Below are 115,343 nucleotides of genomic sequence, written 5' to 3'. Positions count from 1 at the left end.
AATGGATTTCTTGGGACTCAAAACCCTAACCATTATCAAAGATGCTTGTAAAATCATTAAAGCAAAACATGGCGTAGAAATAGAACCGGATGAAATTCCTCTAGATGATCAAAAAACATACGAACTCTTTCAACGTGGTGAAACGATTGGGGTGTTCCAGTATGAGAGTCCTGGCATGCAAAAATACATGAGGGAATTGGTGCCTTCTGAGTTCTCTGATTTAATTGCAATGAACGCTTTGTATCGTCCTGGTCCAATTGCTTATATCCCACTTTTTATTGATAGAAAGCATGGTAGAGAGCCGATTGAATTTGACTTGGAAGATATGCGAGAGTACCTTGATGAAACCTATGGTATTACAGTCTATCAAGAGCAAGTGATGCTTCTTTCCCAAAAGTTGGCTGGTTTCACAAAAGGGGAAGCCGATATGCTACGAAAAGCAATGGGAAAGAAGAAAAAGAAATTGATTGACCAAATGTTTCCTAAGTTCGAAGAAGGTTGTGCTAAGAATGGTCATACAGGAGATGTTGTCAAAAAAATATGGAAAGACTGGGAGGCCTTTGCTTCTTATGCTTTTAATAAATCCCATTCTACTTGTTATGCTTTTGTTGCTTTCCAAACAGCCTACTTAAAAGCACATTACCCTGCTGAATTTATGGCTTCGGTCCTCACGCACAACAAAAGTGATATTAGCAAGGTTAATTTCTTTTTGCAAGAATGTAAAAATCAAAATGTTGAGGTACTGGGTCCAGATATTAACGAGAGTTATATGAACTTCTCGGTTAACCAAGAAGGAAAAATACGCTTTGGCTTGTCAGCATTAAAAGGCGTTGGTGAAGGACCTGTTGAAGAAATTTTAAAAACTAAAAAAGAATCTGGAGAGCCTTACAAAGATATTTTTGATATTGTTCGACGCATCAATCTAAAAGTAGCCAATAAAAAATGCTTTGAAAGTCTAGCTTATGGTGGTGCCTTTGATGCTTTTGGTTTGGATAGAGCAGTTTATTTTACAAAAATAGACGGCAAACATACATTCTTGGAATTGGTATTGCGATATGGAAATGCCTACCAAAAACAAAAATCTGAATTAGCCTTCTCCCTTTTTGGTGCCGATGCTGTCGATCAAACAATGCCCGAGCCGAAACTTCCTGAGACAGTCACAGAGTGGAATTTGATGGAAAAACTAAAAAAGGAAAAAGAGGTAACAGGAATTTACCTCAGTGGGCATCCTTTGGATGATTATCGTCTAGAAATTTCTAAGTTTACTAAAACCATCAATCGTTTAGACGAATTCAAAGACCAAGAAGTAGCTATCGCAGGTATTATCACTTCTGTCAACCATCGTGTTAGTCAAAAAGGAAGCTTATTTGGTTTTGTTGGTATTGAAGATTATGAAGGAAGCGTTTTTGAATTTGGCTTGTTTGGTGATTCTTACCTCAAACACCGTCATTTATTAGAAACAGATACCGTTATCTATATCAAAGGAAAATACCAAAAAAGCTGGCGAGACCCCAATCAATACGAATTACGTATCAACGAAATCCAACTCTTAGATGAGGTAGGAAGTAGTAAAATTAAAGGGATTGCAATCAATTTGCCCATTCAACAACTCACACCTCAATTGATCGATCAATTGGATAGAATTTGTGATAAATACAAGGGAGAGCAACAATTTTCGGTTAATTTGCTTGATGCAGCTAATAAAATTATTTTGCAATTAGATTCTGCCAATCGCCGCATTAACGCTGATAGTTTGTTTACCAACGAATTGGATAGTTTGGGGCTTAAACACAAAACAATTCTTTAGAAAAGAAGATACAAGACACTATGTTTCAATATATCGAAAAGGTTTTAGCCAAAAACACATTTCAGTTTCAAATAACACAAGACGATGTTTTGATGACATTTGAACAAGTGTTAGAATTATGGGAATGTTCTAGAACCTTTCGATTGTTTTATACTCAAATCTTAAGAGAAGTTCCATTTGCTGCTTTCTTTTGGGAGCATAAAGGTATTCATAAAACAAATTTGCAACAAACCTATGAGTTCGTGATTGTTGGAACCAATGCTTTTGATGGCAAGCAAGCAAATTCGACACCTTTTAACACCTACTTTTCTTCTAAAGAAGAATCTGTTGTTTGTTTTTCTAATTTGGGTAATAATGCTCGATTAGTTGTGCCTTGCCCCAATTCTTCTAAAGAAGTATATACCCATTTGGGAACCTTTATTCGAAATGCTCCTTACCAACAAATTGATACTTTTTGGCAGACTGTAAGCAAAGAATTACAACAAAATATTAATCAACAGCCACTTTGGTTAAGCACGTCTGGCTTAGGTGTTTATTGGTTACATGCTCGTTTGGATCAACGCCCCAAATATTACACCCATGCGCCTTATAGAAAAGTATAAGCACTCTATTTGTTAGGAAATGCAACTGAATTGCATTAAATTTGCAGTAAACAGATTAACTTTTAGTGTTTCAAAAGCCTTCAAATTATATGAAATCAACTAGAAATACTGCTGCGAAATCAGCTATTCAATCCTTATTACAACAATCTGATACTGCTTTATCTCATAAGGACATTCAGAATGCAATTGGTAAATTATGCAATCGGGTGACTATTTATAGAATTTTAGATCGTCTTGTAGAAGAAGGAGAAATTCATAAAATCATCAATACTGATGGCGTTATCAAATATGCAGCTTGCCATCAATGCGAATCCCATCACAACCACAACCATGATCATGTTCACTTCAGCTGTACAAAATGTAATTCTGTAACCTGTTTGGAAAATGTACAACCAAGTTATAACCTACCTCCTAATTATACCGTTCAAGAAGTTAATTTCACACTTTCTGGGATTTGCCCCAATTGTATGGATTCAATCGTTCGTTAAGTCAAACACAACAAACCACTGTAAATTGACGCCTTTATTTATTTTTTAGAAGCAGAAGAATGCTTTTTTCCCAAAATTGCCTTTTCTTTCGCTAGCGTATCCATCACAGCTTGATATAGAGAATCTAAGGCTGGAGGGTTGGTAAAATAAGCATGCATACTTTGATTGAATACTGCTGTATCTACCTTATGTATTCTAAATATTTCACCATAATATAATCGAGCTAAACTATCCTTCTCTCGTCTATCCACAATTTCTGTCAACAAAGCTTCTGCTACATGAATATCTTTGAGAATAGGAATAAGTTCGTCATCACTCAATAATGGTTCTACTACGGGAACCTCTCGAAAGCAACCAGAAAAGAGTATGACTACTAGTGTAGCCATACTCCATAACTTTCTGTATGTTGTTCCTCTTAACAAGTTTTATTTTTATCTTAAGAATAATAATTCACGGTATTTAACCAATGGCCAAAGCTCATCGTCTACCAATTGCTCTAAATCGTCTGCTGCATTACGCAACGTTTCCATAATTGGTTTTACCTCATCACAGTAAGCAAAAGCTTTTTCTCTAGAATCCAACAAACTCGCTTTTTCACGTTCGTCCTTCATCTTATACGCACAATCTCTAATTGTGTTCACATAAGTAGCAATGTCTTTCACTAAGCCCAATTGCGCAGCATAACTCTCCTCTCCCAAGCCTAAATCTTTCAACGCACGGATATTTTCCATCAGTATATTTTGATAATGTACTGCTACCGGCAAAATTTGATTCATACACATTTCAGCCATAGTACGCGACTCAATTTGAAGCTTTAATACGTATTCCTCCAAGCGAACTTCATAATGTGCGTGTAATTCTTCTTCTGACAATACCCCTGATTCCACAAATAACGCTTTAGTCGCTTCTGCCGAGTATGTTTCTAATGCTCTAGGTGTATCCCCATGGTTGCCCAACCCTCTACGAGCAGCTTCATCTCTCCATTCGTCGCTGTAACCATCTCCTTCGAATCGAATGCTCTTAGATTCGTGAATGTAGTTCTTTAAAACTAACAAAACAGCTTGATCTTTAGGCGTGTTATTAGCCATCAAGATTTGAACATCTTGATAAAACTCTTTTAACTGTTTACCAACAATCATATTCATAACAGCCATTGGAGCAGCACAGTTGACCGTAGAACCAGCCATACGAATTTCAAATTTATTGCCAGTAAAAGCAAAAGGCGATGTACGGTTTCTATCCGTATTATCTAACTCCAAATTAGGAATTTTGCTCAATAAATTTAGCACTGTTTTTACCCCATCATCTGTTACATCAACTCCTTTTTCAATTTCGTCCAATACTTTTGTTAAAGCATCTCCGATAAATACCGAAATGATAGCAGGCGGTGCCTCATTGGCTCCCAGACGATGGTCATTAGAAGCAGAAGTAACACTTGCACGCAAAATATCTGCATACTTATAAACGGCTTGAATAGTATTGACAAAGAATGTCAAAAACTGTAAATTCTTGCCTGGTTCTTTTCCTGGAGAAAGTAAATTCTTTCCAGTGTTTGTTGCTACCGACCAGTTGTTGTGTTTTCCAGATCCGTTTACCCCAGCATAAGGTTTTTCATGGAACAAGACACGCATTTTGTGACGAATAGCAACACGTTCCATAATGTCCATCAACAACTGATTATGATCTACAGCAATGTTGACATCTTCATAAATTGGTGCAAACTCATACTGGCAAGGAGCTACCTCATTATGACGCGTGCGTAGTGGAATTCCCAACTTGTAACATTCTTGTTCCAAATCTGTCATATAAGCATATACACGCTCTGGAATTGTTCCAAAATAATGATCATCCAACTGTTGCCCTTTAGGAGCCAAACGTCCCAATAATGTCCGTCCTGTCATGACCAAATCTTGGCGCGCATTAAACAATGCTTCATCCAACAAGAAATACTCTTGCTCCCACCCTAGTGTTACCGAAATTTTTGTAATGTTAGCATCAAACAATTGACAAACATCAACCGCAGAACGCTCCAAAAATGCCTGTGATTTTAATAGAGGCAATTTATAATCTAAAGACTGCCCACCATAGGTTACAAAAATAGTTGGAATACAAAGTGTTTTCTGATTGTTAACATCCAAGATAAATGCAGGTGAAGTTGGATCCCAAGCGGTATAACCTCTTGCTTCAAAAGTTGTTCTCAATCCTCCTCCTGGAAAACTAGAACCATCTGGTTCTTGTTGTACCAGTTCATTTCCTGTAAACTCCTCAATTGCTTCCCCGTCTGAGTTTAGCGTAAAAAAAGAATCATGCTTTTCAGCAGTACGCCCTGTCAATGGCTGAAACCAATGCGCATAATGGGTAACGCCTTTACTTAGTGCCCATTTTTTCATGGATTCTGCAACATGGTCTGCCAAATCTCTATCCAAGTTATCGCCTGCATCTATAATTCCTCTAAATTTTTTGTACAGTTTAGGTGCGAGATACTGCTTCATAGTGACATCACTAAAAACATTGCAACCAAACATTTCTGAAACATTGGAAGATAAAGGAGCCGTTGTGAATTTTTTACGGTTGGATAACAGATCTAAAGCTTTAAATCTACTGTTCATGATTTTGATGAATTTTTTTAAAATAGGCCTATAAACCTACTTAGGTGAAAATTACTTAATTTTGGCGCAAATGTAATGAATTTGTTACTTAAAAAGAGGCTTATTGCTAACTAATTAAAAATTATTTTTTAGTCTATTTTCTTATTCCAAGAACACGGCAACAATCTACTTTATCAAATCATAATGAGGGACTTCTTCCAAAAATTCAAATGTTTTTTCTTCTTGGTTTATCAGTGAACAGTAATTAACAGGACCATTAGTTACTAATAAATAAGGCACCTTTAACGTCATATTATACTGTGCAATTTGGTGAAACACCTTATTGTCCACTTTTACTTTAGCAGATTTACATTCTACTAATAACGCAGGCTCTAACGCTTTATTAAAAACCAAAATATCGCAACGCTTGGTCATGGTATTAACTTCTAGTCCCATTTCTGAACGAATTCTATTCTTAGGATAACCTTTTTCCTCTACCAAGTAGTGCAAGATTAGCTGTCGCACGATCTCTTCAGGAGTTAACACTAGGTATTTTTTACGAATCAATCCTAAGATGTATTTCTGGTTATTTGTGTATTTGATTTCTAACCTCGATTGGTATTTTAACAAATCTATTTTTAATAACATTAAATCTATTTTTTAATAGTCTACTACCCCATGAACAGCGCCTATCCAGAACGTTCTAGGTTAAATACAGCGCTAAAGCTGTCATTCGTCGCAAAAAACAATATAAGTTTTTTAATTATAGTATCATTGCCTTATCAAATTTTGGTTGTTGATTCTGTGTGCAATCGCAAATAAAAGACTCCCATCTATTTTATTTGATAGTAATACCTAAGAAATGCTATTTAGCTACTTGATAGGCTTCCTTAGCAACTTTGCACCTATTACTTCTTCTAAAATCACTTAAACTTTATTAACTAATCTCAAAAATATTCTATACCAAGCACGAATCTAATTTAATCCATCAAAAGATGCGCACATTGATTTCAAAAGCTAATTTAATTGTTTTTGAAACATCCTTATTATAAGTATTCATCCTTAATTTTTATTTAATTCATATTAACATTTTAATTAAAAAATGAAAAGTACATTAAAATTCAATTGCAGCAATTATTTATTCATATTCTTTTTTATAATTAGCATTAATAATAATGGTGAGGCGCAATTTGGGCAAAGACCATTTATTAATATAACCAATCCAACTGCCAGTACTGTTTGGGTAAAGGGGCAAACGATAGACATCGAATGGGACGATAATATTTCTTCTGATGTTAGAATTCTCCTCTACCGTGGGACTACACCAATTACTTACATTTCTAACGGCACACCTAGCGATGGATCTTTTAGTTATACTGTTCCCAATAGTTTTGTTGCAGCCAATGATTATAGAATTAGAATCTTTAATATTAGTGGCACTAATGTTTTTGATTATAGCGACTTCTTTACAATTTCTAATCCTCCCAATATTACTGTCACGAATCCGAATACTGGCACTGTTTGGGAAAAAGGGACAACTCAAGCAATACAGTGGGCAGACAATATCCCTTCTAATGTCAAAATACTTTTATTTCGTGGTTCTAATTTAGAAGCAACCTTATTTAATAGCACCCCTAGTGATGGTTCCGCAATTTATTTTGTTCCTTTTAACTTGCCAAGTGCCAACAACTATAGAATTCGAATTGTAGATGTATCTAACTCAAATGTTTTTGGTATCAGTAATTTCTTTACCATCACACTTAGTCCTACAATTACAATAAGTAACCCTACTTCTAATACAGTCTGGACAAAAGGGCAAAATCAGACAATACAATGGACAAGCAATATTGCAGCTAATGCAAATATGAGAATTAATTTATACGAAGGTGGCAACTTAGTTTCTCAAATAGCTAATTTTATACCCAATACAGGATCCTTTGCATATTCGGTACCTAATACCTTAAATAGTTCCTCTGTTTACCGTCTCCAAATTTACGAGATAGGCAACTCTGCGTCCGCCACTTATAGCGATTTTTTCACAATTGACGACAACAATACCAAACGCCTAACAAATCCTAAGCCTTCTCATTTAGAGAACATAAAAAAAACAGACCTAATTCAGTCACTTACACTTAATCCAAACCCTCAACTTTCAGGCGCAACATCTACCATTACAATTGGTGTCAATCAAACAAGTTCGGCTATACTGCTTATTTCTGATCTTTCAGGTAAAATGATTGGCAAACAGGCGCTTCATTTGACCGAAGGAAACAATCAGGTAAACCTTAAGCCAATCCTAGAAAAAGGAGTATACTTTGTTTCTATTCAAACTCCAAGTGCTACTAAAAGTTTGAAATTAGTTATAGAATAACTCTAAGCAAAGGCAAGCACTACTACTTTAAAATTCTAATTTATGGGTTAACTTCAAGAGGCATTGAATTTAATATCAATTGCCTCTTGTTATATTATAGTAGTTCGTAGTACTACTACTCCATAGTGCTTCACAAATAGTTCTCCTACGCTGCTCACACAAGCCTACTCGACAAGCCTTGCTAACAAAAAAACAAAAAAGAACCTCCATACGAACCTGGCAATCAAAAAAAATTAGCACAAAAGGCAACACAACTGCAACTTACTAAATTGCAACAAAGTAAAGTTTTCCAACAAATGATTGATTTAGAGTACTACTTCAAAAATTCACAACAAAGGTTGTATTAATCTTCAAAGAATTTTTATATTTGCGACTATTGCTATTCAAAAGGTAATTTCCCTCCCCTCTAAAAATAGCATATACTACTATAATATTTCAAGTCTAAAAAGGCAAAATATTAACTTTAGAATTAAACAGAATATACTATTCAAACATGAAACTATCGCAGTTTAACTTTAACCTTCCGAGTAAACTTATTGCTGAATATCCTGCTGAGCGTAGAGACGAATCTAGATTAATGGTCGTTAATCGAGCTGAAGGAACAATATCTCATCATATTTTTAGAGACATTCTTGACTTTTTTGATGATGGGGATTGCTTTATTTTAAATAACACCAAAGTGTTCCCTGCTCGTTTGTATGGTCAAAAGGAAAAAACAGGTGCTAGAATTGAGGTTTTCTTGCTTCGTGAATTGAACGAAGAAATGAAGTTGTGGGATGTATTGGTTGATCCTGCTCGTAAAATCCGTGTGGGTAATAAATTGTACTTCAACGATGAAAATGGTGCTGAAATTTTGGTAGCAGAGGTTGTTGACAACACAACATCAAGAGGTAGAACTATTCGTTTCCTTTACGATGGTAGTGACGAAGAATTCAAAGCACATTTGGACAAACTAGGTCATACACCATTGCCAAAATACATCAATAGACCTGCCGAGGACTTGGACAAAGAGCGTTACCAAACTATTTACGCCTCTGAAGTAGGTGCTGTTGCTGCTCCTACAGCTGGTTTGCACATGAGTCCAGAAGTCATGAAACGCTTAGAGATCAAAGGAATCAATTTTGCTACTTTGACGCTTCATGTTGGTTTAGGTACTTTTCGCAGCATTGAAGTAGAAGACTTGTCAAAGCACAAAATGGATGCAGAATACTTCAAAATTGATCAAGCTACTTGTGATTTAGTTAACAATACGATCAAAAATGGTGGTAAGCGTTGCGCTGTAGGAACAACATCTATGCGTTCTATTGAGTCGGCTGTTTCTGCGCACGAAATGCTGAAGCCTGCTGAAGGTTGGACAAATAAATTTATCTTCCCTCCTTACAATTTTAGTATTGCAGATTCTATGATTACTAATTTCCATTTACCAAAGTCTAGCTTGGCTATTATGGTTTGTGCTTTTGGTGGTTATGACTTAATTATGGAAGCTTACGAAGAAGCTATTAAAGAAGAATATCGCTTCTTTAGTTACGGAGATGCTATGTTGATTATCTAATTCGAAAGCTTTTCGGAACTAATAAGAACAATATATTAAAGACTGCTTTAAATAAAGCGGTCTTTTTTTGTTATACCCAAACAACAACGGTATTTTTGCATTAGACACAAATTTAAACCATCAACGACTATAAATTATGATAACACTAAGAAAACATATCTTCTTTTTCTTTCTATGCACGTTGTTACTAAATGCTTGCAACAAAAAAGGAACTGTTGACAAAGCAACTACTTCTTCCTCAAAAACTGAAAAAACCGTTAGCCCAGTTGGTACTTGGACTGTCATTAGTTTTCCAAGTAACACCCAAGAAACTCCAAATCAAAAATCTTATATTGTTCATTTTGACGCTGATAATTCGATGGGGTTGACGTTAGATGTCAATACTTGCGGTACCTCTTACAAAGTCAAAGATGGGATGCTCACCTTTCAAGAAGGCATGACTTGCACAGAAGCTTGTTGCGATAGCAAAGAAGCTAATTTCTTGACCAGCCAATTTAAAGGAAGCCTACACTATTCTATTGAGGGCAGTCTTATGACGATAAAAACAGATAAAGGAGATATCAAATTGATCAACAATAAAGATGGTATCATAGGCACTTCTTGGACTGCTATGAGTTATAAAAATTTTAAGAGTGATAATCTCACAAAATTTGAAAAAACCTATCGTTTGAGTTTTGATAAAAAACGAATGATGCTAAACTTAGATGTCAATACTTGCAACACCAATATCAACTACCTGCCACAGATTTCTACATTTGAACTTCCTGATGGGATGGGATGTACCCGAAAATGTTGTGACAGCAAGGAAGGTATTGCTTTGATGAATGCATTAAAAGGAAGAATTACGTACCAAAAAACCGATAATCAATTAACTTTAAATACAGCAACACAAGAAATTAATTTTGTCCTCTACAAAGAAATTTCTAAAGAAGAATAAGAGAAACTCTGACATGGTTACTTTTGACTTATTTAATGGTTGATTAACCGTTCCACCTTATATTTTAATACTTCGTTGCTTTTTTAGTTTTTCTATGAACCAAAAAACTCTTGGGGTAAAACATAAAAAGCAATGGAGTAATGATATTTGTAATTTATAAATAGTCATCCCTTAACTACTCTTTCTAGGTTGAAGAATTATTACTCCTTAACCAACTCATGTTAAGTGGATACAAATTAGATCAAGAAAAGTTGTTGAGTCAACATATTCAAACTTATGCAAGCACTAACAATCGCAGACAAAACGCTTCAGTCTAGATTATTTACAGGCACTGGCAAGTTTGCCTCTAGCTTAATGATGAGAGATGCTTTATTAGCATCTGAATCTGAATTGGTCACCGTTGCCTTAAAGCGAGTAGACATTAAAAATGAAGAAGATGATATTTTAACTCATCTAAATCATCCTCATATTCATCTGTTGCCGAATACTTCAGGAGCTCGAACCGCCAAAGAAGCTGTTTTTGCTGCTCAATTGGCGCGCGAGGCCTTGGAAACAAACTGGCTAAAGTTAGAAATACACCCAGATCCTAAATACTTAATGCCTGATCCGATTGAGACACTACTTGCAGCAGAAGAATTGGTTAAATTAGGGTTTGTAGTATTGCCTTATGTGCACGCCGACCCTGTTCTTTGCAAACGACTAGAAGAAGTTGGGACACAAGCCGTCATGCCTTTAGGCTCTCCAATTGGTAGCAACAAAGGTTTAAAAACAATTGACTTTTTAGAAATTATCATCGAACAAGCCAATGTCCCTGTTATTGTAGATGCAGGCATTGGAAGCCCCTCAGATGCTGCGAAGGCTATGGAATTGGGTGCAGATGCTGTTTTGGTAAATACGGCTATTGCTGTTTCTGATAATCCAATTGAAATGGCCAAAGCGTTTAAACTAGGCGTTGAAGCTGGTAGAATGGCTTATGAGGCTCGATTGGCAAGCCCGTTCAACCATGCCAATGCAAGCAGTCCTTTGACTTCTTTTCTGGACTAGTTCGTTCAATAACACACTTTTTTGCAAGAAGTAGGTATTCTTAAAAATAGAATATCTACTCTTTAGTAGTTAGCTACGGTGCTACTTCATGGTTTCAACGAACTATTGCTCTTATAAAATCATTCCTTATCATTAAGCATTATCAAATATTAGAAAATGTTTATTAACTAATAAGAACATGCCATCCACTTCTTGTTTTTACTATGTTATTTTGCTTTTTGTTGGCGCTATTTTCAGTGCTTGCCAAGAGTCAAAACCACAAAGCAATCAACCTATTTTCGACATTACCAAACAAGTAATCGAAGATTCTTCAATGGTCGTATCTGCTCATCCCTTGGCGACAGCAGCAGGAATTGAAATACTAAAAAAAGGAGGAAATGCGATTGATGCCATGGTGGCTGTTCACTTTGCTTTGGCCGTAACCTATCCACGTGCAGGTAATATTGGTGGTGGTGGTTTTATGATTTATAGAGATAAGAATGGCAATACAAACACATTAGACTTTAGAGAAAAAGCGCCTAGTTCTGCCCATAGAGATATGTACTTAGATAGTACTGGTCAAATTATTGATTCCTTGAGTTTAACAGGACCTTTAGCATCTGGTGTTCCTGGCTCTGTTGAGGGGATGTACGCTGCTCATCAAAAATATGGCAAATTGCCTTGGAGCACATTGTTACAACCTGCCATTGATTTAGCCGACAATGGCATTCCTGTCAGTCAAAGAGAAGCGGATGCATTCAACGAACATATGGCATTGTTTAAGAAGTTTAATTTGCATCAGAATGCCTTTGTTAAAGATGCCAATTGGAAAAAGGGAGAAACGCTGCTTCAAAAAGACTTAGCCAATGTTCTAAAACGCATCCAAACAAAAGGTCGAGCAGGTTTCTATGAAGGGGAAACAGCTGATTTATTGGTTCAAGAAATGGGCAAAAATAAAGGGATTATTACTCATGAAGATCTAAAAAACTATAATGCAGTATGGAGAACACCCATCCAGTTTGAATACCAAGGATATAATATCATTTCGATGCCTCCTCCTTCTAGTGGTGGTGTCTGCTTGGCAGAATTGTTTAACATGGTAGAACCCTTCCCGATGTCTGAATGGGGATTTCAATCTGCTAAAAGTATTCACTTATTCACAGAAGCCGCTCGTCGAGCTTATGCAGACCGTACCGAACATCTTGGAGACATAGATTTTTATCCTGTTCCTGTGGATGTATTAAGTAGTCAGGCTTATGCCGATAAACGCATGCAAGATTATGTGGATACTATGGCAACTCCTAGCGATAGCATAAGACATGGGAACCCTTACCCCAACGAAAGTGAGCAAACAACGCATTATTGTGTCGTTGATGCCGAAGGCAATGCTATTTCTGTTACCACAACTATTAATTCTAACTTTGGAAGCAAGGTTATTGTAGAAGGAGCAGGCTTTTTTATGAACAATGAGATGGACGACTTTAGTGCCAAGCCAGGTGTACCCAATCAGTTTGGTTTGTTGGGAAATGAAGCGAATGCCATTGCCCCCCACAAACGAATGCTTAGCTCTATGACCCCAACGATTGTAGAAAAAGACGGGCAATTTTTCATGGCTGTTGGCAGTCCTGGGGGATCTAAAATTATTACAACTGTCTTTCAAGTTGTCACAAATGTTATTGATTATCAAATGCCCTTGAAAGACGCTGTCCATCAACCTCGTTTTCATTTCCAGTGGTATCCTGACTTACTTTACCATGAAGAAGGAGCCTTTTCAGAACAATTGTTGGACGAATTAAAAGCGTTGGGGCATACGCCTCAAAGCAGGGCTCCCATCGGACAAGTGGAAGCTATTTTGCGATTGCCCAATGGGCAGCTAGAAGGTGTTGCAGACATTCGTGGGGATGATGATGCTCAAGGCTTTTAGAACATTACCAAGGTATGTAAAGTGTATCTCTATCATATGCCAAGTACGTAAAAATTCCATAGCCATTCTGTATATTAGTAGCAATTTTAGATGGCTCTACAAAAGGATTTAAGTTTGCAGATTGTGCTGCTCTTGTTGTTTCTAAATAATCATAATAAGCTTTAGATATGTGGTATATAGTTCCTATAGCTGTATCTGTTCTATAAAAATCATAATTACTAGCATGACCAATCTCTCCATTAGCAAATAACGCCTGATCATACAAAACTTGATCAAAATAGGGATTGGTTGCAACATGATTAAACAACGCATTGGGATCTTTTTTGGATAAAGAAAACTTGTGTAAAGTCATTCTATAATAATTGAAGGTATTTAAATCGTCCTCACAAGTCAAAAGACAATAAGCAACTGAATCTTTATTGAACTCTGCTTTAAAAGTTTTGATTGGCACAGCAGGTAAGGCTGTTGCAGAGGCTTTAACATACCGATCATTCAAAGTATCCCAAACTTCTAGGACAAACTCTGTATTAGCACTAGAGGGACACCGTGTGTTGGAACCATAGTTAAAAAACCGAGTAGAATCAGTATTCCAATAGGGCATGATACTGCTACATCCACTGCCACTATAAGGTGCCTCTACCAACGTATCTTTAATCCCATTTTGCGTAATAACAACTAGTGCATGTCGTACAAAAGGGCAAATATTGGTAATATCAAAATAGCTTTTTGTCTCTGTTAACATCAGTTGATAAGGTTTTCCAGCTTCTAAATAACATTCCACAACTAGACTGTTATCAGATGTCTCCAACTCTATATCAATGGTATTCTCCAATTTTTGACAAGCGGAGAAAACGATTAACACCCAACAGATATAACTTATTCTTTTCATCTTAAATTACCATTTAAAATTCCAAGTAATGCTTGGAATAATTGGAAATAACGAAACCATTTTAGCTTGAAACTTTTCTGGAATCTGTGTATTGTTTGCCCCTGAACCACCGTCCTCATAAACAGCATCTATATACATAAAAAAAGCATTTCTTCGATCGTATGCATTGTAAATACTCAAAGTCAAATCACTTTGAAAACGCTTTCTTTTTAAGGGAAATAGTTCTAATACCAACCCCAAATCCAAGCGGTGATATGCTGGCATTTGGAACCCACCTCGTTTTTCATAAATCGGTATAAATTGGAATAAATTGGTCGCCGTTATATCCATTTGAATATAACGTTTGGTAGGAAGTGAAACAGGAGTACCTGTACCATAAACCCAAGATGCACTTAATGTTAATGGAAATTTAGGTTTTGTCCATGGAATATCCCAAGTTATTACAGCTGACAAATCGTGTCTCCGATCTTGTTGAGGATGGTAAGGCTGCCCCCCATTAATTTGATCAAACACCCTCCAAGTCCAAGACAATGTATACCCAATCCAACCTCTTAAGTTTCCATTTTTCTTCTCCAAATAAATTTCTCCACCATAGCTATATCCCCTTCCAAATAAAAACTCATTTTCTAAATTATTATTCACAAACAACTTTGCCCCATCTCTAAAATCAATTTGATGATGTAACCACTTGTAATACCCTTCTATGTTAATAAAGAAATCCTTTCCCAATGCGACTGAAACACTAGCTGCTACCAAATCTGAAATCTGTGGTTTCACCTTTGCACTAGAAGGATACCAAGTGCTTGTAGGTAATGTCGCTCCTGAAGTAGATACTAAATGCAAGTACTGGCTCATTCGAGCATACGATGCTTTTAAGGCAACTCGTTGGTGAATTTTATAGTTAATAGCGAGTCGAGGTTCTATGTTTGGGTAGAATGCCTTGTTATTATAAAAACCACTTACACGCAAACCAATTAAGGCACTTATACGATTGTTAATCTTCCAATCATCAGACCCATATACTGCAAATTCCCCTGCATGAAATAGTGCCCCTGCTCTTAAATTTAACCCCGCTTGATTTTTAGCATCAAATTGACCTACTGAAAATCTATGATAAATCGCATTGGCTCCTAATCGAACTTCGTGTTGGTTGCTCGGCAGCCATGTCATATCCGTTTTAAGATTAAAATCTCGAATTCCCGAACCTATTCGTACATTAACCTCTGCCAACCTACTATTTATAGCATAAACATAATCTGAAAAAGTGAAAGAGGTGTTTACAAATAGTTTGGAAGAAACAATTCTATTCCAACGCAGTGTACTAGCAATATTTCCCCATCCTAAGTTAAAATCAATTTGATCTCTTTTGAAAGAAAAAGCGTCTCGCCCCATATAAGCGCTAAAGAAAATGCGATCTTGAGTCGTGATATCATAGTTCCATTTTGCATTGACATCGTAAAAGGAATAATTAGGAATATCAAACCAATCGGGATTTTCTCTATTTGCTTCGTTTAAAGCAGAAGTCAGTAAGCTTACATAAGAACTCCGTCCAGCCACAACAAAAGCCCCCTTATTTTTCTTTAAAGGACCTTCTACTGCCAATCGAGCCGATGTTACACCTAACCCTCCTGAAATTTGCCATTTCTTGCGATTGCCTTCTCTAGTTTTTACATTTATAACTGAGGATAGTTTTCCTCCAAATTGTGCAGGGAATCCTGCTTTGTATAAGGTCAAATTCTTAGTAATGTCAGCATTAAATGTACTAAACAAACCTAGCAAATGGCTTGGGTTATAAATCGAAGCCTCATCTAATAAAAAATGATTTTGATCTGCCCCTCCTCCTCTAACATATATTCCAGCTGCGCCTTCAACTCCTGATTGTACACCAGGTTTTAGTTGCAACAATTTAATAACATCAACTTCTCCAAACAAGGCAGTGATTTTTTTTCCCTCTTTCACATTTATCTCCTCCTTGCCCATTTGCGTAGCATTTAATCGCTCTACATTAGATCCTTCTGCCACTACGACTTCACCTAGAGCGACTGCCTCCGTTAGTTCTATATTTTTTGTAGTATTATCATTCAAAAAGATAGGCTCCTTTATGGTTTGGTAACCAATATAAGAAACGACCAAAAAAAAGGTATCTCGTTGTTTTGGAATGGTCAAAGAATAAAAGCCATACTCATTTGTAATAGTCCCCCAAGTCTTACTAACTACATAAATATTCGCACCAATTAATACTTCACCACTTTCAGAAGAGGTAACCACACCACTAATCGTATAGTTTTTTGCTTGCCCTAATGCTGCATTCGCAATTAATATCAAAAAGAAAGAAAATACTATAGGGATAAATTTCACAATTGCTTAATTGTTTTGGGTTTTAAAGAATAAATTTAATAGACTGTTTAGTCCCTGTTTCTGTGTGCTACTATATGTTTTTAGCGGAGTAATAGCAAAAGAGTATTAATATTAAATCAAAAGCACTAATACCCTCAAACTGATACAAGGCATTAATGCTTTTGAATATATTCCGCTACAATGTGTTAGCGTATATCGTGGTCTTTGATTGATACTTGCCTATCTAGGCCAAGGACCTGTAAATTCTACGAGTACTAATTCTAAACGATCTACAAAGTCATCATAGTAGGTTTCCAAATCTTCTCTTGTTTCGTCTTTGTATTCGATAATAATGTCTGCGTATCCTTGAGGATCTTTAGCATAATCTAAATTCGCAATCTTAGTGCCTTTGTAGAAAACATCTGCATCAAACAAAGCATTGATTTGTGTATTGGTAGGATTAAATAAAGAGCGTGTAGTCTCAAAATCTGCCGTAAAAGGCAATTTAAAGTCACCATAAACAAACTCACCAGAAGCACTTTCACAGTCCTCAATATAGTTTAGGGTTCTATAATCTGCATTTTTAAACACTAAATCGGTTACTAGTGAGAACTTTTCTACGCCATTATTTTTTGCTTTTAAAACAACATTCAATTCAGCAGGTGCTGTTCTTGTTGCACTAATTTCGAAGACATAAGGAGACAATTTAAGCTCCATTTCAAAACTTACAGGAATTTGAAAAGAAGTATTATCATAAGACGCAGAAATCAACTTAGCGGCATAACATTCTTCATTAGCAACAGTTGCAGAGGCAGCAAAAGACGTTGGCAACCAATATTGATAACTATCAAACGTCACCATTTGGTCGTTGTAATAATCGGCTGTAGCAACTACTGTATTATTGGTTGAGTTCATTTGTTCTGGAAACTCTATAACAATCTTATCCGTTGGAGTGGCAGTTCTAGACCACGATTGATTGCCAATATTCCAAGTATGCGTCCCAACATGATTGTTAAAATTAAATCGATCGGTTTGGTAAGCAGTAATATTTAAGTGCGTCTTTAAAGTATTGTACAACAACTCCGCCCAGTTTGAATTCAAGGTGCTTCCTTGGTCTATATTTAAGAAGTTATCAAAAGCTTGAACAGCACAGCCTCCTTTTAAAGCTTGTGCCTCTGAAATCACATCATTAAACAAGTTTTCAATATTTTCTTTGTCTTCTTCTACAGTTGTTTCGACTACCGTGTCATCTGTTTTTTCGGTACAATTACTAAAAATAATCGCGACCAAAAATAGGGTTAAAATTAGATTGAGTTTAAACATCTTGTGTATGAATTTGTTTTGGTTTTTTAAATAAGGTTATTCGATTAGAGTTATTATCAAACAACCTTTTGATAAGCTTTCAAAGATAGGCTCTTTTTTATAAAAAAGAAAGTAATTTGATTTTCATTCATTAAATAATCATTGAAAAACATATACTTAAATCAAGTAACACTTAAAAAGAGGAATACCTTTTTTCCTGATCTTGTTCCGTAAGTTAAACTTCGTCATCCAACAGATTAATTTGTACTGGCTCTAACTTTCTATGGATGTAACGCAAGCTGACTTTAGGTGGTACAGTAATTTCCACCACCGTTTCGTGAAAACTAAAATCGTCTGCTTCTAATTTTCGAGATAAAGAATTAGCTGTATTAAGCATGCTCAAAATCATATTAAACATTTTTTTGTTTTCGTATTCTTTCTTCAAAGCTTCCAACTTCTCTTCTGGAACTTCTGCCATTTTCGAAAAACTCACTTCAATAACGGGAGCTAGAGCAATTCCTATTTTAAACTCATTCGTACGATAACCCGCTTGTTCCAACAAAGGCAGTACCGCAACCACATCATTAACCACATCTACAATTTTTTCCTTAGCCGCAGGACCTACCTGACCAATTTTTTCAACTCCTTCTTTTATTTTTTCAACAACATCTTCTGATGATTTTTTCACAAAATTGGTCGTCTTTGTTAAACCATCTTTTAAATTTTTTCTAAAATCTTTCATAATTCTATTTTTGGTAAGAGGGTAAAAATAGGTTTCTTAGAAGTTGTTTAAAACTACCTTTCCCTCTAATTTATTTAATGATTTTTTTTCATATCAATTGCTAACTGTATTGCTACATCAACTAAGAACAAAAGATAACTCAAACTAATTCAAACTTCCTACTTAATAATTGCTTTTTTATAAAAAAGGCAAAAGTACACACAGCATTTCTCCCAATATTGCCCAAGTATTATCCCAAAAATAGTCTCCATTTTATCTAAAAAATTGTTAAAAGATTGCAATTGTAAAAAAAATAGACTTACTTTGAATTTCAAAGCACTTTTAAAGTCATTAAAACTTGACTCATTAGAGCATTGGTAATCCGTTAAAATTTACATACATAAGATTAGTAGTTCGTTGATTACTTCGTGAGCGCTTTGCTTTTAGTTAGTTCGCTACGCTCATGAGGTCGCAAGCTTAGTTAGCTGCGTTGCTATTGCGTGGTTTCAACGAACTATTGCAAGATATAATCCAACAACCAATCTATCAACCATGGATAACTTTAGCAAAGAAGAACAACTTCAGCAATTATCAGAAATTCGTTCCCTAATGGAACGCTCAAGTCGATTTATTTCACTAAGTGGATTATCAGGAGTTGGAGCTGGTGTAACAGCATTAATTGGGAGTGCCATAGCTTATTGGCGTATTGAAGAACACACCAATTCTCTTATAAACCATGTTCGTTATGATCAATATTCTAATGCATTGCTCTGGGAGCTAATTTTTATTGCTACTGGAATTTTAATAGTTGCTCTTAGCGTTGGTGCTTTTTTCACTTTGAGAAAAGCCAAAGAACAAGGACAAAGTATTTGGGACAAAAGTAGCCAACAGCTCATCATTAACTTGCTAATTCCATTGGTAACTGGAGGTTTGTTTTGTTTATTGTTATTGGAACACGGTATGTTGGGAATGGTTGCCCCGGCAACACTGATTTTTTATGGCTTGGCTTTGGTTAGTGCCAGTAAGTATACATTGAATGATATTCGGCATCTAGGATTTTGCCAAATCATCTTGGGCTTACTAAACGCTAAATTTATGGCTATTGGCAATGGTATTTTATTTTGGACAATTGGCTTTGGTGTACTGCACATTATATATGGAATTTATATGCACTACAAGTATCGATAAAAGATATCACTTGTACTTCCTATTGCTTTAGGACTAAAATTAGCCTTGTCAAAATAGATAGCTTTTCAAAATTTAATAGAACTTTACTACCTTTGAGACTTAAACGTAGATCTATATTTATGTTCTAATAAATATAGATCTACCTTGAACACAAAAAGCATCCAATGATAGAAAATCTAAATAAAGTATTTGAAAGTCGTGTAAGATTAGGCATTATGTCTATTCTAATGGTCAACGAGTGGGTAGAATTCAAAGCTTTGAAGGATTTACTCAAAGTAACGGATGGAAATTTGGCTTCTCACCTCTCTGCATTGGAAAAAAAAGAATTATTAGTAGTGAATAAAGAATTTGTTGGTAAAAAACCACGAACTACTTACAATGCCACCAAAGAAGGTAAAACCCTATTTAACAAACACTTGGCTGCTCTTGAAGTTTTAATCAATAAAGAAAAATAATTTTTTTGCTCAACAACTTTGAAATTCAAAGTACTTTTAAAAACAACAAACCATGAGTATTATCAAATGGCACAACCAGCTTTCAGCTAAAATCAGAGGCGCTCTTTTAATTTTTATTTTGCTAACCATCTTAGACAATTCCACCCTATTTGACATTCCTATCTCCGAAACCTTCACTACGTCAAGCAATCTAAGTACTTGGTTGAGTTCCCTAATCATTGGCATTGGTTTTATTGATAGCTTTGCCTTTCATTTGGTCACATTGCATTTGATGCTTATTGTGCTTTTATTTGGGGTTATCCAAGCCCCATTCAGAAATATATGGGCATTAAAATTCACGCTTGCCAGCTCTTTTTTTGTTATTTTTATTACGAATTATCAACTCATAGAACCTAGCAACTCTAGTGCCGTTTTATTGAATGCCAGCTTTCAGTCCATCAAGTTAATTCCTTTAACATTGGCTTATCAGTGGACAAAACGCTTGGCCATTCCTGCCCTTATATAAACAGTGTTCTAAACAAATTCTAATTACGAAAACGCTTACCATTTTTATTCATCATTTAGCCCTACAACAATGGAAACAACCATCGAATCAACCAAGCATTATTATGAAAAAAGAGATACCCACTTTTTTCTAGGACTAGGCTTAATTGCCTTGTGTCTGAGTAGTTATCTTTTTGTAAGTGCAAGCCCCTATAATACTTATCATGTGAATTTCATCATTATTCTCAATTATAGCTGTGTTCTATTGTACTTCGCCTTCATGACCAGCTCAAACTATGTTCAAAATCGAAAATTCTTCCAACACACCAACCGTTATCAATACATCTGTTTCTTAACGCTAGCGACGATTAGCTGCCTGACTTTAAATTTGGGAATTAATGTTTTTGATAAATTTTCATTTTGGGTCGATCTTTATATGATTGCAATGTATGGCGGACTGCTTGCCTTTTGTTTCAGAGACCAAATGCCCCGCCAAGTACGAACAGTTATCTTTTTCACCTTAGGAATGGGAACGGCTTTAGCTACTTATTTTACATTATACTTGCTTCCTCTAATGCCTTTTGGTATTCTACTTTGTTTTTTCTTTGGAGTAACGCTACACTTAGTCGTTCCTCTATTGGTACTCATCAACAGCATCATATTATTTATAAGAACAGAAAAAAATCAGGCTGACAAAACAGCTTATGCATTGGGCTTAGGTGCGCCAATCTTAATTTCCGTACTTTTCACCATGCAATGGCACCAAACCAATCAGTTGATTGAGACAACTTATACCAAACAAGAACATTCCAACGCCTATGGCTTGCCTGCTTGGGTGACACTCAGCCAAAAGCTATCAGATGGTTTCTTTACACAACGCATTCTTAAAGGAGAAATTCTATATACCACATTATATGGCGACAGTTGGAGTTTCGGGCGAAATACAGGCACTTCGTTTCAAGATCGCAAAGAGCATGATCCTCTAATTGCCATTGCCAGTTATTTTAGTGGTAGAATTAATCTTTCTAGAAACGATCGCATTCAAATTTTAAAATTTTATAGCAAAAACAGACACGATACGCAACGCAAGCTCTGGTCAGGAAAACATCTTTCGACTACTCAAATAAAGAAAAAAATTTCGCTCTATCCAGCCTATCGTTTAGCTTACATAGAGCAAACATTTACCATCAAAAATAATAGTTCCAGTTCTTGGCGTCAAGAAGAAGCCTTGTATACATTTACTTTGCCCGAAGGCTCTGTTGCCTCTTCTCTTTCGTTATGGGTCAATGGCATAGAACAACCCTCTCGGCTAACCACTAGAGGCAAAGCGGATAGTGCTTATGTCAATATTGTTGGTGTTGAAAGAAGAGATCCTGCGCTGTTGCATTGGCAAGAAGGCAACCAGTTGACGGTGACTGTTTTTCCTTGTACCTCCAAAGAAGATCGGATTTTTAAGATTGGTATTACTAGCCCTTTAGTAGTAGACGATTCTGAATTGGTATTGGCTCCCATCACTTTTGAGGGACCTACTGCCGTATTTGCCGAAGAAGAGCAACAAGTGGACTTTCCGATACAAAGAAATAAAACGTACCAAACCCACTTCAATGGTTCTATCACTTGCGATAAAATGCCACTCAGTAAAGAACCTTTTTATTTCAATCACCAAAACTTTAACGTACGGGAATATCAAACCCAACAACGACATTTTGAGCCTCAGCACATCTACTTAGATGTCAACAAAAGTTGGTCGGAATCAGAATTCACACAAGTGTGCAATAGTTTTATCGGCAAGCCTATTTTTATGTTTGATAATGGTGTGTTAATACAAGTTGATGCCTATAGTTTGGATGCTTTTAAAAATGCTCAAAACAACAATTTTAGTTTGTTTCCTATCGAATTGATTGAGCATCCTGAAACAGCGCTATTGGTGAGCAAATCTACTTCAAAGTCGCCCAATTTAAGCGATTTAAAAGAGACCCATTTGGGGCATACAACGATGACTTATTTAGAACAAAAAGAAGCTCCTATTGCCTTTTACAATCTCTCTTCTACCTTATCTCCCTATTTGCAAAGTCTAAAAGAGTTTTATGTATTTGACTATGCGCAAGGTTCGATTCAAGAACTGAGACAATTGGCAAAACGACATCAATTTCCTCTGCAAATTACCAATTCAAATCAAGTTGTTCTACATCAAGCCAATATGCTGATACAACAAAAAAGCACTGACAATCCAACTATTTCTAAAGCACCAGATCATTTAATGCGTTTATTTTCTTACCACCAAATTCTCAAAAAAATTGGCAAAGGTTATTTTTTGAGTGGCTACGAAAACCAAGATTTGGTCAATATTGCTAGTACGGCACATATTGTTTCGCCTATTTCAAGTATGATTGTTTTAGAAACTCAAGAAGACTATGAGCGATTTGATATTGAAGCAAACGAAGAAGGATTGGGCAACGCCTCTAACAAAAATGGGCTTAAAAATGCTTCTAACAACAGTTCTGGTGCGGTTCCTGAACCACATGAATGGTGCTTTATCATCTTGATTACGCTTGGTATTCTATTCGTTCAAGTCAAAAGAATTCGCCCTTAAACCTACTTTTTATATCTTTTGTAATGCTAAACTCTAAAAACAAATTAATTGGAAGTTTCCTAGTACTGACCTTGCTTATTGGTATTCCTGTCTGGCAAGATTACCTGCATGGAAACTTCCTTTTTTATTTTACGCTTTTATTGGGTCCTTATATCCTTTATGTTCAACAAAAAGAAGTGGCTAGTACTCGCTATGCGTGGGCTAGTATTTTGTGTGGAATGGGGCATTTAATTTTAGGAATTAATATTTTATACCTGAGTGCTGCTTTGTTTTTTGTCCTATTTATAATTGAGTGGCAATATGGCAAATTGAATGCCCTATCTATTTATTGGATATTCATTTTATCTCCTTTAACCATTTTTTTGTTTGGTGTTTTTAGTTTTCCTATTCGGTTAGAATTGTCTAGGATAGCGAGTGGGTTACTGCAATTCGTACAACCCAATTTAACTTGTCAAGGCAATATCATTGTTTTAAATGGGGCAGAATTTTCTGTAGACGAAGCCTGTATGGGACTAAAAATGGTCAGTTACAGCTATCTAGTCTTTTTAGTATTCATTGCCCATTTTGAAAAAAAATACCAAGTCATCTTATCCAAACCCTTTGTAATAATGCTCTTGAGTGTAGGAACACTTCTAATTTTGTTTGCTAACCTTATTCGAATTATTACCATTATCCTATTTCAAGCAATGCCTGACACCATCCTACACGAAGGTATTGGTTTGATTAGCTGGCTGGCTTATGTCATCCTTCCTTCTTTTTGGTTGATTCGTTTTAGCATTTGCTATTTTGGAAAAAATTATATCATCCAAAGTCCTAAGCAACTTCCAGTAAAATCAGTCCTCTTGGTATCAACTACTGCTCTTGTTTTATTAACCTTGGGCAGTTATCAAGCACTTACAAAAGATAAAACACCTCCTAAAGCAACAATTCCTATTCAACTCAAAGGCTTTGAAAAACGTATTGCAAAAGATGGTGTGGTACAACTAAGGAACGAAGTAGCACTAATCTATATCAAACCCTCTTGCGCTCCGTATCGTGCCGACCATGCTCCCAATATCTGTTGGAAAGGCAGTGGCTATAGTTTTAGTAAAGAACAACTAAGAACAATAAAAAACAAAACGGTACTAGCCGCCCAATTAAAAAAAGGAGAAGATATACTTTATACCGCTTGGTGGTACGACAACGGTCTGCACCAAACAACTAGCCAAGTTGAATGGCGTTGGAATACACTGCAAGGCAACGGCAACTATCAATTGATGAATGTAACGGTAGAAAGTCCTGAGTTGTTAGATGATTATATCTGCTTATTGATGAAACAATAATCTAAATTTTTATTTGAATTACTTTGTAGGATCTGGCAACATTTTAATATCTATCAAAGCTTTTCCTTCTTCATAACCAATCGTGGTCAACATTGGGCGGTCGATCACCCACCAAGGTTGGGTTGGATTCACTTCTAATTCTGCCTTGCCATTTTTCCAACGAACCGTAACACTTCCTGTAGCATTGTTATTTTGCCCCGCAATATCTAGTACAAAGTTTGAGGTGTAAGCCCCTTCAAAGGGTCTTCTCAGGTCAGGTAATGCAGGCGAAAAAGTAATGGTTGCTCCCGCTTTTTCTTTGTTCCATTGTTGCACATAAGCAGATTTAAGCTCCAATGTTTCTGTGCCCTCAAATTCATAGACCAATGAACGGAATTCATTTTGTTGTTTGACAACTGTTTTATTGGCTGCCTTTTGGATCGACCAATATTGCAAAACAGGTTTGCCCGTAGAAGGGTGCACTGTCGTCAACCTCCCTTCTCCCTCCACTCGCATTTCAAAAGCACCAGAACTCGCCCCTCCTTGTGTTTGTGTCAATGCCATTTGAAAAGGAACCAATCCTAGCAATTTATCCATTTTGTAGGGTTGACCATTGTACGATATCCCCGCTTTTTTGCCAAAATCTCGATATGGCAAATGCAATGCAACCAATAATTGATTTCTAGAATGCCCCATCGTAGAGCCATTTTTCTTTTTCAATTCTGTTTGAGGTCGTTTGCCTTGATACCAAGCTTCTACTTGTTCTCCTTTTATATTTTCATAAGAAAATGATAAATCCAACATCTTATCAGTACTCTTATCGTTCACTTTAACAGGGTAAGACTTACGCACAACAGGAAGTTCTGGCAACCAAGCTTCTATATTCGGCAAATCCGCTACAATATATTGATCTAAAGAACCTTCCTCTGCGTCTTTCATAATCCACAAATCCCCATCAGGGGTCTCTAACTTGGCATATTCATGCATATTCCAATCGGGATGCTTCGAAACTAATATCAAATCCAACTCATATGTTGCTGCCCAAATTTGTATTGGCAGTACAGGAAACCCTACCAAAGGTGCACCTTGATACTTGACCGAATGTGCCTCTTGATTTAAAACTTCTTGGCGTTCTTGTGATGTCAAGGCAGGTCCTTCGGGCAGCATTCTTTTCAAGCTTTTGCAAGCGGTTACAAATTGAAATAACATAAGTAGTAAAAATAGTTTTGATAAAAATTGCATAGTAAATACGAAAAATTCGAGGTATAAAAAACGAAAAAGAGGCTACCTATTTTAGGTGCCTCAACAAGATATTAAAAGATTTTATAAAGTTGTCTACTTTCCTGTTTTCTCAAAATTCAGAGCAGCGGAATTAATACAATAACGCAAACCTGTTGGATCTGGACCATCGTCAAAGACATGCCCTAAATGACCATCACAACGACCACAGGTAACCTCTGTCCGAACCATTCCATAACTATTGTCTCTATATTCTGTTACATTTTCACTAGCGACAGGTTGATAATAGCTAGGCCAGCCTGTTCCTGATTTAAATTTGGTATGCGAATCAAATAAAGGCAAGTTGCAAGCTGCACAGTGGTACATTCCTTTCTCTTTGTGATCCCAATATTTTCCAGAAAAGGCACGTTCTGTCCCTTTTTCTCTTAAAATTCGATATTCTTCTGAAGTTAAGATAGCTTTCCATTCTTCTTCCGTTTTTTCTATTTTTCCAATCCCACTACTATCAGTCAGCATACTTCTTGTCGCATTTTGTTCGACTTTGGTAGGAACAGCTTTGGTTTTAGATTGACAAGATATCAAGGCTATAATAGCGATTAAGATACTTGCACCAAACAATAATCGATTCATTAGCATATATTTAGAATTAATAATTAACTGCATAGTATTTTCAAAAAACACATACCAAATTACTAAATCCGACTCTCAAAGGAACGAACGAACAGCACATTGGGGTATTTATGAAATATTATTTTCACACAAAATAGTGTTAAAGCAGTTTACAAAGTATTCAATATTAATACCTCAAACAATACAAACGCTATATTGTTATTAATAGTCCACTAATTTTTTAGTTTTTTAACTATCTTGTAACAGTATTCACCAAATAATCATCCATCCTTCACCATTTATGATTTACACCAAAGCACAAACAAAAGGTATTCATCAACAAACATTTGCCTATCTCAATGTAATAGAACAAAACCATGTCTTGAATATCACCTTAAATCGTCCCAAACAGAAAAATGCACTTAACGAAGTCCTTACAAGAGAGTTAGCTTATGCTATTTCATACGCACAACATGATAACAATATTTGGGTCGTAACGCTCGGTGCAGAAGGCAATATTTTTTGCGCAGGCGCTGATTTAAAAACTTTTATGGGGCACAAAGATGTTGATTCTGGCTCCACTATCCCTGATACAGGGCAAGAAATTATCTTAGGAGATTTATTTGATAATTTGCACAAACCTTGTATTGCTAAAGTTGGTCATCCTGTCTATGCAGGCGGCTTCTTGTTATTAGCAGGCTGTACGCACGTTGTGGCTACTACCTCTAGCACATTTACTTTATCAGAGGTTAAGCGAGGAATTTGGCCCTTTCAAGTAATGGCAAGTTTATTAAAAATCATGCCCGAGCGAAAGGTTTTGGATTGGTGTATGACAGGAGGCAGCTGGTCTGCACGATATGCTTTTGAAGCGGGATTGGTAACCATGCTAGTTGAAGATGGCGATTTAGAAGAAAGTGTGGATGCTTTAGTGACTCAAATTTGTCAAAACTCACCTTCTGCCATTCGCCTTGGATTAAAAGCCCTTCAAGAATTAAAAGAAGTAGCACCTCAAAAACAGCATCAATTTCTACACCAACGCTTGATGGAAGTGATCCAAACTAAAGATGCTCAAGAAGGTATAAGTGCATTTCGAGAAAAGCGTCTCCCCAACTGGTCTGGTGAATAGGTTAATTGGATAAATTTATTACTTCTGTTCAAAAATTAATATAAAACGGTTAGTAAAGGTAATAGTAGTTCGTTGATTTTTTACTTTTTTAGCTCGCTACGCTCGTGAGATCGCAAGCTTAGTTACCAAAAAGATAAAAAAGCACATTTATATTAGTTTGATAATCAAAACTTTAACATAAAACACAACAAAGACACAACTTACTGATTATCAACTGCGAAGCACTCATGCAATAAACTAATAAAGTTTAGCTTCGCTGCTACTGCGTGGTTTCAACGACCACGTAGTAGCAGCGCAGCTAACTATTGGGTAAATGAATGGAGAATTAATTGAAATCGAGAAAAATACAAATTATGAAATGGTATGACATTTTTTCCAACATATACGACTCGTCATTAGAAAAACTCTACTTTGAAAGTAGAAAGAGGGCTGTTGAGTTGTTAGACTTGAAATCGGGTCAAACCCTTCTTGATGTTGCCTGTGGAACGGGAGCCAACTTCAAACACATTCAAGAGGCCAATAATGAGATAAAAATTTATGGAACCGATTTTTCGAGTGGAATGCTTAGAAAAGGGCAAAGTTTGATTGAAAAAAATAATTGGATGAACATCTCCTTATTTCAAGCAGATGCAAGAGAACTAACCCCCGATTTTATAAAGAAACAGATTAACAGAGAACAATCCTTTGATAGAATCATTTGTGTTTTGGGACTGTCCGTAATTCCTGATTGGGATAATGTTTTAGATAAGTTACTTCTGCTGTTAAAAGAAAATGGAAAAATTGTAATCGTAGATGTTTTTGCAGAAAAAAGAAATTTTAATACATGGCTTGTAGAAAAAATTGCACGAGCAGATTTGAATAGAAAAATATGGCAAACGCTCAAAGAGAAAACGAACAATTTTGAATACGAATATTTACCAGTAAAAGAAAGCAAAGTAGGAGGAAAATTATTTGTTGCCGTTGGAAATAAAAATTAAAAACTACTGCTAGTATTGTGTAAGTAATCAGCAATTTAAGTGATAAAACGAAAGTATAAACATAAAATAAAGATCCGTATAAACCCGAAAAGTTAGTGGATAGAAATTCGCTACTACTCATCCAGAAGAACGTTTGTGTACGGTTATAAAAAATAATACAACATCGAATTACAAGAGAAAATATTACAGCTTTTAAAAAGCTCTGATTCCGCAAATTATCAACTTGGCTTAACTCTATTGTCAGCCAATCCTGCCTATCTCAATCGAGCAATTAAAAAATGGCTTTTGCAAGATACGTTGCTTACAAATGAAGATTTTGATTTGTATTTTTCTAGTTCTAACTACAACGGGGCAAAGTTACTTAAACTTGCTCGGCATAATTTGGCAATTGTCATTAATAAACTAGAGCATATTGATTTGAGTTGCGTTCAAAATTTTGACGGTTTGGAACAATTAACTCAATTAAAAGAAGTGCGTTTTTTTGACAACAAACTACAAGAATTACCTACACAACTTTTTGCCCTAAAAAATTTAGAGAAATTATACATTCGTACCAATCCATTACTAGACTTTGAGCAAGTTTGTTTGCAACTTAAAAGTTTTCCTCGATTGAAAGAGTTGTATTTAGAAAACAATGCGTTGGAGGTTGTCCCTAATAATTTAAAGCATCTGCCATATTTGGAACACTTGCGGTTCAACAATCGACAATTTCGTTTACAAAATGAAATTCGAGAAATTCCCAGTTTTCTACTCACATTTAGACAGTTAAAAGCCTTGCATTTTGAAAAAAATCCCATCCAACAAATACCTTCTAATCTATTTGACTTTGCACAACAACAATTAAAAGAATTCACACTTGGCAACTACGCATTCAATAATGGGCTTGAAGCAAAAGCCTATTTAAACCTATTCAAAGTACATGGTCTAAAAACCTGTCAAGACAATTAATTTTTTTCCAATTCCTTGATTTAATTCTCCTCAACTCTTATAGTTTTTGTATCTTTCTGATATTGGGCAACCAAGCTATTTTTAGATTAAGAAACCAACTATAAATGAGCAATAAAATCGTTCGGATTGCAGGAACACAAGGCTTTTATGGAGATAGTCCAATGGGAGCAATTACAGTGGCTATGCAAGAAGCAGCCGACTATCTGATGCACGATGCATTGGCAGAGCTGACCTTATCCATTTTGCAAAAAGATAAACTCCGAGATCCTAATTTAGGCTATGCTAGAGATGTTGAATTTCATGCTGCTAAATTATACCCCATCACTCTGGCAAAAGGCATAAAAGTAGTTACAGATTCTGGAGGACTAAATCCTCATAGTGCCGCTAAAAAAGTACAAGAAATTTTACATCAACAAGGCATAAAAGACGCTAAAATTGCTGCAATTGATGGCGATGATATGTTGACGAAACTAGAACAACTAAAAGCAGATCAACTTCCTCTCATCAATTTAGACACAGGCACCTCTTACCACGACTCTAGTTTTCCTCCCACCCATGCCAATGTCTATATTGGTGCTCAATGTATAAAAGATGCCCTAACACAAGGTGCTGACATTATTCTAGCTGGACGAGTTGCTGATCCTTGCTTGGCCTTAGGAATTTTAGCATATGAATTTGACTGGGATTTGGAAGGAAAAACACAGAAAACATTGGATCAACTTGCCAATGGAATTATGGTTGGGCATATTTTAGAATGTGGTGGGCAAGCTTCTGGTGGCAATGCCTATTCCGAATGGCTTGGAAGAGATTACCAATTTAGTCATTTGGGCTATCCAATTGCTCATGTTGAAGCCGATGGTAGTGCAACAATTACAAAATTAGAAAACCAAGGCGGCAAAGTAACTCGGAATACCATTCGAGAACAATTGGTCTATGAAATCCACAATCCTCAAGCCTACATTACTCCTGATGTAACGGTTGACTTTAGTCAAATTCAGGTTCAAGAAATTGCGTCCAATCAAGTTCGGGTTAGCAATGCAAAAGGGAAGCCTCGCCCTGAAATGCTAAAACTTTGTATTGGTCAAATGGAGGGTTACGTTACAGAACAGTTGTTTTATTTTTCTTACCCTTATGCTTATGATAAAGCCAAAGCCTTTGTTCAGGCAGTTAAAGAAACTTGGGCAACGCTTCCTTTTCAATATGAGGAATTGCGAGTCAATTATCTCGGTATTAATGGCATTCACGAAGATGCTGCTCCTACACTCCCCAAAGATACGATTGATAACATGAATGAAATTGGAGTGAGAATTGCGTTTCGTCATCAAGATAAGAAAGTTGGCAAACTATTGATTCAATCGATTGTTTGCTTAGGACTAAATGGTCCTCCAGGTTTGGCAGCCAGTATGAATTGGGGTAAAGCTGCGTCCATTCGTCTAGGATTGTTTCCGACCCTCATTCCAAGAAAATATGTTGTTCCTAAAATTACGTTGTATTAACATGAAAAAGATAAAATTAATTGACCTTGCAGCTGCCCGTTCTGGCGATAAAAATGATATTTGTAATATTGGTGTTCTAGCCAATAGTTTGGAACATTATCACTTGCTAAAAGAGCATCTGACTGCTGAAAAAGTTAAAGCACACTTTGGTAACCTTATCAAAGGGAAGGTGGTGCGTTACGAATGGGATGCTTTGGAAGCACTCAACTTTGTTTGCTACGAAGCACTAGATGGTGGCGCTTCTCGCTCCTTGCGAGTCGATACTTTAGGGAAAAATTTCTCTAGCCACTTATTGCGAATGGAATTAGAAATTTAACAGATGACTTCAACAAAAGATATACAAACTAGAGCTGACGTAGAGCACTTGATTAGAACTTTTTATGAAAAAGTATTGGTAGACAAAACCATTGCCTTTATTTTTATAGATGTTGCTCAAATTGACTTAGACAAGCATTTTCCTCACTTATTTGATTTTTGGGAAAATATTTTGTTAACTCCCAATGGATACAAAAGAAATGTGTTGAAAGTACACTTAGATTTAAACCAAAAAGTTCCCCTTCGCCAAGAGCATTTTGAACGTTGGCTAGAACTATTTACCAACACCGTAGATGAGCTTTTTGAAGGAACAGTTGCCAATAATGCCAAAAATAAAGCCTTGTCTATTGCTACGGTGATGCAAACAAAATTGCACCGGTCTAAGGGTTTGTTGTAACGATAGATTTTTTTAAAATAAGAACCGCTTCTTCCAATTCATCCAGCGTCATAGAAGTAAATCCCAATCGAGTTGCTTTTAGGTTCGGTACATTAATAGTATACCCCTCTCCTGAAGAAAAGAAAAGCCCTTGTCGAAGGGCTTTTTTGGCACTGCTTTGCACATCTATTTGGTTGTCAAAAACAGTCCAAATGGCCATTCCTCCATTGGGTTTGTCAAAATAAACGGCATCGCTCATATAAGTTTTTAGCAATTCATCCAAACGATCTCTTCGCTGCTGATAGATGCGCAACGATTTTCGAATGTGTCGCTGAATTTCTCCAGTTTGAAACAGCTCTGCTATCGCTTTTTCGAGCGGAAAATCTCCTTGTCGATCAATAACCCTTCTCAACCTAGCCATCTCATTAATCAAATCAGGATGGGCGGCAACAAAACCTACCCGAAAAGCAGGTGCCATTACTTTACTCAAAGAGCCAATATAAATAACGTGCTTCAACTGATCGATACTCGCCAAAGGCAAGATTGGATTTCTCTGATAATGAAAGTCATAATCGTAATCGTCCTCTATAATAGCAAAACTATGCTCTTGCGCCAATTTTAATAGTTTTAATCTCCTATCAGCACTCAAGGTCACCGTTGTTGGATGATGGTGGTGGGAAGCAACATAAATTGCCCGTATTGGTTTATGCCGACAATACTGTTCCAACTGCTCTACAACAACTCCTTGCTCATCAACATCAATATAAACCAATTCTGCCCCTAATTCTTGAAACATCATATTTGCAGTACTATAATTTAACCTACCAACGACTACAATATCTTTGGGTTTCACTAGAATCTGCGCTACCATATAAAGCCCCATGACAGAACCTCTCGAAATTAACATATTATCTACCCCTAGTGCAATTCCCCTCGTACTTTGAAGATACTCTACCAATTCTGTTCTCAGCTCCAAGCCTCCTTTTGTTGTTCCATATACCAATCCTTTTTTAAAACTAGAGCGCTGAATGACCGATCGGTACGCCCTTCCCAAAGCTGTCAACGGAGCCAAACGAACATCTGGTACGCCATCATTGAACTGCAAACGACTAAGTGGCATAGGATGAGCAGGCTTTATATACCTAAGTGGTTGTATCGCATAACCAATTTTATTAGAAGCTGTATTTCCTTCTCTTTTCAACTCTTGTGCCTTTATGGTAGGAATTTTTTGATGTACAAATACACCACGCTTCGGACGTATTTCTACCCAGCCCTGCGCCTCTAATTCCTCATAAGCAACTGTAATGGTATTTCTGTGGACTTCTAACAATTGCCCCAACACTCTAGAACCTGGCAATTTTGTTTCTGCTGATAATTTTCCTTGTTGGATTAGCTTGGCAAATGCTTCTACAATCTGTAAATAAATAGCTGTCTTGCTTGAGCGACAAATTGGAATTAAGTTTTTGTAAGGCAACATAACTGGACTATTAAACTTATAAAAAGTGGACTAAATAAATAGTCCTATAAAGCTATAATTTTGTGTCTACAAGTCCTAATTAATCGGATAAAATTCTTTCAACAGTTCCGTCTATCATTCGTCCATTTGTCGAAGTTTATTCCATCTATTTTTAACACGAACAACACGCTTTATGAGTACCACAATGCCCCTTCATTGGATAATATTTCTAAGTACCTTCTTTACCATCAACTCTAGTTTACTAGGCAGACCTTATAGCACTTTATTACACGACTACACCATCAACGAGAAAGGTCGTATTAATCTTATTAAAGAGACCAAAGATAGTTTTGATCGGCTGATTTTGGTGATTGGAAAAAGAAGCAACATCTATTATCAAAAACAAAAAGGAACCATTTTAAATCGTCACATTTTATTAAAAAAAGGCATCTTACAGCATACAATACCACTCAAAGGACGAACCAATGGACAGCATTTTAAAGGATTGCAAATCTCCTTTAGAGAAGATTTTGAAGGAGCAAAACGCTTATTTGAATTCTTAGCTGATCATACTTCCATAGAGTGGTCTTTGCTTTCTATTGGAATTAATAAACAATCCAGAAGTTTTATCTATACGACCTATAGCGACAAACTAGAATTCTTTGGGTCTATAAAAGTTCATCACCTACTCAATTACCCCAAAGAGATTGACTTTTTAAAACATTATCACAATCATCCTAGGGCTGTAAATGATCCAATAGGCAAACACGCTTTCCCTTCTAATTCAGATTTAGATTTCAGGAATAAAGTATTAAAAAAGGAACTTTCATTGGTGGAGTTTCTGATTCGAACGGATGGTTTTTATGTAGACTATAGTAATCCTAAGGAGTGGTATAAAAATAAAACAGAAGAATGGTTGTAAACCTATTGTTTCAAAAGTGGCCTAGTAACTTTATAAAAACTGGATTCAAAAAATAGTCCTAAAACAGCATAGATTTACACTCTACTTTACGGCACAAAAAACGAAAAACCACAACCACGTAGTAGAAACATAGCTAAACTCAATATATACGAATTCTAAAAACACGATTGACTAATGGAAAAAAAATCATTGCAAAGTCCCCGCACCAAAATAAAAAGAGTCCCCAAACGCGGCTTATACGATCCAACAAGCATCTACAACGTTTTGGATGCAGCTTATTTAGCCAATATTGGATTTAATTACCAAGAACAACCGTTTGTCATTCCAACGCTCTATGGTCGGTTAGGAGAATACTTATATATACATGGTGCTGCTAGTAGTCGTATGCTAAAAAGCATTGTTAGCCAAACTATTTGTCTAAGTGTTTCATTGGTTGATGGCTTGGTATTAGCCCGTTCTGCATTTCACCACTCCATGAATTACCGTTCCGTTAATTTACTAGGCAAGCCAATTGTTGTTGACAGCCCCGAGGAGAAAGAATTGGGGTTAAAAATCATCTCCGAACACTTAATTCCCAATCGCTGGGACGAAGTTCGTCCTCCAAATTCAAAAGAGTTAAAAGGAACGACTGTTTTAAAACTAAAAATTGAGGAAGGGGCTGCCAAAATACGAGTCGGTCATCCCAAAGATGAAAAAGAAGATTATAATTTACCCATTTGGGCAGGTCAAATTCCATTGCAAACAAGTACCTTAAAAGCTATTCCAGATGATCGGCTTGATCCTACTATTCCTATTAGTAATAGTGTCCAAAAATACATTCAAAAGCATTCAAAACTTGTTGAATAGTTTGCATATTCAATATACAAGCCCCTTTAAGACCCTATCTTAGAGGGGCATTTTTCCATCTCATAGATTTAATTTGATTTTGTGTAGAATAATCATTTTATAAATAACTGTTTATAATGATAATCAAGCAACTCACCTTCATTGTTATATAACAATTCTACAAATTGCTTTTTTCATACGCTAACTTTAATCCTCCAATAAATAGCTTTTCTAATATCTATCCTTTACTTTTGTGATTAGTAGCCTGTGCATTTCTTTAACAATCATGTTACAATCCAAAGCACATTTTGCACAGACTATTGACATACAAGCATTCTAAAAAGAAGTATTTGAGAACAGAGTAGAGAAACAATGAGTAGTTTTAAAACAATATTTGATCAGCACGATTGGAATACCGTGAAAGCTAGTATTTACAGCAAAACTAGTGTAGATGTAGAACGTGCTTTGACTGCCTCTAAACGTACCATAGAGGATTTTAAAGCCTTAATATCCCCAGCAGCGGCCCCTTATTTAGAGCAAATGGCGCAGTTGAGTCATGAGTTAACACTCAAACGGTTTGGGCGAACGATGCAGCTCTACATTCCGATGTACTTGTCCAACGAATGTCAAAATATTTGCACTTATTGCGGCTTTAGTTTAGACAATAAAATTGCACGACGCACACTTAATGGCTTTGAAATCTTGCAAGAAATTGAAACACTAAAAGGCATGGGCTATGAACATGTTTTGTTAGTAACAGGAGAAGCCAACAAAACCGTAGGCGTTGATTATTTCAAAAAAGCATTAGAAATTGTTACCCCTCATTTTGCGCATGTGTCTATGGAAGTTCAACCGCTAGACCAAGCAGATTATGAGGTTTTACTTCCGATGGGCTTGAATACCGTTTTAGTCTACCAAGAAACGTATCATCAAGAGGATTATAAAAAACACCACCCTAAAGGAAAAAAGTCTAATTTTTATTATCGTCTAGATACGCCCGATCGTTTGGGCAAAGCGGGGGTTCACAAAATTGGCTTAGGTACATTAATTGGCTTGGAAGATTGGCGGACAGATAGTTTTTTCACGGCTTTGCATTTAGATTACTTAGAACGAACCTACTGGAAAACCAAGTACACCATTTCGTTTCCTAGGCTGCGTCCTTTTTCGGGGGGCTTAGAACCAAAAGTAGCTATGAATGATAGAGAATTGGTACAATTAATCTGTGCGTATCGCATTTTTAATGAAGAGGTAGAACTTTCTATTTCCACTCGTGAAACAGAAATTTTCCGTAATAATATTATTAAGCTAGGGATTACTTCTATGAGTGCAGGATCTAAGACAAATCCAGGGGGCTATACGGTAGAACCTCAATCTTTAGAACAGTTTGAAATTTCGGACGAACGCTCTCCCGCTACAATTGTTAAAATGCTAAAAGAACAAGGCTACGAACCCGTTTGGAAAGACTGGGAAATGGCTTACAATTAACTATATTTCATTTAGATATTAAAATACATGGAACCAAGAATAGAGTTTTTGCCACAAAAAAAACTAGTCGGCAAATCAGTAGAAATGAGCCTAGCCAATGACAAAACGGTTGAGTTATGGAAAAGCGTGATGCCTTTGGTCAAAACCTTGCCTAATAGTGTTAGTAATGAGTTGTTTTCGATCCAAGTATACGATACAGCAATTAGCTTTGATAACTTTACTCCTGAAACCAATTTCACCAAATGGGCAGCCGTTGAGGTTAGTCATTACAAACAGATTCCCGAAGAACTTTCCTCTTTTACATTGAGTGGTGGTCTGTACGCTATTTTTGTGCATAAAGGCGCTCCAGAGGACTTTCCCAAAACTAGCCAATACATTTTTGGTCAATGGCTTCCGCAATCCGATTACGAATTGGATCAACGAGAACATTTTGAGTTGTTGGGCGACAAGTACAAGAATAATTCTCCCGACTCTGAAGAAGAAGTCTGGATTCCTATTCGTTTAAAACGATAAGATTGTTTAAACTGGGCTTTAAATATTAAAGCCCAGTTTAAACAGCCTTAACTAGCCCCTTCATACAATCGACAAACAACAGCCCCAGAGTCGCCTGTTAAAAACAAAACTCGATATGTCTTATCTGCTGATAGGTTATATACCAACATTCCATCTTCTCGAACTTCGTTAGGCTCCCCCAATAATTCTTTTAAGTCGTTCACAGACATCACTTGAACCGCTTCGTCTATATTTGGCTCTACTATATTATCCTCTAACAAATCAACAGGGCAACTCGGTAATATTGTTTCAAATTTATTAAAAACGCCTTGCCTATCGGCACCATCCAATGCTTTGAACTTGACACACAAACCCAATACATCATTGGTTAGTTGACTTTGATCAAAGGTAGCTTGAGGCTCCGTCTCTACAACCTCTTCCTTCATAATGTCTTTTACCAATGCCTTGTCCGCCTCCGATAATTCTTTGGATGGCTCTGCATCTTGTGAGGTTTCAGAAGGAGTATTTTCACAAGCTACAGTTATCAATAAAAATAATGTTACTATAAAATAGAATCGTTTGGTACTCATTTTTTTTGAATATTTATGGTGATTAGAATGTTTGTTGACCATTATACACAAAAAGAACCTACAGTCAATAGTTAGAATTGTAGGTTCTTTTTGCTTTTGGTACGCTACATAATGCTTTCTTACATAACAAATGAAATGCACATTTTGTTAAACAAAAGTCAGCTTATGTGTAAATCATATTCTTGCCTTCTATCCTATTTCAACCATTTTATATTACAACCTGCGCTAGGATATTGTTTTTCTGTTACAGGTTCCCCTGCCAACACAGCATCAATTGCTGCTCTCAAATCCTCTCCAGTGACAGGAATATCGGTATTGGGGCGTGAAGGGCACAAACGTCCTCTATAACGCAACTTTAGTTCTCCATCAAAAACGTAAAAATCTGGTGTACAAGCAGCATCATAAGCCTTAGCAACTACCTGCGTAGCATCGTACAAATAAGGAAAAGGATATCCCACTTCTTCTGCGAGTTCTTTCATTTTTTCGGGACTATCTTGTGGATAGTTCTCTACATCATTTGAACTAATAGCGACAAAAGAAACACCTTTTGCCATGTATTCAGTAGACAATTTTACTAATTCTTCATTCACGTGCAAGACATAAGGACAATGATTGCAAGTAAACATAATAACCGTTGCCTTATCAGATTGGATGGATTCCAAACGAACTTCTTTTCCTGTAACGGTATCCAATAATGCAAAATCGGGAGCTTCTGTTCCTAACGGAAGCATATTAGACTCTGTAAGTGCCATTTTTATTGTTTATTTTTATAATGATTATAATCACGATCTTCTAGCTCTATTGTTGCTACAACTTGAGCATGATCTGATTCCCAACAATTTATTTTATTATTTGCAAAGGTTTGATCAACAATATGATCGTTAAAAGTACGAACATAAACAACTCGACCAACTCTATTCGGATTTTCCTTTACCAGCTCTTGGCTAACCATAATGTGGTCCAAACTTTCGTAATGCCCATTATGAATATGCGTATAATAAACATCTTGCGAAGACTGTCGAGCTTGAATATCTTTGACATGATACAACAAAATATCCCATAATTTTTTCTTTTGCTCCATTGACCAAAAGCGTGGTGGCGCTTGCCCAGATATAATCTGTGTGGTTACCGATGTATGCGTATCGTTCAAATCGCCCAAAGTAATCACAGGATGGTCTCGATCTCTCAAGCTTTCCATCAAAATAGTACGCAAGGCATTTGCCTCAGAAGCTCTTAACAACAACGATCGCGCTTCTCCTTTGGATATTTCTAGTGGATCATGTCGATCCACAACGCTATCGGGAATTAGAGGACGCTTAGACTTTAGATGCGCTACAAATACAGTTAAAGGTAGCTCTGAAGGTAGTTCTACCTCCGCCTTCAATATCGGTCTAGAAAATTCGGTAAAAGGAACAACCAAACCATCAACCTCTAACTGTTCTGGAAAATCGGAATAGACCGTATAAGAACGAATGGGGTATCTAGAAACAATTGCTACAGCAGGACTACCACCTTTTCGAGCTCCCATAACAATATCGGCACCTTTATACAAAGGATGCTGCTCTACAATTTCCCTTAGAGAAGTTTCATCAAATAGCTCTTGAAAGCCAACAATATCTGCATCCATTTTGGTAAGCTGCAAAGAAATCCAAGTTTTTTTCTTCTCATATTCCTCTTGAGTATAAAAACGTTTACCGTAGAATTTTGTATTCGGCTGAATTAAGTTCAACAGATTAAAAGAGGCAACTTTTAATGTTTTTATATTGTGATGACCCATAATAGATTTTTGTTAAAGTTATTTGTTCTTGTTTTCTATAAGCATTCTCATCCTAAACATATCTTTTGATAGAAATGTTATTTCACAATAACGACTTTATGTGATTCTACATCTTTGTCTGTCACAATATTAATAAAATTAACTCCTGAACACAAATTAGAAACATCCACTTTAAAATTTTGATCCTTTACATTGGTGTGTGATTGGCAGCGTTTTCCTCTAGCATCATAAATTTCAATCGTTACAGCTTCCGTCAACACTTCTTTAAAGCGAACAGTCACATAATCTTGTGCTGGATTAGGGGCTACAACTGCTGCAGGTGCTCTTGGTACATCCAAAACTTTATTAGTTGCCAACAACAAAGGATTATAATTGGGTATAATAATGCATTCCGAACCATTTGCTGGACGCCACAAAGGAACGCCTGTTGGTAATAATGTTCCTTGATCATCATCCAACAATTGAGGCACATTTGCCATACTATCAGGAAAAGGAACTACGGTTTTGATTTGAATACGTTGCTTATTAATATTTACAAAAAAGAAACCACTAATTTGCTCTACGTCCTGTGTTACATTGGGAATTGGCGCATAAGCCGTTCTTGGAGGTGCTCCCCAAGATCCATCTCCTAAAAAGACAGCTCCAATGCTATCGTCTCTCACTAAATTATGATAACTACTACTCGCTGTTGCATCATACTTAAGTGGATAAGTCGTCTTGAGTACGTGCGTATGCGATTCACAAGCCAAACGTACGCCATAAGTAGCAAATTCCGAAGCCCAACAGTTAATTAAGTCTGTACGAGCCGAATAGTTAGCATGTGGTACCATTGGTTGGTGGTACTGCACAATCTTCCAATAAGGAGTGTTAGAAGGCATGCTATTTTGCTGCAAGTCATTCACCAACCAATTTTTTTGAATAACATCTGTGCACGCATCAGAAGGCTCTGAATTTAAGGTGTACAAACGAAATAAATTGCCTCCAAAATTAGTTGCATAATAAATATCTGTATTAGAAACATCAAATAATCTATCCAAATCTACAGCATCTTCGTGATTTCCCAAAGCATGAATAATTGGTGTGATACGTCCATCGGGACCATTTGCCAAATCCCAGTCGTTCATCCACTCTTCCCAATCATCATCACTATCAAAGGGAAAGACATCATAATTTCGAATATAATCACCTGTAAACGCTACAAAATCAGGGCGTATTTTTCCAACGATTCGGTTCAGATCTTGTCGAGTTTCACGACAACCATTTCCCCAACAGGCAGGATCGCCTACCCCAAAAATATTTACTCGTTGCCGAGAATCACCACCTGAAATAAAAGAAATAGGTTGATTTGGATCATCCGAAATTGTACGGAAAGAATATCTTGCAGAAACGGAAGAACTTCCATGCTGAATAACAAAATAATAAACGGTTCCTGGTTGTAAATTCGTCAAACGAACAAAGTAATGATTATTTCCTTTGTGGCTTGTACTTCGATCAACTGTCTTTGTTAAAGCGTAAGCGGCATAGTTGGTACCATGATCCGTTGTATCATAATAAACAGTTCCTACTATTCCTGACCAACCCAAAGCAATCGTTGTAGATGGATCGTCTCGATAGGTCGCTCGAATCCATTTCGGTTGCGCAAATGCTTCTTGAACAAAAAGAAGTATAAATAAAGCCAACAAAAGTTGGTATGCTTTTTTAGTGTATGCTATCTCCATAGTAATTGACTTAACTTTTTGGTTATTTTTTTTATTAAGCTTAAAGGTACTATAAATATGTTGATTTGAAAATTGCTTTTTGTAACTATTTATTTAATTTATATGGTCTTTTAAATTAACATTCATATAGCATTGGCAACTTAAAAACATTACTGCGTGGCTAGATGGCATTGCATACATGCTACACAGTTCATTATCTGATACACCTTACTCCAAATCATAATTTTCTCCCAAACTTGGAATCTCAATATTATTAAATCCTCGTTCTTCCAAATATTGCTTAAATTCCGCTTGCACCTTGTATTCTCCATGTACTAAAAACAGTTTTTTTAAGCTCCTTTGGTTTTGCAAAAAGTTAAAAAGCTCAACTTGATCAGCATGAGCAGAAAATGAAACCAAACGCTTTACATTGATACGTACATTTTTACGCTCTCCATATAGATAAACGGTTGAATCCCCTCTTAGCAACTTTCCTCCTAACGTATTAGGAGAACAATAACCGACCATCAAAACGGTGTTCTTAGAATCTTCTACCAAATGAAACAAATGACGTCGTACCCGCCCAGAAGTCATCATTCCAGAAGAACTAATAATAATACAAGGCTCCTCCGATTCTGCAAGACGGTTTGCCAAACCACCACGTTTTACATAATTCAAGCCCGAAAAGCCAAAAGGATTAGGATCTTCCATCAAATAATCGTGCAGCTGTTCATCATAACATTCAGGATGGGTTCTGAATATATCAACAGCATTAATAGCCAGGGGGCTATCTATATACACAGGAATTTCAGGCAACTTCCCAGCAGTTTCTAATTGATCCAACATATAAATAAGACTTTGTGTTCTTCCTACACTAAACGCAGGGATTAGCAATTTCCCTTCATTTAAAACACAAGTCTCCCTAACAACATACAATAAGTCATTTAAGTCTGCAGTAAGATTCTGGTGCACCTTCCCTCCATAAGTAGATTCGCAAATCAGATAATCTACCTCTGGCATAGGAATAGGATCTTTTAAAATGGGGCGTTCATTTCTACCAATATCACCTGTAAATCCAAATAAAACTGGCGCAGCACCTTCTTCTTCTATCTTTAGAGTGACACTTGCCGAGCCCAAAATATGCCCCGCATCTCTGAAAAATACCTCTAATCCTACTTCGACAAAATGCCAACGTTCGTAACTTAAACCTGTAAAGAAATAAAGTGCTATTTTGGCATCTTCACAAGTAAACAACGGAGGATTATTCTCATCTGCCTCGTTTTCTTGAATTTTGCCTGCATCCATCAACATAATAGAAGCCAAACTTCGTGTAGCGTGCGTACAAAGAATCTGCCCTTTAAAACCATCTTTTACCAACTTAGGTACTCGTCCAATATGATCAATATGCGCATGTGACAGAATAAGAAAATCAATTTCTTTGGGGTTGAAATAGGACCACTGCTCGTTGAAACTATGCATATCCGCTTCATTTCCTTGATACAAACCGCAATCTAGAAGGATTTTATGTCCATTTTTTAAAGTCAACAAATGACAACTACCTGTTACGTCTTGAGCAGCACCACAGAATTTTACGTTCATATCTTTAGGACTTTTTATTGTGAGAAGATTAGTTTAAAGTAATCATTTTTTTTACAATCTCATGTAGTTCACCCAAAAAGATTCTAAAGCGTTGATTAAACATTATTATATTCTAATCCATCTCACTTTTTTTATAGCTTTGCAGCTCGGTTTCTTCCGATAAACAACAACTATGAAAAAAGTACTATTTATGGGACTACATCGTCCCGACCGTTCTCCTTCTCAACGTTACCGCTTTGAGCAATTTCAACCCTATTTAGAAAAGCAGGGATTTGAATTTGAATATTTTTATTTGATTCGTGCCCAAGACGACCAAAAGTTTTATGGTGCAGGCAATTACATCGCCAAGATCGGCATTTTAATTCGCAGCATTTTAAAATTGTGGTTCAAATCTTTTCAGGCAAAAAAATACGACTTTGTTTTTGTGCAACGAGAAGCATTTATGTTGGGAACTGTTTTTTTTGAAAAGCGTTTTGCAAAAAAAACAAAGATGTTGTTTGATTTTGATGACTCTATTTGGTTGCAAAATGTCTCTGAAGGCAACAAAAAGCTTAGTTTTTTAAAAGATGCTGCTAAAACTCAAAAGTTAATCGCTATTTCAGATATGGTTTTTGCAGGCAATTCTTTTCTAGCAGACTATGCCAAACAATTTAACCCCAACACCAAACTAGTTCCAACAGTAGTTGATAGTGATAACTACAAGCGAGCAACAGCTGCCTCTAAGGAAAAAATCTGTATTGGTTGGAGTGGAAGTTTTTCGACCATTCCTTATTTTGAATATGCCTTGCCTGCTCTAAAAAAGATTAAGGAAAAGTATGGGGATAAAGTTTACTTTAAAGTTATTGGGGATGCTAACTACTACAATAAAGACCTTGATATACATGGAGTTGCTTGGTCTAGCAATAGTGAAGTATTTGAATTGTCTGAAATAGATATCGGAATTATGCCGTTGCCTAATGATGAGTGGACAAAAGGTAAATGTGCCCTCAAAGGTCTCTTATATATGTCTTTGGAGCAAGCCGCTATATTATCGGATGTTGGTGTCAACAGTGAGGTTATTGAAGATGGAGTCAATGGCTTTCTTGTTTCTACGACAGAAGATTGGGTAGAAAAACTTTCTTTACTTATTGACAATCCTCAATTGCGCCAAGAAATAGGCAGAAAAGGTCGCCAAACAGTCTTAAATCACTATTCTGTTTTATCAGAACGAGATAATTATGTCCAATATTTTAATGAATTGTTGGCTTTATAAGCCTTCCTTTATTTATTAAACACAACTATAAATTCTGATTGAATATTATTAATAATACGCACGACTACTAATTGGTTGTGAGATACCGCAACTCTAGACGGTATTTATTGTTACACTAAAAATTACTTTATCGTTGTAGAATATTGCTTTTAAAAATACCTTTTTATATACACATATGAATATAATCAACATAAAAGACTGGAAATTAGGAATTCAATTATCCAAAGAAAAACCTTTTCTAATCTCTGGTCCTTGTTCAGCAGAAACAGAAACACAAGTATTGCAAACCTGTACTCAGATTGCCAATTTAGGAGTAGATGTTTTACGTGCTGGAATCTGGAAACCAAGAACTAGACCTGGTTCCTTTGAAGGAATTGGAAAAAAAGCGTTGCCTTGGCTTGTAGAAGCGGGAAAACAAACCAACTTACCAGTTTGTTGTGAAGTTGCCAATGCAAACCATGTCGAAGAAGCCTTAAAACATGGCATTGATATCTTATGGCTTGGTGCTCGTACTACGGTCAATCCATTTGCTGTTCAAGCAATTGCGGATGCTCTACAAGGTGTAGACATTCCAATTATGATTAAAAATCCCGTCAATCCAGATTTAGAACTTTGGATTGGTGCCATTGAGCGCATTGCACAAGCTGGCATTCAGAAAATTGCTGCCATTCATAGAGGTTTCTCAGTTTATAATGCTCCTAAATATAGAAATCAACCACAGTGGGAAATTCCTATTGAGTTGCGCAGAAGGATAGCTAACTTAGAAATTATTTGCGACCCGAGTCATATTGCTGGCAAGAGGGACTTATTATTTGAAATTGCTCAACACGCCCTTGATTTAAATTTTGATGGGTTGATGCTGGAAAGTCACATTACTCCAGACACCGCTTGGAGTGATGCACAACAACAAGTCACTCCAGAAGGATTGCAAACTTTAATGAAACAACTCATCACTAGGCAGCTAGACACGGACAACCTAGATTATTTAAACAAAATAAACCATTTTAGGACTTTAATTGACAATCTGGATACACAAACGCTGCATTTGTTATCTCAACGCATGGAAATTGTCCGACAAATTGGGTTACACAAAAAAGAAAGCAATATTGCGATATTACAAATCGAACGGTGGCTCAATGTGCGCAATAGCGCCTTAGAAAAAGCTGCTTCCTCTAGCTTATCCGAATCTTTTGTTGAGGATATTATTAATACGATTCATAAAGAATCTATTCGTCAACAAACAACCATCATGCGTAAAGACTAATGAATCAGACTATCGTATCTATTGATTGGCTTTTTCAGCACATAGGCGATCCCAACCTAGTAATTTTAGATGCCAGTCTAAAGCAAAACCAAGCAAATTTGAAAACGAATTTTTCCAATCTAAAGATAAAGGGAGCTCGTTTTTTTGATTTAAAAAATATATTTTCATGTCAAGATTCCGATTTACCAAACATGGTCTTGTCTCCCCAATATTTTGCTTTAGAATGTCAAAAATTAGGCATTAACCAAGATAGCACTATTGTTGTTTATGATAATTTGGGCATTTACTCAAGTCCTAGAGTTTGGTGGATGTTTCAACTTATGGGGCATACCAATATCGCTGTTTTAGATGGAGGACTTCCTGCTTGGGTATCCGCCCTATACCCTACAGAAATTTATTCAGCAGATTCGACCACATATAAACTAGGAAATTTCATAACAAACTATAACGCAGGGTGGTTGGTGAATCAATCGCAGCTTACACAACACTTATCCGACACAACAGCCATAATCATTGATGCCCGAAAGAAAGCTCGTTTTTGGGGCAAGGCTCCAGAACCTAGACCGAATTTACGTTCTGGTCATATTCAAGGTTCGATCAATATTCCCTTTACAAAAGTTTTGCACAGTGGTTTTTTCAAAGAAAAAGAAGCTTTATTAACACTTGCACAGTCTTCAAATTTAGGTAAAAAACGACTTATATTTAGTTGTGGGTCTGGCACTACTGCTTGTATTCTTTTACTAGCATTCCAAACTGTTCTAAAAAATCCTATGGCACTTTATGATGGTTCATGGTCCGAATGGGGAATTAAAAATTGATACATAATATAAAAAAGCACAAGATACCAAAAAAAGAAGGGCAGCCCCAATAGGCTGCCCTCTTTCATTATATGTTGAACTGTAGTAACTTCTAGATTAGTCTACTACTACTTTTTCAGTCCAGTTTTTATTTCCAGCTTTAGCTGTAAGCATATAAACACCTGCAGGCAATTCAGAAATATCAATGCTTTGTGTTTCTTTAGTAACATTTAAACTTTGAGTAACGTTTAATACGCGACCAGCAATATCCGTTAAAATATACATAACATCTGTAGCTTCTTCTGCTTCAAAGTTAAAGTTTAATACATCTGTAGCTGGGTTAGGGAATACACTAAATGTAGCACCTTCAGCAGCATATACAGTAGATACAGAAACAGGATTCACAGGCTTAACTCCCAAGAACAATCCGATAGAAGGAACGATATCTGCTCCAAAACCAGTCCAGAACCAATCTGTTGTACCAGCAGCATCAACAACCTTCAATGGAGAAGGGTTGTTAACAGAATCTACACGAGTCATAGCTGCATTCATGTAGAAGTTATTCTCATCAGCACCCAACCATGGCACATCGTCACTATCAAATGTAGCTGGACCTGTTGTCAAACTTGGATTTGTCAAGATAGAAACATAGTAGAAACCATTGTCTTTCAATCCTGGCATTGCTCCAGAACCTGTTGCATTAACAAAGTTAGTAACTGTAGTTAAACCATAATCACCAGCTGCTACAGTAGTACCCAAACCTGTCAATGAAATTGTTCCAATACCAATTTGAGTCAACAAAGCACCATCATTCAATGTTCCTGTAGAAGGATCCATCTCATATACATTACAGAATAATGTTTGGCTGGCAGCTCCAGAGAAATTATTTGTTAAGCGGTAACGGAAAGAAACAGAATCAATTGTAATTGTATCACTTTCACCTCTAGGGAAGAAATATACAGAACCGTACTCCCAAGAAGAGAAAGGACCACCACCTGGGAAAATAGATCTAGAAGAGAATACAGCACCATCGTTAGCTGATAATCTAGCTTTAGAAATATAGTTTCTCAAAGGAGCAGCATCGTCTGTAATTGTAAACGTATGTCTAGCAGTGTCATTAGCAGCATTTCCGTCTGCATTTTTGTGATCCACCCAATAAGTAACACGGTAAGCACCTGCACCATATGTGTTGATGAAGTTGATGTCATCCAAATAGTCAATTTGAGTTTCTCCACTTACATTACCACCAGGTAAAGAATCATAGTACATTACATCTGTGTAAATACCTTGAGTAGTTGCTCCTGTAACAGCATCTGTAAAATCAATATTGATGTGAATAGCAGCAGAATCACTAGGAACGATGTCTTTGTATCCTACGTTGATTGCTTTAGATCCCCAGAACCATTCTCTGATGTCATTGGCATGAACGATGTTGTTCAATGCGTTGTATGGGTTTCCACCAACTTTTACATTGTCACCGCTACCAATCAATAAGTTACTTCCTGCCTCAGCACCACCTAGAGCAATATCATAAACTGGTGCTGTTTCAATTGTAACGTCATCAACGATTGCAAAGTAGTAATTGCCATCAAAAGTGAAACGAATACGACATTGAGACAAGTTAGCAACACCTGCTGTTGCGTTTGTAAATAAAACACGAGCAAAATCTTGTGTTAAATCTGGAACTGCTGATCTAAAATCTTCTGTTGCAGCCCAAGTTTGACCATCATCTACAGAAACAGCAATAGACAATTCAGTCATTTGGAAGTTTCTATACAAAGTGTAAAATTGGATTGTCAACGCAGAATCGGTATAACCAGTAAGGTCAATTCTTGGAGAAATTAACTCACCTCTATGAGCAGCAGGAGAAGTTCCTGTACCTTGTACTCCAGAACCTCCATTGTCCAAAAAGTCTGAATCAAACATTGCTACACCATTAGGTTGAGATGGTGAGCTAATAGGAGTAGTTCCACCCCAGAATGCTCCTGAAGAGTATCCAGTAAGATCTCTTGTCCAGTAAGCATTACCAGGAGTAACAGCTCCACCATTTTCATTTACACTTAGAGCAGTCCAAGTTGTTGGATTGTCTCCCGCTGTAAACGAAGTCGCGTTCGTGAACGGATTACTGAACTCAGCATCTGCAACACCGGTTGCAGAACCTACGCCCCAAATTTTAGTTTGTGCGTCAGCAGTTGTTCCCATAAAGAAAACAGCAAATGCTAATGCACAAAAACGCATAAGATTAATTTTAACCATAATAGATTTGTACTTTAATATAAATTAAATAATGAATTCGCAAAATTTATGTACCATTCCAATTATTCTTCGGCAAATTTAAGATTCTACCGATTTAATAATAGGTAAAAGTAAATCATTTTTTCCAAAGTTGTAAATTTACTCTTAATATTTTCATAACATTCATATTTTTTTGACGTTTGGCTGACGACTCGAAGTCTAATAATTTACATTTTATTAATCAATTCTTCATATTCACTTAACAAAGCTGCTTTATCAACAGGAACCACTCCTACCTTTTCGCAAACCTGCCCTCCTGCAATATTTGCCAACGTTACAGCTTGTTTTATCTCCAAGTTAGCAGCTACCCCTAACGACAAAACACTAATTACAGTATCTCCAGCCCCGCAAACATCAGCTACTTGTCGCTCTTCTGTTGGCAACAAACCATCTTCTTTAGGAGTGTGATAATACATACCTTTTGCTCCTAGTGTTATTAATGTATGTGTATTTTTTAAATGCTTTTTGATTGTTTGAGCAGCTTCCCTAAGTTCAGGTAATTCTGGATTGTGTTCTGATATCGTCAAATTCAAACCTTCGTTAATCTCTCTCAAATTAGGTTTAAACCAATCCACTCCCAAATAAGCTAAAAAATTTGCCTTTTTGGGGTCTGCTAAGGTTTTTATATGTTGTTTTTTTGCTATTTTGAGTATTTGAAAGATAAAATTGTCCGTCAATAAGCCTTTATTATAATCTTGAAAAACAATGGCATGTATCGTTTCTTTCTCCAAAAGGGCGACTACCTTATTAATAAGTTTAGTTTCCAGATCTTTCCCAATCCAAGCGGTCGTTTCTCGATCGTATCGAAGTAATTGTTGATTTCTTGCTAAAACTCTTGTTTTACAGCTGGTTGTTTTTGCCCTATCTTTTGTTATTAAAGCGGTATCTAAAGCGGTATTTTCTAACAACTTGATCAGTTGTTCACCATGCTGATCTGTTCCAATAACAGATAATAGATAAGGAGTTGCTCCCATTGATTGGATATTTAAAGCAACATTTGCGGCCCCGCCTAGTCTGTACTCTTCCGTCTGATGGACAACAACTGGGACAGGTGCTTCAGGTGAAATACGATCTACTTTTCCTATCAAATAATGATCGAGAATCACATCTCCAATAATTAAAATTTTCAGATCATCAAAACACGTCTTCCAAAGTAGTTTGTCTGCCATTAAAAACAATTTAGCTTACATCAAAACAAAACATAAATACAATAGTTCACAAACAAACAGAATGTTTTGCTTAAAACCAATAGATTTCGGAATCTTTTTTTGAGTTTTGAAAGCATTCCAAAATTAGGCACAAGCATCTATGCAGTTTAAAAAACTAACAATCAAACAATTAAAACTACTTAATAAAAACATAGCCCAAAACTCCCCCCTGCTTCAGACTCGAAAAATCATAGGGCTACTTATTTCTTTTTAATCGAGGCTAATTCTTCTATAGTTTTGTAAAGATTTTCTATAATTGTAGATTGCTGCATCATGGTATCTTTTAAATCACCGACTTCTTCTCTTAGAATATTTTTAATATTCTGAGGAGAAGGTAAGAAAGGGCTTATTTTAGCTCTGACATACCATATTTCTTTAATTTCGCTTAATTTGACATCGAAGGGTTCATAATAAGCATTGTCAGAAAATAGTGTCAATGCTTTATCAGCTTTAATTTTATTGTGGACTCTTTTAACCAAAACATCACCATGTGTCACAATAACATACACATAATTTTTCTTAACTGATGTTTCCCAAAGAGTCGGCTCCAAATAGCTACATATAACCTTATCTCCTTCATAAAGTGTTGGCTCCATACTATCTCCTGCTACATCAAAAGATCGATGAGTACCTACCTTATACTTGTAATCTGGTAAGGAATAAGAGGGCAAATTCTGTACAAAAGTTGGATCACCTAGATCGGAGGCATACCCTGCCTGTGCAGGCATAGGAACATGCACAATTCGTTCGTCATTCTGTGGATCTGTTACGATAGTCAACACGCGAAAATCTTTGTGAGCTTCTTCTTTCATAAACATAGGTCCTTCTCCTGTAAACAAATAAACAGGATTGACTTTATATTTCTCTATAGCCTTTCGAAGCAACTCTATTGTCACATCTCTTCGATTTTTAAGAATTTCGCTCAAACTTTGAGGCAAATAATCTAAAGACAGTGCAAATTGACGACTAGAACGTATTCTTTGGTCTTTCTTTAACTTATTGTGACAATTTATAAAACGCTGTGTTACAACACTATTCATAACCTTAATACTTTAAAAGTAGAAAATATTGATCCCTTCTAATATGAGTAGGCTCAAAAATCAAATCTAACAGATAATCAACATGATGTATTTCGAAAATACAAAATTTTTAGAGATTTGATTTTTATTGAGATTTAACCTTTAATTATATTGCGTATTGAATCTACGCAAAAGACTGACAACTGTAAATGTAGCAGATTATAGAGGAATAAGCAATTATTTACGCAAATAAATTAAACAATCTATTATTTTAGTATAAAAGTGATAGTTTTTATCTCTTTTTTAGAACACTTGTCTCTGATTTGAATTGTACATTAATTTAAAATGTACTTTAAGTTAAATAGGAATTAAATTTCTTTTCCTCTCTCTATTTATTTTTTTTTACATTCTCTCAACCCATGAATCAATAATTAACTGCATTGCTAAGTAAATAAAACTACCTAACTAATTACTAACAAGACAATAATTTTCATGGAACAACTATATATGATCGAATTTGAGTTGTTGAATGCTTTTACAAAAGAGTTTACTGACAACATTCCACATCAACGAGTTTTTGTCAATTCATTTATAGAAAAAGGCATTATAAAATCGTACACCTTGGCATTGAACCGTTCTAAGCTTTGGATGGTCGCTAAAGCAGACAATGAATTTGAAATTATGACCTTGATCAATCAACTACCACTGACTGAATTCATGATACCTTCGATTTCACCACTAATGTTTCACCATACAAAGGAACGAAAACGCACTTTTTCTCTAAACTAAAGACAACCTTTCTAGAACCCCTTATTATAAAGTTCTCATTGATTACTTTTTTTACATTTTTGCCCAAAACATAAAAACCTCAAAAAAAAGGTTTCTAAATTTCTATTCCTTTCTCTTTGAGTCTCTTTTTTTGTCATTTTTTTTGCTTTTAAGTATTTATTTAATAGAGTTTAATATAAAAAAGGTATTTCTATCAAACTGTTTTTATAATAGATATAATATTGAGTCTTTGGAGAACAATTTCACTTTGTCATATTCCTATCAAATAATTTGGATTCCTTTTTTATCCCCCTATAAACACGTACTTTGAGCAACACAACAAATTCATATTAACGAGTTCCTTACTTTACATATACGATCTACAAATTATGTCGTTTTCATGAAGTCAACTTTAGTCAAGTTGATCAATGTTCAATTGGGTAAATATTTACAACAACTCAGAAAACGATGTTAATTCAATAGATCGTATAAATTTATATCTCAACATGAAAGTACTACAAATTGCACTATTGTACCTATTAGGAAGCACCTCTCTTTTTGCCCAGAGTTCATCAGAAATCATTCAAGCATTTTTAGAACAAAAACAACAAGAACTTCACCTTACCTCTGAAGACATCACAGGATGGACAGTTACTAACCATCACAAATCTAAGCAAAGTGGCGCTATACATGTTTATATACGGCAAATGCATCAAGGTATTCCTGTTTTTAATGGAGTAGCCAACTTTGCGCTCAAAGATGGTAAAGTCTTTAGCATGGGGAATAGATTAGTAGATCATATTGCTCAAAATAGTAACTACACAACACCTACAATCTCTCCCCAACAAGCCATTCACTTAGCAGCCAAGGCATTAAATTTGCCTAAACCGACAGGATTAAAAACGATTGACGCCTTAAGCAATAAACACTTCATTTACAACAGCGGTAATATTTCACTAGAAAACATCCCTGTTCAACTAATGTATTATTCAACAACAACAGGAGCCATTCGATTAGTTTGGGACTTATCAATTTATACCTTAGATGCTGCTCACTGGTGGTCAGTACGTCTTGATGCTCAAACAGGTGATTTATTAGATCAAAACGATTGGGTAACCCATTGCCGTTTCGACAACTCGCCTTTTAGCAAATGCAAGCATCATACACATCAACCGCAATCTTACCAAGCACCAGAAAAAATGTTGGCTCCAAACCAATATACAGTTTTTGCTTTGCCTACCGAAAGTCCTTCACATGGAACTCGATCTATTGTTACGGCTCCTTCCGACACTGCTGCTTCTCCTTTCGGTTGGCACGATACCGATGGCAATATTGGTGCTGAATATACAATTACAAGAGGGAACAATGTGTATGCCTATGAAGATACTTCCGATACCAATAGTCCTGGCTATAGTCCTGATGGTGGCTCTATTTTAGAATTTAACTTCCCTTACACCAATGGAGCTCAACCTCCAACGTATATAGATGCCGCTGTTACAAACCTCTTTTATATGAATAATATGATGCATGATATTTGGTATCGTTATGGGTTTGATGAAGCTAGTGGCAATTTTCAACAAAACAACTACAATAATGGTGGATTAGCAGGAGACTATGTTCGTGCAGAAACCCAAGATGGTAGTGGAATCAACAATGCGAACTTCGCCACTCCTCCAGATGGGTTACGCCCTAGAATGCAAATGTATATTTGGCCATTTAGTAGTAATACTGGGCATTTTTTAACCATCAATAGCCCAAGCAATCTAGCTGGTACTTATATGGCTTCAAGTGCAGCCTTTGGTCCTGAACTTCCTGCTATTCCAATCACGGCAGATCTTGTTGTATTAGAAGATGCTGTATCTCCAACCAATGATGGTTGTGACAGTATCGTCAATGCAGCACAATTAAATGGAAAAATTGTACTAATAGACCAAGGTACTTGTAGTTTTGCAGAGAAAGTTTTGGCAGCACAAAATGCTGGTGCAGTTGCCGTTGTTATTGTCAATAACCTAGGCTTTCTTTTTGTAATGGGCGGTACCCCTAGTAGTCCTATCACAATTCCTTCGATTATGATTTTGCCATCTAGTGCGAATCCTATCAAAACAGAACTCCTCTCTGGTCCAGTTTCTGGTTCTATTGATAATGCTGGCATTAGTGACAAGGACAGTGACTTAGATAATGGAATCATCGCACATGAATATGGTCATGGTATCTCAACTCGTCTTACTGGAGGAGGAAGCAACTCAGGATGTTTACACAATGCAGAACAAATGGGTGAAGGATGGAGCGACTGGTTTGGTCTCATGTTGACCTTAGAACCTGGTGATCAGGGCACAGATATTAGAGGTATTGGCACTTATGTCAAAGGAGAACCCAATACAGGACCTGGTATTCGTCCTGCACCTTATTCTACTGATTTTGCTGTCAATCCATATACTTATGGCAATTCTAATAATGCTAGTGCAATTTCTCAACCTCATGGCGTTGGGTTTATATTTGCTACTGCTCTTTGGGATTTGAACTGGGCTTTGATTGATTTTTATGGCGGTACGCCTGACCCAGATGTGTACAATGGTACAGGAGGAAATAATATTGCTATGAATTTAATTATTGAAGGATTAAAATTACAACCTTGTAGCCCTGGTATGATTGATGGTCGAGATGCTATCTTACAAGCAGATCAATTGTTATACAATGGCGCACATGAATGCCTTATTTGGGAAGTTTTTGCCAAGCGGGGCTTTGGTTTTAGTGCCAATCAAGGAAGTTCTGCTAGTCGAGTAGATCAAACGGAAGCATTTGATCTTTCCCCTGTTTGTATGATTGCCGCAGCTCCACCAATTGCAGCATTTACACCTAGTTCATTAAATAGTTGTGTTTCTATAATTTCATTTACAGATTCTAGCACCTCCACTCCTCAACAATGGTTGTGGGACTTTGGCGACGGTGCTACCTCTAACCAACAGAATCCATCTCATGCTTATATCTCAGATGGTGTTTATGATGTTCAATTGATTGTTACCAATAATATGGGCAGTGATACGATGACACAACAAATTACAATCACATTACCGCCCGCTCCAATTGCGATTGGCGATGAAGTATGCCCAGGAGATACAGCTATGTTAGTCGCTACAGGCAGTGGAACTATTCAATGGAAAGATATGACTAATACGATTATTCAACAAGGAGATACATTATGGGTTCCTAATGTTGGCTCTATCCGAAGATACTACGCAGAAAATCTAACAGGCACTCCCTCTCAATTTATTGGTGCTCCAGATAGCTCTATTGGTATGGCTACGCTAGACAACTCTCCTTATGGTGCTTTAAATTTCAGAGCTGATCAAGCTTTAGAAATTGTTTCTACGTGGGTGTATGCCGAAGGAGACGGTGTACGAACCTTTCTCTTAGCAAAAGACGAAAATACAACGGGAACTGTTCCAACAACTGTTATAGATGATGCCACTGTATTTTTGCGTGCAGGATGGCAAGAAGTGTTGCTTAATTTATCTGTTCCTGATTCTGGAAATTATAATTTAGGAAGTGAAACACCCGATCTCTATATCAACACAACAGGCGCTTCTTACCCGTACACTATTCCTGGTTTAATATCAATCAATAGCAGTTCTTCTTCAAGTGCACCAAACGATAGTTATTATTATTTTTATAACCTACAAGTTAGGGAACCGCGCTGTGTGTCTCCTCAAGATACAGCATTTGCTATTCCAGTATCTAGTTACTTCACCTATACAAATACCAACAATACATTTACTTTTTCAGACGGATCTTCTGGGGCGACTTCTTGGTTTTGGGATTTTGGTGATGGAACAACATCTACACAGCAAAACCCTGTACACACTTACCCCAACGGAAATGCTTATACAGTGTCGTTAACAATCAATGGTGATGCTTGTACTTCGACTCAAATTATCAATGGCATTTTAGGTGTTCGTACTCCCAACCAAGCGATGCCAATGGTTACTTTGCTTCCAAATCCCGCTAGTGGCTGGGCTACGTTGCGCCTAAATCAAGCTGCATCAGAAGACTTGACAGTACAAATTTCAAGCATTGAAGGCAAGGTGCTTCAAACAGCGACTTTAAAAAGAGGTCTGACAGAATTCACAATGAACATAGAACAATTGCCTAGTGCAGTGTACATCGTGTCGATTTATGGCTTGAACTTCTCTGAAGTAAGAAAATTAATTAAAGAATAAAATACCTTGGGCAAAAGTCCATCATAATACATTTCCAACCAATCCCTACTGTTGAAAAGTCAACAGTAGGGATTTCCTTTTTTCCAAAACTAAGGTTTCACAAAACAATCCCCCTTAACTTTTTGTAAAATTTTAGCCATATATTTTCTATTTACCCAATTGATAATTTCAATCAAGTGAGTTTTTGCCAAATAAAAATGTATTTTCACAACATCTCCCCGTAATACACCAATCTGATATTTTTTTTACAGTACAACAAATTCAATTGTTACTATTATGAAACAACTCGCCTTTATGCTACTGAGTTTTTTGCTCAGTACAGCAACGCTTCATGCTCAAAACACTTCTACGGTTATTCAACAATTTCTAGACAAAAATCACAAAGAACAAAACTTAACTTCTCAAGACATCCTTCATTGGAGTATAACTAGTCATCATACTTCAAGTACTAGTGGTGTAACACATGTCTACATACAGCAAGAGCATCAGGGAATACCTGTATCCAACGGAATAGCAAATTTTGCTTTGAAAGATAGTAAAGTTCTTAGCATGGGAAATCGCCTAATAACTAGACTTTCTCAAAAGGCTAACTACACAACTCCAACCATTAACCCAGTTCAGGCCATTCAGCTTGCTGCCAAACAATTGGAATTAAAAACACCAACAGCTCTAAAAGCTCTAGAACCTATCAGCAAGCATCATTTTATATACAATACAGGAGGCATTTCAAAAGAAAACATTCCCGTACGATTAATGTATCATGCTAGCTCTGATGATGAGGTAAAATTGGTTTGGGACTTATCCATTTACACGTTAGACGCAGCACATTGGTGGTCGGTACGAATAGATGCCCAAACAGGTATTTTGATTGATAAAAACGATTGGGTCATTCACTGCAATTTCGTTCATTCCCCATTTTCAAAATGCCATAATAAAAACCATAACACCTTTTTGAAACCACCAACTAATTTTAGTGCGCCTGAAACAATGCTGCAGCCTGATCAATATACTGTGTTTGCACTGCCTTTAGAAAGCCCCAGTCATGGAACTCGTTCGATTGTAACCAATCCTGCCGATACGCTTGCTTCGCCATATGGTTGGCATGACACCAATGGGGCAAATGGAGCAGAGTATACCATCACAAGAGGAAACAATGTTTATGCTTATGAGGATGCTGCTGATAATAACGCTCCAGGTTTTAGTCCTGATGGAACCAATGTTTTGGAGTTCAATTTTCCTTATAATGCAACAGCCAATCCTAGCACTTATCAACCTGCTGCCATCACCAATCTATTTTACATGAACAACATGATGCACGATATTTGGTATCGTTATGGTTTTGATGAAGCAGGTGGTAATTTTCAGTTCAACAACTATGGGCGTGGAGGCATAGCCGACGACCAAGTTTTGGCAGAAGCCCAAGATGGTGGTGGAACAAACAACGCCAACTTTGCAACACCTCCAGATGGCGGAAACCCAAGAATGCAAATGTACCTATGGAACAGTGCAGGTGGCAGCGGCGGCAATTATTTGGATGTCAATAGCCCTTCAGGCATCGCTGGTAGTTACAATGCAGCTGATGCCTCCTTTGGTCCTGGACTTCCAACAACTCCTATTACCGCTGATTTAGCTTTGATAGAAGACAATACCGCCCCTATTAACGATGGCTGCGAAACAGTTACGAATGCCGCTTCTTTGTCAGGAAAAATTGTGGTTATTGATCGTGGAAACTGTTCTTTTGTTGCTAAAGTTGAAGCTGCACAAAATGCGGGCGCTGTTGCTGCTATTATTGTGAACAATGTAGCAGGTGCTCCTTTCCAAATGGGAGGAGCTAGCAACACTATTACCATTCCATCCATTATGATTGAGCAAAATGATGGCAATGCCATTAAAGCACAAATGGCAGCAGGAATTGTTAACGCAACCATTAGCAATGGAGGGACACCTAGTAATGTAAAAGATGGAGATTTGGACAATGGGATCATTGCTCATGAATATGGGCATGGTATTTCAACTCGTCTAACAGGTGGCGCTAACAATGCCAACTGTTTGAGCAACGCAGAACAAATGGGAGAAGGCTGGAGCGATTGGTTTGGTTTAATGTTAACCATTGAGCCTGGCGATTTGGGCGCTGATGTCCGTGGTATTGGAACTTACGCATCCAATCAACCTGTAACAGGACAAGGCATTCGACCTGCGCCTTACTCCACAGATTTTGCTGTCAATCCCTATACTTATGGTGCATCTAATAATGCGGGTCAAATATCAGAACCGCATGGGGTAGGATTTATCTTTGCTACAGTGCTTTGGGATTTAACATGGGCACTAATTGACCAATATGGTGGTATCCCTGATCCTGATTTATACAATGGAACAGGAGGCAATAATATTGCTATGAACTTAGTGATCGAAGGTTTAAAACTACAACCTTGCAATCCAGGTATGATTGATGGACGAGATGCTATTCTACAAGCCGACCAATTATTGTACAATGGTGCACACAGATGTTTAATTTGGGGCGTTTTTGCTAAGAGAGGTTTTGGATATAGCGCGGATCAAGGAAGTCCAGCAAGCCGCTCTGACCAAACAGAGGCCTTTGATTTGCCTCCTATTTGTCAAACAGCAACTGCTCCGCCTGTGGCTGCATTTAGTCCCAATAGCAACAATGCTTGTATTACTACTATTTCTTTTACAGATAATAGTACGGATATACCTCAATCTTGGGCATGGGATTTTGGAGACGGCAATACATCTACCATACAAAATCCTACACATACCTATAGTGCTAGTGGTGTCTATACTGTAAAACTAGTTGTCACCAATACAGTAGGCATGGACTCTACCACTCAACAAGTAACTATTGCCTTGCCTCCTACTCCTGTTGTTAATAATATTGAAGTTTGTGCAGGAGATACCGCTTTTGTTCCTGCAACAGTTACAGGAGTGGCGCAGTGGAAAAACATAGCCAATAACATTGTTTACATTGGTGATACATTGGCGGTACCTAATGTTGGTTCTACTCAAACTTATTATGTTGAAAATGCGGTTGGCGCAGCTTCTCAATATGTTGGTCCTAGTGATAATACGATTGGAGCGGGTGGCTATCATGCTTCGGCTTATCACGGAGCATTAAACTTTACAGCCAATCAAAGTTTCGAAATTGTCTCTGCGTGGGTAGACGCAGACGGTGCCGGTCCTCGTACATTCTATCTAGCCAACGGTACAAACAATGACGGAACGCCTCCTAGTGGCAATGGTATCGTAGACCAAGTCACTGTAAACTTGGCAGATGGTGTTCAACGTGTCAACTTAAATTTGATGGTACCTGCTGCTGGTAATTATAATATAGGTGGTAATAATGTCAATTTATACAGAAATAGTAGTGGAGCCAGTTTCCCTTATACTTTGGGAGGATATATGACCATCAACAATTCCTCGGCAACGACCAATCCTACTGGTTATTATTACTATCTATACGATTTTGAAGTGCGAGAGCCTCAATGTATCTCTGCCCTAGACACCGTTACCATCACTCCAGTTGTTAGTAACTTCTCTTATACCAATAACAATAATATTGTCAGTTTTACAGATGCATCTATTGGGGCAACAAGCTGGTTTTGGGATTTTGGAGATAACACGACTTCTACTCAGCAAAACCCTACACATACATACGCAACCGCAGGCTCTTACACAATCACACTAACCATTAACAACGGAGCTTGTACCAGTACACAAACGTTTTCAGTTATTGTTGGCATCAATCAAACCAACACTCAACGACTCAATATTTCCTTACTACCCAATCCAACGAGTGGGTTAGCTAGCATCCTACTAAACAAAGCCGCTAAAGAGGATTTGAATGTTTTGATAACGGATATGAGTGGTAAGACCATCCAAACAAGTTTAATTAAAACAGGGCAGAGTCATCTAGATTTAAATTTATCGGAACTCCCTGCTGCTGTCTATTTGGTGCAAATTAAAGGTGAACATTTTTCAGAAATCAGAAAATTAGTGCTTCAATAATCCCCCCTTTTTACAAGGACACAACTACAAGCCGCCTCTTTTATGCTAAGGGGTGGCTTTTTATATGTAAAAGTCAAGTATTATTTGTTCATTTTAAGTAAAAAAAAACGAATTATTTAATTTTTTCTTAAGTCATAATCCACATCTTCTCGCTTTTCACCAAACAAAAATGTATTTTTACATGCTGCGTTCCCCTATTATAATAAAGTATATAGTTTTTTACGTATGAAATTTACCTTCCTTGTTATACTCAACTTATGGTTCCTCGTTCCTATAATAGCACAGCATCCCCAAATCATTATTCAAGATTTTTTGGAAACACATGCTGTTGAACAGAAGTTGCACCCTTCGGACATTTCTAACTGGCAAATAACAGATATGCACACATCTAGTGCCAGCAACGCAACTCATGTTTATATACAACAAACACACCTAGACATTCCCATTTCAAACGGGCTTGCTAACTTTGTCCTAAAAGAAAACAAAGTGCTCTACATGAACAATCGCTTAATAAACAATGTTCATCAAAAGGTAACTCAAACAGTTCCCACGGTTTCTGCTTCACAAGCAATTCAATTAGCCGCCCAGTATTTGCAAATGGACAGTCTTGAAACACTACATAAAATAAAAACAATTCATTCTACGCATTTCATTTATGACAAAGGCAATATTTCTAGAAAAAATATTCCTGTTCGTTTGATGTACACAGCTACTACCGACACAGAAATCAAATTAGTATGGGACTTGTCTATTTACACCTTAGATGCTAAACATTATTGGTCCCTACAAATTGATGCCCAGCAAGGGACTCTAGTTGCCCAAAACGATTGGGTTTCTCATTGCAGTTTTGCACATCGTTCTTCTTCTTCTTCTTGCACCAATCATCCTACAAATATCACCAGACCTTCAACACCACAAGGCACTTTTGCTGATTTAGAAATGCAGCCCGATCAATATACCGTTTTCCCGCTTCCTATTGAAAGCCCCATTCACGGAAGCCGTTACCTTGTTTCTAATCCCGCAGATATTCTAGCTTCGCCTTATGGATGGCACGATACAAATGCCATCGCAGGTCCTGAATACACCATTACTAGAGGAAATAATGTTTATGCTTATGAAGACACCAACAATAACAATTTACCAGGTTTTAGCCCTAATGGAAATAGCTCTCTAGAATTTAATTTTCCTTATAACCCAGGCACACACCCAAGTACCTATCAATCTGCTGCTATTAGTAATCTTTTTTATACCAACAATATGATGCATGACATTTGGTATAACTATGGTTTTGACGAAGCATCTGGAAATTTTCAAAACAACAATTATGGACGAGGAGGAAGTCTTGCATTGGACGGAGACGAACTTTTAGCAGAAGCACAAGATAGTGCCAATATGAACAACGCTAGTTTTATGACGCCTCCAGATGGAAGCAAACCTAGAATGCAACTTTTTTTATGGAATAGCACAGGAAGTAGTTTAGGAAATTATTTAACGATTAATACTCCTTCTAATATAGCAGGAAATTATACAGCAGCAGGGGCTACTTTTGGTTCTGGTTTGCCTCAAACAGCAATCGTAGCTAACTTAGTTCTAGTCGAGGACAACCTTCCTCCGATCCACGATGCCTGTGGAACCATTATGAATTCAGCTGCTTTGTTTGGAAAAATTGCTCTTATAGATCTTGGGGGTTGTAACCTAACAGATAAGATTGAAGCTGTCGAAAACGCAGGGGCTATTGCTGTTGTTGTTATAAACAATACGTCTGGTCCCCCTTTCCAAATGCTTGGTACCAATACCAACATAAGTATTCCATCCATTATGATTAGCCAAAACGATGGCATTGTCATAAAAAATGAACTTGTCAATAGTACGACCATCAATGCCTCTATAAGCAACAATGGTACGAACAACAATCTTAGAGACAGTGATTTTGATAATGGAATTATTGTTCACGAATATGGCCATGGCATTTCGAAGCGTTTAACAGGAGGCGCTAGTAATGTTAATTGCTTGACGAATCCAGAACAAACAGGCGAAGGTTGGAGCGATTGGTTTGCTCTTGTCTTAACCATTGAGCCAGGAGATCAAGGCGAAGATTCTAGAGGCTTTGGCACCTATGTCTCCAATCAAGTCTCTACAGGTTCAGGATTACGCCCAGCACCTTATTCCACAGATTTTGCTGTCAATCCATATACCTATGGCGCTTCTAATAACACCACTCAAATTTCAGCACCACATGGCACAGGTTTTATTTTTGCCACCGTATTATGGGACTTAACATGGGCTTTAATTGATGCGTATGGAGGGGTACCTGATCCCGACTTGTATCATGGCAATGGGGGCAACAACATAGCCATGCTCTTAGCCATGGAAGCATTAAAAATTCAGCCTTGCAATGCGGGTATGCTTGATGGTCGAGATGCTATTTTGAAAGCAGATTCCATTCTATATGGTGGTGCTCATAATTGCCTAATTTGGAATGTTTTTGCCAAGAGAGGCTTTGGATATAGTGCAGAGCAGGGTTCTGTTTTTAATCGTTCTGATCAAATCGAAGCCTTTGATTTGCCTATCAACTGTCAGGTAGTAACCACAGCACCTACGGCAGCCTTTAGTACCAACAGTGTTTTTTCTTGTAAACCGACCATTTCATTTTTTGATAATAGTACTGATGTACCTCAATTTTGGTTTTGGGACTTTGGAGATGGGTATACTTCTACTGCTCAAAATCCTGTCCATTCTTATCAGAATAGTGGCTCCTATATTATTAAATTAATTGTCTCGAATGGAATGGGGGCAGACTCTACTACTCGACAGGTTACTCTTAGCAATCTTCCTCCTACTCCCTCTGTAGATGATATAGAACTTTGCTTGGGAGATACGGCTGTTATTGCTACCTCTGTTTTAGGGATAGTCTATTGGAAAGACAGTGCCCATCGAGTCATTCATATTGGTGACACATTAACCGTTCCTAATGTTGGGCAAACGCAAACTTACTATGTGGAAAACGGTAGAAATGTCTTCCCATTCACTACTGGGCGTTCGTACAATACAGGAATTGGAACGTACCATTCTAGTCCCTATTTTGGAGCACTTAATTTTAGAGCCAGTCGAAGTTTTGAAATTGTTTCTGCGTGGGTAGATGCAGATGGTGCTGGTCCTCGAACCTTTTACCTCGTTAAGGGAACAAATCACGATGGGGCAATTCCTACCCCCAACTCCATTGTTGACCAAGTCACCATCAATTTAGCGAATGGAGGGCAACGAATAAATTTAGATTTTTTAGTTCCTGAAAGTGGTTATTACTATATCGGTGGCAATAATGTAGATTTGTATCGACATGAGTCCAATTCAAATTATCCTTATGTCCAAAATGGCTATATGAGTATCAATAGTTCTTCAGCCAACAACGGGGATTCCTTGAGCTATTATTACTATTTTTATGATATAGAAATTCGAGGTCCTCAATGCATTTCTACGTTGGATACGGTTACGATTACACCGATAACTAGTTTATTTTCCTACACCGATAATGGTGGCGGGGTATTTAATTTCAATGACCTTTCCTCAGATGCTAATAACTGGCTATGGGATTTTGGAGACAATACTACTTCTACCCAACAAAACCCTACACATACTTATAATAGTTCAGGTAACTATACCGTTCGCCTAAGTGTAAACAACGGTGCTTGCACAAGTACTCAAGTCATTTCTGTAATAGTTGGTTTGCAACCTATTTCTCAAAAAAAATGGGGATTCAAAATCTTGCCTAATCCAACAGAAGGACTAGCACAAATTCTTTTGGACAAACCACTGGACGAAGATTTGGAAGTTAAAATAATGCACCTTGCTGGCAAACATATCCAAAGTTTCAACATACCTAGTGGTGCTTTGGAACTCAGCTTGGATTTGTCACCCCTTCCCAATGCTGTTTATTTGGTTCAAATTCGAGGAAACGAATTTGTAGAAGTTCGAAAATTGATCGTAAAATAACCAATACTGTCAAGCACTCAACTGCCATCATTCATTTATTCGATAGAATCAATTTTTGCTTTAATATTAACTATTTCCTCAGGAATCCAATCAAAAGAAGCATCCAATTCATAGGCTTTCTGTTTTAGGCTTAAAGCCTCTTTATATTTACCCAATCGCAATAGTAAATCAGCTTTTGAGTCATAAGGATTCGCATTTTCAGGTTCACACCTTATAAAATTATCAAATGCTTTTTCTGCTTTGTCTAGTTCCTTATTGTTGATATATGCATATCCTAGAATATTATACCCAGAACCATAATTCTGATCTAGTCTAACAGCATTTTCACCAGCAACAATTGCCTGTTTGGGATTTTTCCGAAACAGTAAAAAACAAATGGTATGGTGTAGATATTTATCTAGAGGGCACATTTCGGCTAATTTGAATAATTGGCGTTCATTATTATCCTCTGGATTCTTAAATCTATATTCTGTAGCTTCCACTAAGATTTGTTCCTCTTTAGATACTAGATGCTTGTATTTTTTGGCAAGGGTGTGATTTATCTTCTTTATCGAATCATCTGGTGAATAAATAGAAATAAAATTATACATTCTAACAAAAGTACTGTCTAGTTCTATTGCTTTTTCATAATGCTCTATCGGATTGCCATTTATCCCATTTTGAACTAAAAACCGTGCTTTCTCAAAATGCTTCTTTGCTGCTTCTGATGCTGTTGTAATCGGCACGAGACCTAATTCTACTTCTTTTTCATCCATTTGATTATTTTTACAAGATGCTGTTAATATGATTAGAATAAAAATTAAAACGTATAATTTCATTTTCCTTTTTTTATAATAAAGGTTATTTAAGTAAATTTTGTACGAGCAATAAAAAATGACCGTTAACGAAGATTACTCCGTGAGGGCTTCGCCGTTAGACAATGATTTAGCTCGCAGGCTCGTGAGAGAGTTCTGCACTGCTACTGCGTGGTTTCAACGGAGTAATGTTTTTTAGAATGCGCTAGGATAATTTGAGGTATTGTAACAACATACTTATAACCATAAGTACTTTGTTTATTTTTGGCTTATTATCCTATTTCTAAAGTCCTCCCTACTCTAATATACATTTTTTTCACTATTTTTTACATCTTTCTAAAGCAGCTAAGTGCTGCGTAAAGTAAATTGCTATTGTCTTTATTTTGCGTTCTTATATTCTCTTGTAAGCAAAACATTTGACCTAAAAACCAAAGTATCATATATAGATTAGCAACATTTAAACAATTTTCGTCGTTATAGCAATAAACAACTTATATTCGTTCCCCCGAATAGCTGCTCTTTCTTTTACCTAGAGAAGGAGTTTTGCGCTCCTATACTCTGCAACACACATTATATGAGATATAGATTTTTTTCAGTTGTCGTTATTTGTATTTTGTTTACCCAATTAAATTTTGCACAAAACTATCAAACTATTTTTGGTTCTGACACAACACAATGGGATGTAAATTTTTGTCAATTAGGACAAAGTAGAACCGTACATAAAATAGCCATTGAAGATACCTTAATCAATGGTCTTTCATACTATAAAGTTGGAGAAAAAAGTAACCAGTCTATTGATTATAACTTAAGTGGAAACGTAGGTATTACCAATGGCTTTTTGAGAGAAGATACTAGTTTAGGAAAAATATGGTTCATTGGAACTATTAATTCTTCGAGCACCTCCTCCCTTGATACAATTGAGCTATTGGTAGCTGATTTGTCTCTTAGCTTAGGAGATACTTTTGTTGTTAGACATGACAATAGAGACAGTACGGTCTTAGTCGATTCTGTTTATTACGAATCGGGTTTAAAACGGGTTCGCTTGAATTATGTTTTACCTGCTATAGCACATTTATCCAAAAAAGTAACATTTCTAGAAGGTATTGGCACCAACTTTGGCTTTGCCTATATGCATGCAACTCTTAATTTGTGTCCTTGCTTGGACTCCTATCGCAAGAATAGCACTACTGTTTATTCAAATTTTGCATGTAGCGTTATTGGTAGTACTTCTAAGGTAAATGAGCACCAACAAGCCATTCGTATAGCACCACACCCCATTCAACATAGTAGTCTTTTTTCTTTTAAGAATCCAACTTCGCAAGAAGCTCAATTAATTATATCGGATATCTCAGGTCGAACAGTACAAACGTACACAACTACTGAAAACAACCTTCTTATACAAAAAGAGCGTCTTAGTGGCTTGTACTTTTATCAGCTCAGAATAGCCCAGCAACACAATGCGCAAGGAAAAATACTTTTCTTGGACTAAGAATCGGATAAAAAAACAACAGGTATAAAAAAACATAATTATTGTATATATTGCAGTATAATACAGGCATTTTTTTTACAAAAATGCCTATTTAATATATATAATCATTAAAAATAATAATGCATAAAACTTTCCTAATATTCTTAGTTGCTTTCTCCTTATTGGGATGTACCGAAAGTAAACAAACAAACGAACATAAACTCAAAGAGTCCAAAGAACCCAAAGGGGTCGAAAATGTAGCTTATAAATGGGGAAAAATAGCTCTAACAGCAACAGCAAACGACACGGAATACTTTAGACCAAGACCAACCATAACATCTCGATATTTGGCACTAATTTTTGTTGCTATTTTTGATGCATGGTCAAGATATGATGAAAAAGCCATTCCCGTTTATTTAAAAGAAGTAGACAGGAGACCAGCCAATGAACAATCCTTAAAAAATAAAGAAATAGCCATAAGTTATGCTGCATTTAGAGCCATGAACGAATATTATTACTCTGATAAAAAGCTATTTGAAGATTTCATGAGGGAATTGGGATTAGACCCGAATAATGAAAGCTTAGATCCGAGTACCCCTGAAGGAATTGGTAATTTAGCCGCCAAAACTGTTATAAAATCACGAAAAGGAGACGGAGCAAATCAATATGGAGAAGAAGAAGGTTCAAATGGTAAGCCTTACTACGATTATATGGGTTATAAACCTGTTAATTCTGTGGATAAGAATGTAGATATAAATCGTTGGCAACCAAAATACTTTTCAGATGGAAAAGGAGGGAAATTTGCTCCAAGTTGTTTGACACCTTTTTGGGACAAAGTAAAACCTATTGCCCTTAAATCTGGCGACCAATTTAGACCTGGTCCGCCACCAATGGTAGGCTCTGAACAACTAGAAAAAGAAGTTCAAGAAGTAATTGAAATGCAAGCTAATTTGACCGATTACCAAAAGGCATTGGTGGAATTTATGCGAGATGGTCCACAATCCGTACAACAAGCAGGGCATTGGCTAAAATTTGCGCAAGACGTTTCTAGAAGAGACAAGCATACACTTGATCAAGATGTAAAAATGTATTTTTATAACCAAGTTGTAGCGATGGATGCCTTTATAGCTTCATGGGACTCCAAGATGCACTATGATTATGCCAGACCGTATGCATTGGTTCACCAATATTACGATAACCAAAAAATAAAAGCTTGGGGAGGTGAAGGAAAAGGCATGATTGAAATAGAAGGAAAACACTGGAGACCTTACTCCCCAGAAACATTTTTATGTCCTCCTTTTCCTAGCTATGTCTCAGGGCACAGCACCATAAGTGGCGGATGTGGAGAAGCTCTAAAAATTTGGACAGGAAGTGATGAATTTGGCTCTAATGCTCAATTAGTGGCAGGGGCAATGACAGAACCTGATAATTTAGGAGATACGATAACATTAGAATTTCCAACTTTTACCCAAACAGCAGAAATGGCTGGGATTTCCAGAGTATTGGGAGGTTATCATATTCAAGCTGATAATGTAGCTGGACTGGAATTGGGAAGAAATGTGGCTAAAGAAGCTTGGAAATTTTATAAAAAACATACTGGAGAAGAGTAACGAGATATGACTAAAACTAAACTAGTAGCAGTCCCTACTTTGGGGTTGCTGTTTTGGCTGGCTAAATATTAACAATATTAAAACAAAAGATACCTTAGCTTAAAATGAAGATAAAAACACATGAAATAAATCACTTGAAAATTGCTGAAATATCATCAGAACAAAACCTTATCAATCATGTCGAGGATGGATTAAACTTATTAGGAAATATCTACTATCAAGGATTTGACAAGGTCATCATTCATCAAAAAAACATTACTCCAGACTTCTTCGAACTCAAAAATCGAATGGCGGGTGAAATTCTTCAAAAATTTTCGACTTACCGTATTCAATTAGCTATTGTGGGAGATTTTTCAATATTCAATAGTAAAAGTCTAAAAGATTTCATTTACGAAAGTAATCAGGGCAAACAAGTTAACTTTGTTGCTTCAACAACTGAGGCACTGAAAAAATTATCAGAAAAATGACTTAGTCCCAATTATTTCTGAGCAATGATTCAAACTTAAGAAGAAAACATCGAACGATACAAAAAAATGATCAACAAAGTAAACGCACTATTAATCCTAGGAGGCTTCATTTTCTTTCAGCAATTTCTAAAAGCTCAAACCAATCAACCTCAACACTTTTTGCACAAAGTTGGTATCATAGATAGTCTTTATTCGCAGGAGTTAAATGAATCAAGAAAAATTCACATACAACTACCCAGAGATTATGACCCTAATAAAAATCAAAAATATCCAGTCGTCTTTATTTTAGATGGAGAAATATTTCTGTCTACGGTTAATGAAGTCCAAAACTATTACAGTGGTGGTTTTACTCCTGAAATGGTTCTTGTAGGCATCTCGAATCAAAGCAATAGAACTAGAGATTTGACGCCCTCAACAGTAAAGGTAAAGTATGGAATGCCGTTTCGTGACGAGAGTGGAAAAGCCGCTGTATTCAGTAAATTCATTGAAAAAGAACTCATCCCCTTTATTGAGAAAAAATATCCTGTCACTAATTTTAGAACATTAATAGGACATTCCTATGGCGGCTTGTTCACCATTTATACCCTAATACATCAACCTCACTTATTTGCAAACTACTTGGCTATTGACCCTAGTTTGGATTGGGATAATCAACAACTATTAAGAGAGTCTGAAAAAATACTTGCCACGCAAAAATATAAAAACAAATCTTTGTTTATGTCTTTGAGCGGGCAACTGCACCTCCAAAATTCAACAATAACAATTGACAACGTGCTACAAGATACCACAGATTTCACATTGTTTGCCCGTTCAAATATTGCTTTCTCAAACTTGGTAAGTAAAAATGATAAGAATGGGTTGTTTTTTAAATGGAAATTTTATCCCAACGATTTGCATGGCACCATTCCACTTCCTTCTATTTTGGATGGTCTAATTGCCATTTTTGAATGGTACCAGATGGAGAGTACCGACAAAATAAACTCCTTTGACACTTCTCAAGAAGAACTTCTTCGCATTATAAAACGAAGAGCAAAAAAACTCCAAAATCATTTTGGATATCCCAATCCGCCTTATCCAGAAGCGCTCTTAAATATGTCTGGTTATATGAATATGGATATGCAACAATATGAAAAAGCAAAAATGTACTTTGAACTTGCCATGCAGTATTATCCTCAAAGTGCCAATACTTTTGACTCTATGGCTGATTATTATGAACAACAAGGCGATTATAACAATGCCATTAAATACGTCACCAAGGCACTTGAGTTAAATGCTACTAATTATTACAAACAAAGACTCGAAAAATTAGAGCAAAAAAGAGAAGAGATTAATAATGAAAAATAATCGGAAAATTTGATTCACAAAATACTTGAGGAAATAAGCAAAGAACTAAATCTATGATAAAGCCTCAATGATCTTAGAGCTTTAGCTACTAAAAAAAGTATACAATTAAAGGACTATTATAGTATAATTATGTACATTTAAGTTGCTTTTTGTTGAAACAACTGTTACATAATTATCATTTATAAGAATGGAGAATCAGGAGAAAATAGCCCAACCAACGAACTATATCAGTGCTTTACCTTATTTATCAGTACTTCCCATCACCGAACAATGTTTAGACTTTTCGATCATGGACAAAGTTCAACTGGGCTTAACTGAGAATATTCTTCAACAACTCTTAAGTGAAGAAACAGAGGTTAGTGTTGCTATTCCATTGGGTATAGAAAAGAATACCGCTCCTTCTAAAATTAGCCAACACAAGGCATTACAAAAAACATTTGAAAACTTTCAACAACAAAGAAACGGTCTTTCAATTGGCTACCCTGTTGTTTTAATGGACGATGACAAATTAGGTCGTCCTATTGCTGCCCCTCTTTTCTTGTGGCGAGTGGAATTAAACATTACTCCTGACAGCAATATGGATTGGGCATTGGTAGCTAATAATAATAATAAAGGTTATTTAAATCCTATTCTTAAAAATTACTTAGAAGCTCGATTTGAGTTGGATTGGGAACAAACAATAGGTCTAATAGATACTGTTGATGCTAAAGTAGTCGCAGAAACTTGTGCCACTTTAGCCACTCAGTTAAAACTAGAACACGATGTTAGTGTTCGCATTGAAGCCTGTCCGCTGCCTGATCAAATTCCAGAAAACATTATTCTGAATGCTATTATTCTAGGCAACTTTGAGCCTATTACCTTAAAAGAAGCCAAGAAACTACCCAAAAACTTAAAACCTAGAGAACGAAAGCAGTGGAAAACCAAAGTTCCAGCGCTTCCTAGCAACTCTGCACAAGACGAACTTATTGGTACTATATTCGATGGGCATCATGTTGTTGCAGAAGGAATTTCTAATACAGGAAAGACGCACATCATTGCTTCTATTTTGCCCAGTTTGTTAACAGACAAAGGAGCTGCCCTAATTATATCGCCTCAATTTTCCTCCTTTAAGGACATTCAACATCACTTAGAGCATCTTGGGATTAAAGATATTGGCATACTGTCTCTACAAGATGAAGTGCTGGACAAAGAGCGTATGATAGAGTATCTAGAATCTATGCCCAAACGCACACGCACTATTTCTAATTTTGACAATGTCACTTATAGCAAACAGCTCAACAAATATATGCTGCTTCGATCTAAGCTAGAACAAGCTTATGATAGTGTTCACGATGCCACCATCAATAGTTGGAATTGGACAGAGTTAGTGGGGCAATGCTTGTTGAATCATCGCAAAAGTGACAAACAAATCCTAGGTCGTTTTTTGGATAATAGCTTATTTTCGTTTACAGCCAAAGAACACTATATTATCAGTCGAGAATTGAGCGAGCACTATGTTTATTACCACAAACTCGATGCCTTAAAACATCCTTTAAATGCCTTGCATGGGCGTTTTTTTAGTGACGAGAGCAGTATTGAAAGTACTCGTTCGGAAGCAAAAACAGAATTAAATCTTTATCGTTACAAAACCAATAGTTTATACCAAAGCTTTTTAGTTTTTGTTGGCAATTATGGAGAATATTTGAAGTTTCAATATCGTGACTTTGTGGCAAATATGGAGCAACAAATCGATAAAATTGAAAGTGATTTGCACCTTTATAATGATTTGTATGGAGAAGCATTTGACAAGCAAAGTAGTTTTCAGAATGCCAAACTGAAATTATTGAGTGTTTTCTCTAGACGACACCAAGAAATTCGAGCCGCTAAAGAACAATTGTTGGAAGATTACCAAACCTTACAGGAAAGTTATAAAAACAATACTTTTTTCAAAACAGAATTTCCCGATATCAAAGCAGAGTCAAAACTTGCCGATATTGAAGGGAAGTTAGAAAAGGTAAGAACTGCCTTACACGATTGGGCTTTGACAATTCCTACCTTGGTCAAAAAACGCACACAAGAATTATCAAAAGAGACAGCCTTTCCAGAAACTTTCCAAGAGCAATACGAAGAACTAGAAAGCTGGCTACAGAAGCTCATTCAACAAATTAATGCTGCGCAGTTGTTGCGCAAGGAGGTTACTGAACCCAAAGGCAAGATTTCAGCAATCGAATCGGCTTTGTTTACCATTTTGCTCCAATTTCAAAAACTGGAAAATGAATGGAGAGACATAGATGCTTATTATCAATGGCGCCGCTCTTGGTTAACCATCGATGCGAAGACTCAAAAGGTTGTTCAAGCTTTAGTAAATGCAGGTACTCAAGACTGGGTTTCTGGCTTTAGTAGTTGGTTTTATCATCAAATTCTCACACAACAATACTCGATTCATTTACCATTAGGAACTTCCAATCAGGCATTGCCTTTTGATGCCTATATCAATACCCTACAAGACATTCAAAAACGCATTAGCCAAAAAGCAAATGTCATTACCAAAGAACGTCAAGGGGAGCAAATCAAACGCATCAAAAAAGAAAAGGATTTGACCTTAACGAATGCCCGTCCAATTTTCAAAAATAAAAAAATTAAAGACCTTTTGCAGTGGATTGGATTAGAGCATATTGGTGATGTTTTTCCAATTGTTTTGGCAACACCAGAAATGGCACAACAATTACTTGGCTTAAAAGTTTCCACCTTTGATTTGGTTATTGTTGATAATGCCCACGACATTTCTTCCAAAATTGGAGTTGATTTATTAAAACTGGGCAATCAGCACCTAGTTTTAGGCAGACCAATTAATGCTGAACAAACAGAGCAAAAAAGTCTCTTGCAATGGATGTTGGCACAAAAAGGACGCCGTTACCAATACCTAGAACACATTCACTCTAAAGACGCTGCGGAACGAACGCGCATTAATAAAGGAAGTGTGCAAGATCCTAATGCTTTCCAAATTGCCGTCGCAGAATCGCTTCAAGAATATATTGCTGCCGATCGTTTGGAATTCAACAAATCAATTGAAGGAGTTGTTGTTGATTTGGTTATTACCCCCAAGTATTCTGGACAACATCCTATTGCTGTGGTTTGTGACGGTGGCTTGTTGTCTCAAGCAAAATATGATTTTCAATTGGCAGTGGATAAAATTCGCATTCTAACCAACCAAGCTTACCAAATTCAATACATTTGGTCGGTGGATTGGTGGAAAAATAATGAAAAAGCTTTGAGCCCTCTATTGGCCTTTATCATTCAATGGGATAAGCAACATGCTGGAGGAAACTAAGGAACTAATTTTGATATAAATGATGTTCTAAACAACCCAACGATTTAGGCGGGCTATCAGTGGTTTTTCAACAAACTGATGCAACAACAAACTCAGCCCCCAAACACCTATAACAATTAAAAACTGGTTGGTTTGTTTTAAATCTGGCGTACTCGAAAAATAATGTATAATGGGTATATGAACCAAATAAGCTACATAAGAAGCATTCCCTAGCTCTATAAATAGCAAAGGCAATTGAGGGCGTTTTAACGTTTCTAAGGTTAGAATTCCGAATAAAAGCAAACTACTTCCTATACCTACCGTAGCGAAAGACAAATTGCTGTAATAATCAACCACACTTAAAAACAAACAAAGCCCTACAAGTATACCAAACAAACAACCATGCAACCTTCTTTTTACTGTCCATTTTTGACTTTGTTCATAAAGTATACTAGTAACAACGCCTGATAAAATCAGCCAAATATTCTGCCCCACAAAAAAGTTTAAAGGGGTTCCTTTTATCGGATAATTGGTATACTCCAATCCCAACAACAGAAACGTACCTATCCAACAACCAATTGCTATGTGTCGTGCTTTTTTCTGGCTACAATACAAAATAGCAATTGCAAATAGGCTATAAAAGTACAACTCAACCGAAAGGCTCCAAGTTACTTCTAGAAAAGACTTATGACCTGGCAATAAAAATACATTGGCTAAGAAACTCCAATTGAGTTGTACTGGATAGATACCAGCAAGTATTAAGATAAAAAATAGTGTCCAATAAAAAGCAAAAATTCGGATACACCGACGCTTCATAAAATAAGACGCCCTCTTTGTTCCTTTTCCAAGTTTTTCTCGGCTTGTCCAATAGATAATAAACCCACTGATCACAAATAAAATATCAATTCCCTTGTAGCTATGACTGCCAATTCCCATATGAGCAAAAATCACAAATGTAGCTGCTATAAAGCGCAACAACTGAATGGATTGAAAATAATTCATATCAGAGAAAACTAGGATTAAGTAAAAGCATATTCAGAGTTTTAATAAGACTTTCCTTATACAAGATGCAGTCGTCACTCCAAATTACACCTTTTGTTGAGGCACAGCTAAACCTTATTAGTTTACTTTAGATTTCGACTGCGTATAATGTAATCGACCTTTTTAGGAATGCACTTTACTTGCTTGGCATACGCAGGTTTTTCTTTTAATAAAACACGAATAGAACGTTCTTTGAATATATCAATTTTAGAAAAATCAGCAATGACCTTAAAATCTTGTGCTGCCAAACGATCGTAATCACTCAAGCCAACTTGACTAGATACCTCTACCGTTTTGGGCAAAATAATCAACAACAAACTATCTGGAACATTAAGCACCTCAACAGGAACTTCTATTCGTTTTTCAGTTACCTCTTCCACTTTTGCCATACAACGAATTTTATTCGTAGATAGCGCAATACTTCCATTAGGATGTGCTTGGAGACCTATTTCAACATCTATATCTTGGTTCACTTCCGAAGGAGGTAACAATACATTGGTACGCCATTCGTTAATATCCCTAATAACAGAAGCAGGTCCCTTTATTTCAATCTTTTGAGGTTCTATTTTTATAGAATCAACAAATTGATACAAAGGTGCTAGACGCACTTGCTCTTCCAAAACAACAGGAATTACTTTGGTAGCAATATCTTCCATTTGAAGTTTAATGGTTTCTGGGTGGATGTTTAGAATTCTTGCTTTGGGAATTGATTTAAGTACTTTTGCATTCAAAGAAGAAACAGAGATTACGCGAATTTCATTGGCAGAGACAGGAATGTTGACGACTCTCTCTTTATTATAAAAAGCAAAGCCTAACAAATCCCAACCTTTGCCCTCTATATCTACCTCTAATTGGGTAGCAGGTGGATTGGTAAAAATTTTGTCTGCTGGCGTTTCATAATTTAGCTTGACAATCAAAGTATCTTTATAAGAATAGGATAATTTTGTCATTAGCCAAAAAACAAAAGCAATACTAATGCAAATCATTAGTATTGCTCGATCCGATTGAAGGAATTCTTTTATATTTTCTTTACTAAGCTTTTGCTGGCTCTTTTGAGCTGTTGGTTGCACTGGAGCTTCCATAAACAGATTTCGTTTGTTCCAAAGAAATAGCGCTTCTTTGAACAGTAATAACAGTTTTAGGCGCTATTAATAAAGTAATTTTGTCTTCTTCTAAAGAGGCAATTGTACCGTGTATGCCTCCTATCGTAACTACTTTAGAACCCTTTTTTAGATTACTAGAAAATGATTTCTGCTCTTTTTGTTCTTTTGCAGACGGTCTAATGATAAAAAAGTACATGACCAAAATTGCTGCTAACATAAATGGCCAAAACAAAGGATTAGCACCAGCTACACCTGCTGCTTCACCTCCCGCCTCTTGCCACAAAAACAATATATTATTCATCATTTTGTTTTACAATTTAATGTTGTGTTTTGTTTTTTTAATAAAATGAAGTGGACAAATATACAAACTTCTAAGCCAATTCCATTGCTAAATCCATATCTTTCCAATGTAAAGCAATTTTAGGAGCTGTAATTCCCTCGGGGAAATGTCCCGTGGCTTGAGTAGATTCAATGGTTGTATCAGCTCCTGCTTGTTTTAGTAATTCTGCCATCTCTAATGGTCCTCCCGTATCTGCTAAATAGTGTGTTGGTGTCCAGCCATTTGCATCTTGTGCATTGACCATTTTATTTTTTGATAATTTGAAAAATGTTTTCAAACCATCTATTCGACCACTTCCTGCCACTTGGTGCAACAGCGTTATTTGATTCCAAGGTTTTTCTTCAAAACTAGCACCATGTTTATGTAATAACTTTATAATATCGCCCACTCCCGAAGAACAAGCTACTCTCAATGGAGAAATCCCTCTATCATCAGTTCTTATTACCGATACGCCACCTTTTACAAGCACTTTGACAACAGCCAAAGCATTCAAATATTCTCTATGTTCAAAAGGCGCCCATTCTTGACTGGCAATTCTCTGTTGTTCCTTCAAGGTCATTAAGCGACCAGGTTTAGGCTTGTATTTATTATAATCATAATAGTACGCTAAGTAACCTTTTTGCAAGGTACAACGTACAGGCACGCCATTCACCTCATCATCATGCACCCAATTGTCCACTCTAGTACTATACAGCGTCCAAAGTGCCTGCAACAAAGCCGTGCTACCATTAGCAGTCACAGCCGAAGTATCTGCTCCTAGTCTTAACAATGATTTTACAACTCCGACATTACCTAAAGCGCTCGCAATTAACAAAGGTGTATTCCCATCTGCATCTTTAGCATCTTTGTCACAACCATTTTTCACCAAAGCTACCACCAAGCTTGCAAAGTTAGAAGCTGCTGCCAAATGAATGGCCATTGCTCCTGAAGTCGTCTGTTGAGTCTTATTCGCTCCTGCTTTTAACAATAAAGTACAAATTGCTTGATGTCCTTCCTTTGCAGCTAAATGAAGCGGATATAACTGATCTTTATCTGGCAAATTGGGATCAGCACCTTCCTTTAACAACACCTTGACTACCGCAGTGTGTCCCATCAATGCAGCAGAATGCAAAGCACCAGTATGTGCTCCCAACGCATTGGGATTAGCCCCCCTTTTTACCAAAGACAAAACATCTTTGGCTGCTCCTCCTTCTACTGCCAAAATCATCTGCTCATCCAATGAGCTTAGCTTTTTCATTCCATTTATTTTAGTACTCTTGCCAATTTAGTATCTTTCCAATGCAACGCAACTTCTTCAGCAGTACAACCAGGTGGCATACCTGCTCCTCGTCCTTCTTTGCTTTTGATGGCAGGATCAACGCCTTTTTCAAGCAATAAAGTTGCCATCTTCAAGGGTCCTCCAATATCTGCCAAATAATGCAAAGCCGTCCATCCAAAATCATCTACAGCATTTGCGTCTATTACTGCCCCTAGCTTCAAAAATTGCTCTAACCCATCTAAGCGACCACTCCCAGAAACCCGATGTAGTGGAGTAGCATTTTGATACCCACGAACATCTAGAACTGCCCCCTTGTCGTAAAGTTGTTGAATGACCAATGCCTCCCCAGTATGGCAAGCCATATTGATTGGAGTCTGTTTAGTATCATTAGCAGCATTGACATCCGCCCCTGCTTGGATCAAAAACATAGCCGTATCTAAGGCATCCAAATACCTCAAATGATTTTTAGGTCCCCAATCTTTGTTTACGTATATTCTTTGTTCCTCAATAGTCAACAGATCGCCTAATTGATCTGCCTCACTTGGATTATAATCTCGATCACATCTAAAGCAACCCTTTTTGATTTCATAACGAATCAAACGTTCATCTTCTTTCTCTTCGTATATCCACTCTGCTGTTCTAGTGCCGTACAACTGCCTCAAAGCCTTGATCAATGGCGTATCTCCTCCTAAATCTTTGTTGTTCGCGTCTGCTCCTGCATCTATCAAAAGGCGAACAACTTCTGTGTTCCCCAAGCTTGCAGCAGCAGCCAAAGGGGTCAAACCATTAACATCCTGTGCTTCTATATTGGCACCTGCTTCTAACAACACAGGGATCACCGCAGCATAATTGGACGCAGCGGCTACATGCAGTGCCGTTCCCTTTTGAGAGGTCAAGGCATCAACATTAGCCCCAGCATTAATTAATTGTTTGGCAATTGCCACGTGCCCTCTACTAGAAGCTAGATGTATCGGATAATATCCTTGTACATCGTTTGCATCTGCTTTTGCTCCTTTGCTTAACAACAACTCAACAACAGTACCATGCCCATTGAATGCAGCACAATGCAAGGCCCCCGAGTTGGGTCCCATTGCATTAGGACTAGCCCCTTCTTCTAGAGCCTTTTGAACTCCGTCTAAATTGCCAGTTTCTGCGGCAACAACTATTGCTTGATCTAATGTTTCATTCATAGCTTGATTTATTTAATAAGTAAAATTGTTTAATAGCCGATGAGAATTTTCAGTAGGAATACCAAAGCTCATCGGCTAGCAAATTTTAGAGCATAAAAAATAAAACTTAGCTATTTTCTTTTTCCTCTCGAGCCGCTTTGTTCTCTAATTCTTTTTTCTCCGTTTCTGGATTTTTTTCTACAGCACCGACTATTCGAATCTTCGTTTTATTAGGAATTGTATTGGCTGAAATAGTCACGGTTTTATCTTGTTCTCCATTCTTACCTTTACTACTAAACTTCACTCTGATTTCTCCACCATCACCAGGAGCAATTGGTTCTGAAGGCCACTCTGGTACTGTACATCCACAGCTTCCCTGTGCATGACCAATAATCAAGGGATTTTTCCCTACATTCTTAAACTTAAAAATATGTTCTACGGATTCTCCTTCTACTAACGTTCCAAAATCAAATACCTCTTCTTCAAATTCAATTTTAGCAGCTGTTTCTGGTGAAATAGCTTCGTCTGCGGTTACAGGATTGCTAATTAGTGATGAATTGCTAATGCCATCCATTTGTTGAACTTCTGTAGCAGTAGGCACTGTTTTTTTAGGTTCATCTGCCGATGAACAAGCCGTAAATACATAAAGGACACTCAATAACAAGATTAATTTACTCATTGTTTATTATTTTATACTATTAATTTTAGTACTTCGTGGATTAGCTCCCTGTGGTCGTGAGAGCGCAAGCTTAGTTTTTTAGCTTTTTTGTAAAAAATTAAAAAAGCATCTTTGCATTACTTTAATTATCAACCCTTTAAAGAATATCGATAATCAAACTGATGCGATTTAGCTGCGCTGCTACTGCGTGGTTTCCACGAAGTAATGAATTTTTGACACTTCACAAGCTTCCTGTAGCCAATTAATGCGACAGACACCACTATGAAGCAATATTTTTTATATTTTATCTGGCTTTGACTGTTTCGAAAACTCCAATAGCCAAAGTATTCCCCCTGATATAGCCAAATTATCTTTTTGAATAACCAAAGATTTTCGATACTCAAACTGTGCTTGCAAATACAACATTTTTGACAGCCTGATGTTCACTCCTGCCCCCATGGGAATTTGAAAATCAAAATTTCCATTTCTTTGGGACAAGTACAAGCCTCCTACCCCCAACAAAATATAAGGTGCAATCAAAAAGTCTTCTTTCAAAAGGTAATCATTGTTAAACTTATAAACTGCTACCAAATCGCCTCCAAAAAACAACTCATTCCGTTTTCGCCTAGAACATGGTTGACACAAACTATCTGTCGCATCAAAAATGAGGTGATGTGCATCTATACTACCTATTCTCAAAGGCAGTCCTATATTCAAAGATTTATTAATATGCCTAAAAAAACCTATTTCCCCAGCATAATTAACATCCTCTGGATGCAATATACGCCCAGAGTTAGCTACTTGAAAAACGGTATCTAAAGTATTGTAATCTGTAATTACAAACTTATAAGTTAAGCCGTTTTTGGTTGTAGATATTTGGGCAACCACTTGCAGAGACAGGACACAACAAAACCATAGGAAAATAATACGCATTGATTGGTAGTTTGGTTAAGATTTGCTCACATGAGATGACAAGCTCTATTATTTACAAAAACTTATTCGAGCACATCCACTCAAATAAGTTTTTGTCTATTAAATGTACTAAAAATTACTACATGAAAAAAGTAATTTAATCTAGCAGGTTACTACTTTTATTTAGTTTCTATTGAATCAATTTTCTTTGAGTCCTCTGCCCTCTTTGCTAATCAACCCCTTTTCCATCAAATCCTTCATCAAACGATCCAAGATACCATTAATAAAACGCTTACTTTTGTCCGTGCTATAATCCTTCGCTAAACTAACATATTCGTTAATCGTCACTTTGGTTGGAATTGATGGAAAATATAAGAACTCACAAATTCCTAATTTGAGCAACAACATATCCAACACAGCAACTCGGTCTTCGTTCCAGTTTTTTAGTTTATCAACGACTAAGTCGTGTAATTCATCGTTGTGACGAATAGCCTTGTACAACAACTCCTTTCCAAAGTCATGCACAAATTCCTCATTAGGCAATTGAGCAATATAAAACTCATCCTCTTCTGGTAAAGAACGTACAGAACGTTTGATAGCACCAAAGATCAAAGATTGATCGTCTTCTGAAGTTGGAGAAATATCTTCGAGGTGTTCCAAGAAGTGCTCATTCTCCAGCATAGATTTATATAAGTTCACCAAACAATACTGGTGTTCTCTAGCTGGCATAGGAGACATTTCTAGGTAGGAATTATAATATTCTGATTTCGCAAAGTTTTGATACAACTTGCGCACCAAGTCATCGTCAATGATGTTACTCAATTTTTCTTTTCTAATCCTAGCATGAAAATCTTCGTTCTCTCGAAGAGCTTCTAAAACAGGATTTTCATAAAGCCTAAGAGAAGCTTTTTTATCTTCTTCTGTAGGTACAAATTTTTTAGATTTTATGTCAAAATCTTTCTTTGAATAATTAGCAACCCTTATCAGGTAAAGCATATTCAACAAATACAAACGATAACTCTCTTGGACTGCTTTGAGATAATCTTTCTCTGCAATGGCAGTATTCGTATGTTCGCTTTGTAAATAAGCATATAATGTTTGCAATACCTTGATACGAATATTGTGACGACTAAGCATACTAAATTATAGATATAAGTATAGTAGTGAGATAAGAACTATTTACATTGAAGTGCAAATGTACAAAAAGTTTATAAATGCGTTGTCAATTTACTTTCTTTTTTAAGAAGAGTATTTAATTTTGTGTCCCATAATAAGACTTTATTTAAATCTATTATCCAAATTTACTCAAAATAACACCATGCCCGTTCCTAAAGAATTTATTTACGAAGGTGAATTTACCATTCGAACTAGTGAAATTGATCGCGCCAAAAAAGTCACAGCAACGGCTTTTATTGATTTAATGCAAGAAGCTGCCATGCAAAATGTTATTGAACTCAAAGTTTCTGTTTGGGACATGGCTGAGAAAAACATCTCTTGGGTTTTGATGCGCAAAAACCTTAAATTATACCGCTTACCTTCTCTTGGAGAAACCATCAAAATACAAACGTATCCTGCTGGTTTTGACAAATTATTTACTTATAGAGATTATAAAGTTTTTGATCAAAACAATACGTTGTTAGCTGAATCTTCTTCGACTTGGTTGTTAATGAATACCATTAGACGAAGTATAGCTAGAATTCCCGAAGAAATTCGTGTGAGAGGTGATTTTGACACCTCTAAATGCCTTCCTCATGCCAAAAACAAATTGCCTAAATTAACAAGAGTGGATCTACAAAAAACATTTATTGTCAACTGGCACGATATGGATTTTAACGAACATCTTAATAATGTACGTTATATGCAGTGGATGTTTGAGACCGTTGATTATTATTTAAAACATACAGGCAAATTAGAGGAACTGGATATTATTTACAAAGCAGAGTGTTATTGGAAAGATACAGTAGAGGTAAGTACACAAAAAGTAGATGAGACGGTCTATTTACATCGTTTGGTGCGCTTATCAGATGGGGAAGAAATTGCTTTGGCAAAAACGACATGGAGCCAAATCTTATAAATTTATATAAAAAAAATACAACTAGCTTACCCTTTTTTCGTCCTAAAAGCAAGTGTCCTCTTTTGGTATATAGAGTATCTTTTTTATATTAAGGGTTGCTAATCAATCGTTCCCAAAACTACAGTATTTTTTTTACTAAAAATAAGATGCATGCACCACCAATTAATTCTTGTGTTAATATTAGTAATGGCATTTCCCAAACTAATATTAACAAAATCCCCTTTGTCTCAGCTCACTTTGAGCAATTACCGAAACTACGTCTTATTCTTTGTGCTCTTATTTGTTTTTAGTGTTCCAAAATCTTTTGCTCAAGAAAAGGACAAACCAGAGGCTCAACACAATCATGTAGACAAAGCCTTAATCAACCGCCTTTCTCAAAAAATCGAACAGGCAGAAAACGACTCTATAAAAACGACCTACATCATGAAACTGGCATATGCCTACCTGTACCATGTTCCTGACTCTACCATCAATGTGGCTCGAAGAGGGTTAAATATTCTAGAAGGGGATACATCTTCGTGGGTACCTGCTATACAAGTACAGCTGATTGCGTTTGTAGGTCATGCTCATCGATTTGGAAGTAATTTTACAGCAGCAGTTAATGCTTTTCAAAAAATGCTAGCGTATAGCATTTCTTGGAATGATAGCAACCTGATTGTACAATCTTATTTTAACATAGCTGCTAGTTACGCAGAACAAGAGAAACACGATTCTGCGGTTATTTTTGATTTAAAAGCATTAGAAATACAAGAAGCAACTCATTCTAACCAGTTAGGAAAAAGCTATAATAGTGTTGGTTTGGATTATTTGAATGCCAAACTATTTGACCAAGCTTTGATCTATTTTAATAAAAGTATTGCCCTAAAAAAAAAGAACAAGCAAGATAATTTATTAGGAAATACATACTTTAACCTAGGAACTACCTATAGAGATCTCGCCAAACAAGATAGTGCCCTTTATTTCTATGAGTTGGCACTTAAAAATGCCAAGATATACAAAGATAGTATCTTCATTATGCAATCTTTAGAAGCCATAGGTATCATTCACTCTATCAATGGCGATTATGCCCGTGCAAAAGAATACCTATTACAGGCTATTTCTCTTTTTAATTTTTTAAAACTTCCCTATAACAGTCGAATTGTCAATAGTTATCAAGAGTTGGCAAGGGTTTATATTACAGAGTCTAATTTTGAAAAAGCTGAAAAGCTATTAAACAAAAGCAAACAAATACTTTATAACAATAAGGCTTCTATCAGCAATAGAATGAAGCAAAATTTAGAGCTTTGGCAGTTATTGGCTTGGTCAAAAAAAGATTTTGCCAATGCAAGAATTTATTCGCAAGAATATGCAGACCTAATAGATACACTGCACCAACGAAATATAGACCAAAAAGTATACAAACTTTTACTTACATACGAAGATCAACTAAAAGAGCAACGAATCAAGTCATTAGAGCAACAACAAGAAATTTCGAATTTAAAAAACGAACGACTCAACCAAAGTCTTTACTTCATGGTGATTATCATTATCGTTATGCTTCTTATTGTTGGATTTTTGTATCGTCTGAATAAATGGCGTTCAAAAGTCAATTTGGAATTGGAAACATTAAACAACACCAAAGACAAGTTATTTAGTATTATTGCTCATGACTTAAAAAATCCATTGTCTGCGTTTCGTTCTATTACTCAATCGCTATCCGAAGACATTTTTGACATCAGCCGAGACGATTTAGATTATTTTATCAAACAACTCAATACTTCTGCTAGCAATCTCTTCGATTTGCTTCAAAACTTATTGTATTGGTCTATTTCTCAAACAGGACGTCTAGAATTTCAGCCTCAGAAAATTACTTTAACTGAGACTACCGACGATGTTTTTAGCCTATTAGAAAGTAGCGCTAATATTAAGAACATTGGACTATCCAATACCATCTCCACAGAAACTGTTGCTTGGGCAGATCAAAAAATGACGCACACCATTTTAAGGAATTTAATAGCCAATGCCATTAAGTTTACCCCTAATGGAGGGAACATATCTGTTTCTTCCAACATCAATAATTCGATGTTGACTATTTCGGTGACTGATACAGGAAAAGGAATCCCACCCCATATTGCTCCAACACTATTTATGCTCAATTCTAGCAAAAACGAACGAAATGAAGTGGAAGGAAAAGGAACAGGCTTAGGACTTATACTATGCAAGGAATTAGTAGAGCAACAAGGCGGAAATATATGGTTAGAAGATACTTCTTCCTTAGGCAGCACCTTTAGTTTTACGCTTCCCACTCCATCCAAAAATATTTAAAATGAAAAGTCCCATTCATATTATCATTGTTGATGATCACCAAATTGTCATTGACGGTATTCGTGCCATGCTACTAACGAACAAAACCATCCGAGTAATTGGTACCGCCTTAGAAGCTCAAAAACTCTGGGAACTGTTGCGCCACAAACAACCTGATGTCTTGTTATTGGATATGAATTTGCCGCTTGTTAATGGCATTGAAATTACAAAAAAAATTATTGAAGAATACAACAATATACGAATATTGATGTTAACCGCCAATACAGATAAAAATACAATTTTAAAAGCTGTAAAAGTAGGTGTGCATGGTTTCTTGCCCAAAGAATGTCGGAAAGAAGAATTGTTGCTAGCTATCGAGCGTATTGCCAATGGAGAACATTATTTTGGAAAAGATATTGCTCCTATCGTGTATCAAAGTTTTGCCAATCAAGTCTCTGGAAAATCCAAACTTATCACTAATTCCAATTTAACAGAACGAGAAATTGAAGTCGTTCGAGGTTTTGCCAATGGGCAAAGCTATAAAGAGATAGGCATGGCTTTGTTTATAAGTCCTAGAACAGTCGAAACGCATAAAAAGAACATTTTCAAAAAACTCAATTTTCAGAATCAAGCCGACTTAATCAAATATGCTATCAAGGAAGGTATCATTGAGCTTTAGCCTATTCATTAAGCTGAGTAACGAATCCATATTCTAGTAAAAATACGATAGACTTTAAACCTTTCTGATATCCATCCGTAATTTTACGGACAAGAGAAATCCCGAAAAAGCGGGATTTCTCTTTTTTATTTTTTGATCGAAATTTGGTTTAAGGGAGTGAGTATTACACTAGACTTCTCCTAAACACAAAAATATTGATTGCCTCACCCAATTCAATACAAAGTATTCTCATTATCATCCTTAAAATTATTACACCAATGAAAGAATTGATTTTACTCCTCCGTAATGTAGGAGTCGAAAAGCTGCTTTTAACCAAAGCAATTCCGCTCAGTATTGCTCTATTATTAACCGAAACCTTCGTTAAGTTGGGCAGTTTCACTTTTGAATTTTTTGCTTTTGCTCTACTCTTTTGGGGATTGTCTACAATTGGTTCACTTTTCATCAAAACACCTTAATTATGAATACAATCATTATCAAAAGAATGCGGTGTTATGAAAATGAAGATGATCTTGGAGACGACGAAATCAAATTAAGAATAAAAGCGGATGGGCATCGAGGGGTTACCCTTCGAAATAGTGATTTTGACAATGGTCAAACTTGGTCGATCAATCGTTCTTATACCTTTGAGCACAAAATCACTCTAGAAGTATATGATGAAGATCCCTTAAGTAGCGATGACAAATTAGGCATGCACACCTTTGATGGTCGGGTTTCTATGTACGATGCAACCGCTTCCTTTACTAGAGACGAGTCTGACTACGAGCTCATTTTTGATTTAATTGTGGCAGAAGATGCCCCTCAACTATTTGAGCCCAAACTAGGACGTCTTAATATCCGTGACTTCTTTAGCCGCATGGGTAGAGGACTCTTAGATATTAAACAACACCGTACTAGAATTTTAGAACCAAGCATTTATCAAATCGGAAATGAAGTGATTAGCCTAAGGGAAACGTTTAATCGCCATGCCTCGCAAGATGGTGCTAAAAACAACACGGCTTCGGTTAGAGAATGGGTACAGACACATTGCAATTTTTTTAGTAAAAAGACCTACCATTCCAATAAACCACGTTCGAGTCAAAGAAGAACGTTTTTTCATGGAGACAATTGGCACAAGGTCTCCAATGAATTGAGCCATCAAATAGCAGGTTTTCAAGAATATAGTCGTGTTACAGCTACCGACAACCCAACTAGTCACGAAACACGCGACTGGAATTGGGACTTGTTTCCTGATCCTCAGTTTATGTATCTGCTGGGTGAAGGTATGAAAACAAAAGGGCAAGGCAACGAAATGGTTCCTTTTATACACAACGAATCAGAAACGGGATCTTTTCCTGTTCAATGGCGACCTTTTTGGGGAGAATATATTACCTTTTGGGGGCGGCATGTTTGGGATACAGGACACGCTCCTGTTCGCACAGAAATTCATCCCATGCACACCATGATCCGAGAACATACTACAGCTAGTCATATTGGTGACAATGGTGCTATTGTTCCTGTCAATCAAGCTTACATTGGAATGGGTCTATCTGGCGGCTTTCCTAATGGCACCAAAACAAGATGGAAACACGAATTTGGTGGCATTCCTAAAGGAGTTACAGGCGACTCGAAAGATTGTTGGGCTACCAATCTAAAAAAACATCCCCTCAAGTTTAAATTTTATCCTCCTGTCAAACGCCCTAGCCCCACAGCTTCTTTAGTTTTTAATATAAAGTTTTGTCAACATATTACTGTTAAGGATGGGGAGCAGCTGGACGATTTTTTAAGCTTAACGCAATACGACAACCCTTCTAAAGGCGGCAAACACAAAGGATTTAGAGATTGGCATAGTATAACGGGCTTTACTCCTATTGATACTCCTATAAACTTTCAGCCAAAGGCCACTTTAATCCATGGTCCTGATGGTGCACCTGCTTACTTTGAGGTAGAGGCTAACCTATCTGGCATGACTGATATTCCTGTTGGCTATTATGCTATATTAGAATGCGGTTGGAGTGAATTAGGTTTCCATTTACTACAGGAGTATGAAGTTACTTTTGAAGAAATGAAAGTCAATATCAAAGGCAGTACGTTTGGCAATGAATGGCATTTATATTATGGTGTTAATGGCATGTGGTCTGCTTGGTGGAATGGCAATATTCGTGCAGGCAAAACATTTAAGAAAAATACAACACACCGAGTTTGGGTCTTAGATAGAATGCCGCTTGTCATTAGGGATTGTGGAGTTGAATGGTATGGCACCGACTGGGGCAATGAAGCAATTGATAATATTAACGTTGTTATGAAAGGACCGAAACATCTAGATGCACTCAACGAAGATTATATCATAGGCGATCCTCGACACTTTAGTTTAATTAGAAGCGATAATCGTTCTACCAGATTAAAAATAAGAGGGCAAGGTCGTAACCGCTTCACCTCACATGAATGGATTATTAACATTGAACGGACACAAAAACATGGCTACCTTGAATCACTCTAACATACAATCTGCCATCTTAGGGAATTCCAAATTTATGGTTGGCGACAATCCTCATTACTGGAATCCTATCGAATCGGCAATATCTCTACTAGTCACTATTTCTGGTGGTCATCAAGAGGTTTACGGCTATTACTCTGCTACAGATAATTATCTAAAGGTTCACCCTGATATTTTTAGGCAAATTTTGAAAAATACAGCTTATCAGATTTTCAAACATCAAGAAAAAAACATTGTTGATTTAATCAAAGAACATCGTTTTATAAAAAATAAAATCACAGCAGGTCCTTTCGAGAATTTGGAGAATGAACACCAGACAATTCATGCCTTGAGTCTTTTGTTAACGGATATTTCTTTTTATCAAGAATTACGTCGCAAAGGATATATGGATTGGGATGATGGAACGTATGAAGCTGCAATTATTATAGGCTATGGTTGGAGAAAAATACTCCCGATAAAAGTTAAGTTGACTCAATCTAGTGCAGACGTTCACTTTGAAACACGACAATTGATACGAGATGCTTTAAAGAGCTATCCTAAAAATACTTATTTGCAATTTGTAGCGCAGCGATATAGTTTGTCTTGGTATACGAAGAACAACATACAATTACAACAAAGTTTGGGCTATTTTCAAACTTTAGCTAACTCTAGGAAGCGGTCAGAATTAGCTGTGACTATGAAGACACTGGGACAATCGTCTTTGGTTGATATAGGGCTTAGGTATCAAAAACCTGCTTTGATTCATTCTTCTCTCAAAAAACTAGAACGAAGATTTTCATCAACGCAAAAAAATCAAAATATGATTCTTTTTGCAAAAGCTTGGGCTAGTGTTTATGACAATAAAAAAACACAGGCTAAAACGCTTGCTTTAAAAATTGCTGCCAGTCACAATTCTTTCTTAAAACACCAAGCAGTACATATCCTAAAGACACTTGGTGAAACTCGAAAAGCTGCTAGTATTTTACAACAATAGTCAACCGACCAACTCCAATACTACTTACCAACCTAACCTTCAAATTAAAAAATTAAATTATTATGAATAGCGATATAAAATTAGATAACTCAACAATAGAAATCCTTGGCGACAATACCAAAGTGACAGGCTTACAGTTGGAAATCAACAATGAGAACAACCAATTTAAGAATAAAACAACAAATAAAATCTTTGTAGAAATTAATCCCAAACAAAGAAGCATGAATATTAAAAACGTCTTGGGAAAAGACACTATAATATTTAATGGAGATAATGCCTCCTTGGTTTTGGGAGATGCAGAGGGTAAAAATGATGGTGATTTATATATTAAAAATAGCGCAGGAAAGACAACCATCCATTTAGATGGGCAATATGGCAACCTAACACTTGGCACTAATGGCAAGGATGGTAACCTTTATCTTAGAAATCACGCAGGAAAAATAACGTCTAAGCTCGATGGTGATACCGCAACGCTTAGCTTAGGGCGGCAAAGAAGCCCTGGTAAACTTCTTCTTAAAAGTAATACTGGAGAAGATTTTGTACAACTAGATGGCTTATTAGGTCAAATAAATTTGGGTGCTCAAGGTAGCGAGACAATTCGAATGAATGGGCTTTCAGGAGCTCTTATTTTGGGCAATAAGGAGCAAGATGGAGAACTTATTATCAAAAATCGCCAAAACAAAACAACAATTTCTATTGACGGCAATAATGGCGACCTCAAATTTTTGACAGCAAATGGCACCGTAGCTGTTTTAGCAGAACTCAAAGCATTAAGAGCAGAAATCGAACGTTTAAAGGCTCAAATCGAGCCCTAAGAATGTTGAAAAATAAAAAACTAGCACCACACCAGTGCTAGTTTTTGTTTTTACATCCCGAAATTAATATAATTAGAATTTATTACCCCTAACAAACTCTATAAGTAATTCTCAGTATTATAGGGACTTTAATACTTGATTTAACTTTTGGTTATCTGCTAGTTATAGTACTTTATGAGCCAATCATATTATTTAAACAAACCTAATAAATCGTTTATTCTCACTTTAAAAAAAGAACCAAGAACATATTGCACCGCACTTGCAACATATCCTTGGTTTTTCCTTTTAACTTTCTTCACAATTCAAAGATGCAACAAATTTACCCCACAAAAAAAGACTTTTTACAGCAATTATCTGATTTATAAAACCACAAATTATCTAAAAATATACTCCTAAAGCCTTACAAGGAGATTTTTCCCTGAAAAAAGATCCGATAATTTAGATTTATTCAAATATGAAAATCTTTATTTTTTTTTGCAAAAATATGTACGTGCTCCATCAGTAGTACTGTGTGAGTTCAATAAATCATTAATTACTGTAGTTAGGAATTATCTTGTTAAGGTTTGCTTTTCTTTTTAAGAATCTAGACATCCGTCATCAATGCTTTTTACTCATTCTAGAACGTAACCGAGACAGAGAGACAGGAGTAATGCCTAAGAAGGAAGCCAAGTGTTTTTGCTGAACACGCTGCATTAAGCTAGGTTCTTCTCTAATCAACCACAAATACCGCTCTTCGGGACTACAGATTAGAAAAGTTTCTAATCGTTGAAGTACTTTTACAAGAAAATCTTGAATAAATTGATTGCGCATTTGATCTATTCTAGGATTAACAGTGGCCAACCGCTCTATATCTCGATAGTCAAAAACTAACATGGTTGTAGGTTCCAAAAACTCTACAATTTGGCGACTCGGTTCCTCATAAAAAATAAGCTCATGGGTAGAAGCAATTTCTCCTTCTTTTGCAAAAATAACAGATACTTCTTCTCCTGAACTTTTAATGCTATACCCTCTTATCAGTCCTGTTTCTATGATACCAACCTTTTTGCGAGTGGCTCCAAGTTTGATAAACTGTTCTCCTGTTTGATAGCTTTTCATGACAGAAATGGCTTCAATTTCAGCAATATCATCTGCTTTTAAAAAGGGAAAATGACTAAAAAACTCTGTTATTTTGCTCATTTATACATTCAAAAGTCAATTAAACAATTTCGACCCATTCTGCTTGAGCCAAATTATACAAATCTTTGGGTACAAGTCCAACCAAGAGACCTCTAGTTCCTGCATTAATATACAACTTTTCTAAGTCTTTTGCTTCTTCTGAAATATAAACTGAATATTGTTTTTTCATGCCAATAGGTGAGCAACCGCCCCGAACATAACCAGTATGCTTTTGCAAATCTTTAACCGCCAGCATTGCTACCTTTTTATTTTGGCTTACAGCCGCCATCTTTTTTAAAGACAAAGAAGCATCGCCAGCTACTAAGGCAACAAAAACGCCTGTCTTGTCTCCTTTCAATACTAGAGTCTTATAAATATGCGTCAAGGTTAAGCCGTTATCTTCAGCTATTTTTTGTACGTTCAAATTCTCACTATCATAAGTATACTCTATTGTATCAAAAGTTACTTTTTTCTGCTGTAACAACCGTATTGCATTGGTCTTTTTCATTCTTATTTTGTATTTTTAATATCTAGCACAACCATTTATCAACTTGATGCATCTATTTTAATAGATTTCTACTTACAAAATAATGAATATGCTACAAAGGTTCCTTCTCTTTTACTTTATTTTAATTTTTGCTAGTACAAACACCTTTGCACAAGACGGAACGTGTGTATCGGGCAATTGTCAAAATGGCTACGGTCGATTTGAATGGCACAGCGGGGAAGAGTATATTGGGAATTTTAGCAATGGCAAAATGAATGGTTATGGTGTTTTTTATTGGCAAAACAAGCGCAAATTTATTGGGGGTTGGAAAAAAGGAAAAATGGATGGAGAAGGCATTCTTTTTTATGAAAATGGTCAAATAAAAAAAGGCATTTGGAAAGCCAATACTTTTGTTCGTTTGTTGCGCAACGACTTTTCTCTTTCTAGAGAAAATATTCAGCATGGTGAGCATGAATTGTTGCAAATGTTGGTTGATCGACCTGCTCTTGCTGATATTGTCCAAAAAGATGATCTTATTTGGCAATGGGTTCTTTATAAACTAGCTGGCGAAGATGTTCAATCTCCTATTTACTGGCAAGCAAACTCAAACAAAAACTTTCCTATTCCAACTGGTGTCAATGCTGTGCATGCTTATCCTACTCCCAAATCAGAAGGACGTGTTTGGGTGGCAGATGATATTACATCAGAGGAAATGTGGGCTGGTATTGTCTATGAATTGCACAACATCAAAAATGGTCCTGAGTTTCAAAAAATTGAACGAGATGCCAAATACTTTGCTTGTAGCAGAAAAGATTATATCATGCGCTATGCTCGTTTGGAATATAAAGCAGCCCAAGAAACAGCTATTTTTTATCGTACCATCTGGCTCCCCTATTGTCAAAGCAAAGGGATCAAACCGCAACCTCAACTTTGGTTTTATTACCTCCCTGATACCTTTGAAAAATGGGCGAAAGGCTTCAATGATCCCAGTAGTTATCCTTGGCACCCTTACTCAGGTTATTACGATCAAATTGTAAAAGACGTTGTCAAAAACTACTAACATAATCTTTCGATTTGCCTAATTGACATCTGCTTAAGATTTATCGACCACTACTCATAAACATGCGTTGCTGTTCGATTTCGCAAAGCATTAATCCACTGACCATACTGCACCCCATTCACTTCTTTTTGCATGGTTCCTGGCAATAAATTAAAGGTATGGCTCGCATCATTAACATAAAATGTCTTCCAATTGGTATGCCGTGAAAAGACAGAGTCTCTCAAATAAATTAAAGCATTTTTATAATCTATAGCAGGCAAAGGTGCAGGAACAACTGTAGACTCGGCACAATTATTAACACCATAACCATAAAATTCTCGAATAACGATATCCTCCAACGCAGATATTAACCCAAACTGAACATTGGGATGTTTGTTGCTTAGATATTCATAGATGGATTTCATAGAAGTGCTGTATTGCCCAGAAGTATAATCTGCAAAATCATCAGGGATATGGGTATGAAAAATTCCTTGCCACAAATCATCCAAGCAGTCGGGTTGAACGTTTTGATCCATTAAAACAGGACCAGAATCGTCTAAAACAGTTGCTGTAGCATTCGGAAAAGCTTCTATCACTTGATTGGCATTGATTAATGTTCCATATCCACCAGCACTAGACCCTGTCAAAAATACTTCATCCAAACGAGTTCCAAAATACGTTTTTAAAGCCTCCAAAGCCAAAGTAATGTTATTATGTCCAACCATTTTTTGATCTTGGTGTACAATATTAACATATGAATTATAACTTGTTCCACTGTGTACATCTCCCGTACAATAAGGAATATAGATATAGTTCCAGTCTTTAAATGGGTTGTAAGAACTCCCTTTGTCAAAAATTCCAAACTGCAATCCTACTGTTTGCCAACTGTCAAAAGAGATTTGACCAAAAGCACTTGGATTCGCAACACAAGTAACCGCATTAAAACAGCCGCCGCCTCCCTCTAAATAAATAATGACCTTATTGGAATTATTCTTTAGACGTACTCCAATCCCTGTATTGCTATTGTCACGACAAATCATTCCTGGAATGGGGATAAAATGCCAAGTTTCTTTTTCTGCGGCTTCTTCAAATTCTTCTTGCAATGTTTTTTCTTTCTCGCAACTAAGGGCAGTTAAAAATACTAAAGTGATTACAAATAGGTAGCGTAGCATTGGTATCATTTTGTGGTTCGATGTATTAATTTAGTAGTTCGTTAATTAGCTCCCTGCGGTCGTGAGATCGCTATCGCTTAGTTGTTTACTTTTTCACCAAAAAGATAAAAAATAACATTTATATTAGTTTGATAATCAAAGTTTTAACACAAAGCACAACAAAGGTGTAACTTGTTAATTATCAACTGCGCAGCACTCACGAAGTAAACTAATAAAGTTTACTTCGTGAGCGCTGCGCTTTTAGTTAGCTTCGCTGCTACTGCGTGGTTTCAACGAACTATTGTTAATTTAAAAACATTTTTTTAGGTATCTAGCGAGCAGCTTACTAAAAGCCATTACAAAACAACACTATAGGAATATTAAACTAAACCTTCTTATTTTTATTTTTTTTGGGAAGGGAAATTGTAAATAATTACTTGTGTCCGTGTTTATTCTAAGGCTCATTCCATCTACTTAAACGTCAGACCTTTATTTATATTGTACAAATCTCAAATAGGACTTCAATGAGTTTAAACGTAGGCAACCTATCCATCCTACAACTATCGTTTTGCATTGGTATAAATTTCAAAATTGCTCATCGAAAAAAAACTGTGATTCAACAAAAAATATCTTTAAAATGAAAATATCTTCATATTTTGAGTAAGAATTCGGGAAACCCTCACCTTAGGTCCCCATGTCATGGCTCAACATTTCGTTTTAATTCAATTATAACATACACCTAATGAAAAAACTATTTTTATTCCTTGCCCTATGGGCAATGCCAACGCTATTTTTTGCACAAAAAGGCAAAAAGTCTAAAAAGGAAGACAAGGAACAAACAGAGAAAAAAGACAAGGGACCTAATTTTAATGCCTTAAAATTCAGGTCGATTGGTCCAGCTTTTACATCTGGTCGAATCATCGACATTGCCGTTAATCCTAAAAAACATGCGGAGTATTATGTCGCTGTAGCTTCTGGAAATGTCTGGAAAACAACCAACGCAGGCACTACTTATGAGCCTATTTTTGAAAACTATGGCTCTTATTCTATCGGCTGTATTACCTTAGCCCCTAGCAACGAAAATATTGTTTGGGTTGGAACAGGAGAAAACAACAACCAACGTTCTGTGGCTTATGGAGATGGGGTTTATAAATCGGAAGATGGGGGGAAGTCTTGGAAAAATATGGGGCTTCAAAAAAGTGAGCATATTGGAATGATTCAAGTGCACCCACAAAATCCAAATATTGTTTATGTTGCTGCCTATGGACCTCTTTGGAGTGCAGGTGGAGAACGAGGTTTGTACAAAACAGAAGATGGAGGAAATACTTGGAAAGCTATTCTAGAAATTGACGAACATACTGGAATTAGTGAGGTGCACCTTGACCCAAGAGATCCGAATGTTTTGTATGCCGTTTCTCACCAACGCCGCCGTCATGTATTCACTTATTTGGGGGGTGGTCCTGGCTCTGGTATTCACAAATCAGAAGATGGAGGAAAGTCTTGGAAAAAATTAACCAGTGGTTTGCCTTCTGGTGATTTTCTAGGTAGAATTGGCTTAGCTATATCGCCTGCTAACCCAGATTATATTTATGCAATTGTTGAAGCTTCTAAGGGCAAGGGAGGTACGTATCGCTCGACAGATAGAGGTGCTAGCTGGACAAAAAGAGGAGGGTATAGCACTTCTGGTAATTATTATCAAGAAATCTATTGTGACTTAGAAAATGTAGACAAGGTCTATTCTATGAATACTTGGTTTCATCATTCATTAGATGGTGGAAAAACATTTAAAAGAACAGGAGAAAAACACAAACACGTTGACAACCACTGTATGTGGCAAGACCCGACCAATCTAGATCACTGGATTGTAGGTTGTGATGGAGGTATCTACGAAACTTGGAACCATGCCCAAGATTGGCAATTTAAAGCCAACCTTCCTGTCACACAATTTTATAAGGTGGCAGTAGATAATGCGACTCCTTTTTACAATATTTATGGCGGGACACAAGACAACAATTCCATGGGTGGTCCAAGCCGTACAACCAACTCAGCGGGAATTGTCAACGCAGATTGGTACATTACTAATGGTGGCGATGGTTTTGAATCCCAAATTGACCCTACCAATCCTGATATTGTTTATGCACAGGCACAATATGGTTGGTTGGTGCGTTACGACAAAAAGAGTGGCGAGCGTGTGGGAATCAAACCTAGACCAGGCGAGGGTGAACTAGCGTATCGTTGGAACTGGGACGCTCCTTTGTTGATTAGCCCACACAACCCTAAACGCTTGTATTTTGCTGCCAACAAAGTATTTATGAGTGAAACCCGTGGCGACGATTGGACCGTTATTTCTGATGATCTAACGCAAAAAATAGATAGAAACGCATTAAAAGTTATGGGGCGTGTTTGGTCGGCAGAGGCTGTTATGAAAAATAAGAGTACTTCTATTTATGGTAATATAGTTGCTTTGGACGAGTCGCCTTTGCAGGAAAATTTACTATACGTAGGCACAGATGATGGATTAATACAAGTTTCTGAAGATGCTAAAACATGGCGAAAAATTGACAAAGTAGGCGCAGTTCCTACCAATACTTATGTCAATGCATTGGTTGCTTCCCAGCATGACAAGCATACGGTTTATGCTATTTTTAATAATCATAAAAATGGCGATTTCAAACCCTATATTTACAAGAGTATTGATAAAGGCGCAACATGGACGGCTGTGCATGGGGATTTGCCCAAACGTGGTAGTGTATACGACATTGCCGAAGATCATGTTGATAAAAATCTTTTGTTTGCAGGAACGGAATTTGGTGTTTTTTATAGTAAAAACGGCGGCAAGAATTGGCATCAGCTAAAAGGAGGTTTGCCTACTATTGCCATTAGAGATATTGAAATTCAAAAACGGGAGAATGATTTGGTTTTGGCATCTTTTGGTCGTGGCTTCTATGTCTTGGACGATTATACTCCTTTACGCAATTACAAAGATGAGGACAAAAATAAGTTGGCTACTTTATATCCCATTAAAGATGCTTGGATTTTTATTGAAAGAGCTCCCTTGGGCTTGACGGGCATCGCCTCTCAAGGAGAATCCTACTATGCTGCTAAAAACCCACCTGTTGGTGCTGTGTTTTCGTACTATTTCTCGGATACGACGCTAATGACGTTAAAAGAATCTCGCTACAAATATGAGGCGCAGTTGACAAAGGACAAAAAAGATATTCGTTACCCAACTTTAGAAGAATTTCATGCCGAGGATTGGGAACAAAAACCATTTGCTATTATGACAATTACCAATAAAGCGGGTGAGGTGGTTCGTAGAATCAAAACAACACCCCACGAAGGTATGAATCGTTTGGTTTGGGACTTCCGCTATGAGTCTTTGGTTCCTGTTCAATTAAAAGAATCAAAACCTGGTCGTTATAGCTCTGCTCCTAGTGGTGCCTTGGCGGCTCCTGGCGAATATTTTGCTCAACTGTCTAAAATTCAAGCAGGGAAAGTAACCGTTTTGACAGAAAAAGTTCCTTTTACCATTAAATCACTCAACAACGCTACGCTAAGTGCCCAAGACAAGGCGGCATTAACTGCTTTTGAGGTAAAATTAACTAAAATGCGTCGAGCAGGGCGCGCTGCTAGTTCTGTTTATAACACAATGGTCAATCGCATTGATCACTTACAAAAAGGTATCTTAGAAACGCCTAATGCTGACTTAAAATTATTAGAACAAGCAGAAAGCATCCGCATTCGACTAAAAGAAATGGGTGTTGAATTATACGGTGATGGTAGTTTAAGTGGTCGAGATATTGAAGCAGAACCAAGTTTGTTGGAGCGCATGGAAAGTCCTATTTGGAATATGTGGGGAGCTACTTCCGCTCCTTCTCAAACTGCTCAAAAGAATTATACCTTGGTTGGTAAAATGTTTGAAAAGTTTTTGGTTGATTTAAATAATCTGCGAGGAGATATTAACAAATTGGAAGAGCAATTGAATGACTTGGGTGGTCCTTATACGCCTGGTAGGATTCAAATTCCTGACTGGAAAATGGAGTAGATTAAACAAACTCCCTTAATCAATAGGGCAATTGGAAGAATTCATCCAATTGCCCTATTTTAATTACTTTTCGTAGTTCAATTATTTCTGTTGAAACCAACGCACCACAAAACCGGGGCTAACAGGACCTAGTTCAGGATAATCAAACCCTTTTCGAATCATGATTAACTGATTGGGCACTACTAGAAACACATAAGGATGTTCTGCCACAATCTCCTCTTGCAATTCGAGGTACAACTCTTTTCTACGCTGTTCATCCAAAGTGACTAAGATTTCATCAATCATTCGATCTGTTCTAGCGTTGCCAAAACCTACCCGATTTCCACCGCCATCAACATCAGAAGACGTGTGCCACACATTCTTTAAATCATCAGAACCCGGTGTATTTACCCAAGCTAAAGCGATAATATCGAAGTTTCTTTCATTGGCAGTTGCCAACAGATCCGCAAAATCAATGGGGTACAAATCCATCTTTATCCCAATCTCTGCCAAGCTAGTTTTTAGCATCTCGCCAATCGCTTTGCGAACCACATTTCCTTTGTTGTAGTTATATTTCAAACGCAACTTTACTTGCTTGCCATCAATTTTTTTATCTAAAATATCATCTCCATCAGAATCTTTCCAGCCCGCTTTTGCCAATAGTTCTTTTGCTTTATCCAGATCATATGTCACACCTTTTATATTAATATTGTAGTGCATTCGATGGGGTGAAATTGGCGTTTTGGCTTTCATTGCAGCACCACCGAACAATTCATTGACAATTCTATCTTGGTCTACAGCACAAGCAATTGCCTCCCTTACCCTTTTGTCTGATAACTTTGGATTTCTAGAATTAAATGCCAAATAATGATACGCAAATTGAGAAGGATCGTGAAACTCTGTCATTTTCAAATAAGCCTCATCTTCCTTAGCTTCCTTAAAACGCTTCGGAGGAACATTTCTAATAATATCCAACTCCCCCTTTTCGAATTTAGAAAATGCCCATCCTATAGAGGAAATGATGTGGTAATTAATTTTGCTGGGATAAGCTTTTAAGTATTTATTATCCACTTGGTCACCCCACCAATCTTTTTTTCGCTCCAAGCTTATCAAATCCCCAGTGGACCATTCTACCAATCGATAAGGACCGCAACCAACAACAAAACCTTCTTCACTCGAATATTTGGCAGAATTAAAATCATCAGCAAATTCATTCACGGCTTCACTATATGCCTTTCGTTTATCATCCAATTCGGGAATTGAAATTCCACGCAATACTTTTTTAGCATCATAAACGTACTCTGGCAAAATGTGAAACGAGTTGCCACTAATTGCCTCCGCCATAAACATCACTTTTTTGGAATAAATGGTAAACTTTTTAGGATCAGAGGGGTCAACCTCTACGTCTGCAATAAATTCTGCTCTCAAGCGTCTACCTCCACTTTCTACCTTCTGATGCTTTAATGCTTTGATTGTGAACAAATAGTCGTTCCCTGTCACTGGACTCCCATTGTCCCACACTGCTTTGGGGTGGATTTCATAGCTTAGAGACATTCCACCTTTATATTTCCCTTTATCTAGAGTTTTGATAATTGGTCTGCGAACTGCCAAAGCTGGTTCTAGCTGAAAACTTTCTCGATTGAACTCCAGTAAACGACAAAACAAATTATCCTCAATATTCTCCGCATTGGCGGCTTTTGAAGTCAGTGGGTTCAATCCATCGGGGTCACCTGATTCGTGAACATTGATGGTAAAGTCCTTTTGCCCCAAAACAGGAAAACAAAACAACGCAATTAAAAGGGTTATTACGTATTGCATTTAGTTAAAAATTTAGTTAGAAAATATCATATTAAGCTGCCAACAATGTGCCGACCAACTCTTTCCTTATAAGCATTCAAACTAGTTTTGAAACTCTTGTATGGAATAAGAGAAACATCGCACAAAGCAATCCAGCACTCTTTCTTTATCAAAGAAATATCCAAAAATTAAGAAAAAGCTTGCTTCACACAAAAATAAAAGATAAGTTCTTATTAATCAAGGATAAAAAATCAAAAAAAACTCCTTTACAGTAATCCCTATTTATTTTTAGAGCGTCAAACTTTGGCCACAGCTAAAAAAAAGCTGCTTGAATGAAAGGTCATTCAAGCAGCTTAGAATTTTATCTTAAAAGGCTTTACTATTTCTCAATTCCCAAAACCTTCAAACCATTTTCAGTAGCGATTTTCACTAAATTATCAACATCATAGTAATGACATGCTTCTAACATCACACGCATTTCTGTCCACAAATCAGCATCAGAGAACGGCTTGTAGATATCACAAATATTATCTGTACCAAAAGCAACGGTTAAACCAGCTGGAACCATCTCATCTACTGGAGTAATTGAGTTGTGGCTTACTTGCAAACGCTCTGTACGGTTGTGGTCGATCCATGCCGTAGGACAAGAAATAATGTGCATATCCGCTTCACGACACAACTCATATACTTTGTGACGATATTTTTTAGGATGTGCCGCCAAAGAAATACAGTGGATAGCTGAAACTTTTCCTTGCATACCATGCTCAATTGTTTTGCGTGCCAATTGCTCTGTTTCCTTTTCTTCGTCCGTATTAAACTGATCAACATGTACGTGTACCAACTTTCCATGCTCTTTAGCAGAAGACATTAAAATATCTAAATGCTCCTCTTCACGACCAAAATCTTTTGCTGGCAAACCACCCACAATGTCCACAAAGTCCAAAGACATATCAAACCAATAACGAGCCTTAGGATCAATTACTCCTTTTAGTACCTGACAAGCAAAACGCATTTCAATGTCTTTACCGTAAGTTTCACGCAATTTGTGTGCAGCTTTGATCGCTTTGTCCTCTATCTTCTCATCTACATCTATAAATGTACCCATCGCCTGTGTGCCTTGCTCCAATAAAACTTCAGTAGCTTTACACATACGTCTATAAATATCATCTACGGTTGCTGCCTTTTTCATTTCATCAACCAAATGCCATTTCTCTTTTAAGTAAGAATAAGAATAATTAAAATTATCCTCATTTAACGTGTAAGCTCTGTCCAAATGTGCATGTGTGTTTACCCATCCACCATTGGCTTTGATTTTGTCAAGAATTAACTGTTTTGGATTCATTGTTCTATAGATTATATGAAATTATTTTTAATAGAATTGAACTATAATTGTGCCGCAAAGTTAAAATTTTGTTTTGTAAAAGCACGAAATTCAACAAGGGAAATAAATAATATTTTGCCAAGTCAAAGCTATTCTCTCAAAATCAAAAACTTTGCATTTTGTTCTTTTTTAATTATTCGCCTAACAAATTAGCTAAAGCAGTATCCATTTTATCAAAAGAAAACTCAGCGACAACAGCATTCATCATTGCCGTAATTTTGTCGTTACACAAGTTCCCCATACTACCTTCGTGTGTGTGTTGCAAATCCATAATTGGTTCAAAATTTCCTGCTTCAATATCCAAACCAACTTGTTTGTAAGCATCTCTAAAAGAAGTTCCATTTAGTACCATGTCATTAACAACATCAACACTAAAAATATACTTGTACTTTTCATCGTGAATGGCACTGTCGTTCACAATAATATTTTCCAACATGTACTTACTGATGTACAAACAACTTTTCATGTTTTCAAAAACAGGTAAGAAACTCTCTTTGATAATTTGTAAATCTCTATGGTATCCCGAAGCCAAGTTGGTGGTAATCATGGCAATTTCGATTGGCAGTGCAATCATTTTATTGCAACGTGCTCGAATTAATTCAAATACATCAGGGTTCTTTTTGTGTGGCATAATACTAGAACCTGTTGTTAAGTGATCAGGGAATTTTACAAAAGCAAAATTTTGGCTGTTGTACAAACAAATATCTTGCGCCAACTTGCTCAATGTGCTTGCTACAGAAGACAAAGCTTGCGCAACAGAGCGCTCTGTTTTTCCACGCCCCATTTGAGCATAAACCACATTGTAGTTCAAATCGTCAAACCCTAATAAGTTTGTCGTCATCGTACGATTTAGCGGGAATGAAGAACCATAACCAGCAGCAGACCCCAAAGGATTTTTATTTGTAATACGATACGCTGCCAACAATGTGTGCATGTCGTCTACCAAACTTTCTGCATATGCTCCAAACCACAATCCAAATGAAGAAGGCATGGCTACTTGATAGTGTGTGTATCCTGGGATTTTAATGTCCTTGTATTGATTACTTAACGTAATCAACTGTTCAAATAAAGGGACAATCAATTCTACTACTTCACGCAACTCCGTACGAGTAAACAACTTTAAATCCACCAAAACTTGATCATTTCTAGAACGACCACTGTGAATTTTTTTACCCACATCGCCCAACCGTTGTGTCAAAATCAACTCCACCTGAGAATGTACATCTTCTACCCCATCCTCGATTTCAAAATTTCCAGCTAAAACTTCCTTATAAAGTCCTCTCAATTCCTTTACCAACGCATCCAACTCTTCTTTTGTCAACAAATCAATACTTTCAAGCATTGTAATATGCGCCAAAGTACCTGTAATGTCATGTTTTGCTAACAAAACATCCAATTCACGATCTTTTCCTACTGTGAATCGTTCAATTTCTTTGTTAATAGCTCCTTCTTTTTGCCAAAGTTTCATGCCTACTAAGTTTATCTTTTTTGAATAAGGTTCGAAATTGACCGCAAAGCTAACGCATTCAATCCAAATAACCAAGTAAGCAAATTTGAAGATTTATTTTTTCTTGTTTTAATGAACGATTCTTGTATACTCTCTCCGCAGCAACTTAAGTTGCTTTTGAACCAACTTCTGGACAGCCTAATTCTCAATAACTGCTATTGTTGCTTTTATTTTTTTACAAGGACGCTCATCTCTTGCAAAAGCACTAGAAATAAATTATTTTTAAACCATGAGTTTTACAAAACAAGAAATCACACAACTAAGCAACCTCCTATTATCACCTGAAGATACCAATAAAAGTATTGCTTTAGGTCTCATTCAAAACAGTCCACAAGTTGTCAATCAATTGCAAATTCCTTTGACAATTGTCGCTTATTTATCCAATGACAACCAAGCGCATATAGAAGGCTTGGCACACGATTTACTGATTCAAAATTTGCCCGAAGCTTGTGTTAGAGATTTACAAGATCAAATCTTAATTCTGAATTATGCTCAATACAAGTTTAAAGTTGTTGAAGGTTGGAACACCTATAAAAATCCACTTCGTTTGCTGTTAGAACTACATGAAAATGCGATAGAGAAGTATATGCCCTTTTTTCGTATCAATCCAGCTCCTTATGCTAAGATATACACACTTTTGGCCAATAGAATTAAAAATGAGTGGAATAATTATCAGAAAGTGCTCTTTTTTTATGAAAAGGCAATGGAACTAGATCCTGACAACACGCAAGCTTCTTTTGGTTTTGCTTCTATTGTACACACACACTATATCAAAAAAGGACAACGCTTGGAAGATGTTGATCGAGTGCTTAACTATTACATTCGTTCTTATAAAACACCTCGGAATATCGTTTCATATAGAAATGCGGCTTTATTGTGTCAAGATATTGGCGCTATTCAACGGGCGGTTCATTATTATGAAGAAGGTTTAAAACTCTGTCCTGATGATACTATTTTGCTTAATAATTATGCGAATCTTTTGATGCACCCGATTCGAGATTATCACAAAGCGCAAGCGTTTGCAGCTAGAGGGCTTGATATTCTGCCACATGATCCGAGTTTGTTGGATACGATGGCTAATATTCAAATGTACGGTTTTAGAAACTACGAAAAGGCAGAACAACTTTTTTTTAAAGTCATTCAAAAAGGAGACGAACACCACTATTCTTTTACAGGATTAGGAGACCTTTATCTTAGAATGCAAGATTATGACAAGGCAGAAAAATATTATTTAAAAGGCTTGCACAACGGACTCCAATATACTTCTAGAGAAATTCATGAAATTACATTAAAGTTAAAAAAGATTGTCCGTTTCTATGCCCACTATTTAAACGATTCTTTGAGAGCAGAACATTATTATCACAAATTAGTGCGACTAAAAAACAAAACACATTAAGTCACGGTAAAACAAACCTCCATTTTGAATAACGCTACAAAACGAATTTGATGCTTACACCTCTGTGAGCCTTGTCAAGAAATCTAAGCATCAAATTCGATTAGTTTTCCTTGTTTATTTTTGCGGATAAGGCGGCTTCTGCGGCATCAAACTTCTCTTGAGTTACCCTAAGTTTTTCTTTGATGTCATAAATTTCTCGTGTATTCTCTATCGTACTTTCGCTCTGATTTTCTTTGAGTCTCTTGACCCAATTTTCGATAGCTTCCACCAAGTTTTGAGATAAGACAGCCACTTCTAAAGCATATGATTGATACCTTATTGAGGGAACAATTTCCGTTACATTTTTTAATTTTTTGATGGCTGCTTCATTGCTTTCTTTAGCCATTTCGTACATTCGGTCTAATTCTACAAAATTAACTTCATAAGTATAATTGCCACCAGTGAGAATTGCTATATCCTCATCAAACTGTTTGATGTACTTTTCATAAGAAGTATCCTCCCGTTTAATAATGTTCTCAATTTTCTTTTTGTAAGTAATCAATGCTTCTTCGGTAGGCTCTCCTTTCGAGTTGGTATCATCAATTTTAGTATTTTCATTACCACAAGCCACCAAAAATAGGATGAGCGCCGAACAGATAATTTGTAATTTCATAACTTCTTATTTATTAACACTTCGTGGATTCATAAAAACATAAAAAGCCACGAAATACTGTGTGTTACTGTATTATTTTAGCGAGTTGTTTTTTGTGCAGCATTCTTATTAATAGTAGTTCGTTGATTAGTTCGCTACGCTCATGAGGGCGCAAGCTTAGTTTTTTACTTTTTTACCAAAAAGATAAAAAAGCACATTTATATTAGTTTAGCTTCGCTGCTACTTCGTGGTACTTCGTGAGTGCTGCGCAGTTGATAATCAAAATTTTAACACAAAACACAACAAGGGAACAACTTGCTAATTATCAAGCTAATAAAGTTTAGCTGCGCTGCTACTGCGTGGTTTCAACGAACTATTGTATTAAAAAAAATAGGAGTTATCCCCTAAAGAACAACTCCTAATATCATTGAACGCTTATTTTCTTAGCGTGTAATTTGCAATAACTCCAAATCAAAAATCAAAGTAGCATTTCCAGGAATATCATTTCCTGCTCCTCTTGCCCCATAACCTAGGTTAGAAGGAATGTACAATCTCCATTTAGAACCAACAGGCATAATTTGTAAAGCTTCTTGCCATCCTTTGATTAAACCGTTAACAGGGAAAGTAGCTGGTTGTCCTCTTTTGTAAGAAGAATCAAAGATTTTACCTGTCAACAATTTACCTTCGTAGTGAGCAACTACTTTTTCGTGAATTTTAGGGATAGCACCATCGCCTTCCGTCAAAATCTCATATTGTAAGCCCGAAGCAGTTGTAACAACACCTTCACGAGCACCATTTTCAGCCATAAAATTAGCCTCTTCTTCACCAGCTTTCATAGCCATTTTAGCAGCTGACTCTTGTAGAAACATTTGAGCTGTATAGTTTGCTTCTTCCTCTGTCATTTCCAACTCTCCACCTTTCAATACATCCACAAGACCTTTACCCAATGCATCAAAATCCAAACCTTCCACATCTACTTGCCCTACTAAATTATTTCCCAACAAAATTCCTAAACTATAACTTTGCTCTCTCATTATTGTCTTTTTTTTAAAATTTATAATTTGTAATATCTACAAGTCACAAAGGTAAAAATATTAATTTATAATCAAAAATATAGCCTCTGAACTGTCGCCAATAAGTATAAAATGCCGCTTAGACATTAGAATAAACTAGTTTATTTTAATCAACTCTACGTCGAAAATTAAAGTTGAGCCAGGACCTATGGTTGCTCCCATCGCTCTATTGCCATAAGCTAATTTGGCTGGAATAAAAAATCGATACTTTGCCCCTACAGGCATCAAAGGAATTCCTGCTTGCCAACCTTCTATAACACCATTTAATGGGAAAGTAGCTGGTTCGCCACGCTCCACAGAGCTGTCAAATACAGTTCCGTCAATCAATGTACCATGATAATGTGTTGTAACTTTATCTTGTAAAGTAGCTCGAATCTCATCTTTTGCTCCTTCTTTTAAAACCATATACTGCATCCCATTTTCCATCTGAACAACACCCTCTTTTTTGGCATTTTCTGCCATAAATTTCTCACCAGCAGCAATATTAGCCATCGCTTCGGCTTGTTGTTCTGTTTCCATACGCTCTTTAAACGCTTGTTGCTTAGGTTCAAAGTAAGTCTTCAAAAAGCCATTCATTTCTTCATCTGAAAACTGAGAATCTTCTCCTTTTAGTGCCGTAGAGTATCCTACTCCTACAGCATTAAAATCAAATTCCGTAGAAATGGCTCCAATTTGTGTAGCAATTCCTGCCGCAGAAGAAAAACCAATTCCAAAAGCAATTTTCTTAGCCGCTTCTACATCTTTGGTTGGCTCTCCTGCTTCCATTCTTGCTTTCAACAAACTTTCTACAACGGCTACATCTTGTTGCGCTGCATCAAATCCTTTGGCAAAACCTTGCACAAATTGATTGGGACTTTTTTCGTCTGCACTAAAGTTAACTCTCTCAAGGCTTTTCCCAATCATGTAACCATAAGAGTAACTCATTTTACTTTTGGCGTTGCTGGTTGCAGGGTCTTCTTCTTTGATATCAATCAATTCAACATCAAAAATCAACACAGAATTAGGAGGTATAGAAGCAGGACTATTTTCACCATAGCCCAAAGCAGCAGGAACAAACAAGCGGTAACGGCTTCCTTTTTTCATCAATTGAATGCCTTCTTGCCAGCCTTGAATTACAGCATTTAGAGGGAATACAGCAGGCTGACCTCTTTCAATAGAACTGTCGAATACTCGTCCGTCCATTAATGTTCCTGTATAATGTGTAACAACCTGACTCTTTAAGGTTGGGTATTCTCCTTCACCTTCTTTGATCACTTGATATTGCAAGCCTGAAGCGGTTGTCTGAATATTTTCCTTTTTAGCATTTTCTTCCAAAAACTTTTGTCCCAATGCCAAATTTTGAGCCGCTTCTTCTTTTCTTTTTGCCAACATCTTTTCTTGCATGGCAGTTTGTTTCTCTTGAAAATAAGCATTCAACTTATCATTCCTTTCCGTTTCTGTAAACTTAGAATCCTTGCCCTTTGTGAAATCCATGTACCCTTTTTTGATGCAGCCATAATGAAAATCTGAGCTAGGTAGTTCTAACATAACCATCATATTCGCAATGGCATTATATCCTAAGTGATAAGCCGTTTTTTTTCCCTCTTCTTCTGTTTTAGCGGGTGTTTCGCTGTTTAATCGTTCCTCTAAGTGGCGATTGGTTTCTGCTAACTTAGCAGTATCTGCTTTCAAACCGTCTTTCAATCCTTTTAGCACTTCCTTTGCTGCCATTTCATTCGCTTCAAAGCTTGATTTTTCTTTTAAATCTTTGGCAAAGCTATATCCATAAGAGTAGCTAAATTCTTTGATAAGAACTGCTGGACTTGGCTTTTTAGTTGTTTGTTTCGTAGAATCCGCCTTCGGTTCTTGGGCTAATAAACTTCCCACTAAACCAAGGATAAAAAAGCCAATCCATCCCAATTTATTCTTCATATTCTGTGTATTGTTTTATTAGGCAGCCTTTTTTAATACAATAATAAATTAGCTGCTTATTTTCTGATAAGTGTTTCTATTGTTTAATACTCCGTTAGTTGTTTAGAGGTTATCTAAAACTAAGTAGCTCTACTTCAAAAATGAGTGTAGAACCAGGAGGAATAGCAGGCGAAGGAGAACGCATTCCATAAGCTAATTCTTGTGGAATGTAAAAACGGTATTTTGCCCCCGAAGACATCAACGGAATTCCTTCTTGCCAGCCTTTGATCACACCATTTAATGGAAACTCTATTGGTTCGCCTCGCTCTACAGAACTATCGAATACAGTTCCATCAATTAAGGTTCCATGATAATGAGTTTTCACTTTTGAAGACAACACAGGTTGATCACCACTCCCCTCTACAAGCACTTCATATTGCAGTCCAGAAGCAGTTGTCACCACATTCTCCCTTTGAGCATTTTTTTTCAAAAACTGTTGTCCGTCAACAATTGCCTTCGCCGCAGCCTCTTTTTGGCGTTGCATACTTTTCGACATCCACATACCAACAATGACAATCAAAACAACGACAACACCAACTACCAATACTTTATTCATAATAATTTTATTTCTATTATTTCCTTTTTTTACAACGAACACTGCCAAAAAAATTACCAACCGAACCTAAATAGTTCGATTGGCAATGTTAACTATGTAAAAAGATTTACTTAGGATTAATCTCAAATAATTCTACGTCAAAAATCAGAGTAGAACCACCCTTTATCTTTGCCCCTGCACCTTGATTGCCATATGCTAAATTAGCAGGGATAAACAAACGGTACTTTGCTCCAGGAGACATCAATGGAATGCCTTCTTGCCAACCTCTAATCACCTGATTAACACCAAAAACTGCTGGCGTACCACGATCTACAGAACTATCAAATACAGTTCCATCAATCAGGGTTCCATGATAATGAACTTTGACACGATCAGTCAAGCTAGGCTTAGGACCATCTCCTTTTACAATTACTAAATACTGCAAACCACTTGGCAAGGTAACCACTCCTTCTTTTTTTCCATTTTCTTCCAAGAACGCTTTTCCTTCTGCTAAATTTTTCTCAAGTGCTGCTTTGGCAGGATCTACTGTAATATCTAATAATTCCACTTCAAAAATCAAGGTGGCACCTGCTGGAATTTTTGGAGACGGAGATTGTAAGCCATATGCCAATTCTTGAGGAATGTAAAAACGATATTTGGCTCCTACAGACATCAACGGAATGCCTTCTTGCCAACCTTTTATCACACCACTTAACGGAAATTCTATTGGTTCGCCACGATCTACAGAACTATCAAAAACACTTCCATCAATCAAAGTTCCGTGATAATGTGTCTTTACTTTATCAGTCGCTTTGGGTTTAGGTCCTGTTGCTGGTTTGATAACTTCATACTGCATACCATTTGCCATTGTAATAACCCCTTCTTTTTTGGCATTTTCTTCCATAAATTTCTTACCAGCCTCAATATTCTCGGCAGCCTCAGCTTCTTTTTTAGCTTTTAATTTGGTTTGATATTCCTTGTTTTTAGGCTCAAAATAGGCTTGCAATACAGCATTCATTTCTTCTTCACTCATTTTTAAAGTTTCACCTGCCTCTGCTGCTACAAATGCTTTTTTCATAACTTTAAAATCAAAATCAGATAGAGGAATGTCTACTTCAGTAGCCAAACCTCCGATAGCACTTAATCCCAAATTAAAGGCAATCTCTCCAGCTGCTTTGTCATCAGCAGATACTGTTTTCGTTTGCATCCTTGATTGTAAGACACTTTGTGCCTTTTGAAAAGCTTCTTTATTACCTTTCGTTCCTTCTTTTATTCCTTCAATAAATTTATCTGGATTTTTTTCTGCTTCGCTCAAGCCCATTCTAGTTATACCTTTAGAAATCATAGCTCCATAAGCATAACTACGATTTTCTACGGCTTCTTTTTTATTTTCTTTAGGAGCTTCCTGTGCAAATAAACCTGTTGTCAAAAACAAGAACGCTGAAAAGCATACCATCCAGTATGATGTTTTCATAATCATTACTATTGTTAAGTTTTAATAATTAATAGGATAATTGGTAATTCCTCTACTATTTTTCAGAGGATAAAAATACATATTCGTAACACAACTAACGAAAACAATGCCATCTATCTTTGAAATTGTCTGGTAATAGACAAAAAAACAGAGCAAAACAGGACTGCTTTGCTCTATTTAAATAAATGTTAACACTTCTTCTAAATGTATTGCAACCAAAGTTTTTAGGACTTCTTATCACATTCCATTTAGAAAAAATTTTATTCCTTGATAACTTTATTATAAAGAAGATTATCTCCAGACTTAAATAGAATAATATACATTCCATTCGGTTGGTCACTTAGATTAATATCGACTTTCTCTGTAGAATTTTTCAACGATTCAAAAATCACTTTTCCTGTTAAATCAATGACTTGCAAAGAGTAATATTCATCTATATCATCAAGATCTACCCCTACGGTAAAATGACCGTCACTAGGATTAGGATATGTCTTGATACCTAAATCTGCTGATTCTTTGATTTCAAGTGCTTCTTGGGGACTCGCTCCATTTGAGTTGTCTAGTCGTTTAAAGCTATTTCCTGGTTTGTCACAACGATGAATAAATGCATGAAAAACAGAATTTGGTTTCGCTTTAAAACCTGGCTTCAAATGCACAAAAGAACCTGCCCGATAACGAACATCTAGAGTTGGGCTTACGACTGCCGTAGAATTAATATGATAGATAGCCTCTAAATATTCATCAGAAGTATATACACCACTTTCATTAAAACTTAAATCATCAGGACAATGCAATTCATGTTCCCATACTCCTCTTCCTACAAAACTCATGCGTATTCGATTAATATCATAGGCAATTTCCATACCTGAGGCTCTAACATAAGGAAGGTTGGTTCCAAATCGTTGCCAATAATCTCCTGATGCAATCAAATTGTTATTGATATAAAAAGCTCCCACTCTAGTCGCAAAATACATTCCTCCATTGGAGCCTTGCTCAATAGATAGCACCTCATGAGATGTGTTGCTTCCTTGGCTACTAGTAGGCGGCAAATTAAACGTGTAATCGGTACAATTCGCACCTGTACTACAATTTACTAAAGCAGGATTGGTATAATCCATCTTAAAAAGAATCTTTTCACCACAACCATTGTTATTAAAAACAGGACCACTACTCAACCCTGTTGTATATACAACATAGACAATTTCAGGGTTTTCGGGATCGACTTCTATATCCGCAATCCAAGAATTGACCAAAGGAATGGGAAGCTGTTCCCAAGAATTAATAATAGTAGTAGCATCTTCGTTTATTTGTTTGGTTCTAAACAATCTCCAAACACTTGGACTATTTGCTGGCTGTTCTAAAATTGTAACATACAGATAATTATCATTACTTCGTGCTTCTTCTATTTCTGTAACGTGCCACCCAGGTGTAATCCCTGCCAAATCTGGATGACTGTGAAAATCTGTAATAGGATGATAGGTGTCGCCATGATCAAATGAGCGTCTGATATTGGCTCCTGAAATACCTGAAACAGTATTTCGATAAGCCCAAAAAATCGTCTTAGGATCATGTGCATGCTGTCCCATACTGGCCGTCCAGCCAGAACCACTTGCTTGATAACTAAACGTATTTGCTGCACCTCCATCATCTGAATAAGCCTGTTTACCACCTTGAGTATTCACCCAAACGTGCTTAGGATCTGTTCGATCTACCATAGGTGTTACGCCATCGCCTCCATAAACATGGTGCCACTCTGGATCCCAACCATTGTAATGCCCTGTCGTGGTAATAGATGAACCATCATGATAAGTTGCAATAACCAGTTTAGAAGCATCGGTTCGAGCAGTCATCATATCCATTATTTCTGCTACTCCAAGCCCATCCGTTTTGGTTTCCCAATTCACTCCTTTATTAAGTGACCTCGCGACCCCACCATGATTACACATCCAAACTTCGTTTGGATTGGTTGGATGACTGACAAAATCCTCTAAGTCTACATGGTACTCGAATTTATTAGCACTACCAGAGGTATAAGTACTAACACTTCCATTATCATATACTTTGTAACGATCTCCATTAGAATAATAAATTAAGTTTTCATCAAAAGGAGAAATTCCAAAGGTATGCCCAGAACCAAAATTAATAGTTGAACTTGGAGTTAATGTTGTCCAAATATTTGTATTAACATTATATCTATGAATCCCATAAGGAGGCGCTCCCGCATACAAAAGTGTCACAATATCTCTATTTGCCTTCGTCATTTCAATCGTTAAATGAACTAGGTTATCAATACTAGACGGTGTTACGACTTCAGACCATGTTGCTCCACCATCATTAGATTTCATTAGCCTCCAAACATATTTTTTTATTAGCTCTCCGCTAACTGTTTTTGTTCCATAAAAACGCACACTAGCATATAAATCCTGTATAGAACTTCCTGGACTAGAGGGATTGATTGGTCTAAATTCTAAATCGTGAACTCGATGATCTAGACCTGAAAAATCAAACGTAGGATACGCACTTGTTACAGAAACTGGGGCAGTAATATTCAAACGTGTCCAAGTCACACTTGCCGATAAAACATTCGTACTTTTGTACAATCCATACTGTGTATTGGTGTAAGCAATATTGGGGTCAATTAGATCGAATTTCACGCCAAACAAAGCATTATACAACCAGTTTAACTGCAATTGACTTCCTATTCTTTCCCAAGTGGCTCCTTGATCTACTGTTCGATAAATTCCCCCTGTATATCCTATTACTCCCCCTTCTCCGTTATTATTATCGACAGAAGTCGCCAACCAAATATTGGGATTAGAAGGATGAATATCCGCAGAACTACACCCTGGTTGTGGCCACTTGTCACTTCCCGATTGCAACCAATCATTTCCACCATTGGTAGAGTAAAACAAACCTCCAGAAAGTGAAGCCACTAACATTACTAGTGGATTAGAAGGCGCAAAAATCAATTGTTCGGTTGGTCCAATTCCATCCGCTGTTCCTCCATTAGAGGGATCTTCAAAGGGACCTACAGGTTGTTCGGTTGGTCCAATTTCTAACCAAGGGTTGGAGTTAATGACATTGGGATTACAATTGGGATTCGTTTGGAACATTTTTTTCTCATATTCAAAATATTGCCTAAAACTACCGTGTGTTGCCACTCTAGGTTCCCATTTTTCTTTCCATCGTTGAAATCGATTGTACTCACTCCCCTCACCCTCTAATTGTCTAGGTGGTAGTCCTGCAAAATATCGCTCTTTCTCTTCTACAATTTCAAAATACGTCTTGGTTCTCATATCATCTACTGAGACAACCTGTGCCGAAGCAAACCATGGAGTGACACAGCATAGAAGCAAGACAGCTTTTTTTAATATGTCCATTGGTTTATTGTTTAGATTTTAAACGTTCGATTTCTTTTTGCATTTCCTCAATCAACTCTTGTTGTTTGATTGTGTAGAGCGTTAGTTCCTCAATTTTTTGGAGTAAGGTGGCATCCATTTCAGCCATATTAATCCCATTTTTCACAACATCCGAAGCACTTGGCACGTCTGGCAAATGTTTGTTCTCTTCAATAAACTCCTTAACCTCTTTTAAAGGTTTTAACTCATAATCTATGTCAAACACAAAATCTGCCCAATCAGCTGTGCTTCTTAATGCCACTTTTACTTGTTCGCACAAGATTCCATCATCTACAAATAATTTATATCCAGGAACAAATTCAGACGGATTGACACCAATCCCTACTTGTCCTCCATCACTAATAAACATCTGATAGTTCTTTAGACCAGCATTTGAACCAAAGGGTTTCCAAAAATTTAACCCTCCTAAAGATCCCGTCTCGTTGGTTGAAAGATACTCAATCCCATATTGACCATATACCGAAGAAGAATGCTTGTCAAAAAGTACAGAGGCTTGATCTCCATCAAACAAAGCAAATCCATCTGCGACATGAAGTTTCACATATTGATCCAATACATCTGTTGCGATTCCTACTCCTCCCTTATTACCATTAAAATGAAAAATAGTATTGGCTGTTGGGCTTCCTGGATTTACAAAACTTGGATCAGCACAGTTGATAAAAAGATTGCCACTAGTATTCGAAGAATAAATGTGATTCTCTGGTGTTGCCCCTCCTCCTAGGTTCGTTTCATCAATGTAAATAGAGTTGTTTCCTACTTTAATAAAATCCGTCGCATACAAGGAAGTAAAGATATTAGAGTGAACTGCTGCCGTTGTCTGTACCGTTCCATCTGGAAATACAAAACCACCTCTAAGAGACTCTATTTTGCCTTCTACACTCAATGGATTGTTTGGGCTATTGGTTCCTATGCCTACAAAGCCTTTCTCATTCAATCGCATCCACTCCGTGCCATTTGTAAAAAATCGAAGGTTACCTTTTTCTTTCAGATTGAGTGAGATGTCATTATCCAGCAACTCTATAAAGAATCCCCCATTAGAAGCACTCGTGTTCCTCAACATTATTTGCACGGCTTGATTGCTTCGTTCGTTGATTTCTAAGTGACTGCTAGGAGTAGTTGTTCCTATACCAGCATGTCCATTTGAAGGAAATACATTTTGGGAATAGCCTGAAAAAGACATGGCGCTAAAGATTGCCAAAGGGGCAATGATTTGTTTAAAATGCATAATTTGGTTTTAATTTGGTTTGATAATATATTATGAATAGTTATAATCTAAAACCGTTTTTAGCTTATGAAAATAACTACTTATCAATTTCCGAATTATTTTTTTTTATATATCACCATTTTTATCCATTTCTTACAACTGCTCCCCACTAAATTATTACCAAAACGTATATTGATCTAGCCTATAGATGCTCATACACAGCAGATTAGTTCCTATTCAGAAGTTTACAGTTTATAGCAATTAAATTTTAGAAAAAAAAACCTCAATTACTTTATTATTATCAAATAAATGGAAGGGTTCTCTAAAGAGATCAAAAAAAGGAAACCTTAGCAAGCTAAGATTTCCTTTTTGTTCTTTGGTTAGTATCAAAAATGAGTCTATATTTTAGAGCTATTTTTATCTAACCATTTACCTATAAAATCAAATTATTCAGGATTTACCTCAATCAACTCTACATCAAAAATCAAAGCAGAACCCGCTGGAATTTTTGGAGATGGTGCTTGCATTCCGTAAGCTAAGTTTTGAGGAATGTAAAAACGATATTTTGCGCCCTCAGACATCAAAGGAATACCTTCTTGCCACCCTGGAATTACTTGTCCAACGCCAAATGTAGCAGGCTCTCCACGCTCTACAGAACTATCAAATACAGTCCCATCAATCAACGTACCGTGGTAGTGTGTTTTTACTCTATCAGCAGCTGTTGGTTTAGCTCCTGTTCCCTCTTGGATAACCTCGTATTGCAACCCAGATTCTGTTGTAATAACACCTTCTTTTTCTTTGTTAGCAGCCAAGAAAGCTTCTCCAGCCTCAATAGCTACAGCTGCTTTAGCTTCCGCTTCCGCTTTCATGATATTTTGATACTCTGTAAATTTAGGCTCTAAAAATGCTTTCAAAACACTATCCATTTCTGTTTGAGTCATTTCCAATGAATCTTTTGTCAATCCATCAACATAACCATCTTTTACTCCTTGGAAATCGAAAGCAGACGCTGGAATATCTACTTTTTGTGACATATCTCCCAAACCAGATGTAAGACCAAAATTGTAAGCAATCTTACCGCCTGCTTCTGGTGTTTCAGATGGTTTTTGAGATTGCATGCGTGCTTGCATTTCTTCTTTTGCTTTTGCAACAGTAGCCGAATCTCCCTTTAGAGCTTCTTTCATCCCCTCTACAAATTGATCTACATTTTTTTCGTCTTCAGTGAACATAGTTGCTTGCTTCAATGATTTTCCCATTTGAGCACCATAAGCATATCCTAAGCTATATTCTGGAGTGTTCTTATTACTTTCTTCTTTTCCTTCGTTTGTACAAGAAACCATTGTCAAAGACAATAGGAATACAGACAAAGCCAACAAATTTAAAATTTTCATAAAATGAATAAATTTTTATTTAAGTCAATACAATGATTAATATCCCCAAAATAATTGGGCACCTAGAATGTTTAGGCGTGCGAATTTAGCATTTTATATTTTAAAAACTCAAAGAATGGTTCTCTGATTTTTGTTCAAATATGGAGATAAAATAAATTCAGGGAATTTTTATGCAACAAAAAACGCAACAGTGTTGCATTAATAAAAATAATCTTCTACCTTTGTTGCAACAGTGTTGCTTTAAGCTTTAAACTAAATAAAAAAAATTATTAATCATGCACAAGTTATTTAAACTATCTATTTTAATTATTATCCTTTTCAACTTTATCAGTTGTACACAAAAAGAGGAAGAAGTACACAACCACATTACCATTGATGTGCTTTCTCCTACCAATAATGGTACTGTCAGCACTCCTAATACGACAGCTATAAAAATCAATTTGACTGCTGATGTTGAATTGCATGATGTAGAGGTTACGTTAAAAGATTCTAATAACAACTCTATCGCTCCTTTTAATCCACTAGATGTTCATTCGCACACCAAATCCACTACAATCGATGAAGTAGTAGATCTTTCAAGTTACGCTGCTGGTGAAAAATTCACCTTGACTATTGAAGCTTGTGAAGACCACGATTGTTCGGAAAAAGAAACCGAAAGTATCTCATTTAGTATTTAAAACATTTGACAACAGCACTCCATGTATGGCGTGCTGTTGTTGGCTTTCAGCTATTTAAAATTACAATTGACTATGAAATTCATTTACTTATTGGTAGGAGCTTGTGTTATTTTTTCGGCTTGCACAGAACCCAATATTGACATCGCCAATCCTGTTATCAACATCCAAAATATCAGTCCAAATCCAGTAAGTGGATTAGTTTGTGGCTCTATGGAAAGTAATGTTATTTATGTCAAAAGTGCTGAAACCATTACATTCGACTTTGTTTTTGAGGATGATGAAGCACTCTCTCAGTACAAAATTGATATTCATAATAATTTCGATTGCCATGGTCACAGAGGACCTATCACAGTAGACTGGAATTTGCAAGAAGTAATCAATTTAAGTGGTCAAACAAGTTCCATTACAAAAAGTATTACTGTCCCTAATGATGTAACAGCGGGAAGTTACCATTGCTCTATTTTGCTTTTGGACGAAGCAGGAAATCAAGCCCCAACTATTTTTTACACATTAAAAATTCAAAATAGCACCGATACCATCCCTCCTACGCTCCATTTAACTCAACCCACTAGTTCTAGTATAAACATCAACAAAGGCAATACCTTGAATGTGCAAGGTTCCTTGATGGATAATAATAATTTGGAAAACGGTCGACTCGAATTGATTTATTTTACGCCTTCTGGCAATAAAGGAACCGCTCAGTCTCTTCGTTTAGACAATACCGTTAGCAATACCTATAACTACAATTTAAATTATACGATTCCAAGTTCATTTGTTAGTGGCACCTATGATTTTGAACTGAGAGCTTACGATGCTGTAGGCAATATTGCTAATATTGCTACTTTTCAAGCTATTGTTCTCTAATATTTAACTACGCCAATTGTCCTATTAAAATTCATAAAAATAACATACCATACAATCCCAATTCATAGCTATTCAACCCTTACCCTGTCAAGTAATATACTTCCAGGTGAGTATT

87 protein-coding genes and 2 pseudogenes (1 of these 89 cut by a window edge) are annotated in these 115,343 nt (G+C 36.7%); 47 read left to right on the top strand and 42 right to left on the bottom strand.

Annotated elements, in window-relative coordinates; genetic code table 11:
• From dnaE to QP953_RS15000, 3 genes are all read left to right on the top strand, one after another.
• Positions 1-1,807, top strand: partial view of a DNA polymerase III subunit alpha gene (gene dnaE / locus QP953_RS15010; RefSeq protein WP_052598795.1) — the 3' portion only. 1,760 nt of this gene lie to the left of the window's left edge; only the last 1,807 of its 3,567 coding nucleotides appear in the window; the start codon falls outside the window, past its left edge; its stop codon occupies positions 1,805-1,807.
• Positions 1,808-1,827: 20 nt separating this feature from the next.
• Positions 1,828-2,409, top strand: coding sequence for a DUF6940 family protein (locus tag QP953_RS15005; protein WP_052598796.1), 582 nt, complete (start codon positions 1,828-1,830; stop codon positions 2,407-2,409).
• Between the two features lie 89 nt (positions 2,410-2,498).
• Entirely contained in the window at positions 2,499-2,897 is a 399-nt protein-coding gene (locus QP953_RS15000) for a Fur family transcriptional regulator (RefSeq protein ID WP_052598797.1), read from the top strand.
• A 38-nt stretch (positions 2,898-2,935) separates the two neighbouring features.
• Here QP953_RS15000 and QP953_RS14995 read toward each other — a convergent pair whose 3' ends face one another.
• The 3 genes from QP953_RS14995 to QP953_RS14985 all read right to left on the bottom strand — a co-directional run bounded on the left by QP953_RS14995 (position 2,936) and on the right by QP953_RS14985 (position 6,133).
• Positions 2,936-3,283 (bottom strand): DUF4296 domain-containing protein, encoded by a 348-nt coding sequence (locus QP953_RS14995; RefSeq protein ID WP_052598798.1) that lies wholly within the window; start codon positions 3,281-3,283, stop codon positions 2,936-2,938.
• Between the two features lie 45 nt (positions 3,284-3,328).
• A complete protein-coding gene (locus QP953_RS14990; RefSeq protein ID WP_052598799.1) occupies positions 3,329-5,506 on the bottom strand; it encodes a glutamine synthetase III in 2,178 nt (725 codons plus the stop codon).
• Positions 5,507-5,671: 165 nt separating this feature from the next.
• On the bottom strand, positions 5,672-6,133 hold the full coding sequence (locus tag QP953_RS14985; protein ID WP_052598800.1) for a type I restriction enzyme HsdR N-terminal domain-containing protein: 462 nt from the start codon (positions 6,131-6,133) through the stop codon (positions 5,672-5,674).
• 454 nt (positions 6,134-6,587) lie between these two features.
• On the opposite strand from QP953_RS14985, the gene QP953_RS14980 reads away from it, so the two are divergent.
• From QP953_RS14980 to ggt, 5 genes are all read left to right on the top strand, one after another.
• Complete coding sequence (locus QP953_RS14980) at positions 6,588-7,856, top strand: Ser-Thr-rich GPI-anchored membrane family protein (RefSeq protein ID WP_309551591.1); 1,269 nt, start codon at positions 6,588-6,590, stop codon at positions 7,854-7,856.
• A gap of 493 nt (positions 7,857-8,349) precedes the next feature.
• A complete protein-coding gene (queA, locus tag QP953_RS14975) occupies positions 8,350-9,408 on the top strand; it encodes a tRNA preQ1(34) S-adenosylmethionine ribosyltransferase-isomerase QueA (RefSeq protein ID WP_052598802.1) in 1,059 nt (352 codons plus the stop codon).
• A gap of 136 nt (positions 9,409-9,544) precedes the next feature.
• Entirely contained in the window at positions 9,545-10,345 is an 801-nt protein-coding gene (locus QP953_RS14970; protein ID WP_309551590.1) for an META domain-containing protein, read from the top strand.
• Positions 10,346-10,621: 276 nt separating this feature from the next.
• Positions 10,622-11,389, top strand: coding sequence for a thiazole synthase (locus QP953_RS14965; protein ID WP_052598804.1), 768 nt, complete (start codon positions 10,622-10,624; stop codon positions 11,387-11,389).
• Positions 11,390-11,567: 178 nt separating this feature from the next.
• Positions 11,568-13,292 (top strand): gamma-glutamyltransferase, encoded by a 1,725-nt coding sequence (gene ggt / locus QP953_RS14960; RefSeq protein WP_309551589.1) that lies wholly within the window; start codon positions 11,568-11,570, stop codon positions 13,290-13,292.
• A gap of 4 nt (positions 13,293-13,296) precedes the next feature.
• Here ggt and QP953_RS14955 read toward each other — a convergent pair whose 3' ends face one another.
• The 4 genes from QP953_RS14955 to QP953_RS14940 form a co-directional block, all read right to left on the bottom strand.
• Positions 13,297-14,181 carry a DUF4249 domain-containing protein gene (locus QP953_RS14955; protein ID WP_309551588.1) on the bottom strand — a complete coding sequence of 295 codons (885 nt, stop codon included), beginning with the start codon at positions 14,179-14,181 and terminating at the stop codon, positions 13,297-13,299.
• A 6-nt stretch (positions 14,182-14,187) separates the two neighbouring features.
• Positions 14,188-16,539 (bottom strand): TonB-dependent receptor, encoded by a 2,352-nt coding sequence (locus QP953_RS14950; RefSeq protein ID WP_052598806.1) that lies wholly within the window; start codon positions 16,537-16,539, stop codon positions 14,188-14,190.
• 219 nt (positions 16,540-16,758) lie between these two features.
• Positions 16,759-17,841, bottom strand: coding sequence for a hypothetical protein (locus QP953_RS14945; RefSeq protein ID WP_309551587.1), 1,083 nt, complete (start codon positions 17,839-17,841; stop codon positions 16,759-16,761).
• Between the two features lie 214 nt (positions 17,842-18,055).
• Complete coding sequence (locus QP953_RS14940; RefSeq protein ID WP_309551586.1) at positions 18,056-18,562, bottom strand: hypothetical protein; 507 nt, start codon at positions 18,560-18,562, stop codon at positions 18,056-18,058.
• 531 nt (positions 18,563-19,093) lie between these two features.
• On the opposite strand from QP953_RS14940, the gene QP953_RS14935 reads away from it, so the two are divergent.
• The 5 genes from QP953_RS14935 (at position 19,094) to xrtN (ending at position 24,582) form a co-directional block, all read left to right on the top strand.
• Positions 19,094-19,729 (top strand): hypothetical protein, encoded by a 636-nt coding sequence (locus tag QP953_RS14935; RefSeq protein WP_309551584.1) that lies wholly within the window; start codon positions 19,094-19,096, stop codon positions 19,727-19,729.
• Between the two features lie 164 nt (positions 19,730-19,893).
• Entirely contained in the window at positions 19,894-20,184 is a 291-nt protein-coding gene (locus QP953_RS14930; protein ID WP_309551583.1) for a transcriptional regulator, read from the top strand.
• A gap of 52 nt (positions 20,185-20,236) precedes the next feature.
• Positions 20,237-20,689 (top strand): hypothetical protein, encoded by a 453-nt coding sequence (locus QP953_RS14925; protein ID WP_052598811.1) that lies wholly within the window; start codon positions 20,237-20,239, stop codon positions 20,687-20,689.
• A 69-nt stretch (positions 20,690-20,758) separates the two neighbouring features.
• Positions 20,759-23,260 (top strand): XrtN system VIT domain-containing protein, encoded by a 2,502-nt coding sequence (locus tag QP953_RS14920; protein WP_309551581.1) that lies wholly within the window; start codon positions 20,759-20,761, stop codon positions 23,258-23,260.
• Positions 23,261-23,283: 23 nt separating this feature from the next.
• Complete coding sequence (gene xrtN, locus QP953_RS14915; RefSeq protein WP_408913101.1) at positions 23,284-24,582, top strand: exosortase N; 1,299 nt, start codon at positions 23,284-23,286, stop codon at positions 24,580-24,582.
• An 18-nt stretch (positions 24,583-24,600) separates the two neighbouring features.
• On the opposite strand, the gene QP953_RS14910 is transcribed toward xrtN, so the two are convergent.
• Positions 24,601-25,770, bottom strand: a complete 1,170-nt coding sequence (locus QP953_RS14910; RefSeq protein WP_052598814.1) for a hypothetical protein — start codon at positions 25,768-25,770, stop codon at positions 24,601-24,603.
• Between the two features lie 126 nt (positions 25,771-25,896).
• The gene (msrB, locus tag QP953_RS14905; protein ID WP_309551577.1) at positions 25,897-26,430 is read right to left on the bottom strand and encodes a peptide-methionine (R)-S-oxide reductase MsrB; all 534 of its coding nucleotides are present in this window, start codon (positions 26,428-26,430) and stop codon (positions 25,897-25,899) included.
• 280 nt (positions 26,431-26,710) lie between these two features.
• Between msrB and QP953_RS14900 the strand changes: the two genes are divergently transcribed.
• The 6 genes from QP953_RS14900 to QP953_RS14875 all read left to right on the top strand — a co-directional run bounded on the left by QP953_RS14900 (position 26,711) and on the right by QP953_RS14875 (position 31,668).
• The gene (locus QP953_RS14900) at positions 26,711-27,535 is read left to right on the top strand and encodes an enoyl-CoA hydratase-related protein (protein WP_309551575.1); all 825 of its coding nucleotides are present in this window, start codon (positions 26,711-26,713) and stop codon (positions 27,533-27,535) included.
• 353 nt (positions 27,536-27,888) lie between these two features.
• Positions 27,889-28,512 carry a class I SAM-dependent methyltransferase gene (locus QP953_RS14895; protein WP_052598816.1) on the top strand — a complete coding sequence of 208 codons (624 nt, stop codon included), beginning with the start codon at positions 27,889-27,891 and terminating at the stop codon, positions 28,510-28,512.
• A gap of 285 nt (positions 28,513-28,797) precedes the next feature.
• A complete protein-coding gene (locus tag QP953_RS14890; protein ID WP_309551573.1) occupies positions 28,798-29,460 on the top strand; it encodes a hypothetical protein in 663 nt (220 codons plus the stop codon).
• A gap of 104 nt (positions 29,461-29,564) precedes the next feature.
• Positions 29,565-30,956, top strand: coding sequence for an acyclic terpene utilization AtuA family protein (locus tag QP953_RS14885; protein ID WP_309551571.1), 1,392 nt, complete (start codon positions 29,565-29,567; stop codon positions 30,954-30,956).
• A 1-nt stretch (position 30,957) separates the two neighbouring features.
• A complete protein-coding gene (locus QP953_RS14880) occupies positions 30,958-31,272 on the top strand; it encodes a hypothetical protein (protein WP_197043901.1) in 315 nt (104 codons plus the stop codon).
• Between the two features lie 3 nt (positions 31,273-31,275).
• Complete coding sequence (locus tag QP953_RS14875; RefSeq protein ID WP_052598819.1) at positions 31,276-31,668, top strand: group III truncated hemoglobin; 393 nt, start codon at positions 31,276-31,278, stop codon at positions 31,666-31,668.
• On the opposite strand, the gene QP953_RS14870 is transcribed toward QP953_RS14875, so the two are convergent.
• Positions 31,652-33,124, bottom strand: a complete 1,473-nt coding sequence (locus tag QP953_RS14870; protein WP_309551569.1) for a PLP-dependent aminotransferase family protein — start codon at positions 33,122-33,124, stop codon at positions 31,652-31,654. The two genes, QP953_RS14875 and QP953_RS14870, sit on opposite strands and share 17 nt — an antisense overlap.
• Before the next feature lie 172 nt (positions 33,125-33,296).
• Between QP953_RS14870 and QP953_RS14865 the strand changes: the two genes are divergently transcribed.
• The 4 genes from QP953_RS14865 to QP953_RS14850 all read left to right on the top strand — a co-directional run bounded on the left by QP953_RS14865 (position 33,297) and on the right by QP953_RS14850 (position 36,848).
• Positions 33,297-34,025: a JAB-like toxin 1 domain-containing protein gene (locus QP953_RS14865; RefSeq protein WP_309551567.1), complete on the top strand. Its 729-nt coding sequence runs from the start codon at positions 33,297-33,299 to the stop codon at positions 34,023-34,025.
• Positions 34,026-34,199: 174 nt separating this feature from the next.
• Positions 34,200-34,871 carry a pyridoxamine 5'-phosphate oxidase family protein gene (locus QP953_RS14860; RefSeq protein WP_052598822.1) on the top strand — a complete coding sequence of 224 codons (672 nt, stop codon included), beginning with the start codon at positions 34,200-34,202 and terminating at the stop codon, positions 34,869-34,871.
• 351 nt (positions 34,872-35,222) lie between these two features.
• Positions 35,223-36,335: a 2-iminoacetate synthase ThiH gene (thiH, locus tag QP953_RS14855; RefSeq protein WP_052598823.1), complete on the top strand. Its 1,113-nt coding sequence runs from the start codon at positions 35,223-35,225 to the stop codon at positions 36,333-36,335.
• A gap of 27 nt (positions 36,336-36,362) precedes the next feature.
• Positions 36,363-36,848 carry a GyrI-like domain-containing protein gene (locus tag QP953_RS14850; protein ID WP_052598824.1) on the top strand — a complete coding sequence of 162 codons (486 nt, stop codon included), beginning with the start codon at positions 36,363-36,365 and terminating at the stop codon, positions 36,846-36,848.
• Positions 36,849-36,895: 47 nt separating this feature from the next.
• Here QP953_RS14850 and QP953_RS14845 read toward each other — a convergent pair whose 3' ends face one another.
• The 5 genes from QP953_RS14845 to QP953_RS14825 all read right to left on the bottom strand — a co-directional run bounded on the left by QP953_RS14845 (position 36,896) and on the right by QP953_RS14825 (position 42,490).
• Positions 36,896-37,417 carry a hypothetical protein gene (locus QP953_RS14845; protein ID WP_052598825.1) on the bottom strand — a complete coding sequence of 174 codons (522 nt, stop codon included), beginning with the start codon at positions 37,415-37,417 and terminating at the stop codon, positions 36,896-36,898.
• 194 nt (positions 37,418-37,611) lie between these two features.
• A complete protein-coding gene (locus QP953_RS14840) occupies positions 37,612-38,169 on the bottom strand; it encodes a thioredoxin family protein (protein ID WP_309551565.1) in 558 nt (185 codons plus the stop codon).
• A 2-nt stretch (positions 38,170-38,171) separates the two neighbouring features.
• Positions 38,172-39,194: an endonuclease/exonuclease/phosphatase family protein gene (locus tag QP953_RS14835; RefSeq protein WP_309551564.1), complete on the bottom strand. Its 1,023-nt coding sequence runs from the start codon at positions 39,192-39,194 to the stop codon at positions 38,172-38,174.
• Between the two features lie 77 nt (positions 39,195-39,271).
• Complete coding sequence (locus tag QP953_RS14830) at positions 39,272-40,912, bottom strand: T9SS type A sorting domain-containing protein (RefSeq protein ID WP_052598828.1); 1,641 nt, start codon at positions 40,910-40,912, stop codon at positions 39,272-39,274.
• A 207-nt stretch (positions 40,913-41,119) separates the two neighbouring features.
• Positions 41,120-42,490, bottom strand: a complete 1,371-nt coding sequence (locus QP953_RS14825) for an MBL fold metallo-hydrolase (RefSeq protein ID WP_309551563.1) — start codon at positions 42,488-42,490, stop codon at positions 41,120-41,122.
• Between the two features lie 172 nt (positions 42,491-42,662).
• On the opposite strand from QP953_RS14825, the gene QP953_RS14820 reads away from it, so the two are divergent.
• The 3 genes from QP953_RS14820 (at position 42,663) to QP953_RS14810 (ending at position 45,824) form a co-directional block, all read left to right on the top strand.
• A complete protein-coding gene (locus QP953_RS14820) occupies positions 42,663-43,742 on the top strand; it encodes a glycosyltransferase family 4 protein (RefSeq protein ID WP_052598830.1) in 1,080 nt (359 codons plus the stop codon).
• 175 nt (positions 43,743-43,917) lie between these two features.
• The gene (locus tag QP953_RS14815; RefSeq protein ID WP_309551561.1) at positions 43,918-45,006 is read left to right on the top strand and encodes a bifunctional 3-deoxy-7-phosphoheptulonate synthase/chorismate mutase type II; all 1,089 of its coding nucleotides are present in this window, start codon (positions 43,918-43,920) and stop codon (positions 45,004-45,006) included.
• A complete protein-coding gene (locus QP953_RS14810) occupies positions 45,006-45,824 on the top strand; it encodes a sulfurtransferase (protein ID WP_309551559.1) in 819 nt (272 codons plus the stop codon). Before QP953_RS14815 ends, QP953_RS14810 begins: the two co-directional genes overlap by 1 nt.
• Before the next feature lie 96 nt (positions 45,825-45,920).
• Here the strand turns inward: QP953_RS14810 and QP953_RS14805 are convergent, their stop codons facing one another.
• The 3 genes from QP953_RS14805 to QP953_RS14795 all read right to left on the bottom strand — a co-directional run bounded on the left by QP953_RS14805 (position 45,921) and on the right by QP953_RS14795 (position 50,346).
• A complete protein-coding gene (locus QP953_RS14805; protein WP_309551557.1) occupies positions 45,921-48,041 on the bottom strand; it encodes a T9SS type A sorting domain-containing protein in 2,121 nt (706 codons plus the stop codon).
• Between the two features lie 224 nt (positions 48,042-48,265).
• Positions 48,266-49,267 (bottom strand): bifunctional ADP-heptose synthase, encoded by a 1,002-nt coding sequence (locus QP953_RS14800; RefSeq protein ID WP_309551556.1) that lies wholly within the window; start codon positions 49,265-49,267, stop codon positions 48,266-48,268.
• A 239-nt stretch (positions 49,268-49,506) separates the two neighbouring features.
• Positions 49,507-50,346 (bottom strand): LexA family transcriptional regulator, encoded by an 840-nt coding sequence (locus QP953_RS14795; protein WP_052598835.1) that lies wholly within the window; start codon positions 50,344-50,346, stop codon positions 49,507-49,509.
• A 471-nt stretch (positions 50,347-50,817) separates the two neighbouring features.
• Between QP953_RS14795 and QP953_RS14790 the strand changes: the two genes are divergently transcribed.
• From QP953_RS14790 to QP953_RS14775, 4 genes are all read left to right on the top strand, one after another.
• Complete coding sequence (locus tag QP953_RS14790) at positions 50,818-51,114, top strand: hypothetical protein (protein ID WP_309551555.1); 297 nt, start codon at positions 50,818-50,820, stop codon at positions 51,112-51,114.
• Between the two features lie 485 nt (positions 51,115-51,599).
• Entirely contained in the window at positions 51,600-55,310 is a 3,711-nt protein-coding gene (locus QP953_RS14785) for a T9SS-dependent M36 family metallopeptidase (protein ID WP_309551553.1), read from the top strand.
• 276 nt (positions 55,311-55,586) lie between these two features.
• Positions 55,587-59,333 (top strand): T9SS-dependent M36 family metallopeptidase, encoded by a 3,747-nt coding sequence (locus tag QP953_RS14780; protein ID WP_309551551.1) that lies wholly within the window; start codon positions 55,587-55,589, stop codon positions 59,331-59,333.
• A 225-nt stretch (positions 59,334-59,558) separates the two neighbouring features.
• Positions 59,559-63,323, top strand: coding sequence for a T9SS-dependent M36 family metallopeptidase (locus tag QP953_RS14775; protein ID WP_309551550.1), 3,765 nt, complete (start codon positions 59,559-59,561; stop codon positions 63,321-63,323).
• Between the two features lie 35 nt (positions 63,324-63,358).
• On the opposite strand, the gene QP953_RS14770 is transcribed toward QP953_RS14775, so the two are convergent.
• A complete protein-coding gene (locus QP953_RS14770; RefSeq protein ID WP_309551549.1) occupies positions 63,359-64,141 on the bottom strand; it encodes a tetratricopeptide repeat protein in 783 nt (260 codons plus the stop codon).
• 550 nt (positions 64,142-64,691) lie between these two features.
• Here QP953_RS14770 and QP953_RS14765 point away from each other — a divergent pair.
• The 5 genes from QP953_RS14765 (at position 64,692) to QP953_RS14745 (ending at position 72,316) form a co-directional block, all read left to right on the top strand.
• Complete coding sequence (locus tag QP953_RS14765) at positions 64,692-65,606, top strand: T9SS type A sorting domain-containing protein (protein WP_309551548.1); 915 nt, start codon at positions 64,692-64,694, stop codon at positions 65,604-65,606.
• A gap of 119 nt (positions 65,607-65,725) precedes the next feature.
• On the top strand, positions 65,726-67,195 hold the full coding sequence (locus tag QP953_RS14760; protein ID WP_309551546.1) for a vanadium-dependent haloperoxidase: 1,470 nt from the start codon (positions 65,726-65,728) through the stop codon (positions 67,193-67,195).
• Positions 67,196-67,299: 104 nt separating this feature from the next.
• Entirely contained in the window at positions 67,300-67,662 is a 363-nt protein-coding gene (locus QP953_RS14755; protein WP_052598844.1) for a DUF4180 domain-containing protein, read from the top strand.
• Positions 67,663-67,728: 66 nt separating this feature from the next.
• On the top strand, positions 67,729-69,006 hold the full coding sequence (locus QP953_RS14750) for an alpha/beta hydrolase-fold protein (protein ID WP_309551545.1): 1,278 nt from the start codon (positions 67,729-67,731) through the stop codon (positions 69,004-69,006).
• A 187-nt stretch (positions 69,007-69,193) separates the two neighbouring features.
• Positions 69,194-72,316, top strand: a complete 3,123-nt coding sequence (locus tag QP953_RS14745) for a hypothetical protein (protein WP_309551544.1) — start codon at positions 69,194-69,196, stop codon at positions 72,314-72,316.
• Positions 72,317-72,343: 27 nt separating this feature from the next.
• Here the strand turns inward: QP953_RS14745 and QP953_RS14740 are convergent, their stop codons facing one another.
• The 8 genes from QP953_RS14740 to nusB form a co-directional block, all read right to left on the bottom strand.
• A complete protein-coding gene (locus QP953_RS14740; RefSeq protein ID WP_309551542.1) occupies positions 72,344-73,297 on the bottom strand; it encodes an acyltransferase in 954 nt (317 codons plus the stop codon).
• Positions 73,298-73,419: 122 nt separating this feature from the next.
• Positions 73,420-74,418 carry a CdaR family protein gene (locus QP953_RS14735; protein ID WP_063833164.1) on the bottom strand — a complete coding sequence of 333 codons (999 nt, stop codon included), beginning with the start codon at positions 74,416-74,418 and terminating at the stop codon, positions 73,420-73,422.
• Positions 74,369-74,743, bottom strand: coding sequence for a preprotein translocase subunit YajC (yajC, locus tag QP953_RS14730; protein WP_063833165.1), 375 nt, complete (start codon positions 74,741-74,743; stop codon positions 74,369-74,371). The genes QP953_RS14735 and yajC overlap by 50 nt, the downstream gene beginning before the upstream one ends.
• 67 nt (positions 74,744-74,810) lie before the next feature.
• Positions 74,811-76,016 carry an ankyrin repeat domain-containing protein gene (locus QP953_RS14725; RefSeq protein ID WP_309551540.1) on the bottom strand — a complete coding sequence of 402 codons (1,206 nt, stop codon included), beginning with the start codon at positions 76,014-76,016 and terminating at the stop codon, positions 74,811-74,813.
• A 5-nt stretch (positions 76,017-76,021) separates the two neighbouring features.
• Complete coding sequence (locus QP953_RS14720; RefSeq protein ID WP_309551539.1) at positions 76,022-77,227, bottom strand: ankyrin repeat domain-containing protein; 1,206 nt, start codon at positions 77,225-77,227, stop codon at positions 76,022-76,024.
• 106 nt (positions 77,228-77,333) lie between these two features.
• Entirely contained in the window at positions 77,334-77,885 is a 552-nt protein-coding gene (locus QP953_RS14715; RefSeq protein WP_063833166.1) for a DUF1573 domain-containing protein, read from the bottom strand.
• A 276-nt stretch (positions 77,886-78,161) separates the two neighbouring features.
• Positions 78,162-78,797: a hypothetical protein gene (locus QP953_RS14710; RefSeq protein ID WP_309551537.1), complete on the bottom strand. Its 636-nt coding sequence runs from the start codon at positions 78,795-78,797 to the stop codon at positions 78,162-78,164.
• Positions 78,798-78,974: 177 nt separating this feature from the next.
• Complete coding sequence (nusB, locus tag QP953_RS14705) at positions 78,975-79,913, bottom strand: transcription antitermination factor NusB (RefSeq protein WP_052598853.1); 939 nt, start codon at positions 79,911-79,913, stop codon at positions 78,975-78,977.
• Between the two features lie 181 nt (positions 79,914-80,094).
• Between nusB and QP953_RS14700 the strand changes: the two genes are divergently transcribed.
• The 7 genes from QP953_RS14700 (at position 80,095) to QP953_RS14670 (ending at position 88,073) form a co-directional block, all read left to right on the top strand.
• A complete protein-coding gene (locus tag QP953_RS14700) occupies positions 80,095-80,850 on the top strand; it encodes an acyl-ACP thioesterase domain-containing protein (RefSeq protein ID WP_309551535.1) in 756 nt (251 codons plus the stop codon).
• A gap of 150 nt (positions 80,851-81,000) precedes the next feature.
• On the top strand, positions 81,001-83,154 hold the full coding sequence (locus tag QP953_RS14695; protein ID WP_309551533.1) for a tetratricopeptide repeat-containing sensor histidine kinase: 2,154 nt from the start codon (positions 81,001-81,003) through the stop codon (positions 83,152-83,154).
• A 1-nt stretch (position 83,155) separates the two neighbouring features.
• Entirely contained in the window at positions 83,156-83,812 is a 657-nt protein-coding gene (locus QP953_RS14690) for a response regulator transcription factor (RefSeq protein ID WP_052598856.1), read from the top strand.
• A gap of 257 nt (positions 83,813-84,069) precedes the next feature.
• Complete coding sequence (locus QP953_RS14685; protein WP_052598857.1) at positions 84,070-84,267, top strand: hypothetical protein; 198 nt, start codon at positions 84,070-84,072, stop codon at positions 84,265-84,267.
• A 2-nt stretch (positions 84,268-84,269) separates the two neighbouring features.
• Entirely contained in the window at positions 84,270-86,288 is a 2,019-nt protein-coding gene (locus QP953_RS14680; protein WP_309551532.1) for a hypothetical protein, read from the top strand.
• Positions 86,230-87,258 carry a hypothetical protein gene (locus QP953_RS14675; protein ID WP_309551530.1) on the top strand — a complete coding sequence of 343 codons (1,029 nt, stop codon included), beginning with the start codon at positions 86,230-86,232 and terminating at the stop codon, positions 87,256-87,258. Before QP953_RS14680 ends, QP953_RS14675 begins: the two co-directional genes overlap by 59 nt.
• A gap of 62 nt (positions 87,259-87,320) precedes the next feature.
• A complete protein-coding gene (locus QP953_RS14670) occupies positions 87,321-88,073 on the top strand; it encodes a hypothetical protein (RefSeq protein WP_052598860.1) in 753 nt (250 codons plus the stop codon).
• Positions 88,074-88,670: 597 nt separating this feature from the next.
• Here the strand turns inward: QP953_RS14670 and QP953_RS14665 are convergent.
• Positions 88,671-89,249 carry a Crp/Fnr family transcriptional regulator gene (locus QP953_RS14665; RefSeq protein ID WP_052598861.1) on the bottom strand — a complete coding sequence of 193 codons (579 nt, stop codon included), beginning with the start codon at positions 89,247-89,249 and terminating at the stop codon, positions 88,671-88,673.
• A 19-nt stretch (positions 89,250-89,268) separates the two neighbouring features.
• The gene (gene ybaK, locus QP953_RS14660; protein ID WP_052598862.1) at positions 89,269-89,736 is read right to left on the bottom strand and encodes a Cys-tRNA(Pro) deacylase; all 468 of its coding nucleotides are present in this window, start codon (positions 89,734-89,736) and stop codon (positions 89,269-89,271) included.
• Between the two features lie 88 nt (positions 89,737-89,824).
• On the opposite strand from ybaK, the gene QP953_RS14655 reads away from it, so the two are divergent.
• Positions 89,825-90,775 carry a hypothetical protein gene (locus tag QP953_RS14655; RefSeq protein WP_309551529.1) on the top strand — a complete coding sequence of 317 codons (951 nt, stop codon included), beginning with the start codon at positions 89,825-89,827 and terminating at the stop codon, positions 90,773-90,775.
• A 50-nt stretch (positions 90,776-90,825) separates the two neighbouring features.
• Here QP953_RS14655 and QP953_RS14650 read toward each other — a convergent pair whose 3' ends face one another.
• Positions 90,826-91,926 carry a pectin acetylesterase-family hydrolase gene (locus QP953_RS14650; RefSeq protein ID WP_052598864.1) on the bottom strand — a complete coding sequence of 367 codons (1,101 nt, stop codon included), beginning with the start codon at positions 91,924-91,926 and terminating at the stop codon, positions 90,826-90,828.
• Positions 91,927-92,647: 721 nt separating this feature from the next.
• On the opposite strand from QP953_RS14650, the gene QP953_RS14645 reads away from it, so the two are divergent.
• Complete coding sequence (locus QP953_RS14645; protein WP_052598865.1) at positions 92,648-95,950, top strand: glycosyl hydrolase; 3,303 nt, start codon at positions 92,648-92,650, stop codon at positions 95,948-95,950.
• A gap of 81 nt (positions 95,951-96,031) precedes the next feature.
• Here QP953_RS14645 and QP953_RS14640 read toward each other — a convergent pair whose 3' ends face one another.
• The 3 genes from QP953_RS14640 to argH all read right to left on the bottom strand — a co-directional run bounded on the left by QP953_RS14640 (position 96,032) and on the right by argH (position 100,575).
• Entirely contained in the window at positions 96,032-97,747 is a 1,716-nt protein-coding gene (locus QP953_RS14640) for an ABC transporter substrate-binding protein (protein WP_309551528.1), read from the bottom strand.
• 358 nt (positions 97,748-98,105) lie between these two features.
• Positions 98,106-99,068, bottom strand: coding sequence for an amidohydrolase family protein (locus QP953_RS14635; RefSeq protein ID WP_309551526.1), 963 nt, complete (start codon positions 99,066-99,068; stop codon positions 98,106-98,108).
• Between the two features lie 172 nt (positions 99,069-99,240).
• Positions 99,241-100,575 carry an argininosuccinate lyase gene (gene argH / locus QP953_RS14630; protein ID WP_052598868.1) on the bottom strand — a complete coding sequence of 445 codons (1,335 nt, stop codon included), beginning with the start codon at positions 100,573-100,575 and terminating at the stop codon, positions 99,241-99,243.
• Positions 100,576-100,843: 268 nt separating this feature from the next.
• On the opposite strand from argH, the gene QP953_RS14625 reads away from it, so the two are divergent.
• Complete coding sequence (locus QP953_RS14625; RefSeq protein WP_309551524.1) at positions 100,844-102,010, top strand: hypothetical protein; 1,167 nt, start codon at positions 100,844-100,846, stop codon at positions 102,008-102,010.
• Between the two features lie 100 nt (positions 102,011-102,110).
• Here QP953_RS14625 and QP953_RS14620 read toward each other — a convergent pair whose 3' ends face one another.
• The 9 genes and pseudogenes from QP953_RS14620 to QP953_RS14585 form a co-directional block, all read right to left on the bottom strand.
• The gene (locus QP953_RS14620) at positions 102,111-102,662 is read right to left on the bottom strand and encodes a hypothetical protein (protein WP_309551523.1); all 552 of its coding nucleotides are present in this window, start codon (positions 102,660-102,662) and stop codon (positions 102,111-102,113) included.
• Positions 102,663-103,084: 422 nt separating this feature from the next.
• Positions 103,085-103,675 (bottom strand): FKBP-type peptidyl-prolyl cis-trans isomerase, encoded by a 591-nt coding sequence (locus QP953_RS14615; RefSeq protein ID WP_309551522.1) that lies wholly within the window; start codon positions 103,673-103,675, stop codon positions 103,085-103,087.
• A 135-nt stretch (positions 103,676-103,810) separates the two neighbouring features.
• Positions 103,811-105,625: an FKBP-type peptidyl-prolyl cis-trans isomerase gene (locus QP953_RS14610; RefSeq protein ID WP_052598872.1), complete on the bottom strand. Its 1,815-nt coding sequence runs from the start codon at positions 105,623-105,625 to the stop codon at positions 103,811-103,813.
• Between the two features lie 109 nt (positions 105,626-105,734).
• A complete protein-coding gene (locus QP953_RS14605; protein ID WP_309551521.1) occupies positions 105,735-106,220 on the bottom strand; it encodes an FKBP-type peptidyl-prolyl cis-trans isomerase in 486 nt (161 codons plus the stop codon).
• A 106-nt stretch (positions 106,221-106,326) separates the two neighbouring features.
• Positions 106,327-106,596: pseudogene (locus tag QP953_RS28615) on the bottom strand (FKBP-type peptidyl-prolyl cis-trans isomerase); the annotation flags it as partial.
• 45 nt (positions 106,597-106,641) lie between these two features.
• A pseudogene (locus tag QP953_RS28610) lies at positions 106,642-107,406 on the bottom strand (FKBP-type peptidyl-prolyl cis-trans isomerase); the annotation flags it as partial.
• A 527-nt stretch (positions 107,407-107,933) separates the two neighbouring features.
• Entirely contained in the window at positions 107,934-111,053 is a 3,120-nt protein-coding gene (locus QP953_RS14595; protein ID WP_309551518.1) for a T9SS type A sorting domain-containing protein, read from the bottom strand.
• Positions 111,054-111,057: 4 nt separating this feature from the next.
• Entirely contained in the window at positions 111,058-112,317 is a 1,260-nt protein-coding gene (locus QP953_RS14590) for a hypothetical protein (protein WP_052598876.1), read from the bottom strand.
• A gap of 425 nt (positions 112,318-112,742) precedes the next feature.
• The gene (locus QP953_RS14585) at positions 112,743-113,687 is read right to left on the bottom strand and encodes an FKBP-type peptidyl-prolyl cis-trans isomerase (protein WP_052598877.1); all 945 of its coding nucleotides are present in this window, start codon (positions 113,685-113,687) and stop codon (positions 112,743-112,745) included.
• 275 nt (positions 113,688-113,962) lie between these two features.
• Between QP953_RS14585 and QP953_RS14580 the strand changes: the two genes are divergently transcribed.
• Both QP953_RS14580 and QP953_RS14575 read left to right on the top strand, forming a co-directional pair.
• Positions 113,963-114,364 (top strand): hypothetical protein, encoded by a 402-nt coding sequence (locus QP953_RS14580; protein WP_052598878.1) that lies wholly within the window; start codon positions 113,963-113,965, stop codon positions 114,362-114,364.
• Between the two features lie 72 nt (positions 114,365-114,436).
• Complete coding sequence (locus tag QP953_RS14575) at positions 114,437-115,228, top strand: DUF4625 domain-containing protein (protein WP_052598879.1); 792 nt, start codon at positions 114,437-114,439, stop codon at positions 115,226-115,228.
• The last annotated feature ends 115 nt before the right edge of the window (positions 115,229-115,343 follow it).

The sequence above is a fragment of the Aureispira sp. CCB-E genome (assembly GCF_031326345.1).
In the GTDB taxonomy this organism is placed as follows: Bacteria; Bacteroidota; Bacteroidia; order Chitinophagales; family Saprospiraceae; genus Aureispira.
The sequence above is the reverse complement of the archived record's forward strand: the minus strand, read 5'-3'. Positions and strand labels throughout refer to the sequence as shown.

Coding starts and splice junctions, on each gene's coding strand:
- QP953_RS15005 (WP_052598796.1), top strand. CDS start 1,828: ATGTTTCAATATATCGAAAAGGTTTTAGCCAAAAACACATTTCAGTTT.
- QP953_RS15000 (WP_052598797.1), top strand. CDS start 2,499: ATGAAATCAACTAGAAATACTGCTGCGAAATCAGCTATTCAATCCTTA.
- QP953_RS14995 (WP_052598798.1), bottom strand. CDS start 3,283: ATGGCTACACTAGTAGTCATACTCTTTTCTGGTTGCTTTCGAGAGGTT.
- QP953_RS14990 (WP_052598799.1), bottom strand. CDS start 5,506: ATGAACAGTAGATTTAAAGCTTTAGATCTGTTATCCAACCGTAAAAAA.
- QP953_RS14985 (WP_052598800.1), bottom strand. CDS start 6,133: ATGTTATTAAAAATAGATTTGTTAAAATACCAATCGAGGTTAGAAATC.
- QP953_RS14980 (WP_309551591.1), top strand. CDS start 6,588: ATGAAAAGTACATTAAAATTCAATTGCAGCAATTATTTATTCATATTC.
- queA (WP_052598802.1), top strand. CDS start 8,350: ATGAAACTATCGCAGTTTAACTTTAACCTTCCGAGTAAACTTATTGCT.
- QP953_RS14970 (WP_309551590.1), top strand. CDS start 9,545: ATGATAACACTAAGAAAACATATCTTCTTTTTCTTTCTATGCACGTTG.
- QP953_RS14965 (WP_052598804.1), top strand. CDS start 10,622: ATGCAAGCACTAACAATCGCAGACAAAACGCTTCAGTCTAGATTATTT.
- ggt (WP_309551589.1), top strand. CDS start 11,568: ATGCCATCCACTTCTTGTTTTTACTATGTTATTTTGCTTTTTGTTGGC.
- QP953_RS14955 (WP_309551588.1), bottom strand. CDS start 14,181: ATGAAAAGAATAAGTTATATCTGTTGGGTGTTAATCGTTTTCTCCGCT.
- QP953_RS14945 (WP_309551587.1), bottom strand. CDS start 17,841: ATGTTTAAACTCAATCTAATTTTAACCCTATTTTTGGTCGCGATTATT.
- QP953_RS14940 (WP_309551586.1), bottom strand. CDS start 18,562: ATGAAAGATTTTAGAAAAAATTTAAAAGATGGTTTAACAAAGACGACC.
- QP953_RS14935 (WP_309551584.1), top strand. CDS start 19,094: ATGGATAACTTTAGCAAAGAAGAACAACTTCAGCAATTATCAGAAATT.
- QP953_RS14930 (WP_309551583.1), top strand. CDS start 19,894: ATGATAGAAAATCTAAATAAAGTATTTGAAAGTCGTGTAAGATTAGGC.
- QP953_RS14925 (WP_052598811.1), top strand. CDS start 20,237: ATGAGTATTATCAAATGGCACAACCAGCTTTCAGCTAAAATCAGAGGC.
- QP953_RS14920 (WP_309551581.1), top strand. CDS start 20,759: ATGGAAACAACCATCGAATCAACCAAGCATTATTATGAAAAAAGAGAT.
- xrtN (WP_408913101.1), top strand. CDS start 23,284: ATGCTAAACTCTAAAAACAAATTAATTGGAAGTTTCCTAGTACTGACC.
- QP953_RS14910 (WP_052598814.1), bottom strand. CDS start 25,770: ATGTTATTTCAATTTGTAACCGCTTGCAAAAGCTTGAAAAGAATGCTG.
- msrB (WP_309551577.1), bottom strand. CDS start 26,430: ATGAATCGATTATTGTTTGGTGCAAGTATCTTAATCGCTATTATAGCC.
- QP953_RS14900 (WP_309551575.1), top strand. CDS start 26,711: ATGATTTACACCAAAGCACAAACAAAAGGTATTCATCAACAAACATTT.
- QP953_RS14895 (WP_052598816.1), top strand. CDS start 27,889: ATGAAATGGTATGACATTTTTTCCAACATATACGACTCGTCATTAGAA.
- QP953_RS14885 (WP_309551571.1), top strand. CDS start 29,565: ATGAGCAATAAAATCGTTCGGATTGCAGGAACACAAGGCTTTTATGGA.
- QP953_RS14880 (WP_197043901.1), top strand. CDS start 30,958: ATGAAAAAGATAAAATTAATTGACCTTGCAGCTGCCCGTTCTGGCGAT.
- QP953_RS14875 (WP_052598819.1), top strand. CDS start 31,276: ATGACTTCAACAAAAGATATACAAACTAGAGCTGACGTAGAGCACTTG.
- QP953_RS14870 (WP_309551569.1), bottom strand. CDS start 33,124: ATGTTGCCTTACAAAAACTTAATTCCAATTTGTCGCTCAAGCAAGACA.
- QP953_RS14865 (WP_309551567.1), top strand. CDS start 33,297: ATGAGTACCACAATGCCCCTTCATTGGATAATATTTCTAAGTACCTTC.
- QP953_RS14860 (WP_052598822.1), top strand. CDS start 34,200: ATGGAAAAAAAATCATTGCAAAGTCCCCGCACCAAAATAAAAAGAGTC.
- thiH (WP_052598823.1), top strand. CDS start 35,223: ATGAGTAGTTTTAAAACAATATTTGATCAGCACGATTGGAATACCGTG.
- QP953_RS14850 (WP_052598824.1), top strand. CDS start 36,363: ATGGAACCAAGAATAGAGTTTTTGCCACAAAAAAAACTAGTCGGCAAA.
- QP953_RS14845 (WP_052598825.1), bottom strand. CDS start 37,417: ATGAGTACCAAACGATTCTATTTTATAGTAACATTATTTTTATTGATA.
- QP953_RS14840 (WP_309551565.1), bottom strand. CDS start 38,169: ATGGCACTTACAGAGTCTAATATGCTTCCGTTAGGAACAGAAGCTCCC.
- QP953_RS14835 (WP_309551564.1), bottom strand. CDS start 39,194: ATGGGTCATCACAATATAAAAACATTAAAAGTTGCCTCTTTTAATCTG.
- QP953_RS14830 (WP_052598828.1), bottom strand. CDS start 40,912: ATGGAGATAGCATACACTAAAAAAGCATACCAACTTTTGTTGGCTTTA.
- QP953_RS14825 (WP_309551563.1), bottom strand. CDS start 42,490: ATGAACGTAAAATTCTGTGGTGCTGCTCAAGACGTAACAGGTAGTTGT.
- QP953_RS14820 (WP_052598830.1), top strand. CDS start 42,663: ATGAAAAAAGTACTATTTATGGGACTACATCGTCCCGACCGTTCTCCT.
- QP953_RS14815 (WP_309551561.1), top strand. CDS start 43,918: ATGAATATAATCAACATAAAAGACTGGAAATTAGGAATTCAATTATCC.
- QP953_RS14810 (WP_309551559.1), top strand. CDS start 45,006: ATGAATCAGACTATCGTATCTATTGATTGGCTTTTTCAGCACATAGGC.
- QP953_RS14805 (WP_309551557.1), bottom strand. CDS start 48,041: ATGCGTTTTTGTGCATTAGCATTTGCTGTTTTCTTTATGGGAACAACT.
- QP953_RS14800 (WP_309551556.1), bottom strand. CDS start 49,267: ATGGCAGACAAACTACTTTGGAAGACGTGTTTTGATGATCTGAAAATT.
- QP953_RS14795 (WP_052598835.1), bottom strand. CDS start 50,346: ATGAATAGTGTTGTAACACAGCGTTTTATAAATTGTCACAATAAGTTA.
- QP953_RS14790 (WP_309551555.1), top strand. CDS start 50,818: ATGGAACAACTATATATGATCGAATTTGAGTTGTTGAATGCTTTTACA.
- QP953_RS14785 (WP_309551553.1), top strand. CDS start 51,600: ATGAAAGTACTACAAATTGCACTATTGTACCTATTAGGAAGCACCTCT.
- QP953_RS14780 (WP_309551551.1), top strand. CDS start 55,587: ATGAAACAACTCGCCTTTATGCTACTGAGTTTTTTGCTCAGTACAGCA.
- QP953_RS14775 (WP_309551550.1), top strand. CDS start 59,559: ATGAAATTTACCTTCCTTGTTATACTCAACTTATGGTTCCTCGTTCCT.
- QP953_RS14770 (WP_309551549.1), bottom strand. CDS start 64,141: ATGAAATTATACGTTTTAATTTTTATTCTAATCATATTAACAGCATCT.
- QP953_RS14765 (WP_309551548.1), top strand. CDS start 64,692: ATGAGATATAGATTTTTTTCAGTTGTCGTTATTTGTATTTTGTTTACC.
- QP953_RS14760 (WP_309551546.1), top strand. CDS start 65,726: ATGCATAAAACTTTCCTAATATTCTTAGTTGCTTTCTCCTTATTGGGA.
- QP953_RS14755 (WP_052598844.1), top strand. CDS start 67,300: ATGAAGATAAAAACACATGAAATAAATCACTTGAAAATTGCTGAAATA.
- QP953_RS14750 (WP_309551545.1), top strand. CDS start 67,729: ATGATCAACAAAGTAAACGCACTATTAATCCTAGGAGGCTTCATTTTC.
- QP953_RS14745 (WP_309551544.1), top strand. CDS start 69,194: ATGGAGAATCAGGAGAAAATAGCCCAACCAACGAACTATATCAGTGCT.
- QP953_RS14740 (WP_309551542.1), bottom strand. CDS start 73,297: ATGAATTATTTTCAATCCATTCAGTTGTTGCGCTTTATAGCAGCTACA.
- QP953_RS14735 (WP_063833164.1), bottom strand. CDS start 74,418: ATGGAAGCTCCAGTGCAACCAACAGCTCAAAAGAGCCAGCAAAAGCTT.
- yajC (WP_063833165.1), bottom strand. CDS start 74,743: ATGATGAATAATATATTGTTTTTGTGGCAAGAGGCGGGAGGTGAAGCA.
- QP953_RS14725 (WP_309551540.1), bottom strand. CDS start 76,016: ATGAAAAAGCTAAGCTCATTGGATGAGCAGATGATTTTGGCAGTAGAA.
- QP953_RS14720 (WP_309551539.1), bottom strand. CDS start 77,227: ATGAATGAAACATTAGATCAAGCAATAGTTGTTGCCGCAGAAACTGGC.
- QP953_RS14715 (WP_063833166.1), bottom strand. CDS start 77,885: ATGAGTAAATTAATCTTGTTATTGAGTGTCCTTTATGTATTTACGGCT.
- QP953_RS14710 (WP_309551537.1), bottom strand. CDS start 78,797: ATGCGTATTATTTTCCTATGGTTTTGTTGTGTCCTGTCTCTGCAAGTG.
- nusB (WP_052598853.1), bottom strand. CDS start 79,913: ATGCTTAGTCGTCACAATATTCGTATCAAGGTATTGCAAACATTATAT.
- QP953_RS14700 (WP_309551535.1), top strand. CDS start 80,095: ATGCCCGTTCCTAAAGAATTTATTTACGAAGGTGAATTTACCATTCGA.
- QP953_RS14695 (WP_309551533.1), top strand. CDS start 81,001: ATGCACCACCAATTAATTCTTGTGTTAATATTAGTAATGGCATTTCCC.
- QP953_RS14690 (WP_052598856.1), top strand. CDS start 83,156: ATGAAAAGTCCCATTCATATTATCATTGTTGATGATCACCAAATTGTC.
- QP953_RS14685 (WP_052598857.1), top strand. CDS start 84,070: ATGAAAGAATTGATTTTACTCCTCCGTAATGTAGGAGTCGAAAAGCTG.
- QP953_RS14680 (WP_309551532.1), top strand. CDS start 84,270: ATGAATACAATCATTATCAAAAGAATGCGGTGTTATGAAAATGAAGAT.
- QP953_RS14675 (WP_309551530.1), top strand. CDS start 86,230: ATGAATGGATTATTAACATTGAACGGACACAAAAACATGGCTACCTTG.
- QP953_RS14670 (WP_052598860.1), top strand. CDS start 87,321: ATGAATAGCGATATAAAATTAGATAACTCAACAATAGAAATCCTTGGC.
- QP953_RS14665 (WP_052598861.1), bottom strand. CDS start 89,249: ATGAGCAAAATAACAGAGTTTTTTAGTCATTTTCCCTTTTTAAAAGCA.
- ybaK (WP_052598862.1), bottom strand. CDS start 89,736: ATGAAAAAGACCAATGCAATACGGTTGTTACAGCAGAAAAAAGTAACT.
- QP953_RS14655 (WP_309551529.1), top strand. CDS start 89,825: ATGCTACAAAGGTTCCTTCTCTTTTACTTTATTTTAATTTTTGCTAGT.
- QP953_RS14650 (WP_052598864.1), bottom strand. CDS start 91,926: ATGCTACGCTACCTATTTGTAATCACTTTAGTATTTTTAACTGCCCTT.
- QP953_RS14645 (WP_052598865.1), top strand. CDS start 92,648: ATGAAAAAACTATTTTTATTCCTTGCCCTATGGGCAATGCCAACGCTA.
- QP953_RS14640 (WP_309551528.1), bottom strand. CDS start 97,747: ATGCAATACGTAATAACCCTTTTAATTGCGTTGTTTTGTTTTCCTGTT.
- QP953_RS14635 (WP_309551526.1), bottom strand. CDS start 99,068: ATGAATCCAAAACAGTTAATTCTTGACAAAATCAAAGCCAATGGTGGA.
- argH (WP_052598868.1), bottom strand. CDS start 100,575: ATGAAACTTTGGCAAAAAGAAGGAGCTATTAACAAAGAAATTGAACGA.
- QP953_RS14625 (WP_309551524.1), top strand. CDS start 100,844: ATGAGTTTTACAAAACAAGAAATCACACAACTAAGCAACCTCCTATTA.
- QP953_RS14620 (WP_309551523.1), bottom strand. CDS start 102,662: ATGAAATTACAAATTATCTGTTCGGCGCTCATCCTATTTTTGGTGGCT.
- QP953_RS14615 (WP_309551522.1), bottom strand. CDS start 103,675: ATGAGAGAGCAAAGTTATAGTTTAGGAATTTTGTTGGGAAATAATTTA.
- QP953_RS14610 (WP_052598872.1), bottom strand. CDS start 105,625: ATGAAGAATAAATTGGGATGGATTGGCTTTTTTATCCTTGGTTTAGTG.
- QP953_RS14605 (WP_309551521.1), bottom strand. CDS start 106,220: ATGAATAAAGTATTGGTAGTTGGTGTTGTCGTTGTTTTGATTGTCATT.
- QP953_RS14595 (WP_309551518.1), bottom strand. CDS start 111,053: ATGGACATATTAAAAAAAGCTGTCTTGCTTCTATGCTGTGTCACTCCA.
- QP953_RS14590 (WP_052598876.1), bottom strand. CDS start 112,317: ATGCATTTTAAACAAATCATTGCCCCTTTGGCAATCTTTAGCGCCATG.
- QP953_RS14585 (WP_052598877.1), bottom strand. CDS start 113,687: ATGAAAATTTTAAATTTGTTGGCTTTGTCTGTATTCCTATTGTCTTTG.
- QP953_RS14580 (WP_052598878.1), top strand. CDS start 113,963: ATGCACAAGTTATTTAAACTATCTATTTTAATTATTATCCTTTTCAAC.
- QP953_RS14575 (WP_052598879.1), top strand. CDS start 114,437: ATGAAATTCATTTACTTATTGGTAGGAGCTTGTGTTATTTTTTCGGCT.